We start from the raw sequence: 110,780 nt of genomic DNA on the forward strand, positions 1-110,780 counted from the left end.
CGTGCCGCAATCGACGCAGACGATCAGGTCGTGGTTTGCCGCAAGCGCCGCCATGGCGGGGGCGTTCGGGCCATAGCCCTCGTCGATGCGGTCGGGAATATACAGCGTCGCGTCCCGCCCCTGGCCGCGCAGCCAGTCCAGAAGCAGCGCGGCGGAACTGCCGCCATCCACGTCGTAATCGGCGAAGATGGCGATGCGCTCGCCGTTGATGGCCGCCGCGACCAGCCGTTCGGCGGCAACACCCATGTCGCGCAGGGACAAGGGATCAGGCAGCAGGTCGCGCAGCCGGGGCGTCAGGAAGCCCTCGGCCCCCTCCGCCTCGACCCCGCGCTCGGTCAGGATGCGGGCGACCGGCAGCGGCAGGCCGGTGCGCTGCGCCAGCCCCTCGGCCAGGCGGTCGGCGCCGCTGTCCGGGCCGATCCACCGCCGACCCGTCAGCGATTGCTCGATTCCCAGAAACGTCACGCCTGCACCTTCTTCGTTGTCCAAATACCCTGGGGCGAAGCCCCCTTTACCTGATCGGGTTGCGATAGATCATCCGCCGGACCGAGCCGGTCTTCGACCGCATCAGGATCGTCTCGGTCTGCAGATAGTTCGGCTCGCGCTTCACGCCCGCCACGATCGACCCGTTCGTCACGCCCGTCGCGGCAAAGATCACGTCGCCCGTCACCAGTTCGTCGCGCGCATAGATCCGGTCCAGATCGGTGATGCCTGCCTTGCGTGCCCGGCCCCGTTCGTCGTCGTTGCGGAACAACAGCTTGCCCCACATCTGCCCGCCCATGCATTTCAGGGCGGATGCCGCCAGAACCCCTTCGGGCGCGCCGCCCGATCCCATGTACATGTCGATGCCGGTCAGCTCGGCCTCGGCGCAGTGGATGACGCCCGCCACGTCGCCATCGGTGATCAGCCGGATCGCCGCGCCGGTAGAGCGCACCTCGGCCACCAGATCCTCGTGGCGGGGGCGTTCCAGGATGCAGACGGTGATGTCGCTGTCCTCGACCCCGCGCGCGCGGGCCAGCGCGCGCACGCGTTCCGAGGGCGTCATCTCCAGGCTGACCACGTCGGTCGGATAGCCCGGCCCGATGGCCAGCTTCTCCATGTAGACATCGGGGGCGTGCAGCAGCGTGCCGCGCGGGGCCATGGCGATCACGGTCAGCGCGTTCGGCATGTCCTTGGCGGTCAGCGTGGTGCCTTCCAGCGGGTCAAGGGCGATGTCCACCTCAGGGCCCTCGCCAGTGCCGACCTCCTCGCCGATATACAGCATCGGGGCCTCGTCACGCTCGCCCTCGCCGATGACCACGACGCCCTTGATGTCCAGCATGTTCAACTGGTCGCGCATGGCGTTGACGGCGGCCTGATCGGCGGCCTTCTCGTCGCCGCGCCCGATCAGCCGGGCCGAGGCATGGGCGGCAGCCTCGCTGACGCGGGCAAGCCCAAGCGAAAGCATCCGGTCGTTGAAATCCTTGGGCGCGGTCATGTCCATCCCTTTTTGCGGCAGCATGGCCCGGGTCTTACGCCCCGTCCGCAGCAGCGGCAAGCCTGTCGGCGCTAACGCGTCACGCGTCGGACAGATCAAGCGCCAGGGCATGGATGCGGGGCACGATGTCGCCCAGGGTCTGGTGGACCAGCCGGTGGCGCGCCACGCGGTTCAGCCCGGCAAAGGCGGGGCTGGCCATGCGGATGCGGAAATGGCTTTCGCCGCCGTCGCGGTATCCCGCATGGCCGCGATGGCTTTCGCTTTCGTCGATCACCTCCAGCCGGGTGGGGTTCAGCGCGGCCAGCCGCGCGCGCATTTCGTCGGCAATCATTCGTCAAGACCTTTCATGTCGCGTCAAAAACCCTAAACTGCCGCCTCCGAGTCGCAAAGGTGCCCCCCAATGAGCAGGAACGACCCGTTCGGATTCGATATTTCGGCCGCGAAGGACAAGAAGCGCAAGAACAAGGGCCGTCGCGGCATGTCCGGCGCCTTCGAGACCTCGACCCGGACCTGCGACAAGCAGGGCTGCGACGAGCCTGGCCAGTACCGCGCGCCGAAGAACCCGCGCAACCTCGACGACTATTTCTGGTTCTGCAAGGACCATGTCCGCGAATACAACGCCAACTGGAATTATTTCCAGGGCCAGTCCGAGGAGGAGTTCCAGCAGTTCATCGACAACGCGACCGTCTGGGAACGCCCGACCAAGCCCTTTGGCCGCTCTGCTGCCGAGGACAAATGGGCGCGCCACGGTGTCAGCGACCCGCTGGAAATCCTGGGCGCCAACGGCACCGCGCCCGAGGCCCGCGCCAAGGCCAGCCGCAAGCTGCCGCCCACCGAACGCAAGGCGCTGGACATCCTGGAAGCCAAGGACAGCTGGACGCGGGCCGAAATCCGCAAGCAGTACAAGTCGCTGGTCAAGGATCTGCATCCCGACATGAACGGCGGCGACCGGTCGGACGAGGATCGGCTGGCCGAGGTGGTCTGGGCCTGGGATCAGGTCAAGGACAGCCGGTTCTTCAAGGATTGAGGCCGCAGGGGGGCTGCCGCCCCCGTCTGCTGCGCAGACTCCCCCGCGGATATTTGAGTAAAGAAGAAGTTGTCAGGCGCGCTTGCGGCGGATGAGGGCTGCGGCAAGGGCAAGGGCCGCCAGCAGGACAGCGGGGGCGTTGCCCCATGTCATCCAGGCTGTTTCCGGCAGGGGGGCGGGCAGGGCGGCGTCGATCTTGCCCTGGACGCCCAGGCCGAGCGACTGGCGCATGTGGCCGTGCGGGTCGATGACGGCGCTGATGCCGGTGTTGGCGGCGCGGATCAGCGGCAGGCCGGATTCGATGGCGCGCAGGCGGGCCTGGGCAAGGTGCTGGTAGGGGCCGGAAAACTGGCCGAACCAGGCGTCGTTCGTCGCCTGCAGCAGCCAGGCGGGGCGGGAGTCCAGGCCGCGCAGGTGTTGCGGGAAGATTGCCTCGTAGCAGATCAGCGGCTGGAAGTCCGGCACACCAGGCACGGACATGATGGCCGGTCCGGGGCCTGCGGAATAGCCGTTGCCCTGTTGCGCGGCAAAGGCGGTGATGCCGACACGGGCCAGCGCATCGCCCCAGGGGATATATTCGCCGAAGGGGACCAGGTGGAACTTGTCATAGGGGGCGCCGACCGTCGCGTCGGGGTTCAGCGTGACGAGGCTGTTGTAGAAGCGGCTGCCGTCGCGCCGCTGGATGCCCATGACCAGCGGCGCGCCTGCCGCCTGCGCGATAGCGGGCAGGACCGGGCCCGCGTCCTCCAGCAGGAAATTCACCGCCGTTTCCGGCCAGATCACCAGGTCGCGCGGGCCGGGTGCGGCGGACAGGTCCAGCAGGCGCTGGAAGAACACCGCCGCCCATTCGGGATCCCATTTCAGGTGCTGTTCCGCATCGGGCTGGACGATGCGGACGACCGTCTGCGTATCGGCCGGCAGGGGCTGCGCCAGCCGCGCCAGGCCAGCGGCCCAAAGCCCGCCGGTCACAACCAGCGCGATCAGCGCGGCGGGCAGGGGGCGCAGCAGCGAAGGCAGGACAGCCAGCGCCAGCGTGACCAGGCTCAGCCCGATCGCGCCGGTCCAAGCGGCGGTTTGCGCCAGGGGCGTGTCGATCCAGGCATGGCCGGTCAGCGACCAGGGCAGGCCGGTGAAGAGCCAGCCGCGCAGCCAGTCCGACAGGACCAGCGCGGCAGCGATGGCGAGCGCCCGGCGCGGGACATCGGGGGCATGACGTGCGGCCAGGCCCGCCGGGATGGCCCAGAACAGCGCGCCGCCAAGCGCCAGCAGGACCAGCGCGAAGGGGGCCATCCAGCCATAAATTTCGGGCTCGACCAGGAAGGGCTCGGTGATCCAGCTCATCGACAGGCCGAACCAGCCGAGGCCCCCGGCCAGCAGGCGCCAGAAGGCCCCACCCCGGGCAGCGCGGTGGATCAGCAGCGCCAGCACCAGGGGCGTGGCGATCCAGAGGCCGAAGGGCGGCAGGCCAAGGGCCGCAACCAGGCCAAGCGCCAGGTCAGGCCCAAGCTGCCGCAGCGGCACCCGTCCGGTCAGGGCGCGCATGGGCGGCGATCAGGCCTCGGCGTCGGCGTTGGGCCGGGGCTCGGCGGCCGGTGCCTCGTCCGCCTTCTTGCGGCGGGTGCGCTTGGGCTTGGGCGCTTCCTCGGCCGTGGCCTCGGCGGTGTCCTCGGTCTTCTTGCGACGGGTCCGCTTGGGTTTTTCCGCAGGTTCGGCGGGGGTTTCCGCAGCCTCTTCCTCGGTCTTCTTGCGGCGGGTGCGCTTGGGCTTGGGCGCGTCCTCGGCCACCGGATCGGCGGCGGGGGCTTCCACGGCAAGGGCGTCGGTCGCGGGCATCTCAGCAACGGGTTCGGCGGTTGCCTCGACCGGGGCGGCTTCAGCCACCTCCTGGACCGGCGCGGCCTCGGAGACGGGGGCTTCGGCCACTGGCTCGTCCAGATCGGCGGGGGCGGGGGCTTCGGCCACGGCTTCAACCGCTTCGACTGCCGGTGCTTCGGCCTCGGTGCGTGCATCGGCCTTCTTGCGGCGGTTGCGGCTGCGGCGCGGCTTGTCGGCGGGCGCCTCGGCGGCGACCGGCTGGGCGGCCTCGGCCGGACGCGGCTTGTCGTCGCTTTCCTGCGAGGTCGAGGCCAGGGCGCGGCGCAGTTCCACCAGCATGAATTCCGGGACGTGATCGCCCATGCCCATCACGGCAGGGCCGCGATGGTCGTCGCGCCGTCCCCGGCGTTCGCGGTTCTGGTCGCGGCGGTCTTCCCGGCGGTCGGTGTTGCGATCCTCGCGGCGGTCGTCCCGACGGTCCTCGCGACGGTCCTCACGGGCAGGTTCGCGGCGGGCTTCCTCGCGCGCCACGGGCTCGGGCGCACGCTCCTCGCGCGGTTCGCGGCGTTCCTCGTCCCGGCCCCGGGATCTGTCGCGGCCATGGGTCTTGTCGCGGGCGGGGCGGCGGTCGTCGCGGCCTGCGGGGCGGTCGGTTTCGGACAAGGTGAAGCCTTCGGGCAGGGGGGCGCGGGGCAGGGTCTGCTTGACCAGGTTTTCGATGGCGGACAAATACTTCTCGTCAGAGGGCGTGGCGATGCTGAAGGCGCTGCCCAGCCGTCCCGCCCGGCCGGTGCGGCCGATGCGGTGGACGTAATCCTCGGCATGGGACGGCAGGTCGTAGTTGAACACATGGCTGACCGCCGGGATGTCCAGGCCGCGCGCCGCCACGTCGGAGGCGATCAGGAACTTCAGCTTGCCTTCGCGGAAATTGTCCAGCGTGCGGGTGCGGTGGCTTTGGTCCAGGTCGCCATGGATGGGCGCCGCGTCATAGCCGTGCTTGGCCAGCGACTTGGCCAGGATGTCCACGTCGGTCTTGCGGTTGCAGAAGATGATGGCGTTCTTCAGCCCGCCGGTTTCGGTTTCCGGCCCCTCGGCGTCGATCAGGGCGCGCAAAAGGTCGCGTTTCTGCTTGGCGGCCATGTCGCGGCGGGTGGGAACCAGTTCGACCAGCTTCTGGGTGATCGTCTCGCTGGTGGTGGCCTGGCGCGCGACCTCGATCCGTTCGGGGGCGTGCAGGAAGGTGTTGGTGATCCGCTCGATCTCGGGCGCCATGGTGGCGCTGAAGAACAGCGTCTGCCGGGTGAAGGGGGTCAGCTGGAAGATCCGCTCGATATCGGGGATGAAGCCCATGTCGAGCATCCGGTCCGCTTCATCGACGACCATGATCTGCACGCCGGTCAGCAGCAGCTTGCCGCGTTCGAAATGGTCCAGCAGGCGGCCCGGCGTGGCGATCAGCACGTCCACGCCCCGGTCGATCAGCTTGTCCTGTTCGCCGAAGCTGACGCCGCCGATCAGCAGCGCCTTGGTCAGGCGGGTGTGCTTGGCATAGGTGTCGAAGTTTTCGGCCACCTGGGCGGCCAATTCGCGCGTCGGGCACAGGACCAGCGACCGGGGCATCCGGGCGCGGGCCCGGCCACGGCCCAGCAGCGTGATCATCGGCAGGGTGAAGCTGGCGGTCTTGCCGGTGCCGGTCTGCGCGATCCCCAGAACGTCGCGGCCTTCCAGCGCGGGCGGGATGGCGCCGGCCTGGATCGGCGTCGGCACCTCGTACCCGGCCTCGGACACGGCCTTCAGGACATTGGGGTCCAGCTTCAGATCGGAGAATTTGGTCATTCAGGGGCTTTCCAAGACTTGCGCGCCGGTGATCTGGCGCGATGCGTTCCATTGCCGCGTTTGCCCGGATGGCTGGTGCGGCCTGCAATGGGACGCAAGACTCGCACGCCCCTTCAGCCGGCCCGCCGGATGCGGGCCCTGCAGCGACTTAGACCAAGCGCACGGCCACGTCAATGTTTTCGCCCGCAAACCTTGCGTAAAAGGCCCGCTTTCGGGGGCTTTCGGTTGACCAGGCCCCGCTGCAGGCGGTAACCGGCACGCGACAGTCAGGAAAGCGACCATGAACCTATTCACCGATCTGCGCGGCGTCGTCCTGGCCGCGCTGGACCAGATGGTACAGGCGGGCGAGTTGCCCGCGGGCCTCGATTTCGCCAATGTGGCCGTGGAACCGCCGCGCGATCCCGCCTATGGCGACATGGCCACCAACGCCGCGATGGTGCTGGCCAAGCCTGCCGGCATGAAGCCGCGCGAGATCGCCGACAGGCTGGCCGCCCGCCTGACCGACCCGCGCATCGCGGCGGCCGAGGTCGCAGGGCCGGGCTTCCTGAACCTGCGCCTGTCCCCCGCCGTCTGGCAGGGCGTCGTCGCCACCGCCATCCGCGAGGGCGCGGAGTTCGGGCGTTCGACCATCGGCGCGGGCCAAAAGGTCAACGTGGAATTCGTCAGCGCCAATCCCACCGGCCCGATGCATGTGGGCCATGTGCGCGGCGCGGTCTTCGGCGATGCCTTGGCGAACCTGCTGGCGTTTTCGGGCCATGAGGTGACGCGCGAATATTACATCAACGATGGCGGCGCGCAGGTCGATGTGCTGGCCCGGTCCGCTTACGAGCGTTACCGCGAGGCCAACGGGCTAGAGCCCGAGATCCGCGAGGGCCTTTATCCCGGCGACTACCTGATCCCCGTGGGCGAGGCGCTGAAGGCGAAATACGGCACGACCCTGCTGGAGAAGCCTGAGGCCGACTGGCTGGCCGAGGTCCGCGATTTCGCCACCCAGGCGATGATGGACATGATCCGGCAGGATCTGGCCGCCCTTGGCGTTCGCATGGACGTTTATTCCAGCGAAAAGGCGCTGTATGGCACCGGCCAGATCGAGGCCGCGATCGAACGCCTGCGGTCCATGGACCTGATCTATCGCGGCGTGCTGGAACCGCCCAAGGGCAAGCTGCCCGAGGATTGGGAGGAACGCGAGCAGCTTTTGTTCCGGTCCACCGCCCATGGCGACGACGTGGACCGTCCGATCCAGAAATCCGACGGCGCCTGGACCTATTTCGCGCCCGACATCGCCTATCATTTCGACAAGATCGACCGGGGCTTCGACGCGCTGATCGACGTGTTCGGCGCGGATCACGGCGGCTATGTCAAGCGGATGCAGGCGGCGGTCGCGGCGCTCTCGAACGGGCGGGTGCCGCTGGACATCAAGCTGATCCAGCTGGTGAAGCTGTTCAAGAACGGCGAGCCCTTCAAGATGTCCAAGCGCGCGGGCACTTTCGTCACGCTGCGCGACGTGGTCGAGGAAGCGGGCGCGGATGTCACCCGCTTCATCATGCTGACGCGCAAGAACGACGCGGCGCTGGATTTCGATTTCGCGCGTGTGCTGGAACAGTCCAAGGACAACCCGGTCTGGTATGTCCAGTATGCCAGCGCGCGGGTCCATTCGGTGCTGCGCCGGGCGACCGAATCAGGCATCGACGTGGGTGATTCGGCCCTGGCCGGAGCGGATCTGGCGAAATTGTCGCATCCGGCGGAACTGGATCTGGCGCGGAAAGTTGCCGAATGGCCTCGCCTCGTCGAACATGCGGCCCGCGCCCACGAGCCGCACAGGGTGGCGTTTTTCCTTTATGACATCGCGTCCGACCTGCATTCCTTGTGGAATCGCGGCAATGACGACCTGTCCTTGCGTTTCGTGCAGGATGGCGATCCGGCCACGTCACAGGCAAAAATCGCGCTGGTGCGTGCAGTTGGCGTTGTTATTTCAAGTGGTCTTGCTATCCTTGGGGTCACACCGGCCAAGGAAATGCGCTGACACGCACAAAGCGCCCCTGCCGGTTGGAACGGGCAGTCAAGTTCAGGTCGGATCAACCGGCAGGCAGGCAGGCTATGGCAGTGATGGATTACCGCGAAGGCGGCTATGTGTTCTCGCGTCACAAGGTGAAGCGTGAATTCTCGTATGATCAGCGTGGCTGGAACGACCCCGCCGGGCCCGGCGGCGACGGCCAGGGCGGCGAAGGCTTGGCCACCCGCTTTGCGCGGCTGACCCATTACCTGGGCGCGGTCGCATCCGTCGCGCTGATGGTCGGGCTGATGGTCTGGGGCTGGCAGCTGGTGTCGCGCGACGTGTCGGGCGTGCCGGTGATCCGCGCCATCGTGGGTGATGCCCGCACCGCGCCCTCTGATCCCGGCGGGGAACTGACCAGCTATACCGGCTACGCGGTCAACACCGTGGCCGAGGGGGTGGAGCATCAGCCCGCCCAGCAGGTCGCCATCGCCCCCGCCCCCGTGGGCCTGTCCGACGAGGATGTCGCCATGGGCCAGCTGGGCGCCACGGCGCGCGAACCCGCCACCACCCCCGAGGTTCCGCTGAGCTTTGCGGGCGATCCCATCGTGCCCCTGTCCGACAGCGAGGCCCGCGCCCTTGCCGAAGCCCAGGCCGAGGCGCAGCGCCTGGCCCTGGCCGACAGCGCCGTTCAGGACGCCACCATCATCGACGCCCCCGCCAGCGAAGGCCCCGTGAACGAGGCCCTGACGGATGAAAACGGCGCCCCCGCCCAGGCCGCCGCCATTGCCGAGGCCCTGGTCCAGGCCCAGGCCGAGGCCAATCCCGGCGTGCTGACCGCCTCGACCCGCCCCGCGCCGCGCCCGCGCAGCACCCGTGTCGCCTCCGCCGGGACCACCGCCACCGATGCCCGCCCCGTGGCCGCCGAAAGCCGCCCCGCCGAGGCCGCGCCCGCGCCGGTGTCCCAGGCCAGCGGCCCGCAGGTCCAGCTGGGCGCCTTTGACAGCAACGCCATCGCCGCCAGCGAATGGAACCGGCTGATGAACAAGCATGTCGTCTTTGGCGGCAAGCAGCAGGTGATCCAGCAGCACCAGTCGAACGGCCGCACCTTCTGGCGGCTGCGCGTCGCGGGCTTTGATTCCTTGTCCGAGGCACGCCAGTTCTGCGCCGCGTTGAAATCGGCGGGCACGGACTGCCTTGCCCTGAACTGATGGCCGCCAACGCCACGATCCTGGGCGGCATTGCCGGAACGCATCTGACGGCTGCGGAACGTGATTTCTTCCGCGCGGCCGACCCCTGGGGCTTCATCCTGTTCGGCCGCAACGTGGACAACCCCGACCAGTTGCGCCGCCTGACGGGCGACCTGCGCGATGCCCTGGGCCGCGATGCCGTCATCACCGTCGATCAGGAAGGCGGCCGGGTGCAGCGGTTGCGCGGCCCCCACTGGTCCGATTGGCCTGCGCCGCTGGACCAGGCCGGGGCCGGGCCGCGCGCCATGTGGCTGCGCTATCACCTGATCGGGTGGGAACTGCGCGCGGTGGGCATCGACAGCAACTGCGCGCCCACGCTGGACGTGGCGCAGGCCGACACCCACCCGTTCCTGCGGAACCGCTGCCTAGGGACAGATCCTGCCTCTGTTGCCACCCTGGGCCGTGCGGCTGCCGAGGGAATGCTGGCTGCGGGCGTGCTGCCGGTGATGAAGCACATGCCGGGCCATGGCCGCGCCGTGGCCGACAGTCACCACGACTTGCCCACCGTCACGGCATCCGAACCCGACCTGGACACGATGGACTTCGCCCCGTTCCGCGCGCTGAACGACCTGCCGATGGGCATGACCGCGCATATCCGCTTCACCGCGCTGGACGATGCGCCCGCCACGGCATCCCCCCGGATGATCGCGCTGATCCGCGACCGGATCGGCTTCGACGGTCTTCTGATGACCGACGACATCACCATGAACGCGCTGTCGGGGTCCGAGGCCGAACGCGCCGCGGCCTCCATCGCCGCGGGCTGCGACCTGGTGCTGCATTGCAACGGCACGGTCGCCAGCATGGAACCCGTGGTCGCCGCCGCAGGCTCCCTGACGCCCGCGGCGCAGCGCCGCGCCGATGCCGCCCTGGCACAGCGCCGCGCGCCGCAGGACAGCGACCCGGCGACCCTGATGGCCGAATGGACGGCTCTGACCGCGACCCTCGCCTGACCCTTTCACTTTGGCGAAAATATCCCGGGGGTCCGGGGGCTGGCCCCCGGCGTTGGCGTGACGCAGCCCCGCTTGACTCCGTCACGGGCAGGCCCGATTCTGCCGCGCCGAAGGAAAGGAACCCCGTGGCCCGCTCCGCCCGCGACATCCCCCATCTGCGCGCCGTTCCCGACACCGATACGGTGGCGCAGCGCCGCGCGGACGAAGCCCTGATCGTCGATGTGGACGGCTATGAAGGCCCGCTGGACCTGCTGCTGACGCTGGCGCGGGTGCAGAAGGTGGATCTGATGAAGATCTCTGTCCTGCACCTGGCCGAGCAATACCTGGCCTTTGTCGAACAGGCCCGCGCCCTGCGGATCGAACTGGCCGCCGATTACCTGGTCATGGCGGCCTGGCTGGCCTTCCTGAAATCCCGTCTGCTGCTGCCCCCCGATCCCGAAATCGAGGGCCCCACGGCCGAGGACATGGCCGCCCACCTGGCCTTCCAGCTGGAACGCCTGGCTGCCATGCGGCAGGCGGCGGCGCAACTGATGGGCCGCGACCGTCTGGGCATCAGCCGATTTGCGCGCGGCACGCCCGAGGTGGTGGCGAAAACCCGGCGCACCGAATGGCAGGCCGGGCTGATCGACCTGATGCGCGCCTATGCCCGGCTGAAGACGCGCGGCGAGTTCCGCCCCTATGCCTTCGACCGGCGCGATGTCTTCACGATGGAGCAGGCCTTGGACCGGCTGCGCGGCATGATCGGATATCTGGGCGACTGGACGGATCTGGCCGACTTCCTGCCCGAAGGCTGGGGCACCCGGGGGGCGCGCCGCCGCTCGGCCACGGCGGCGACCTTTGCCGCCTCGCTGGAGCTTGCGCGCCAAGGACGGATCGAGATACGGCAAAGCGATCCCTTCGCGCCGATCCGCTTTCGCCGCAAACCCCCGACACCCGACTAGCCGTGACCGATCAAGCCCCCCAGACCCCCGCGCCCGACCTTCCCCCCCCCATGGCCGAGCAGGAGCGGATGGTCGAGGCGATCCTGTTCGCATCAAGCCGCCCCTTGACGGTGCGCGACCTGGCCGACCGCCTGCCCCCGGGCTGCGATCCGGCCGAGGCGCTGGCGGGGCTGCGCCGCGCCTATGCGGGCCGGGGCGTGGTGCTGGAACGGATCGGCGACGGCTATGCCTTCCGCACGGCGGCGGATCTGTCCTTCCTGATGCAGACGGAAACCGTGGAACAGCGCCGCCTGTCCCGCGCGGCCATCGAGACGCTGGCGATCATCGCCTATCACCAGCCCGTCACCCGCGCCGAGATCGAGGAGATCCGCGGCGTGGCCGTGTCGCGCGGCACGCTGGACCAGCTGATCGAGATGGACTGGGTCCGCATCGGCCGCCGCCGGATGACCCCGGGCCGCCCCGCGACATTCGTGGTGACGGAAACCTTCCTGGATCATTTCGGCCTGGAATCCGCGCGCGACCTGCCGGGGCTGGCCGAACTGCGCGCGGCGGGCCTGCTGGAAGCGCGCCCGCCGGCCGAAGGCTTGCGCGTGCCCCTTGCCTTGGGGGGCGAGGATGACGATATGCCGGCGACTGCACCCGCGGACGATTTCTTCAAGGACGATTGATCCCATGAGCCTCAATTCCATCATCAACACCCTGACCCGCATGGTCACCCGCCGCGCCATGAACTGGGGCATCAACAAGGGCATCGACGGGATCGCGAAATCCGGCGGCAAGCCCGCTAAGGTCTCGGCCAAGCAGGCGAAGGACATGCGCGCGGCGGTCAAGCGCGCCCGCCAGGCCGCCCGCCTGACCCGCCGCATCGGGCGCTGAGCCACTCGCCTTTGCCGCACGTCCGCGCTAGGGCTGCGCGATGGATGACAGATTCGAGATTTTCCTGGTGGCGACGCCGGGCCTGGAAGCGCCCCTTGCCGCCGAGGCCCTGGCCTTGGGCTGGCAGCCGGTGGTGCAGCCGGGCGGCGTGACGATTACCGGCGGCTGGCCGGATGTCTGGCGCGCGAACCTGTGGCTGCGGGGTGCCACGCGCGTCCTGGCCCGCGTGGGCAGCTTTCGCGCGCTGCACCTGGCGCAACTGGACAAGCGGGCACGGAAGTTCCCCTGGGCCGATGTTCTGCGCCGGGACGTGCCGGTGCGGGTGGAAACCACCTGCAAGGCCAGCCGCATCTATCACGCGGGCGCGGCCACGCAGCGCATCGAGCGCGCCATTGCCGAGGAACTGGGCGCGCCCCTTGCAGCGGATGCCGCCCTGGTCGTCAAGGTTCGGATCGAGGACGATCTTGTCACCCTTAGCCTGGATACGACGGGCGAGTCTCTCCACAAGCGCGGCCACAAGGAAGCCGTCGCCAAGGCCCCCCTGCGCGAGACCATGGCCGCCATGTTCCTGCGCGAGATGGGTTTTGACGGCAGCCAGCCGGTGCTGGATCCGATGTGCGGGTCGGGCACCTTCGTGATCGAGGCCGCCGAGATTGCCGCAGGCCTGGCCCCGGGCCGCAGCCGCCCCTTCGGCTTTCAGCAGCTTGCCAGCTTCGATCCCGCCGCCTGGGAGGCGATGCGCGCGGCTGTTGCGCCCCGCCCGGCGCCCGCGCAGTTCTTCGGCAGCGACCGCGACGCAGGCGCCATCCGCATGAGCCAGGCCAATGCCGAACGGGCAGGGGTGGCGGGGCTGACCCGCTTTGACTGCCGCGCGATCGGCGAGTTGCAGCGCCCCGACGGGCCGCCGGGCATCGTCATCGTGAACCCGCCCTATGGCGCGCGGATCGGCAACAAGGGGCCGCTGTTCGGCCTGCACGCGGCCATGGGGGCGGTGCTGCGCGAACGGTTCACCGGCTGGCGCGTGGGGATCGTGACCAGCGAGGGGGTCTTGGCCAAGGCGACCGGGCTGCCGCTGGAGTCGGGGCCGGTGGTCGCGCATGGCGGGTTGAAGGTGCGGCTGTGGCGGACGGGGGTGCTGTAAGCCGGGGGCCAGCCCCCGCTCGGGCCTGCCGGCCCCTTCTTCGCTGAAAAAGGTCCACTGGACCTTTTTCCGGGCGCTTCGAAGCCCGCAGGATATTGAGGCCAAGATGAAAGAGCTTAGCGGAACTGCTTGGCGAGCTTCAGGCCCTGGCCCTGGTAGTTCGACCTGATCCCCGCGCCGTAAAGCCGGTCGGGGCGGGCGGCCATGCGTTCATAGACCAGGCGGCCCACGACCTGGCCGTGTTCGAGGACAAAGGGGGCTTCGTGGCAGCGGACCTCCAGCACGCCGCGCGCGCCGGTGCCTGCGGTGCCGATGCCGAAGCCCGGGTCGAAGAAGCCCGCGTAATGGACGCGGAATTCGCCCACCATCGCCAGATAGGGCGCCATTTCCGCTGCATAGTCCGCCGGGATCGCCACCGATTCGCGGCTGACGAGGATATAGAACGCACCCGGATCCAGGATCAGGCGGCCCTCGGTCGTGCGCAGTTCGTCCCAGAAGTCGCGCGCGTCATAGGCGCCGATCCGGTCCAGGTCGATCACCCCGCTGTGGGGTCGGGCGCGATAGCCGACCAGATCGTCCCCCGCCGGTTTCAGATCGACCGAGAAGCCAAGGCCGTTGTCGATCAGGGCCGGGCCGCCCACCAGGGGCTCGCGGGCGTTCAGGTCGCGCAGTTCCTCGTCCGACAGCACCGCCTGGCCGCGCCGCAGCCGCAGCTGGTTCAGGCGCATTCCGGGGCGCACCAGAACGGAAAAGCTGCGCGGGCAGATCTCGGCATAGAGGGGGCCGTCATAGCCTTCGGGCAGGCGGTCGAACTCGGTGCCGCCGTCGGCCACCAGCCGGGTCAGAAGGTCCAGCCGGCCGGTCGAGGATTTCGCATTGGCCACGGCCGTCAGCCCGGCGGGCAGGGACAGGCGTTCCATCAGCGGGACCAGATACACGCAACCGCGTTCCAGCACCGCGCCCCCTGTCAGGTCCATCTGGTGCATCTGCAAATCGGCCAGCCGGTCCATCACCCGTTGCCCGCGCCCGGCCAGGAAGCTGGCGCGCAGGCGATAGGCTACAGTCCCAAGCCGCAGGTCCAGGCTGGCGGGCTGGATCTGTTCCGGGATGATCGCGGGGACGGCGGAGATCGCGCCGGTTTCGATCAGGTCGCGGATGCCGCTGTCGGGAAGAACGCCGTTCATGCCGGTCCTTTTGATGCGAAAACGCCCACCCCCGCAAAGGGATGGGCGTTTTCGGAATGGTCGGGCCGGCGAGATTCGAACTCGCGGCCTTCCGCCCCCCAGACGGACGCGCTAACCAGACTGCGCCACGGCCCGACGCGCACCGTATAGAGCGATCCGGCAGGCCTGCACAAGGGCCCCGACGCGGAAATCTGCGAGCTTGTTGCAGGAGATGTCAGCAAATCCGTGCCAGCGCGTCGCGCAGCCGCGACAGCGTCGCCCGTTGCTGCGGCGCGGCGGCGTCCGAAGGGCGAAGATCGCGCAAACGGGCGTTCAGCGCGACCACATCGGCCAGCCATCCCGACAAGGGCGCCTTGGCCGATGCCGTGGGGCGGCGGCGGTGGCGCGACCGGGGGCCGTGGGCGGACAGCTCCTCGGCCTCGTCCTGGGAGATGTCCGGGATCTCGGGGTCGGGCAGGGGGTCGGTTACATCGTCGATGTCGGCAAGGCCGGCCAGCCGCGCCTGCCCACGTTCGCGCACGGTAGCGCCCCGGTCACGGGCCAGAAGCTTCTTGGCGCCCCGGATCGTCAGCCCCTCGTCGCGCAGCACGGTGCAAAGGCCAGCGGCCAGCCGCACGTCATCGGGGCGGTAATAGCGCCGCCCGTCGGGGCGCTTCATCGGCTTCAGCAGCGGAAACTGCGTTTCCCAATAGCGCAGGACATGGGGTGCGACGCCCAGAAGGGTTGCGACCTCGCCAATCGATCGGAATGCGTCTGCGCCTTTCGTCATTCAGTCCGAACCGCCCCTCAGCCCTTGTTCCCGGCCGCCACGCGGTCCTTCATCAGATGCGAAGGACGGAAGGACAGCACCCGCCGGGGGGTGATCGGCACCTCCTCTCCGGTCTTGGGGTTGCGGCCGATGCGTTCGTTCTTGTCGCGCAGGCTGAAGGTGCCAAAGGACGAGATCTTCACCTGCTCGCCCCGGACCAGCGCGTTGGAAATATGTTCAAGCACCGATTCGACCAGCTGGGCGGATTCGTGACGCGACAGGCCAACGTCCCGAAAGACGGCCTCTGCGAGATCCATCCGAGTCAGCGTCTTGTCACTCATGACTTTTCCCCTTTGATTTCACAAGGATGGTGGCAATTCTTCCGCCTGTCAACGAGAAGCGCGCCTTTTCGTTCCGGCGGGAAAGGGGTGGGCGTTGCAAAAGGGGTGCCGGACCCTATCTTTCCGCCAAGCCGAGGGAGAGGAAAATGGCCGGAGGATGGGCCCGCGACGACGCGGTCAACGACCAGATCGAGATCAGCACCGCCGAGGCCGTGGCCCGCGCGCGGTTGCGGGCGGGACGTGCCGCCGCCATCGAAAGCGCCGTCACCTGCATCGACTGCGACGAACCGATCCCGGATGCGCGGCGCAAGGCCCTGCCGGGGGTGCAACTCTGCACAGGGTGTCAGGCCGACCGCGACCGGGCCTGGCGTCCGGCTGGCGGCATCAACCGGCGCGGCAGCAAGGATTCGCAGCTGAAATAGCGCCTACCAGCGCAGGACCACGGAACCCCAGCTGAGGCCGCCGCCGATCGCCTCGGTCAGGATCACGTCGCCGGGGCTGAAGCGGCCCTGGCTGTCGGCCACCGACAAGGCCAGCGGGATGGATGCGGCCGAGGTGTTGCCGTGATCGGCCACCGTCAGGATCACCTTGTCCATCGGCAGGCCCATCTTTTGCGCGGTTGCCGTGATGATGCGCGCATTGGCTTGGTGGGGCACCAGCCAGTCCACCTGCGCAGGCGTCAGCCCGGCCTTGTCCAGCGCGACATGGGCGGTCTTGGCCAGCTTTTCGACGGCATGGCGGAAGACCAGGTTGCCCTGCATCCGCAACTGCCCCGCCGTGCCGGTGGTGGACACGCCGCCATCCACATACAGCAGTTCGCGATACTGGCCGTCGCTGTTGAGGTCGCTGGCGAGGATACCCCGGTCGTTGCTGGTCCCGGCACCCTCCTGCGCCTCCAGCACCACGGCGCCCGCGCCGTCGCCGAACAGCACGCAGGTGCCGCGATCAGACCAGTCCATGATGCGCGAAAACGTCTCGGACCCGATCACCAGGACGCGTTTCGCCATGCCGCCGCGAATCATCGCGTCGGCATTGGCCAGCGCGAAGACGAAGCCCGCGCAGACGGCCTGCACGTCATAGGCAAAGCCATGCGTCATCCCCAACCCGTACTGGATCATCGTGGCCGAGGCCGGAAAGGTGTGGTCGGGGGTCGAGGTCGCCAGCACGATCCCGTCGATGTCGTCGGGCCGCAGCCCCGCCTTGTCCAGCGCGGCGCGCGCGGCGCGCAGGCCCATGTCGCTGGTGGCCTGGCCCTCGGCCGCGAAATGGCGCCGCTCGATCCCGGTGCGGGTGCGGATCCATTCGTCGGTGGTGTCCAGCCGTTCCTCGAACCAGCTGTTCGGGACCACGCGGTCGGGCAGATAATGGCCGGTGCCGCGCACCACGGAACGCAGCGTCACGATGCGGCCTCGGCGCCCGGGGCGGCGGCAACGGCGGCTTGCGCCACGCGCGCGGCCAGCCGGTCCTGGAAGCCCGATTTCGCCAGCGTGAAGGCCAGCTTGATCGCCGCCGAGACGCCCGTCGCATCGGCCGAGCCGTGCGATTTCACCACCGTGCCGTTCAGGCCCAGGAAGATGCCGCCATTCACGCGGCGCGGGTCGATCCGCGTCTGCAGGCGCTTGAGTGAGGTCATCGCCAGAAGGGCGGCAAACTTGGACATGATGGAATTCGCGAAGGCGTCCTTGAGCAGGGTGCCGACCAGCTTGGCCGTGCCCTCGCCGGTCTTCAAGGCGATGTTGCCGGTGAAACCGTCCGTGACGATCACATCCACGCGCGCCGAAGGCAGGTCGCCCCCTTCGACAAAGCCGACATAGTCGAACCGGCCCGCCTCGGTCGCGGCCATGATCAGGTCCTGGGCCTGCTTCAGCTCGGCCCGGCCCTTGTGTTCCTCGGTTCCCACGTTCAGCAGACCGACGCGGGGCCGGGCCAGTCCCAGGCCGTTGCGGGCATAAGACGCGCCCATCAGCGCATATTGCAGCAAATCATGCGCATCGGCGCGGATATCGGCGCCCACGTCCAGCATGATGTTGAAGCCCTGCGGGTTCAGCGACGGCCACAGGCAGGCGATGGCGGGGCGGTTCACGCCCGGCAGCTTGCGCAGGCGCAGCATCGACAAGGCCATCAGCGCGCCGGTGTTGCCGCAGCTGACGGCGGCCCCGGCCTCGCCCGACTTGACCGATTCGAGGGCCGACCACATCGAGGTGCCGTCGCCCTTGCGCACGATCTGGCTGGGCTTGTCGTCCATGGTGACGACGCCGCCCGCGTGGCGGATGTCGCAGCGTCCGGCAAGCGCCTTCTTGCGGCCGACAAGGCGGCGAAGCTCTGCCTCGTCGCCATGCACGATGAACCGGATTTCCGGGTTCCTGGCCGCGCTTTCGGCCATGCCCGCAACAACCGCCGCAGGGCCGCGATCACCGCCCATGGCATCGACCGATATCACCACGCCGCCCCCGGTGCCGGAGGCAGGCGCTGCGGAATGGATCACGTCACGGTCGGTCATCTGGCGCGGATGCCAAGCCCGATCAGGCCGCGTCGTCGTCCAGGTCGGTGGCATTCGCCTGCGCGATCACTTCGCGGTCGGCGTAGTGGCCGCAGGACGGGCAGACGTGATGCGGGCGCTTCAGCTCGCCGCAGTTCGAGCATTCGTTGGGGTTGCCGGCGACCAGGGCATCGTGGGCGCGGCGCATGTTCCGGCGGGACCGGGTAACGCGATTCTGAGGGACAGCCATGTCACAACCTCGGGTTTGGCGGGGTGCGACGCGCAGGCGTCCTTGCGCACCCTTTGGGATTGAATTCGTAAATGAACCGCGCAGATACGCCATGACGGCCCTGCCCGCAACCCCCTTTGCGGCGGGGCAGGCCCGGCCAATTGCGCCGAAACCCGCGGCCTCCGCCAGCGTTCCGCGCCGTCAGGCGGCGAAAACCCCCGCCGCTGTGGCACCGGCGCAACGGTGGCATCGGGTCCGGGGGAATCGCCTAGTCCGCGTCCCCCTTGCGCAGCAGCTTGTCCAGATCCGCGAAGGGGCGGCGGGTGTCGGGGGCGGGGTCGGCGGTCGGGGCGTCGAAGGCCACCCCCTCGGCGCGGGGATATTCGGGCAGGGCCAGCGCCAGTTCCTCGATCATCACGGCGGCCAGGTCGATGAACTGGCCCAGGGGTTCCAGCGTGTCGTCCGGCATCTCGATCTCGTCGCCCTGGGGCGGGGTCAGGTGGGGGGAATAGTGGCGCTCGACCGGCTCGTCCAGGGTGGTCTTGACCGGCTTCAGCGTCACCACGCAAGGCTGGGTGACGCGGGCGCGCAACCGGCCCCGCAGCGCCCAGGCATCGCCCCCCTCGGCCCGGATCTCGCCCTGGAAGGACAGCTTCGACAGGCCGTCGAGGCCCAGTTCGGCCGCGATGGCGGCACAGCGGGCGGCATCGGGCGCCAGCGAAAAGGGATTGGGCGCGCGCGGGTTCAGATGGGCGACGCGCAGGCGTTCCGGCTGCGGGGCGGACTGCGGGGATGGGCTGGTCATGGGGGCCTCAACGGTCGTGGCGGCGGGTCGTTGCCGATGGTATGAGGGGCGGCAAACCCGCGACGGGATTGTCATTCTTGAGCGCGGTGCCCGAGTTTGCTAAGCCGGGCGGGCCGCGTCAACAGCCCCTGCGCAAAGGAAAGACGGAATGACAGCCATCCGGCATCTCATGGTTCTGGCTTTCGTGGCCGTTCTTGGCCTTGCCGCCTGCGCGCCGGTGTATCGCAACCACGGCTTCATCCCCGCGCCCGAGGATCTGTCGCAGGTGGTCGTTGGCCAGACCCGGGTGGACGAGCTTCAGGGCCTGATCGGCCGCCCCTCGGCCCAGGGGTTGCTGACCGGCTCGGGCTGGTATTACGTCGGATCCCGCTGGCGCCATTACGGCGCGCTGGAACCGCGCGAGATCAGCCGCGAGGTCGTGGCGGTGTCCTTCGCGCCGGACGGCGTGGTGACGAATGTCGAACGCTTCGGGCTGGAACGGGGCCGCGTCGTCACCCTGTCGCGCCGGGTGACCGAGGGCAGCGTGACCGAGATCTCGCTGATCGGGCAGCTTCTGGGCAACCTGGGCAACTTCCAGGCGGCGGACATCATCGACTGACGTAGGGTGCGTGCTTGCACGCACCACGGTCTCCGCGTCACAGGTGCGTGCAAGCACGCACCCTACAGGGTTTGCACGATCCGATCGGCCAGCATGTGCAGGTCGTTCCTGTATCCCGTCCGGGCCGACGGCCGGTCGGGGTCCGAGGTCATGGCGATGGCCACCGCGGGCTGCCGCCCGGCCGCGGGAAAGACATAGATCATCTGCCCGCCATAGCCCCAGCCATAGCGCACCGGCCGCCCGCTGGCCTGGCCGATGAACCAGCCATAGCCGTAGCCCTGCCCGCTGAAGATCGACGCGGTGCGCGCCTGCCAGCTTTGCGCGATCCAGTCCGTGGGCACGACCTGCCGCCCGCCCGCGCGGCCGCCATTGGCATACATCGCGCCAAAGGCCAGCAGGGACCGCGTGCTCATCGCCATCTGGTTGCCGCCCAGGTAGATGCCCTGGGGATCGCGTTCCCACCCCATGATGGCAAATCCCGGCACCGCGCCCAGCCAGTCGCGCGCCAGATCCAGCGTGGTCCGGTCCGTCACCCGCGTGAGGATGGCCGAGACCAGATGCGTCGAGGCCGTGGAATACTGCATCCGCCCGCCCGGATCCTGGGTGAAGGGCGCGGCCAGCGCGGCGCGCACCCAGTTGCGGCTGCTGACCCATGCCCCGTAATTCGCGCCCGACTGCCGTTCCAGCCCGGCCTGCATGGACAGAAGGTGGCCCAGCGTGAGCGTGGCAAGGCGCGGGTCGGGGTCAGGGGGCAGGTCGTCCCGCAGGATCGGTGCGATGGGTTGGCCGGGGCCGTCCAGATGGCCTCGGTCGATGGCGATGCCCGCCAGGGCCGAAACGATCGACTTCGACGCCGACTTGATGTTGGTCGGGCTGTCGGGGGTAAAGCGGCCATAGCCCCGGGCGGCGATTTCCCCGCCGCCATGCCAGACGGCGATGGCGCGCAGGTTTTCCAGGCGCGCGGCGTCGTCCAGGATTGGGGCAAGGCTGGCTTGCCCCAGGGCGGGCGCGGCAAGCAGCGGCGACAGGCTGGCAGTCAGCAGAAGGGCGCGTCGGTTCATGCTGTCCATATGGGCGCGCCTGGTGGCCCCGTGGAATCACGCTTGCGTCAGCTTGGCCTCTCGTGGTCGCGGGATGTCACCGTCTTTGGTGACGCGGTCGGGAAGCGGGATCAGGAAACGCTTGTCGCGTTTCCTGATCCCGCCCGGCCAAGCGGTGCAAGGGACTGGACGATCCGCGCCGACCGTCCTAGGGCGGGGGTCATCCCCTTTCCCCGAAAGGCCCCGCCATGACCGCGCTTGATGATCTTGCCCCCCGTCCCTTCCACGACGCCGACGCCCCGCAGCGCGCGCGGATGCTGTCGCGGCTGGCCGATACCGAACTGGCCGTGGCGCTGGTGGCGGAACCTGTGGGCGACACGGTGGACCTGCGCATCTTCCCGCTGGACAGCGGCCCCGTGGCGCTGGCCTGCGATACCGAGGATCGGCTGGCCGGTTTCTTCGGCGGACCCACCGCCTATGCCGCGATGCCGGGGCGGGTGCTGGCGGGCCTGCTGAAATCCGAGGGCGCGGGGCTGCTGGTCAATCCGGGCCAGCCGTCGGAAATGCTGCTGGACGCGGCGATGCTGGACTGGCTGACCGGCGCGCTGTCCGCCGCACCCGAACCCGCCGACGCCCGCCTGCGCCTGACCCCGCCCGCGCCCCAGACCGTGGAAGCCCTGGCGCAGCCCTTGGCCGAACGCCTGGGGGACATGCGCGGGCTGATCGCGGGGGCGGCGTTGGCCGGGGCGGGGGGCGGCCATGTCCTCCTGGTCGCGGGCGCCGATCCCGCCCACCAGCCCGCCATCGCCAAGGCCCTGGCCGAGGCGCTGGCCTTCCTGCCGGAACAACCCGGCGGTGTCGATGTCAGCTTCACCGATGCCACGCTGCCCGCGGGCGTGCTGCGCTTCGACCTGACGCCGCCCGAGGCCCCCATGCCGCAGCGCCCGAAAGGCCCGCCGATTCTGCGCTGAGGGGCCAAGCACGGTTGCGTGATCGCCCCCAAGCTGCCAGAACCTGCCCATGAAGACACAACACAAAGCCCTGTCCGTCCACCTGCTGACCGCCACGGGCGCGGTGCTGTCGATGCTGGCGATGCTTGCCGCGGTCGAGGGCAAGTGGTCGCTGATGTTCCTGTGGCTGGTCGTGGCCCTGGTCGTGGACGGCATCGACGGCCCCCTGGCGCGGCGATACGACGTGAAGATCCATTCGCCCAACTATGACGGCGTGCTGATGGATCTGATCATCGACTACCTGACCTATGCCTTCATCCCGGCCTATGCACTGTTCAAGTCGGGGCTGCTGTCGGGCTGGACCGGCTGGTTCGCGATCATCGCCATCGTCTATGGCAGCGTGATCTATTGGGCCGACACGCGGATGAAGACCAAGGACAATTCGTTCTCGGGCTTTCCGGGCTGCTGGAACATGGTGGTGCTGGTGCTGTTCGCGACCGATCCGCACTGGACGGTGATCCTGCTGATCGTGGTGGCGCTGACCGTGGGGATGTTCCTGCCGATCAAGTTCATCCACCCGGTCCGCACCGAACGCTGGCGGGCCATATCGCTGCCCATCGCGATCCTGTGGTGCGTCTTCGCCGCCCGCGCGGCCTGGGTCGATTTCCACCCCGACAGCTGGGCCAACTGGGGGCTGGTCGTCACGTCGCTGTGGCTGATGCTGGCGGGCGCCGCGCAACAGTTGCTGCCCGAACGCGCCTGAAGGGGGATGCCCATGCGTGACCTTCTGACATCCGCCGCCGCGCTGGTCCTGCTGGCCCTGCCTGCGAGCGCCCAGGACGCGATCACGCTGGGCATGGTGCTGGAGCCCCCGAACCTCGACCCCACCGGCGGGGCGGCAGCGGCGACTGACGAGGTCGTCTATGCCAATGTCTTCGAGGGGCTGACCCGCTTTGGCCCCAACGGCACCATCGAGCCCGCCCTGGCCGAACGCTGGGACGTTCAGGACGACGGCCGCACCTATGTCTTTCACCTGCACGGCGGCGTGACCTTCCACGACGGCGCGGGTTTTGACGCCAGCGACGTGGTCTTCACGCTGGACCGCGCCCGCGCGCCCGATTCGACCAATGCCCAGAAGGTGCTGTTCCAGGGCATCAAGTCGGTCGAGGCCCTGGACCCCCTGACCGTCCGTGTCACCCTGTCCGCGCCGGACGGCAATTTCCCCTTCAAGATGGCCTGGGGCGATGCGGTGATGCTGGACCCGGCCAGCGCGGAGGGCCTTGCCACCAGGCCCGTCGGCACCGGCCCGTTCCGGCTGGACCAATGGGTGCAGGGCGACCGGATCGTGCTGACCGCCTTCGACGGATACTGGGGTGAAAAGCCCGCGCTGCGGACCGCGACCTTCCGCTTCATCCCCGACCCCTCGGCAGCCTTCGCGGCGATGATGGCGGGCGACGTGGACGCCTTCCCGAACTTCCCCGCGCCCGAGACGCTGCCGCAGTTGCAAGCCGATCCCCGCTTCAAGGTCATGGTGGGCACGACCGAGGGCGAGACGATCCTGGCCATGAACAACGCCCGCCCGCCGCTGAACGACATCAGGGTCCGCCAGGCCATCGCCCACGCGATCAACCGCCAGGACATCATCGACGGCGCGATGTTCGGCCATGGCACCCCCATCGGCAGCCATTTCGCCCCCCACCACCCCGATTACGTCGATCTGACCGGGCTGTCGGGTTACGACCCCGAAAAGGCCAGGGCCCTGCTGGCCGAGGCGGGGGTTGGTCCCATCACCCTGCGGCTTGCGCTGCCGCCCACGCCCTATGCCCGGCGCGGAGGCGAGATCATCCAGGCGCAACTGGCCGCCGTGGGGATCGGAACGCAGATCACCAACATGGAATGGGCGCAATGGCTGGAAACCGTCTTCAAAGGCGGCGATTTCGACCTGACCGTCATCAGCCATACCGAGCCCCTGGACATCGACATCTATGCCCGGCCCGACTATTACTTCCACTATGCCCGGCCGGACTTCGTGGCGCTGATGGACCGCTTGCAGGCCGCCGTCACGCCGCAGCAGCGCAGCGATCTTTACAAGCAGGCGCAAGAGATGATCGCCCGCGATCACGTCAACGCCTTCCTGTTCCAGCTTGCCAAGACCGGCGTGGCGGATGCCCGGATCGAAGGCCTGTGGGAAAACGCGCCCACGCAGGCCAACGACCTGACAAAGGTGCGGTGGAGAGAGTAGGATGCGCCGCCCGGCAATTTCCCCCTTTTCAACGCCGCGCCGCGGCGGCATAGTCCGCGCCATGACCCGGATGCTGGACATTTCCGTTGCCCCGACCGCGCCCCATGGCGCGCGCCTGGCCGTGAACCTCCGCGGTCTGCTGCTTCTTACGCTGCGCTGAGCGGGTCTCCGGGCCGCCGCTCAGCCAGGACGTGCCCGGGCTTCCCGCAAACAGACCCCGTAAGAAAGCACAGAACCATGTCCGACAAGAACCGCGTCGTCATCTTCGACACCACGCTCCGCGACGGCGAGCAGTCGCCCGGCGCCACCATGTCCCACGAGGAAAAGCTGGAAATCGCGTCCATGCTGGACGAGATGGGCGTGGACATCATCGAGGCGGGCTTCCCCATCGCCTCCGAAGGCGATTTCGCCGCCGTCAGTGAAATCGCGAAGCAGGCGCAGAACGCCGTGATCTGCGGCCTCGCGCGCGCGCAACTGCCCGACATCGACCGCTGCTGGGAAGCCGTAAAACACGCCCGCCGTCCGCGCATCCACACCTTCATCGGCACCTCGCCCCTGCACCGGGCCATTCCGAACCTGGACATGGACCAGATGGCCGAACGGATCGAACAGACCGTGACGCACGCCCGCAACCTGTGCGACAACGTGCAATGGTCGCCCATGGACGCGACGCGGACCGAACATGATTACCTGTGCCGCGTTGTGGAAATCGCCATCAAGGCGGGCGCCACCACCATCAACATCCCCGACACTGTGGGCTATACCGCGCCGCGCGAATCGGCCGACCTGATCCGCATGTTGCTGGAACGCGTGCCGGGGTCGGAAAACGTGGTCTTCGCCACCCATTGCCACAACGACCTGGGCATGGCGACGGCGAATGCCCTGGCCGCGGTGGAAGCCGGCGCCCGCCAGATCGAATGCACCATCAACGGCCTTGGCGAACGCGCGGGCAACACCGCGCTGGAGGAGGTGGTGATGGCCCTGAAGGTGCGCCACGACATCATGCCCTTCACCACCGGCATCGACACCACCAAGATCATGGGCATTTCCCGCCGCGTGGCGCAGGTCTCGGGCTTCCCCGTTCAGTTCAACAAGGCCATTGTCGGCAAGAACGCCTTCCTGCACGAATCCGGCATCCACCAGGACGGCGTGCTGAAGAACGTCGAAACCTTCGAGATCATGCGCCCCGCCGACATCGGCCTCAATGAGACCAACATCGCCATGGGCAAGCATTCGGGCCGCGCCGCCCTGCGCGCCAAGCTGGCCGACCTGGGCTATGACGTGGGCGACAACCAGTTGAAGGACATCTTCGTCCGCTTCAAGGCCTTGGCCGACCGCAAGAAAGAGGTTTATGACGAGGATATCGTGGCGCTGGTCCAGGACGCCTCGGCCAATACCGGCGACGATTTCCTGCAGGTCAAGCACCTGCGCGTGGTCTGCGGCAGCGACGGGCAGTCGGCGGACCTGACCATGATCGTGGACGGCGCGGAACAGACGGTCCATGCCACGGGCGACGGCCCGGTCGATGCCTGCTTCAATGCCGTGAAGCAGATCTTCCCGCACAATGCCCGGCTGAAGCTTTATCAGGTCCATGCCGTGACCGAGGGGACCGATGCGCAGGCCACCGTCAGCGTCCGGATGGAGGAGGACGGCCGCATCGTGAACGGCCAGGCGTCCGACACCGACACGATCCTGGCCTCGGTCAAGGCCTATGTCGGCGCGCTGAACCACCTGATCGTGCGCCGCACGCGGGCGGGCCGCGACGGCAAGGAAATCAGCATGTATTCGCACTGATTCGGCCCTGGGGTGGGGTGAACCCCCCCCCTACGATTCCCGGGGTCGCAGGCAAAAGCCTGTACGAAAAGACAGACGCGCGGCGGACGCGGTTTCTTGACCTGCGCGTCAAGGGATGCGAGATCCGGGCGCAGGTTCGATCATCAGGACAACTGACGACGAAGGGGTCGGATGCGGCAGGCCCGGACTGCCGCGTCTTTTTACATTGTTTGGCGCCGCGTGGCGCCGGTTCACGAGGATGAAGATGCGGGCTTTTTCTGGGGCCATTGCGGCCGCGATGCTGACGGCGGGAACCGCCTTTGCCGCCACCCTGACCGAAGGCACCGGCAGCGCCGGGTTTTCGGGCGACTGGAAAAACCCGACCATCGTCGGCACGGGTTTCGACAGCATCTCGGGCAGCTGGAGCGGGCATAACGATTACGACATCCTGGGCTTCACGGGGCTGAAGCCGGGGGCGCAGACCATCACGCTCACCTTCTCGCCGCAGACGCCCATCGGCGATACGGACTGGTCCTTCTCGGCCGGGGGCAGCCTGTATTACCAGTTCACGGCACCCCAATACAGCGCCTGGGAAGGCACGCAGTTCGGTTCCGTCAACATGCAGCACTGGAACCGCAAGGACGACTTCACCTATTCCCTGCACCTGGGCGAGGATTTCGGCGGCATCCTGTATCTGTCGCTTTACGGCACGCATGGCAGCCTGAACTACAACATCGACGCGCCCGGCAACGCGGCGTCCGACCCGCAGCCCGCCCCGGTTCCGCTGCCCGCAGGCGCGGCGCTGCTGCCGGCGGGGCTTGCCGCCCTGGCCTTCCTGCGCCGCCGCAAGGCCCGCTGACACGGCCCGCACGGAAAGCGGGGCCGCAACGGGCTTTCAAGCGCGAAAGCCCCGCAGGGCGGGGTTTTACCCCACCCTTCCTTTGCGACCGGCCAGGCAAAGGTGGGGTGGAACCCCGCCCTATGTCGTGCTGCCGGCCGGGTGGCCCAATCGGCCCCAGTCCATCCCCGACAGGAACGGGAAATCCGCCGCCACCGCCCTTTGGAACTCTTCGGGCAGCAGCGGCTCGTAGCCCCAGGGGATGCCCGGAACGCCGCGCCGGGCGGAATCGGCCATGTCCCACCGCGTCACGAAATGACCCATCGCGTCGGGTTCGGTGATCGCGATCATGCGGCGCGGCAGGTCGAAATGGTTGAAGGCAAAGATCGACCGGCCCGGCTCGGTCAGGCGCGCGGCCAATGCGGCCCCGGTGAAGGGACGGCGCGTCTTCCAGAAGCTCGGCGGCTCGGTTCCATAGCAGATGACGCTGAGGCCGCGCGGAAAGCTGAGCGCATAGCGCGGCAGGCCCCGCACGCCCCGTTCGATCCGGCGCAGGTTGGCCACGAAATCCGGGGCCACGGCATCGTCGTCGTCCAGGCGGAATTGCAGGGCGGGACGGCCCGACGCCTCGGCCGCTTGCAGCAGGGTGGGGCGCAGCGCCTGGCTCGCCTCGGTTTCCGCCGACACCAGCAGCTCGACCTGCGGTATCCTTGCGCACAGCGCGTCAAGCTGCTCCAGATGGCGGGCGGGCAGCCGGGTCGAGGTCAGCACCAGAAAGCGGAAATCCCGGTCCGTCTGCGCCGCGACCGACGCCAGGCAGATGCGTTCCAGCGTGAACAGCCGCCGCGCCATCCGGTCGGGGTGGAACAGCCATTCGGCCTGCTCGTCCAGCCGCGCGGCGTCGTGGGATTGCGGGCTTCGCATCCCCACCCAATCCCCCCGGCCCAGGAAGGCGAACCGGCAAATGCCGATGATCTGGCTTTCTTTCAATGGCTTCGTCCTTGTCGGCTGCACGGGCGGCAGGGAAATGCTGGCCCTGGCCGCCGCGAAGGATCGGGGCTTTCGTGACGGGGTCAACCCTTTTATATGAAGGGCTGCGGCCAGACGGCGATTCCGGCGGGCTGCGACTCTCATGGGGCGACAAAACGGGCTAAGCCGGACCAAACCGGCGCGAAAGGAACACGGGCATGGCATTCGGCGGTTTGTTTTCGACCGACATCGCAATCGACCTCGGGACGGCGAACACGCTGATCTATGTCAAGGGCAAGGGCATCATCCTGAACGAGCCCTCGGTCGTGGCCTATCACGTCAAGGACGGCAAGCGGCAGGTGCTGGCCGTGGGCGAGGACGCCAAGCTGATGCTGGGCCGCACGCCCGGGTCCATCGAGGCGATCCGGCCCATGCGCGAAGGCGTGATCGCCGATTTCGACAGTGCCGAGCAGATGATCAAGCACTTCATCAAGAAGGTCTTCAAGCGCAGCGGCTTTTCCAAGCCCAAGGTCATCGTCTGCGTGCCCCATGGCGCCACACCCGTCGAAAAGCGCGCCATCCGCCAGTCGGTCCTGTCCGCGGGCGCGCGCAAGGCGGGGCTGATCGCCGAACCCATCGCGGCGGCCATCGGCGCGGGGATGCCCATCACCGAACCGACCGGGTCGATGGTCGTGGACATCGGCGGCGGCACGACCGAGGTCGCGGTCCTGTCCCTGGGCGACGTGGTTTACGCCCGCTCCGTCCGCATCGGCGGGGATCGCATGGACGAGGCGATCATCAATTACCTGCGCCGCAACCAGAACATGCTGATCGGCGAATCGACGGCCGAGCGCGTCAAGACCAGCATCGGCACCGCGCGGATGCCCGACGACGGGCGCGGGGCCACGATCATGGTGCGCGGCCGCGACCTTCTGAACGGCATTCCCAAGGAAATCGAGATCAGCCAGGCCATGGTGGCCGAGGCGCTGGCCGAGCCGATGCAGGCCATCTGCGAGGCGGTGATGGTCGCGCTGGAGGCCACGCCCCCGGATCTGGCCGCCGACATCGTGGACCGCGGCGTGATCCTGACCGGCGGGGGCGCGATGCTGGGCGACCTGGATCTGGCGCTACGCGAGCAGACGGGCCTGTCGATCACCCTGGCCGACCAGCCGATGAACTGCGTGGCGCTTGGCACCGGCAAGGCGCTGGAATACGAAAAGCAGCTGCGCCACGTCATCGACTACGACAGCTGAGGGGCGGCCCGGCAGGGGGCTCGCGTCCATGGCACGCAAGGGACCAGATTTCGCCACACCCGTCCGGCGCGTGCTGATCGCGCTGATGGTGCTTGTGCTGATCGCATTGTTCCTGTTCTGGCGCATCGACAGCCCGCGCGCGGAACGGATGCGCATCGCCATCATCGACCGGGTGGTGCCGTCCTTTGAATGGGCGCTGGCCCCGGTCACGCAGGCCAGCCAGATGATCGGCGGGTTCCAGTCCTATGCCCGGATCTATCAGCAGAACCAGGAACTGCGGCGCGAGTTGCAGAAGATGCAGGCCTGGAAGGAGGCCGCCGTCCAGCTGGAACAGGAAAATTCCAAGCTGATGGCGCTGAACAACGTCCGCATCGACCCCGCCCTGACCAGCGTCACGGGCATGGTGATGGTGGACAGCGGATCGGCCTTCCGCCAGTCGGTGCTGCTGAACGTGGGCGCGGATGACGGCATCGTCGAAGGCTGGGCCACGATGGACGGGCTGGGCCTTGTGGGCCGCATTTCCGGCGTGGGCAAGCGGACCAGCCGGGTGGTGCTGCTGACCGACCCGTCCTCGCGCGTCCCGGTGTCGATCCAGCCCTCGGGCGAACGGGCGCTGCTGACGGGCGACAACACGCCGCTGCCGTTCCTGGACTTCATCGAAACCCCGGACAACGTGCGCCCGGGCGACAGGGTCGTGACCTCGGGCGACGGGGGGGTGTTTCCGCCGGGGCTTCTGGCGGGCCAGGTGGTGCAGGGCAGCGACGGGCGGATGCGGCTGCGCATGGCCGCCGATTACGGGCGGCTGGAATTCCTGCGCGTGCTGCGGTCCCGTCCCGCCGAAACCGTGGCCGATTCGGGCGCGGTCATCACCCCCAAGGAACAGGGCTTCATCGGCCCGCGGATGCCGACCTCGCCGGTCGAGGCGGCGGCGGCATCGGACCCCCTGGCCACGGGGACCGAATAGGATGAACCGGCAGTTGCTGATCGGCACGGCGCTGTTCTGCACGGCGATGGCGGTGCTGCTGTTTTTGCGCCTGCTGCCCTTGTCGGCGGGAACCGCGCGCCTGCCCGGGCCCGACCTGGGGCTGTGCCTGGCGCTGGCCTGGGTGCTGCGCCGCCCCGACCAGCTGGCGGCCCCCGTGATCGCGCTGGTCTTCGCCGTCCAGGACATCCTCCTGTTCCACCCCCTGGGCCTCTGGCCCGCCATGGTGGTGCTGGGGACCGAGGCCGCACGCTTGCGTGAGGGGCGTTGGCGCGACGGGCCATTCATGGTTGAATGGCTGCGCATCGCCATCCTGATCGGCGTGATGATGCTGGCTTATCGTTTCATGCAGGTGCTGTTCATGATGCCGGTTCCGGCCCTGGGTCAGGTGATCCTGCACTATATCGCCACCACCGCCGCCTATCCGCCCGTGGTGCTGGCCGCCCGCGCGCTGGTCGGCCTGCGCCGCATCACCCCCGTCGAGGCCGAGTAGAGGAGGTTCACGCGATGACCAGCCCGCCCCGGCAGAACGACGCGAACACCCGCGGCATCACCCGCCGGGGGCTGATGCTGGCGGGCATCCAGCTGGGCGTGATCACGACCCTGGCGCTCAAGCTGCGGTCCATGCAGGTCGAACATGCCGAGCAGTACCGGATGCTGGCCGACGGCAATTCCATCAAGATCCGCCTGCTGGTGCCCGCGCGCGGGCTGATCCACGACCGCAACGGCATCGTCATCGCCGGGAACGAGCAGAACTATCGCGTGACGCTCACGCGCGAGGAAGCGGGCGGCGAGGTGGAACCCGTGCTGCGCCGCCTAGCCCAGCTGATCCCCATTAGCGACGCCCGTATGGCCGAACTGCTGGACGAGTTTTCCAAGCGCAGCGCGATCACGCCCATCGTGCTGGCCGACCGGCTGACCTGGGAACAGTTCAGCTCGATCGCGGTCAACGCCCCCGCGCTGGCGGGCGTCACGCCGGAATCGGGTCTGTCGCGCGTTTATCCCCGCGCGGGCGATCTGGCGCATGTGCTGGGCTATGTCGGGCCGGTGTCCGATTACGACCTGTCCAAGATCGAAAACCCCGACCCCGTGCTGATGCTGCCCGAGTTCCAACTGGGCAAGGTCGGCTTCGAGGCCCGGATGGAGGAGCATCTGCGCGGCAAGGCCGGCCAGCGCCGGGTCGAGGTGAACAGCGCGGGCCGCGAGATGCGCCAACTGTCCCGCCAGGAGGGCGAGCAGGGCGCGACCGTGCAGATGACCATCGACGCGCAGTTGCAGAACTATGCGGCCCAACGCATGGGCTCCGAGAGCGCCGCCGCCGTGGTGATCGACGTGCAGACGGGCGACATCCTGACGATCTGTTCGTCCCCCAGCTTCGATCCGAACAAGTTCGTGCGCGGGATATCCTCGCCCGACTACAAGGCGCTGATGAACCACGACCACCGGCCGCTGGCCGACAAGACGGTGCAGGGCGTCTATCCGCCGGGGTCCACCTTCAAGATGGTCACGCTGCTGGCGGGGCTGGAATCGGGCGTGATCAACGCAGGATCGCGCTTCTTCTGCCCCGGCTATACCGAGGTCGGCGGCCGCCGCTTCCATTGCTGGAGCAGGGGCGGCCACGGAACCGTCGATGCGGTGACCAGCCTGTCCCACAGCTGCGACGTTTATTATTACGAACTGGCGCAGAAGGTGGGCATCGACCGCATCGCCTCCATGGCCCGCAAGCTGGGCCTGGGCCAGCGCCACGACCTGCCCATGTCCGCCGTGGCCGAGGGGATCGCCCCCGACCGGGCCTGGAAGCAGGCGCGCTATGGGCAGGCTTGGCAGGTGGGCGACAGCCTGAACGCCTCGATCGGGCAGGGCTATGTGCTGGCCTCGCCCCTGCAACTGGCGGTGATGACGGCGCGCATCGCCTCGGGGGTCGAGGTCAGGCCGCGCCTGGTGCGCGCCATCGACGGGGTGGCCCAGCCGGTCCCCGACTTTCCGGCGCTGGACGTGAACCCGGCCTTCCTGCGCGTGGCGCGGGCGGGCATGGACGCGGTGATGAACTCTGACACCGGCACCGCGCGCCGGTCCCGCATTATCCGCGAGGATTGGCGCATGGCGGGCAAGACCGGCACCAGCCAGGTCCGCAACATCACCGCCGCCGAACGGGCGCGGGGCGTGGTGTCGAACGACCAGTTGCCCTGGAACCGGCGCGACCACGCGCTGTTCGTCTGCTTCGCGCCTTATCAGACGCCGCGCTATGCGGTGTCGGTCATCGTCGAACATGGCGGGGGCGGATCCACCGTCGCCTCGCCCATTGCCCGGGACATCATGCTGTTTGCCCTGAACGGCGGGCTGCCGCCCCTGGACGCGGTGCCGGGCGACCAGCGCGACGCGATGGAGGAGCGCCACAACGCCATGCACCTGTTCGCGCCCGATGCGCCCCGTCTGACGCGGGCCTGATCCGATGTCCTTGTCCTATCTCGACTACAAGGTCGCCCAGACCCCGACCGGCATCCGCAAGATCCTGTATCTGAACTGGCCGCTGGTCTTCCTGATCGCCGCCGTGGCCTCGATCGGGTTCCTGATGCTGGTTTCCGTGGCGGGCGGCAAGGTCGATACCTGGGCCGAGCCGCAGATGTACCGCTTTGCCGCCGGCATGGTCATCATGATCGCGCTGGCCTTCGTGCCGATGTGGTTCTGGCGCGGCATCTCCATCCCCGCCTATGTCATCTGCGTCTTGCTGCTGGTGGGAGTGGAACTGGTGGGCACCATCGGCATGGGCGCGCAACGCTGGATCGACATCGGCCCGATCCGCCTGCAACCGTCCGAACTGATGAAGATTTCCCAGGTGCTGCTGCTGGCCGCCTATTACGACTGGCTGCCGCCCAACCGTGTGTCGCGCCCCTTGTGGGTGCTGATCCCGGTGGTGCTGATCCTGGCGCCGACCGGGCTGGTGCTGATCCAGCCGGATCTCGGCACCTCGATCATGCTGGTGGCGGGCGGCGGCATCGTGATGTTCGTGGCGGGGGTGTCCTTGTGGTATTTCGGCGTCGTCATCGCCGCCGCCGTGGGGATGGTGGCGACCGTGCTGGAAAGCCGGGGCACCGACTGGCAGCTTTTGAAGGACTATCAGTTCCGCCGCATCGACACCTTCCTGGACCCGACCGCCGACCCCCTGGGCGCGGGCTACAACATCATCCAGAGCCAGATCGCCCTGGGATCGGGCGGCTGGTCGGGGCGCGGCTTCATGCAGGGCACGCAGTCGCGGCTGAACTTCCTGCCCGAAAAGCACACCGACTTCATCTTCACCGTCCTGGCCGAGGAGTTCGGCTTCGTCGGCGCGATGTCGCTGTTGGGTCTTTACACGCTGATCATCGGCTTTTGCCTGTATTCCGCGCTGTCGAACCGCGACCGTTTCGCGTCCCTGATCACCGTGGGCATCAGCGGCACGTTCTTTCTGTATTTCTCGATCAACATGGCGACGGTGATGGGGATGCTGCCCGCCAAGGGCTCGCCCCTGCCGCTGGTCAGCTATGGCGGCACCTCGCTGATGATCCTGATGCTGGGCTTCGGGCTGGTGCAGGCCGCCCATGTCCACAGGCCCAGGTGATGCGGGTTCTTTTCGCCGCCCCCGACGCCCTGTGGCCGGTTTGGGCGCCCGTCCTGACGCGCCTTGCGCCCGAGATGGAACTGCTGCGTGACGCCGACCCCGCCAGCATCGACGCGATCATCTATGCGCCCGGCGGCCCGGTCGGCGACCTGTCGCCCTTCGTGAACGCGCGGCTGGTGCAAAGCCTCTGGGCGGGGGTCGAGCGCATCGTGACCAATCCCACGCTGACGCAACCCCTGGCGCGGATGGTCGATCCGGGGCTGGCGCGCGGCATGGCGGAATACTGCACCGGCTGGACGCTGCGCGCGCATCTGGGGATGGACCGTTACGCGCAGGACGGCACCTGGCGCAACGGCCTGACGCCGCCCCTGGCCCAGGACCGCCGCGTGACGATCCTGGGCATGGGCAAACTGGGCCGCAGCGTGGCGGCCATGCTGCGCGGCATCGGCTTTCGCGTCGGGGGCTTCAGCGCATCCGGGCGCCCGGACGATGGGGTCGAGATCACGACCGACCTGAGCTGCGCCCTGTCGCGGGCCGAGATCCTGATCAACCTGCTGCCCGACACGCCGCAGACGCGGGGGTTGCTGGATGCCAACCGGCTGGCGCTGCTGCCGCAAGGGGCCTGGCTGATCAACCCGGGCCGGGGCACGGTGCTGGACGACGCCGCCCTTCTGGCCGCGCTGGATCGCGGTCCCCTGGCCCATGCCGTGCTGGACGTGTTCCGCGCCGAGCCGCTGCCCCCGGACCACCTCTTCTGGTCCCATTCCCGCGTCACCGTGACCCCCCATATCGCCGCCGAGACGCGGGTGGAAACCGCCGCCCCCGTCGCCGTCGAGAACCTGCGCCGCGCCATGGCGGGCCAGCCGGTCCTGCATCTGGTGGACCGCCGCAAGGGCTATTGACCCGCGAAAACGTTAACATTCCTTAAGCGGCCTTTGCAAAACCGCTATTGCGGCCTTTCCGCAATGCCCGCTATGTCTGGTGCAATATCTGCAATGTGGCACGGGATCGATGCAAGACGGCACACTCCGTCGCGCTCTGGCGGCGGCCACGCGTGACCTGCACGAGACGCTGGACCGGGACATCGGCGCCTTTGGCGATGCCAGGGCCTATGGCGCCTTCCTGGGGGGCAGCCATGCCTTTCGCGCGGCGATCGAGCCGCAACTGGCGCAGGTCGCGGGCTGGCAGGTGCAGCCCCTTGCGCCGCTGATCGCACGGGATCTGGCCGATCTGGGCCTGCCCCTGCCCGCCACGCCACCCGCGCTGCCCTTGCCGACCCCTGCGGCCAAGGCCGCGGCCTGCTATGTCCTGGAAGGCTCGGCGCTTGGCGGGCGGCTGCTGGCGCGGCGCGCGGCGGCCTTGGGCTTTGGCCCGGATCACGGCGCGCGGCACCTGGCGGCGCAGACGGCGTCGCCCGCGCGCTGGCGCGACTTCCTGGCCTGGCTGGAAGCGGGCGGTTTCCCTGCGCCCGAGGCCGCCGCTGCCGCCCGCGCGGTCTTTGGCCTGGCGCTGCGCGCCTATGGCGTCGGGGCCCTCGCATGAACGACACCGCCTTTGACCCCGCGCTGGCCGGACAGCCCATCGACCTGACCAATTGCGACCGGGAACCGATCCACATCCCCGGCAGCATCCAGCCGCATGGCTGCCTTCTGGCCTGCGACAACAACGCGCGGCGGATCCTGTTCTGTTCGGAAAACGTCCCCGTCCTGCTGGGCCTGCCCGGCCTTCCGCTGGACCTGTCCCTGTCCGAGGCGGTCGGCAGCGAGGCCGCGCACACGCTGCTGAACGCGCTGGCCGTGTCGGGAAACCGGCCCCGCCCGGCGGTGGTCTTCGGGCTGGACGTGAACGGCCGCGCGCTGGACGCGACCATCCACCGCCACGACAACCGCACCGTGATCGAGTTCGAGCCCGCCGCCACCCGCCTTGGCCTGCAGATCAGCCTGACGCGCACCGTGGCCGAACGCCTGCGCGGCATCACCGACGCCGACCGGCTGGTCCGGCAGGCCGCGCCGCTGATCCAGGCGCAGCTGGGCTATGACCGGGTGATGATCTATCAACTGGGCTGCGACGGCGCGGGCAAGGTCGTGGCCGAGGCCAAGGGGGAAAGCCACGAAAGCTTCCGCGGCCAGTATTTCCCCGCCACCGACATCCCCAAGCAGGCGCGCGCCCTGTATCTGCAGAACCCGATCCGGGTGATCGGCGACGCGTCCTATGCGCCCGTCCCGATCCTGTCCCATGACCCGCAGGCCGGGCCGCTGGATCTGTCCCATGCCCATCTGCGCAGCGTCTCGCCCATCCATTGCGAATACCTGCGCAACATGGGGGTCGCGGCATCCATGTCGGTGTCGATCATCATCGACGGGGCCTTGTGGGGGCTGATCGCCTGCCACCATTACGCGCCCAAGGTGCTGACCATGGCCGACCGCGCCGCGGCGGAAATGGTGGGCGATTTCTTCTCGATGCACCTGGACGCCTTGCACCGCCGCCATGCGCGCGATGCCGAACTGGCCGCGCGGCGCGCGCTGGACGACCTGCTGGCCGATGCCGTCCGGGCCGAGGATGCGGGCCCCGCCCTGCGCGACCGCCTGCCTCACCTGGCCGGGCTGATCCCCGCCGATGGCGTCGCCATGTGGTTCGACGGCGTCTGGACCACCGTCGGCCATGCCCCGACCGAGGCCGAGGCCGCGCCCCTTCTGGCCCTGGCGCTGGCGCTGCCGGAAGGGCAGGTGTTCCACACCGACCACCTGGCGGACCTTTTGCCCGATGCAGACGCGCTTCAGGGGCTGGCCGCGGGGGTGATGGTCATCCCGCTGTCCCGGCGGCCGCGCGACTTCATGTTCTGTTTCCGCAAGGAGGCCGTGCAGACGCTGGACTGGGCGGGCGATCCGAACAAGACCTATGACACCGGCCCCCTGGGCGACCGCCTGACCCCGCGCAAAAGCTTCGCGATCTGGAAGGAAACCGTCCGCGACAAGTGCCACCCCTGGTCCGAGGCCGATCGCCGCTTTGCCGAGGCCCTGCGCATCGCCGTGGCCGAGGTACTGCTGTTCAGCAGCGAGATGCTGGCCGACGAACGGTCCCGGGCCGAGATGCGCCAGCGCGTCCTGAACCGCGAACTGAACCACCGCGTCAAGAACATCCTGGCCATCATCCAGTCGCTGGTCAGCCGCAAGCCGCCCGAGGGCGAGACGCTGCAAGGCTATGCGGATTCGCTGCGCGGCCGCATCCAGGCGCTGGCCTATGCCCATGACCAGATCGTGCGCGACGACAACGAGGGCGGGTGTCTCGGCGATCTGCTGGAGGCCGAGCTTGGCCCCTATGCCGGGGCAGGGCGGGGGGTGCGGCTGGACGGCCCGGCGGTGTCCCTGGACGGGCGGGCCTTTTCGGTCATGGCGCTGATCCTGCACGAGATGGCGACCAACGCCGCAAAATACGGCGCGCTGTCGCGGCCCGGCGGCCATCTGACCGTCGCCTGGCATCTCGACGAGGCGGGCAACTGCCGCATCGACTGGACCGAGAACGGGCTGGAAGGGCTGGTCCCGCCCGCCCGCGCGGGCTTCGGATCCGCCCTGGTGGAACAATCGCTGCCCTTCGACCTGGGCGGCGAAAGCCGGATCGAGTTCCGCCCGACCGGCGTGGCCGCCCGCTTCCTGCTGCCCGCCCGCTTCATCCGCAAGGGTGCCGCCCCGGCGGCCCCCCGCCCGGGTTTAACTGCGCCCGCCCCTGCCGGGCCGGTGGCCGGACGCCGCGTGCTGCTGGTCGAGGACCAGACCCTGATCGCCCTGTCGCTCGAGGCCGAGTTGCAGGACCACGGGCTGGAGGTGAGCGGGCGCGCCGCCTCGGTCGAGGCGGCCCTGGCGATGATCGACCGCGATCCGCCCGACCTGGCCGTGCTGGATGTCAACCTGGCCGATGAGACCTCGCTGCCCGTCGCGGAACGGCTGCGGGGCCGGGGCATCCCCTTTGTCTTCGCCACCGGCTATGGCAGCGATTTCGACCTGCCCGACGGCTTTTCCGGCATCCCCGTCGCCACCAAGCCTTATCAGGTCCAGGACATCCTTCGGAAGCTGGCCGAGGCCGAGGGCCGCGCCTGACCGGCCCCTGACGGCGCGGCCCTCCGGCAATCCTTGGCTGCAAACCCGTCATGCGCGCGCAATTTTCGGCATGTTCGGCATTTCCCTTGCGCATGGTTTGCGCTAGCGCAGGCCCGCACTGGCATCTTCCGCGATGCCGGACCCTTCTGACAACAAGCGGATCAATGAACGATGACTGACCAGACGATTTCCGCGTCCGCCCGGGCGCGCCCCGGCACCCCTGTCAATTCCCCCGCCCGGGTGCTGCTGGCCAGCCTGATCGGCACGACGATCGAGTTCTTCGACTTCTACGTCTATGCCACGGCCGCCGTGCTGGTCTTTCCGACCCTGTTCTTTCCGGCCTCGGATGCGACCACCGCGCTGCTGGCCTCGTTTGCGACCTTTTCCATCGCCTTCTTCGCGCGGCCCTTCGGCGCGGTCGTCTTCGGCCATTTCGGCGACCGCATCGGGCGCAAGGCCACGCTGGTCGCGGCGCTGCTGACCATGGGGATTTCCACCGTCATCATCGGCCTTCTGCCGACCTATGCCCAGATCGGCGTCGCCGCCCCCGCGCTGCTGGCGCTGTGCCGGTTCGGCCAGGGCTTCGGCCTTGGCGGCGAATGGGGCGGGGCGGTCCTGCTGGCGACCGAGAACGCGCCCGAAGGCAAGCGCAGCTGGTATGGCATGTTCCCCCAGCTTGGCGCGCCGGTCGGGCTGTTCCTGTCCTCGGGCTTTTTCTGGGTGCTCTTGCACTTCATGTCCCAGGACGACCTCTTGGCCTGGGGCTGGCGGCTGCCCTTCCTGGCCTCGATCATCCTGATCGTCCTGGGCCTGTGGGTCCGCCTGTCGATCACCGAGACCCCCGAATTCGCCGAAGCGGTGAAAAAGGAGGAACGCGTCTCGGTCCCCGTGGTGGAACTGTTCCGCAACCACAAGCGCAGCCTGTTCCTGGGCACCTTCGTGGCGCTGGTGACATTCGTGCTGTTCTACATCTGCTCGGCCTGGCTGCTTTCGTACAACGTCAAGGTGCGCCAGATCGCCTTCATGGACGCGCTTCTGATGCAGATCTATGGCTCGGTCATCTTCGGCATCGCGATCCCGCTGGCGGGCAAGATCGCCGATGCGGTCGGGCGGCGGCCCTTCCTGATCGTGGTCACGGTGCTGATCGGCGGGTTTTCCTTCTTCCTGGCGCCGCTGATGGGCGGGGGCGAGGGCGGGCTTTACCTGTTCGTGACGGTGGGCATGTTCCTGATGGGCCTGACCTATGGCGTGATCGGCGCCGCACTGGCCGCGCCCTTTCCGACGCGGGTGCGCTATACCGGGTCGTCGATCACCTTCAACTTCGCGGGGATCTTCGGGGCCTCGCTGGCCCCCTATGCCGCGACCTGGTTGCAGCAGAATTACGGCCTGACCCATGTGGGCTATTACATGGGCGCGGCCGCGGTGATCACGCTGCTTTGCATCCTCGCCTCAGGCCGGGACGAGGTCTGATTGCGGACGGGACAGGCAGGCGGCTTGCGCGTGCGGCAGGCGGTGACGGTGCTGGTGGGCGTCATCGGCGTCGGGCTGTTCTGGCTGCTTGACCTGCCGCTGCCCTTCCTGTTCGGGCCGATGATGGCGTCCCTGGCCGCGGCCCTGTGGGGCGTGCGGCTGATGGGGCTTGGCCCGGTCTCGGTCGCGGCGCGGTCGGTGCTGGGGGTGGCCATCGGCGCATCCGTGACGCCCGCGCTGGTGGCCAAGCTGCCCTCGATGCTGGCCTCGGTCGCGATCATCCCGTTCTATGTCGCGGCCATCGGCCTGGTGGGCGTGCCCTTCTTCCGCCGCTTTTGCGGCTTCGACCTGGTGACGGCGTTTTATGCCGCGATGCCCGGCGGGGCGGCCGACATGACCATCTTCGGGGCCGAGGCGGGGGCGAATGTGCGCCAAGTCTCGCTGGTCCATGTCACGCGGCTGCTGGTCATCATGGTGGTGGGGCCCATGGTGCTGGTGGGCGTCTATGGCGTGGAACTGACCCATCCCGTGGGCCAGCCCGCAACCGACATTCCCCTGTCCGAATTGCTGGTCATGGCCGCCGCCGCCATTGCCGGCTGGAAGGGGGCCGAGCGCGCGGGCCTGTTCGGCGCGGCGATCCTGGGGCCGCTGATCGTCGCGGCGGTCCTGTCGCTGGCGGGCGTGCTGCACATGCGCCCGCCGCGAGAGGCGCTGCTGGCCGCGCAGTTCCTGATCGGCATCGGCATCGGCGTCAGCTACGTGGGCGTGACCCTGCGCGAGCTGCGCGAAACCGTCGCGGGCGGGGCGGTCTTCGTGCTGATCCTGGCGGTGCTGGCGGGCGCGGTGACAGAGTTCGTGACCCTGACCGGCCTCGCCCCGCCGGTCGAGGGGTTCCTGGCCTTCATGCCCGGCGGCCAGGCCGAGATGTCGATGCTGGCGCTGATCGCGGGGGCCGATCTCAGCTTCGTTGTGGTCCACCACATCACCCGCATCATCATCGTGCTGACCGGCGCGCCGATCCTGTTCCGGCTGCTCCGGCGGCGGCGTGGCTGAACGCCTGACTGGCAAAGGCCATCGCCTTTGCCACGTCGCGCCCTCTCCTCCAGAACCGCCGGGCCTTCAAGGCCCGGCCAGCGCCCGCCCCCACCCCAGGCGGGCGCTTCACGCCCCCCTCGGGTCGGGCGCCGGCCTGATGTGGTCGCAGGGCTGCACCGTCTCTGATGGCACCGCTGCGCAAAGGGCGGGGGAAACGCGATGCGTTTCCTGATCCCGCCCGGCAAACGGGGGGTGGGGTTCCACCCCGCCAAACCCTCAGGCCAGCGTCTGCCGCAGCACCGCGATCAGGTCGTGGAACCTGTCCCCCTGCACGATCACATGATCGCGCAAGGCCCGCGCCGCCGCCTCGCCGTCGCCCGCCTCGATGGCCGCGACGATGGCGTCATGTTCGGTGAAGGACCGCCCGATGCGGTTTCGGACCTGCAACTGCATCCGCCGGTAGGGTTGCAGCATCGCGTGCAGCCGCGCGGCCTCTTGCGTCAGGAAGACGTTGTGCGTGGCGCGGTAGATGCAGTGGTGAAAATCGGAATTGCGGTGGTAATAGGCCTCGACCTCGCCCGCCTGGGCCAACCTGCGGCAGTCGTCATGCACCTGCCGCAACGCGGCCAGTTCCCCCTCGCTGATCCGCCGGGCGGCGAGGCGGCCGCAACTGGCCTCGACCTCGGCCATGACCTCGAAGCGTTCGGCCAGTTCGGCGGGCGACCATTGCGTGACGAAGGTGCCGCGCTTGGGCATGACGCGCACCAAGCCCGAGGCTTCCAGTTGCTGGAATGCCTCTCGGATGGGGGTGCGGGAACAGTCGAACTCGCGCTCCAGCGCCTCGGGGTCCAGGCGCGTGCCGGGCAGGAAGCGGCCCGCGACGATGGCGTCTTCCAGGGCGCGGCGGATGCGCAGGGTGTTCGGAACGCTGGACAAGGCTGATCCTCCTTGCGGGGCATCCTAGCGGAAGCCCGAAGAAACATCCATCACTGCTTATGTTATATACATCATATCCAGCGCGGCGTATAACGATCCTGGGAGGAGGATTCGTGTGGAGGCGGATCCGACGCCGTTCATGCAAGCGGAGGGGACCGCATGACACCACATCTGATATCCATCTATGCCCTGGCCGCGATGTTCGTGATCGCGACCATCTGGCCCATCAACATGGGCGTCCTGGCCTTTGTCGGGGCCTTCCTGGTGGGCACGCTGCTGGCCGGGCAGGCGACCAAGGACATCATCGCGGGCTTTCCGGGCGGGCTGTTCCTGACGCTGGTCGGCATCACCTGGCTGTTCGCGCTGGCCCAGAACAACGGCACCATCGACTGGCTGGTGCGCATGGCCGTGCGCGCGGTCAAGGGCCGCATCGGCGCGATCCCCTGGATCATGTTCGGGATTTCCGCCCTGCTGACCGCCGTGGGCGCCGTCAGCCCCGGCGCGGTCGCCATTGTCGCGCCCATCGCCCTGGGATTCGCCTTCCGCTATCATATCAGCCCGCTGCTGATGGGCCTGATGGTGGTCCATGGCGCGCAGGCCGGGGGATTTTCGCCCATCAGCATCTATGGCGGCATCACCAACGGCGTCGTGCAGGACGCCGGGCTGCCCTTGTCGGCGCTGACCACCTTTGCGGCCAGTTTCCTGGTGAACGCGGCGGTGGCGGCGATCCTGTTCATGGTCCTGGGCGGGCGGACGCTGATGGCCGCGCGCGACACGGTGGAACCCGTCCGCGTCCCGCATGTGGACATCGCCCGCGCCGCCACCGGCCCGCAGATCTTCGGCGACAGCGAGGCCGAGGCGCTGAGCCGCCGCATCGGCGCCGAAGCGGGCGGCGATTCCAACCGCCTCGTGGCCGAGGTCGAGGAGGGCAACCAGCCCGACGGCACGCCCTATCAGGTCTTCACGCTGGCCGGGCTGGTCCTGCTGGCGGTGCTGGTGCTGGCCTTCAACCTGGACATCGGCTTTGTCGCGCTGACCATCGGCCTGGCGCTGGCCTTGTGGAACCCCACCATGCAGAAACGCGCCATGGCCCAGGTCGCCTGGCCGGAGATCATGCTGATCACGGGCGTCAGCACCTATGTCGCGGTGCTGCAAGACATGGGCACCATCGACTTCGTGGGGGATTCGGTGGCGGGCATGGCCTCGCCCATGCTGGCGGCCTTGATGCTGTTCTTCATCGGCGCGGTGGTGTCGGCATTCGCCTCGTCCACCGCCGTGCTGGGGTCGCTGATCCCGCTGGCGGTGCCCTTCCTGCAAGGGGAAAGCGGCGTGGGGGCCATCGGCTTCATCGCGGGCATGGCGGTCGCGTCCACCATCGTCGATGTCAGCCCGTTTTCCACCAACGGCGCGCTGGTGCTGGCCAATGCCCATGGCATTGACCGGCAGGCCTTCTTCCGCAAGCTGCTGAGCTATGGCGCGATCGTGACCGTGGTCGCGCCCGTGGTGCTGTGGCTGATCTTCGTCGTGCTGCCGGGCTGATCCGGCGGCGCCCTTTCACAGGAGACACGCGTGACCAGGACCGTGCAGACCCCCCGCCCAAGCCGCTTTGGCGACCTGTTCGACATGCTGACCGACCGCGGCCGCGCCCTGCTGCGCTGGCGCGACGGGGCGGGGCAGGTGACGGCACCCCCCGGCCTGCCCGAAATGGGCGAGCTGCTGTTGTCGCGCCGGGGCGAGGCGTCCGGCGTGGCCTTGGCCCGCGCCTTGGTCATGGCCTTCGAGGACGCGGACGAGGGCAAGCGGCTGGAGTTCCTGGCGATGCTTGCCGACCGCTTCGGCCCCGATCCCAAGGCGGTGGGCAAGGCGTTGGCAGTCATCCAGGCGGACCCCGGTTCCGTCGAGGCCGTCGAGGCGCTGCACACCGCCGCCGAACCCCGCCGCCAGGAACTGTTCCGCCGCCTGAACCTGGCCCCCGGCGGGACGGCGGCGCTGGTCCGGATGCGAGAGGAATTGCTGCGCCACCTCAAGGACAACCCGTCCCTGCGCCGGGTGGACAGCGATTTCGCGCATCTCTTCGCGTCCTGGTTCAACCGGGGCTTCCTGGTGCTGCGCCATATCGACTGGAACACCCCCGCCGCCATCCTGGAAAAGATCATCCGCTACGAGGCCGTCCATGCCATCCAGAACTGGGATGACCTGCGCAACCGCCTGCAACCGACCGACCGGCGCTGCTATGGCTTCTTCCACCCGCAACTGGTCGATGAACCCCTGATCTTTGTCGAGGTCGCGCTGACCAAGGCTATCCCCGACACCGTGGCGCCGCTGCTGGATCTGGACCGCACCCCCATCGACGCCCACCAGGCCAGCACGGCGGTCTTCTATTCCATCTCGAACACGCAGCGGGGGCTGGCGGGCGTGTCCTTCGGCAATTTCCTCATCAAGCAGGTGGTCGAGGAACTGAAGGCCGAACTGCCCAATATCCAGACCTTCGTCACCCTGTCCCCGGTGCCGGGCTTCGCCGCCTGGCTGGCGAAGGCCCGTGAAGGGGGCGACCTGCTGGACGACGACCTGCGCGCGGCCTTGACCCCCCTGGACCAGCCCGGCTGGCATGTGGACCCGGATGCCGCGCAGGCGCTGCGCGAGCCGCTGTTGGCCGCCGCCGCGATCTATTTCCTGCGCGCCCGCGACGCCAAGGGCCGCGCCGTCGATCCCGTCGCCCGCTTCCACCTGGGCAACGGGGCCTGCCTGGAGCGGCTGAACTTCGCGGGCGATGTGTCGTCCAACGGGTTGAAGCAGTCGCACGGGCTGATGGTCAATTACCTGTATGACCTGAACCGGATCGAGGCGAACCACGAGGCCTTCGCCGAACGCACCGAGATCGCCGCATCCGACGCCGTGCGCCGCCACCTGCCCCCCGAGCAAACCTCCACGAAGGAAAAGCCATGACCGCCAACCTGTTCGATATCCTGCAATCGGGCATCACCGACGCGCAAGCCGCCGCCATCGAGACGCCCAAGGGCGAGCGGATCAGCTATGCAGACCTGATCGCGCGGACGGGCCGCATGGCCAATGCGCTTGTGTCCTTGGGCGTTGCGCCCGGCGACCGGGTGGCCGCGCAGGTGGAAAAATCGGTCGAGGCGATCATCCTTTATCTGGCGGCCGTGCGCGCGGGCGCGGTCTTCCTGCCGCTGAACACCGGCTATACGCCCGCCGAGATCGACTATTTCATCGGCGACGCGACGCCCGCCGTCTTTGTCTGCGATCCCGCGCGGGCCGATGCGCTGAAAGACGCCGCAGACCGGGCAGGCGCGAAGATCGTCACGCTGGACGCAGGCGGGCAGGGCAGCCTGACGGATGCCGCCGCCGATGCCTCGCCCGATTTCGCGACCGTCCCGCGTGAGGCGGACGACCTGGCGGCGCTGCTTTACACCTCGGGGACGACGGGGCGGTCCAAGGGCGCGATGCTGACTCACGGCAACCTCGTGTCGAACACCGACGCGCTGCGCGAGGCCTGGCGCTATACGGCGGACGACGTGCTGATCCACGCGCTGCCGATCTTTCACACGCATGGCCTGTTCGTGGCGACCAACGTGACGCTGTTTTCCGGCGCGTCGATGATCTTTTTGCCCAAGTTCGACCCCGACCGGATCCTGGGCCTGATGGACCGCGCCACCGTCCTGATGGGCGTGCCCACCTTCTATGTCCGGCTTTTGCAGGACGACCGGCTGGACCGAGACCGGACGGCGCATATGCGGCTGTTCATTTCCGGCAGCGCGCCGCTGCTGGCGGAAACGCATCGGGAATGGCAGGCCCGCACCGGCCACGCGATCCTGGAGCGATACGGGATGACCGAGACGAACATGAACGCCTCGAACCCCTATGACGGCGACCGGATCGCGGGCACCGTGGGGATGCCCCTGCCGGGGGTGGACATCATCGTGACCGATCCCGAAACCGGCGCGGAACTGCCCCGGGATCAGATCGGCATGATCGAGGTGCGCGGCCCCAACGTCTTCAAGGGCTATTGGCAGATGCCGGAAAAGACCGCCGCCGAGTTGCGCGAGAACGGCTTCTTCATCACCGGCGACCTGGGGAAGTTCGACGAACGCGGATACCTGCACATCGTCGGGCGCGGCAAGGATCTGATCATCACCGGCGGCTACAACGTCTATCCCAAGGAGATCGAGTCCGAGATCGACGCCCTTCCCGGCGTGGTCGAATCCGCCGTGATCGGGTTGCCGCACCATGATTTCGGCGAAGGGGTGACGGCGGTCGTGGTGCCCGCCGCGCCGGATGCCCTGTCCGAGGCGGATGTGCTGGCGGCGCTCGACGGGCGGCTGGCGAAGTTCAAGCAGCCAAAGCGCGTGGTCTTCGTGGACGAACTGCCCCGCAACACCATGGGCAAGGTGCAGAAGAACCTGCTGCGCGACCGGTTCGGCAACCTCTACGCGTAGGGTGCGTGCTTGCACGCACCGCTGCCTTGCGGGGGGAAAGGTGCGTGCAAGCACGCACCCTACGGTGTGCGGGCCAGCAGGGCGCGCAGTTGGGACGGGAACAGTTGCAGGATCAGCGTTTCCGTCATGGCCGTCCCGCCGTGATCGACATAGGCGCGCAGGTCGATGGGCGCCGTGCCGGTTTCCGCGAAGGACAGGTCGAACAGCGCCCGCCAGTAATCGGTGCCCATGACCGGATAAACCGCCGTGTTCGACACCTGCGCCTGCCCGGTCGAGACCGACAGGGCCAGCCCGTCCTCTCGGCCAAGGCCCTTCAGGTTCGGCCCGGCAAAATCGCAGACGACCTTGACCACTCCCTTGGGGCGCGGCTGGCCGGGGATGCCGCCCGCGCCGATCCGGGTGGCGGTGAAATGCGCGATGGGGCTGACCGCCGGGTTGTCGCGGACCCAGTCCAGACGATAGGCGAAATCGTGCTGCTGGCCCTTCGCGGTCGGACCGGCGGGCTGCCAGAAGGCCACGATGTTGTCGTGGATCTCGTCATCGGTGCGCAGTTCGGACAGCACCACCGCCCCATCGCCCCAATCGCCCCGGGGCGTGATCCAGGCGCTGGCGCGGCGGTCATAAAACACACCATCGTCCTGATATTGCGCGAAATCGCGTTCCCGCTGCATCAAGCCGAACCCCTTGACCCCGGGCGCGGCGAAGCTGTTCACCATGGTCCCCGGCGGGTTGTTCAGGGGCCGCCAGATGCGTTCGCCATTGCCCGCCAGGATCTCCAGCCCGTCGGAATCATGCACCTCGGGCCGCCAATCCGGGGCGACATGGGGCGTGTTCTTGCCGAACCAGAACATCGAGGTCAGCGGCGCGATCCCCAGGCGTTCCACCGCGTCGCGCAGGAACACCGTGGCGGTGATGTCCTGCGCCACGCCATTGCCGCGCCTTGATTCGATGCGATAGGCGCCGGTCGCGCGCGGGCTGTCCAGAAGCGCATAGGCCGTCAGGTCCCCGTTCTGCGCAGGTTCCAGCCAGAAATGGGTGAACAGCGGGAACTCCTCGGGGCCGTTCGGGATGGCGGTGTCGATGGCCAGCCCGCGCGCCGACAACCCGAACTGCCCGCTATATCCCGAGGTCCGCCAGTAGGACGCGCCCAGGAAAGCCATCCAGTCCACCCCGGTCCGGGCGTCCTGGACGCGAAAGCCCGCGAAGCCCTTGGTGCGCGTCAGCAGGCGGGCGGGGTTGCCCTCGGGGATCTCGAACAGGTCCAGCGAGAAGGGCACCTCGGTCGCCATGCCGTCCTTGACCGTGTGGATCCGCACGGGATTGCGGAAATAAAGGCCGGGGAAAAAGGCCTGCACGGGCGAGATGTTGCCCTGGCCCCGCCACAGGCTGCGGTCGGCGCGGAAGCGGACCTGGTTGTGGCGGTCGTAATCCACTTGGTCGAGGATCTCGGGATCGGCGATCTCGGGGGCGACATGGGGCCGGGCCGCCATGTCGCGGGCCATGTCGCGAAGCCGGTCGAAGGAAAAGGGCTGGCTTTCGCCGCCTGCCGGTTCCTGGGCCCGCGCCAGATGCGGCAGCAGGAAGAACGCCCCGCTGCCCAGGGCGGCTTGCAGGACATGGCGGCGGCTTGGACGATGGGGGGGCATGGGAACTCGGGGGGCCGGGGGTTTGCGCGGCAAGATGTTCGCTTCTGGCGCAAATGCAAGCCCGGGCGCAGCCTTCGGCAATCCGCCGCCGCCTTTTGCCCGGCAGTGTCGCAAGCCTGCATCGTGGCGGCCAGGCCGCAGGTCGGCCTGGCCTGCGGGCCTCACCAGATGAAGTCGTCGCCGTCCAGCTGGCTCAGGCGCGTGTCCTCGATCACCAGGCGGTTGGCACCCGCCTTGATGATGATGTCCGATCCGCTCTGGCTGGCGGCGGCGCGGATGCTGGCAAAGCTGGTGAAGCGCGCAAAGGCCGACAGGTCGATGGCGTCGTCGCCATTCTGGAAATCGGTGATGCGGTCGATGCCGCCGTTGAAGACAAAGCGGTCCGCGCCTTCGCCGCCCGTCAGCCGGTCGTTGCCAAGCCCGCCGTTCAGCACGTCGTCGCCTTCGCCGCCGCGCAGGATGTCGTTGCCCGCGCCCGCCATCATGCGGTCGTTGCCCTCGCCCCCGTCGATGATGTCGCGCCCGCCGCCGGTGACGGCGACATCGTTGCCCTCGCCCAGAACGACGGCGTTGTCGCCCCCGCCCACGCGCACCGTGTCGTTGCCTTCGCCCGCATTGACGCGGTCGTTGCCCCCGCGGGCCCAGATCGCGTCGTTGCCCGACCCGCCCCGGATGACGTTGCTGCCCACCCCGCCTTCCAGCGAGTCGTTGCCTTCGCCGCCGTCGATGGTGTCGTTGCCGCGATTGCCGCGCAGCCGGTCGTCGCCCGACCGGCCAAGGATCAGGTCCGCCGCGCTTGTGCCGCTGTAGCGGTTGTCGCCGTCGTTTCCGCGATAGATCGCCATGTCAGTCTCTCCTGCAAGGGCGGGGATGAAAGGCCGCGCTGCTCCGCCCAAGGCAGCAGCGGCCTGTCCCGGGATCCGGCGATCAGCCTGGACCGGGATCGTAACGCGCGAATGACAAGGTGGTGGCGCCGCGGCCTTGGCGGGGGTGCCGTTTTCGTGCCGCCTGCGCCGGGGGCGCTTTCCCTGGCCGATGCGGGGACCACGACGAAGCAGGCTGGGCCCGGACTGCCTGCCCCGCCTGCCGGGGGCCCTTGGCACCGCACGCGACCCGTGCAATTCCTGCGGGATGAGAGCCCTTGCCTGGATCATGACGGCCTTTCTTGCCACCGGCGCCATGGCGCAGGATCTGCGCGTGGCGGCCTATGACCCCGGGCTGACGCGCAAGGGGCCGGGGCTTTTGCTGCGCGACATCCGCTGGGCCGATCCGCAGGTTCTGGCGGCGGCGCAGGTGATCGCCTCTGCGGCGCCCGACGTGATCGTGCTGACCGGGTTCGACTGGGACGGGGACGGGCTGGCGCTGGCGGCTTTTGCCGGGGTGCTGGAGCAGGCGGGCCACCCCATGCCGCACCGCTTTGCCGCCCGCCCGAACAGCGGGATGCCCACCGGGCTGGACGCGGATGGCGACGGGCGCGCGGGCGGGGCCGACGACGCCCAGGGCTTCGGGCAGTTTTCCGGGCAGAACGGCATGGCGATCCTGTCGCGCCTGCCGCTGGGGGCGGTCACGGACCATTCGGCGGTGCTGTGGCGCGATGTTCCGGGCAACCTGATGCCCCCGCTTGCGCCTGAACTGGCAAAGGTCCAGCGCCTGTCCTCGACCGCGCATTGGGACGTGCCGGTGCTGACCGGCCGGGGGGCGCTGCACCTGCTGGCCTGGTCGGCGACGCCCCCGGTCTTCGACGGCCCCGAGGACCGCAACGGCCGCCGCAACCATGACGAGGCCGCCTTCTGGCTGCACCACCTGCCGGACGCGCCCTTCGTGCTGCTGGGCACTCCGAACCTGGATCTGGTGGATGGCGAGGGGCGGCCCGAGGCCATGGCGGCGCTGCTGGATCTTGCGTCCGATCCGCAGCCCAGGGGGGCGTTCCAGCCGGAACAGACCGGCGTCAATGCCGCGCATCGGGGCGACCCGGCGCTGGACACGGGCGCCTTCGATCCCGCCGGGCCCGGCAACCTGCGCGTGGACTATGTGCTGCCCGCCAAGGGACTGCGCGTCACCGGCAGCGGCGTGATCTGGCCCGCGCCGGGCGATCCGCTGGCCGCGGCGGTCGAGGCCGCCTCGGATCACCGGCTGGTCTGGGTGGATATCGACCTGGGGTCGCCGGCGCGTGACTGACCAAGGCCAGGGCTAGGGCCAAGGCCTTCGCCGCGCATGACCCCTGCCGTCCGGGCAGGTCCGGGGCGAGGCGTTGCCGACGATCCTCACGCCATGCGCAAGGATAGTGGGGTAAAAAGCCCCCCACGGCGCAGTCGGGATCCCGGCAGGTGGGACAGGCGGATCGGACAACCTCTGCGCTGGATGGCTGGTGCCGCCGTTTTCGCCAGACCGTTGAGTCGCGGTAACGGCTTCAACGGCGGGCGGTGCCTGCCGACGCCACAATCACAGTGGTGGGGTAGAACCCTACCCTGCGCTGCAAGCGGGATCCTTGGGCACGGGACAGGGCGAAGCGGTTACCCGTGCGCGCGATGGCTGGAGGCCTAGCTTTTGCCGGACTGCCGATCCCGCGATAACGGCTTCCAAGGCGGTGCCTGTCAGTGCCAAGACTGCAATGGTGAAGTGGAACCCCGCTCTATGCAGGATCGCCCGTAGGGCGGGGTTCCCCCCATCACCGGCGGACTTCCCGAAGGCTGGCCTTTCAATAGCGTGGCGCCTTTTCGTCCGCGCGGCGGAGCGCCGACAGGTTCAGCAGCACCTCGGCCCGGCCGAATTCGCGGGCGGCGTCGCGGCGGGCGATGTCAAAGCGCGGCAGCATCCGCGCGACCTCGGACTCGGCCTGGCGCAACTCTCGCGCGCTGCGGCCGGCCTGGGCATTGGCGATGCGCGCCTCGGCCACCGACAGGGGCGCGGCGCTGCGGTAGCTTTGGTCCAGCGCGGTGCGCATCGCGTCCGCCTTGATGCGGGCCTGGGTCATGTGCAGGCTGAAGGCGGCAAAGCGTTTCAGTTCCCGTTCCGCCTTGATGCGGGCGATGCGTTCCAGCTGCGCCAGCTTGTCGCTTTCCTTTGTCATGTTGCTTTCACCATCCGGCCCTCGCCTTTTCGCGCATCTTTTCGGCAAAGCGGATCGCGGCGGCGACGGCGGCGAACTGCTCTCGGCGGATTTCCTGGCCGATCTCGACCGTGGCATGGATGGCGCGGGCGCTTGGGGGGTCGGGGAAGATCGGCACGCGGTGTTCCCGGGCGCGCTCGCGGATCCGGGCCGCGACCTCGTCCGTGCCCTTGGCCAGGCACACCGGCGCGCGCCCGCTGCCGCGCTTCCATTGCAGGGCCACGGCGTAATGGGTGGGGTTCACGATCACCACGTCGGCCTTGGCGACATCGGCCAGCATCTGCTTGGTGGCGATGTCCACCGCGCGCTGGCGGCGGGCGGCCTTGAAATGCGGATCGCCTTCCGAGTCCTTGTATTCGTCCTCCATCTCCTTGCGGGTCATGCGGTTCCTGCGGCGGTGGTCGAACCATTGCCAGCCCATGTCCAGCCCCGCGAACAGGACCGAGATCGCCAGCGCCAGGGCCAGCACCCGGCCCAGCAGCACGCCCAGGTCGGCGATCCAGCGGTCCCCCGCCAGCGGGCTTGCCGCCAGATGCCCCAGAAGGGCGCGGAACAAGAACCAGCCCCCCACGCCCACAAGCGCCACCTTGCCCAGCGAGATGGCGAAGTTCACCAGCCCCGACTTGCCGAATTTCTGCGCGGCGGTCTTCATCGGGTTGATCCGGTTCAGGTCGAACGCCAGCTTCTGCGGCGCAAAGACCAGCCCGCGCCCGCCGATCAGCGCCACCAGGATCACCAGCGCGGGCACCGCCGCCAGCGCCAGCACCGCCCATCCCGCATATTGGCCCAGGGCCGCGGCGATCGCGCCGGTGGTGCCCGGCGTCCAGCCCTCGGCCCCAAGCGCGCGCGTGGCCATCGACAGCCAGGCCCGGACCGCCAGGCCCCCGCCCACCGCGAAGGCCAGCCAGGCGCCCCCATACATGGCGGCGACGTTCAGTTCGGCGGACCGGGGAATGTCGCCCTTTTCGCGCGCCTTGCGCAGCTTCTGGTCCGAGGCCTCGAAAGGCTTGTCGTCGTTCTCCTCGCTCATGGCGCCCCCGGCAGCATGTAGCCCAGGATCGCGTCGGCCCAGATCATGATCAGCACCGGCGCCAGCAGGGCAAGCGCCGCCAGCGCCAGCATGATCGCGGCGGGCGAGCCGATGAAGATCACGGGCAGCGCGGGCATGACGCGGTTGATGACGCCCGACAGGGCCTGGAACATGAAGCCCCCCAGCGTGAAGGGCGCGGCCAGCAGCATCGCGATCCAGAAGCTGCGGGCGGCCAGGCGGATCGCCTCGGTCGCCAGGCCGTCCGCGTCGGGCCAGCCGCCGGGGGGCCAGATCGCGAAACTGTCGGCCATCAGCTGCACCAGCATCACCGGCAGGCCAAGCGCCATCAGCGCGGCCAGCCCCGCCAGATGGAGCATGTTGCCGATGGGATGGGGCGCGGCCTCGTTCTGGCCGCCGACCAGTTGCGACAGCGAGGCCGTGGCCGCGATGGCCGAGGTGGCGATGTCCAGCGACAGCGCCAGCAGCCGCAGGCCCATCCCGGCGGCCAGCCCGATCAGCGTTTCGCCCGCCGCCTGGGCCAGCGTCCCCAGCGGAGCGTCCGGTGCGGCGGCGGGCGGGACCAGCCCCGCCAGCATCGGCGTCACGGCCATGGCGGCGGCGGCGCGGACGCGGACCGGGATCACCCGTTCGCCCAGGCCGGGTAGGACAAGCACCAGGGCCTGCACGCGCAGATAGACCAGCACCCAGGTCCAGTCGAACCCTGGCAGCAACTGGGAAAGCTGGTCCCACATCACCCGACCTCGACCGTGCCGACAAGGCGCAGCTCGGCGCCGGGGTCGATCTCCTCCAGCCCCAGGACCGGCATGGCGATGCCGTTCGATCCCAGGACCGCGCGCAGCATCCGCCGCCGGTGATCGGGAACGACCAGCACGGTCTGCAAGGCAGGCTCGGCCGCGGCCATGGCGCGGCGCACGGCGTCCAGCAGCTTGCGCGACAAGGCGGGCGTCATCGCGCCGCCGCCCGCGCGGCCGGTCTCGGCATCGGCGCGGACGAATTCGGCCTCCCACCCCGGATGCAGCTGCAAGGCCGAGATGGCGCCCGCAGGATCGCTGTATTGCTGGGTGATCTGGCCGCGCAGGCGCTTGCGCACCAGCTCATAGACCGTTTCCACCGAATCGATGCTGCGGAACTCGGCCATGGCATCGACGATCAGCGGCAGGTTGCGGATCGAGACCTTTTCGTCCAGCAGCGCGCGCAGCACCGCCAGCAGCATCTCGGCCGAGACCTTGTCGGGGATCATGCCGTCGAAGTAACGGCGGTTGCGTTCGGCCCGCGCGCTGTCGGACAGGGTCTTCAGCTCCTCGATCTGACGCTGCATGGCGCCAAGGGTCAGCAGGGACGACAGGTTGGCCTTCACGACCTCCATCAGGTGGGTGGACAGGACCTCCATGGGGGTGACGACGGTGGCGCCCTGGGTCGCGGCGTCGTCCTGGGCGTTTCGGTCGATCCAGCGCGCAGGGCTGAGATAGACGGGTTCGCGCACCGCATCGCCGGAAAGGCCCTGCAACACGGCATCGGGGCCAAGCGCCAGGATCGCGCCCGGCCGCAGGCTGCCCCGGCCGCGCACCACGCCGTGGATGCGGATCTGGTAGTCGCCGGGATGCAGCTCGTCCGTGTCGGTGATGCGCACGTCGGGCAGGATCAGGCCATAGGCGCGGGCGATGTGGATGCGCAGGTTGGTGATCCGGCTGCCGAGGCCGCGCGCCTGGTCCAGCGCGATCAGCACCAGGTCGGTGCCGATCTCGACGCTGATCTCGTCGGTGTCCAGCACGTCGCCGATGCGGGCGGCGGGGCGCGGCGCGGCGGCATCGGGCTTGACCTCGGGCAGGGCGGGGGCGACAGCGCCCTTGCGGTAAAGCCGCCAGCCGCCAAAGGCCAGGGCGCCCGCGATGGCCAGGAACAGCAGGCGCGGCATCCCCGGCACGAAGGACATCAGCAGCATCGCGGCGGCGACCACGGCGGCGGGCTGCCAGCCCCGGATCAGCTGGCTGGAAAGAAGCCGCGCGGTGGTGTCGGTCGCGCCGCCCCGCGACAGCAGAAGCGCCGCCGCCATCGAGGTGATGACGGCGGGGATCTGGCCCACCAGCCCGTCGCCGATGGTCAGGTGGGAATAGGTGGCCATCGCCTCGCCCACGGGCATTCCGTGCGCCACGATGCCGATGCCGAGGCCCACCAGCAGGTTCACCAGCGTGATGACGATGCCCGCCACCGCGTCGCCCTTGACGAACTTGGATGCCCCGTCCAGCGAGCCGAAGAAGTTGATCTCCTGCTGGTCGCGCAGGCGGCGGGTCTTAGCTTCCTGGTGGTCGATGGCGCCCGCGTTCAGGTCCGCGTCGATGGCCAGCTGCTTGCCGGGCAGCGAATCCAGCGCAAAGCGCGCCGCGACCTCGGCCATGCGGCCCGAGCCCTTGGTGATGACCACGAAGTTCACGATCGAGATCACCGCGAAGACCGTCAGCCCCACCATCAGCGATCCGCCCGCGACGAAGCTGGCAAAGCCGTTGATGATGTGGCCCGCCGCGTCCGTGCCGGTGTGGCCCTGGGTCAGGATCAGCCGCGTGGACGACACGTTCAGCGACAGCCGGATCACCAACGTGACCAGCAGCAGCATCGGAAAGGCCTGGAAATCCGTCGGCCGGTCCACCAGCGAGGCCATGACCAGGATCAGCGTGGCCGCCGCGATGGACAGCGCAAAGCCGAAATCGAGGAGCGCGGGCGGCAGGGGAAGGACCATCGACATGACGATCAGCACCAGCCCCCCCGTGACCAGCACCGAGGCGTCAGGCGACTTCAGCCGGAAGGCGGCAACGGCGCTCATTCGTCACCTGCGGGGGCGGGTGCGGGGGCCAGGATGTCGGACAGCGCCCAAGGGTCCGCCGTCAGCAGCCCGGCCCGGCGCAGGAAGACCAGGGCCTGCAGCCGCGCCTCGGGCGGCATCCGCATCAGGCGGACGCGATAGTCGGGGGGCAGGGGCTCGCCCTCCAGCAGCCAGCCCGTCGCCTCGTCGGCCAGGGCCGTGGCCTCGGGCAGCAGGGCCGGATCGGCCGCCGCCGCGCCAGAAAGTCCCATCACCATCACCAGCGCCCCGATCATCACGCGGCCTTCTTGAGGTCGCGCAGCGCGGCTTCCAGCGTGTCGAAGCTGGGGCGGACATGGTCGGGCACCGCCTGGCGGCCGACCTCGACGCACAGGTTGGTGGCGTGCTGGTGAAGGCCCGCGATCAGCACCGACTTGATCACGTCGAAAAAGGCCAGGTCCTGCTTGATGACGCCGCCAAGGCGGCCGGCCAGGGGCGCCACGAAGCCATAGGCCAGGAACACGCCCAGGAAGGTGCCGACCAGGGCGCCGCCGATCATGCCGCCCAGGACGGCGGGGGGCTGGTCGATGGCGCTCATGGTCTTGATGACGCCTAGGACGGCGGCGACGATGCCAAGCGCGGGCAGGGCGTCGGCCATGTTCTGCAAGGCATGGGGGACGTGCATCGCATCCTCGCGCAGGCCGGCCAGGCGGCGGGCCAGGATCTCCTCGACCTGGTAGGGATCGTCATAGTTCAGGCTGGCCGAGCGCAGCGTGTCCGCGATCAGCGAGACGACCTCGTGATCGGCCAGAAGCCGGGGATAGGCGGTGAAGATCGGCGATTCGGTGGGGTTCTCGATGTGCTGTTCCAGGGCCACGGGGTTTTCCCGCGCGATCTTGAGCAGCTGGAACATCAGGCACAGCACGTCCTGATGATCGGATTCCGTCCATTTCGGCCCTTTGAACGCCTGGAGGATCCCCTTGGGCGTATGCTTCAGGGTGTGGCTGTCATTGGTCAGCAGATAGGATCCGATGGCCGCGCCGCCGATCATCATCATCTCGAAGGGCAGCGAATGGGTGATCACCCCCATCTTGCCCCCGGCGAGGATATAGCCGCCAAAGACCATCGCAAAGGTCACGACGATGCCAACGATGCCGAACATGGGCTTTCTCCTTCAGTCGGTGGGGGCGCTGCGCGCGCCCATCTGGGCGGTCAGCAGCGCGGCCTGGCGCGGCTCGACCGCCGCGATGATGCGGGCGCCGGTTTCCGGCTGGACGCGCATCAGGATCTCGGCCGCGAAATCGGGAGGCAGGTTAGTCAGGACGGCGGCGGCCTCGGCGGGCTTCATCTGGTCATAAACGGCGATCAGGCGGTCGATATCCTCGCGCACGGCTTGCGAGGCGGTGTCGCGGCGCGACTGGATGCCGGATTTCTGCTGGCGGAGTTCGGTGGCGCGGGCGCGCAATGCGGCCTCGGCGGTGGCAAGCTCGGCCTTGCGGGTGTCCAGCGCCTCCATGTAGCGTTCGATCCGCAGGGCGCGGTCGCGCAATTCGGTCGCCAGCGCCACCGCCTCGGGGACATCGGTGCAGCCTTGCAGCAGGTCGTCTGAGCTGGCCGAGGCCGCGAAGAACCGCGCCAGATCCCCGCCCTGCCAGAGCGCCGCGCCCGCGGGCAGCGCAAAGGCCAGCGTCAGCATCATCAGCGGCTTACGCATCGGCGGCCACCACGCGCTTGCGCAGCCGGCGCAGGGGGATGACGGGGGCGGGGGTAGCGGGCGCCGCTTGGGCCTGGGTGATCTTCTGGCGCAGATCCCACAGCGCGCGTTCCTTGCGGGCGGCGGCGATCTCTCGCGACAGGGCCTCGCCGGCCTCGGTGGCCTCGGCCCGGGCGCTGCGGATGGCGCTTTCCAGGCGGTCGACCTCGGCCGCCATCACGGCGATGGCGCCGCCCAGGCCGGTTTCCAGGTCATTGAGCCGCCGCAGCCTGCGCGACAGGATCAGGCAAAAGGTGCCCAGTCCCAGCGATGCCGCCAGAAGCGCGGCTTGAAAGGCGTGTTCCAGGGTCATTTGAAGCGAAACTCCGTGATCAGCAAATCCTTGAGGGCCTCGTTGCCCAGCACATAGCGGGACCGTGTCACCAGTTCGGCCCGGATGATCTCCAACACGCCGCGCTTGTCATAGGCGGCGGGGTCGATGCCCGACAGGAAGGCGGTAAAGGCGTCCTGCACGCGCGGCATCAGATGCGCGACTTGGGCCTTGTGGGCGCTGTCGGTCTCGATGCTGGCGGCCAGGATCAGGCTTTGGCCCGAGCCGCCGGGGATGGTCAGCTCGATCACCGGGACGGCGACAAAGACGGTCGCCGGGACGGCCGGGGCTTCCTCCCTGGGGGCCAGCAGCGCGGCGGGCGACCACAGCCCCAGATAGGTCGAGGCAAAGCCCCCCCCCGCCAGCACCACGGCGGCCAGGATCGGGATCAGCTTCTTCTTGCCCGACGCCTTTGCGGGCGGGTCGGTGTCCAGGTTGGCGGTCGCATCGGTCATGGTGATTCTCCGTCGTGACAAGACGGAATTAGCACCTCGCGACTAACGAAATCTTAAGGCGGCCCATGTCATCAACACCGGGACAAGGGAACCTGACGCTGATTCGAGAGGGGCCGGTTTTGCAAAAATTGCAGGACTATTGGATAGAGCGAAGCTCACAACAGAAAGCCATCCTGGTGGCGGCCTTTCTGACAACCTTTCTGGCCATCGCGGGCTTTGCCTGGGTGGCGAACCGCCCGGCGATGAGCCTGCTTTACGGCGGGCTGGACAGCGCCCAGGCGGGCGAGGTCGTGGCCGGGATCGAACGGGCGGGCGTGGCCTACGAGGTGCGCGGCGATGCGATCTGGGTCGAGGCCGCCAGCCGCGACAAGCTGCGCATGGATCTGGCAGCCCAGGGCCTGCCCGCCGCAGGGGGCGCGGGATACGAGCTGCTGGACGGCATGTCGGGCTTCGGCACCACCTCGCAGATGTTCGACGCCGCTTATTGGCGCGCCAAGGAAGGGGAACTCGCCCGCACCATCCTGGCCCTGCCCAACGTCAAGACCGCGCGGGTCCACCTGGCGATCGAATCGGGCCGGGGATACCGCCGCGACGGGCAGGGCAGCGCCTCGGTCACCATCGGCACGAACGGCCAGGCCGTCAGCCGCGACCAGGCGGCGGCGCTGAAATACCTGATTTCGTCCGGCGTGCCGGGCATGGCGCCCGATGCGGTGACGGTGATCGACACCCAGCACGGCATCGTCGCGGCGGGCGAGGATGAGGCAGGCGCCGACCGCGCCGCCGAGATGAAGCGCAATGTCGAACGCATCCTGGAGCCCCATGTCGGCATCGGCAACGCCATCGTCGAGCTGAACCTGGACGTGGTCACGGAAACCGAGATGCTGACCGAACAGCGCTTCGACCCCGACAGCCGCGCGTTGATTTCCCAGGTGACCGAGGAAACCACCGATCAAAGCAACTCGACCGGCACGGGGGCGGTCACGGCGGCCTCGAACCTGCCGGACGGGGAAAAGGGCCAAGGCGACAAGTCCGAGGCGAACCGCCAGGAAACCCGCCAGCAGGCCAATTACGAGGTGACGCGCGTGACGCGCGAGGTGTCGCGCCAGCCCGGATCGACCCGGCGGCTGACGGTGGCGGTGCTGGTCAACGGCGTGGCCGAGGAGAACGCCCAGGGCGAGGTGCAGATGGTGCCGCGCCAACAGGCCGAACTGGACGTGCTGCGCGAACTGGTGGCATCCGCCGTGGGCTATGACGAGGCGCGGGGCGACCTGATCACCGTCAAGTCGCTGCCCTTCGCGGGCTTGGGCGAGGGGGGCACCACCGCCACGCCGGGCTTTCTGGACCGGCTGGAGCTGAACGGGCTGGCGCGGATCCTGATGATCGGTCTTTTTGCGCTGGCGGTGGTCTTCCTGGTGCTGCGCCCGGTCCTGAAGGGCCGCGCCGCGCGCCCCATGCTGGACGCCAGCCGCCCGGCGCTGGACGCGCCCGCCCTGACCGGCACGGTCCTGCCCGCAACCGAGGTCGTGCCGGAACCCCTGGCCCCCTCTGCGGCCCCCCGCGCGCCCGAACAACTGGCGCTGCCCCCCGGCGATCCGGTCGCGCGGCTGCGGGGCATGATGAAGGAACGCCATGACGAAAGCGTCAAGATCCTGACCGGCTGGATCGACAACAAGGAGAATGCACATTGAGTTTCGCGGTTCTCAAACTCGAATCCTTCAGCGCGGCGGTCGCGGCGCAGGGCGCGGCCCTGACCTTCAGCCGCGAGGCGCTGGACCAGGCCTATGCCGACGGGCTGGCCGACGGCGCCGCCCGCCAATCGGACGAACAGGCCCGCACCCTGAGCGCCGGGCTGGAGCGCCTGGCCCGGGCGCTGGCCAACGACGAGGCGCGCCGGGCCGAACTGCGCCGCGAGGCGGTGGAGGCGCTGGCGCCGGTCCTGGCGCAGATCCTCGACTGCCTGGCGCCGGCGGCCGAATCGCGTCGGCTGGAAGCCGCGCTGACCGCCGAATTGCTGCGCCTGTCGCGCATGGCCCCGCCGTTGCGCGCCTCCATCGCCTGCGGGGCGTCGCTGCGGGCCATGGTGGAGCGTTGCCTGGCCGAATGCGGGCTGGAGGGCATCGATGTCACCGAATCGCAAGCCGAGCGCATCGCCCTGTCGCTGCAGGGCGGGCGGATCGAACTGGAACCGGCGCGCGTGGCCGAGGGCATTCGCGCGCTGATCGCCGAAATCAACGGGTCCAAGCCGGACGGAGACGAGACATCATGGACGCATTGAACCACCTGATCGACACCGACGCCATCCAGGTCGAGGTGACCGTGCGGCTGGGCCGGACCCGCCAGACCGTCGCGCAGCTGTCCGCGCTGCGGCCCGACGACATCCTTCTGCTGGACCAGTCCATCGACGAGGGGGTCGAGATCTGCGTGGGCGACAAGGTCATCGCGCGGGGCGAGCTGACGGCGGACGGCTCGGCCGAGGACCGGCTTTGCGTGCGCATCCTGCCCGCCCCCGGCGCGGCATGATCGGTCGCCTGACGCTGCTGGCGCTGCTGGTCCTGCCGGGCGTGGCCCTGGCGCAGGACGGGCTGGACCAGATCGCGGGCCAGGTGGGGCAGGGACTGGGCCAGGGTCTGGGCCAGAACGCTGTCCTGCTGGTGGGCGCGCTGACGGCGCTGTCGCTGGCGCCGGGCATCGCCATCACCATCACCTGCTTTCCCTTCATCGTCACGGTGCTGTCGATCCTGCGCCAGTCGATCGGGCTGCAATCCTCGCCGCCGAACATGCTGATCGTGGCCCTGGCGATGTTTTTGACCTGGTTCATCATGGACCCGGTCCTGCGCGAGGCCTGGAGCGTCGCGGGCGCCCCCCTGCAGGAGGGAACCATCACCCTGGGCGAGGCGATCCGGCGCGGCATCGTCCCCTTCCAGGACTTCATGGCCGCGCGCACCGACCCCGACACGCTGGCGGGCCTGGCCGAGATCGCGCCGGGCGCGGGCGACCGCAGCGGGCAGCTGTCGGTGCTGATCCCGTCCTTCATGCTGTCCGAAATCCAGCGCGCCTTCGAGATCGGCTTCCTGATCGCGCTGCCCTTCCTGATCATCGACCTGGTGGTGTCCGCCGTGCTGATGGCCATGGGCATGATGATGGTGCCGCCGGTGGTCGTGTCCTTGCCCTTCAAGCTGGCCTTCTTTGTCGCGGTGGACGGCTGGTCGATGATCGCGGGGGCATTGGTGCGCAGCTATCAGTGACGCATCGGGGTTGCATGGGCGGCCCGTTCCGGGGCAGATGCGCGGGGTGGACGCAACGGAAGCCTTGGGCAGATGGGATCACGACCCGAAGAACGGCCCGCCCGGAGCGGCGGGCGATGAGCGTGGCGTTGCGCGACATCGGCGTGACGCTGGCGGGCCGTGTGGTGCTGGACGGGATTTCGGCCCGGCTGGAGGAGCCGCGCGTGGGCATTGTCGGGCGCAACGGCTCGGGCAAGACCACGCTGGCGCGGGTGATCGCCGGGCTGATCGCGCCGGATGCGGGCCAGGCGCGGATCGGCGGGGCCGACATGGCGGCCGACCGCCGCGCGGCCCTGGCAAGTGTCGGAATCATTTTCCAGAACCCCGATCACCAGATCATCTTCCCCACGGTCCTTGAGGAAATCGCCTTCGGCCTGACCCAGCAAGGCCAGCGCCCGCATCAGGCCGAGGCTGCGGCCCGGGCGATGCTGGACCGTTTCGGCAAGGCGCATTGGGCGCCCGCCGCGACCCACAGCCTGTCGCAGGGGCAGAAGCAGCTGTTGTGCCTGATGGCGGTGCTGGCGATGCGGCCCCGGGTGATCGTCATGGACGAGCCCTTCTCGGGCCTCGACATTCCGACGCGGCTGCAACTGATGCGCTATCTGGACGGGATCGCGGCGCAGGTGGTGATGGTCACGCATGATCCAGCCCAGCTTCGCGGCTTTGACCGCATCCTGTGGCTGGAAGGGGGCCGTCTGGTCGCCGACGGCCCGCCGGACGCCGTTCTGCCCCGGTTCGAGACGCAGATGCGGGACTGGGGGGGCCTCGATGATCTCGCTCACCTCGCCGGTTGAAACCTGGGCGCACCGCATCCCGGCGGGGGTCAAGCTGCTGGCGCTGTCGGCCCTGACGGTGGCGCTGTTCCTGACCGACCGGCCGGGGGTGCTGGCCCTGGCCCTGCTGGCGATCCTGGCGCTGTACCTGTCGGCGGGCCTGGCCTTTGCGGGCCAAGGGCTGCGGCACCTGCGGATGCTCTGGCCCTTCCTGCTGCTGATCGCGCTGTGGCACGGGCTGACCGGGCAGGCGCAGGCGGGCGCGGCCATCGCCCTGCGCCTGCTGGCTGCGCTGGCGCTGGCGAATTTCGTGACCATGACCACGCGGCTGACCGACATGATCGCCGTGCTGACATGGCTGCTGGCCCCCCTGCGCCGCCTCGGCCTGCCAACCCGCACCATCGAGCTTGCCATCGCCATGGTCCTGCGCTTTACCCCGATGCTGGTGGAAAACGGCCAGCGGCTGGCCCTGTCCTGGCGCGCCCGGTCGCGTAAGCGGCCCGGCTGGCGGATCGTAGTGCCGATGGCCGCGCTGGCGCTGGACGACGCCGACCACGTGGCCGAGGCCCTGCGCGCGCGCGGCGGCATCCTGAACGACATTCCTGATGGGAGGGACTGAGACGATGGAACGCAACATGACCCGGATCGCGCTGTTCGCGGCGCTGATCGCGGCCCTGGGGCTGATCCCCAGCCTGACGCTGGCCTTCGGCGTGCCGATCACCGCGCAAAGCATGGGCGTCATGCTGGCGGGGGCGATCCTGGGCGCGAAACGCGGCGCGCTGGCGGTCTTGCTGTTCATGGCGCTGGTGGCGCTTGGCCTGCCGCTGCTGGCGGGCGGGCGCGGCGGGTTGGGGGCCTTTGTCGCGCCGACCTCGGGCTTCTTCATCGGCTGGCCGGTCGCGGCCTTTGTCACCGGGCTGATCGTCGAACGCTGGCGGTCGGGTCCGCTGGCGCTGACGGTCACGCTGGCCTCGGTCATCGGCGGGATTGTCGTGATGTATGCCTTCGGCATCGTCGGCATGTCGATCGCGCTGAAGAAGACGCTGGCCGAATGCGCGGCCCTGGTCACGGCCTTCATTCCGGGCGACATCATCAAGGCGGTGCTGACCGGGCTGATCACGCAGGCCCTGGCCCGGTCGCGGCCCGCCAGCATCCTGTCGCGCCCCTGAAGGCGGATTTTTCGGTGAAAGATCAAAGAGTCTTTGACCTGTCACAAGGCAGGGATATGCTTCACGCCGATTGACCGGGGCCGGGATGGGTGGCCGGTCATGGATCATGCCGTCCCCCGGGCAAGTCCCGGCGGGGCGGCGCAATCGGGGGACGACTTATGGACAGACTTGATCGCCGCGGGCTTCTGAAGGGCGCGGGTGCCGCCGCTGGCCTGGCGCTGGCCGCGCCGCTGGTCGCGCGGCCGGGATTCGCCCAAGGCGCGGGCACGCTGAACATCTTCGCCTGGGCGGGCTATCTGAACGACGAGATCCTGGGCGCCTTCGAGAAGGCCACCGGGATCAAGCCGAACTACACGCCCTATGGCACCAACGACGAATTGCTGAACCAGCTGCGTGCCAACAACGGCGCGGGCTTTGACCTGATCTGGCCGACCGTGGACCGGGTGCCGAACTATGTCGAGTTCGGCCTGGTCCAGCCGCTGGACGAATCGAAGATCGAGGTGGCGAAGGTGCTGCCCTCGGCCTGGGAAAACTCGACCACCCTGGGCGCGGTGGTGGACGGAAAGCGCTATCAGGTGCCGACCGACTGGGGCACCGAGGCGGTGGCCTTCGACAAGGACCAGATGCCGCTGGAATACGGCAAGGCCTCCTATGGCGACATCTGGGGTGAATCGGCGGCGGGCAAGGCCACCGTGCGCGCCCATTCCGCGCTGGTGGGCCTTGGCCTGTGGCTGGAGGCCGAGGGCAAGCTGCCCCGCCCGCTGCTGGACGCCTTCAAGACGCCCGAGGCGCAGGTCGAGATCTTCGATGTGATCGTGGCCGAGGCGATTGCGCGCAAGGGCAACATCATCCAGTTCTGGAACAACGAGAACGAGGCCCAGGGCGCCTTCCGCGTCAATGGCGCGGCCATCGGCCAGACCTGGGATTCGACCGCAGCCGCCTTGGTGAAAGAGGGCCTGCCGGTGGGCTTCATCGCGCCCAGGGAAGGCGCGCTGGCCTGGATGGAGGGGCTGTCGATCCCGGCGGGCGCCGCGAACCTGGATGCGGCCTATGCCTTCATCAACTGGTTCCTGACGCCGGAAGCGGGGGCGATGTACACGAACGCGACGGCGATCAACTCGACCGCCGTGGGGTCGGCGGATCTGCTGTCCGATGAAGCCAAGGCCTTCTTCGCCGCCGCCTATCCGGGCGACGCGCTGGACAAGCTGTGGTGGTGGCCGATCCAGGAAAACTGGTATGTGACCAAGCGCAACGAATACCAGGACCGCTTCCTGTCGGCCTGACGACCAACCGGGCAGGGGGCCCAACCCCTGCCCAAGACAACGGGGGATGGATGTCGCATTCGGTGGAACTTGACGGGATCGGGATGCGCTTCGGCACGACGCGCGCGGTCAGCGACGTGTCCTTCACGGTCGGGGCGGGCGAGTTCTTCTCGATCCTCGGCCCCTCGGGCTGCGGCAAGACCACCATCCTGCGGATGATCGCCGGTTTCCTGGAACCGACCGAGGGGCGCGTGCTGATCGGCGGGCGCGATATGCGCGGGCTTGGCCCGAACCAGCGGCCGACCGCGATGATCTTCCAGTCGCTGGCCCTTTTCCCGCTGATGCCGGTCTGGGAAAACATCGCCTTCGGGCTTGAGGCGCGGGGCATGGGCCGCGCGGAACGCCGCAAGCGGGCCGACGACCTGCTGCGCCTGATCGCGCTGGAAGGATACGGCGACCGGATGCCGGGCGAGTTGTCGGGCGGGCAGCGCCAGCGGGTCGCCATCGCCCGCGCGCTGGCCGTCGAACCGGGCGTCCTGCTGCTGGACGAGCCGCTGTCGGCGCTGGACCTCAAGCTGCGCCAGCACATGCGGGCGGAACTGCGCGCGTTGCAGAAACGCACGGGCGTCACCTTCATCTACATCACTCATGACCAGTCCGAGGCGCTGGCCATGTCCGACCGCGTGGCGGTGATGTCGGCGGGCCTCTTGCAACAGGTCGCCACCCCGCGCCAGCTTTATGACAACCCCGCCACGCCCTTCGTCGCCCGCTTCGTGGGCGAGACGAACGCCATCGCGGGCCGGGTCAGCGCCGTGGGCGACGGCATGGCCCGCGTCGATACGGCGCTTGGTCCGCTGCATGGCCGCGCGCAGGGTGCCGTCGCCATCGGCCAGAACGCCACCCTTTATGTCCGCCCCGAGGCGCTGGTGCCCGGCGTTGGCGCCAACACGCTGCGCGCCCGTGTCAGCCGCATGGATTTCGAAGGGGCCTTCGCCCTGGTCCACGGCCAGTTCCCCGATGGGGCGGCCCTGACAGCGGCGGTGCCCTCGACCCGGCTGGCCGATGCGCCCGCGCCGGGAACGGATGCGAGCTTTTCCTTTGCCCCCGATCATGCCGTGGTGCTGGCCGATGCGTGATCTTTACGCGCGCTTCGGCGGCGGGCTGGCGACGATCTTCCTGACGCTGGTGCTGGTCTGGCTGGCGGCGATGGTGCTGGCACCGAACCTGATGATGATCGACTATGCCCTGCGCCCGAACCTGCCGCCCTTGCAGCAGGGCGAGCCGCAGGATGTGCGGTCGCTGGACAATTTCCTGTATCTGGCGAACGAGGGCGTGCATCGCGCGATCTTCCTCAAGACCATCTGGGCCAGCGCGCTGGTGGCGGCCCTGACGCTGGTGGTCTGCTATCCCATCGCCTTCTGGATGGCGCAGCGCGCGACGCCGGCGCAGTTGTCCATCGCGCTGATGCTGGTCATCATCCCCTTCTTCATCAACGAGGTGCTGCGCACGCTGGCCTGGTTCATCCTGCTGGCCTATCGCGGGCCGCTGAACGCGGTCTTGCAGGGGATCGGGCTGATCGACGCGCCCATCCGCTGGCAGGGGAACGGCGGCGTGCTGGCGGGGATGGTCTATGCCTATATCCTGTTCATGCTGCTGCCGATCTACAACGCCATAGAATCGCTGGACAAATCCCAACTTGAGGCCGCGCGCGACCTTGGCGCGGGGACCGTCCGAACCCACCGGCGCGTGGTGATCCCCCATGCCAAGGCGGGCATCGCCACGGGCTGCGTCTTCACCTTCATGCTGGCCGCCGGATCCTATGTCGCGCCCGCGCTGCTGGGGTCGCCGGGAAGCCGCTGGTTCACCGAGATCATCTACAACTGGTTCTTCGAGGGCGGCGACTGGAACCGGGGCGCGGCCTATGCGCTGACGCTGCTGGTGCTGTGCCTGGCCGTGGTGCTGGTCACGCTGCGCGTCTTCCGCGTGAACCTGACGGATGTGGCGAAATGACGGCGGACCGCATCTTCCGGGGTCTGTTCGTCCTCTATCTGCTGGCCTTCGTGGCCTATCTGTTCGCGCCCTTGCTGATCATGGGGGTCGCGGCCTTCAACACCAGCCGCTTTCCGACGGTGATCCCCTGGCAGGGCACCACGCTGGACTGGTTTTCCGCCATGTGGGCGGATGCCGCGATGTGGAAGGCGCTGTGGACATCGGCCATCGTCGCGGTGCTGGTGGTGATCGTGGCGCTGCCGGTGGGCACCGCCGCAGCCCTGGTGCTGACCACGCTGCATTCGCGGGCGCGCAGCTTCGCCTATGCGGTGATGGTGTCCCCCTTGCTGACGCCGGGGGTGGTGATCGGGATTTCCACGCTGATCCTGTGGCGGCAGGTGGGCGTCGGTGGAGGCATCGCGCTGATCGTGGTGGCGCAGACGACCTTCATCATCTGCTATGTCATGCTGATGGTGATGGCGCGGCTGCAACGCTTCGACCGCACGCAAGAGGAAGCGGCCCTTGGCCTTGGCGCATCCCGGCTGATGGTGTTCCGCCGGGTGCTGCTGCCCTTCCTGCGGCCGGCGCTGCTGGCCTCGGGCGGGCTGGCGGTGCTGCAATCGGTTGAAAACTACAACACCACCCTGTTCGTGCGCGGCTTTGAAACGCCGCTGACCGTCTTCATCGCCACCAAGGTCCGCACCGGCCTGACGCCTGCCGTCAACGCCCTGGCGCTGGTCATCATCGCGGCGACGGTGATCGGCGCCGTCGCCTACGAAGTCGCGCGGCGCAGGCAGGTCACAAGGCAGCCGCGTTCCTGATCGGGCTGCGCGACATCTGCGCCACCGCGTCCCGCAGGCGTTTCGCCAAGGGCGACAAGGGGCGGCGCTTCAGGTCCAGCAGGAAATAGGGCGACACGCGGATCGGCCGGGGCGTGGGCAGGATCGTGAAGCCCGCCTTGACCGGCGGCCGGATCAGCAGGTCGGCCACCTCGCGCGAGACCGGGGTGATCGCGTCCGTTTGCGCCAGATAGGCGATGGTCAGCAAAAGCGACGGGCTGTTGACGATGTTGCCGGGTTCCGACAGGCCCACGCTGGCAAAGGCCGCCAGCGTCGCCTCGCGGATGGGCGCGCCGCGCTGCTGCATGATCCATTCCTGCCCCACCAGTTCCGTCAGCGTGACAAGGCGCGCGCGGGCCAGCGGGTGATCGGCCCGCGCCATCAGCGCCACCTTTTCATCCGCCATGGGCAGGATGTTGAAGCTGTCGCTGTCGAATTCCGGCAGGATCCGGCCCAGCACGAAGTCCATGTCACCTGCCGCCAGCTGCATCAGCAACTCGCGCGAGGGCATCACATCGACGGTGATGTCGGCGCCGGGGCTTTCCTCCTTGATGCGGCGGATGGCGCTGACAAGATAGCTGATCGCCGGGCCCGTCACCGCCCCCACCCGCACCGTTCCGGCATAGCCGCCGCGAAGGGCGCGCACGTCGGCCTCGATGCTGGCCATCTCGCGCAGGATCACGCGGGCGCGGCGCAGGACCGTGGTGCCGATCTCGGTCGGCTCCATCCCCTTGGGCTGGCGGTGAAACAGGGGCGCGCCGATCTGGCGTTCGGCCTCGGCCAGCATCCGGGACGCGGCGGGCTGCGTCATGGCCAGCGCCTCGGCGGCAAGCTGCAACTGCCCGTGCAGGGCGACCTCGTGGATCAGCCGAAGCTGGGCGGGCTTGAGCGCGCGAAAGGACATATCAATTCCGGTATGGGGTTTGCCGATTTTATCATTTTACCGGCATGAAGCCCTTGCGCTACATCTTTCTGACCTATGGAGGATGCGCGGCCAGCGGTGCCGCGCCAGGGGAGGATACAAATGACGTTCAGAACCGCTGCGGTTGCGCTGGCGATCGGGGTTTCGTGGCTGGCGACCGGCGCCATGGCCGAAACCATCGGCATCGCGATGCCCACGAAATCGTCGGCCCGCTGGATCGACGACGGCAACAACATGGTCAAGCAGTTGCAGGAAGCGGGATATGACACCGACCTGCAATATGCCGAGGACGACATCCCCAACCAGTTGGCCCAGGTCGAGAACATGATCACCAAGGGCGTGAACGTCCTGGTGATCGCCGCCATCGACGGCACCACCCTGTCGAACGCCCTGGAAAACGCCGCCGCCGCCGACATCAAGGTGATCGCCTATGACCGCCTGATCCGCGGGTCGGAACATGTCGATTATTACGCGACCTTCGACAACTTCAAGGTGGGCGTCCAGCAGGCCACCACGTTGGTCGATGGGTTGAAGGAACGCTTCCCCGACGTGAAGCCCTGGAACGTGGAACTGTTCGGCGGCAGCCCCGACGACAACAACGCCTTCTTCTTCTATGACGGCGCGATGTCGGTCCTCCAGCCGCTGATCGACGACGGGTCCATCGTGATCGGGTCGGGCCAGACCGGCATGGAAACCGTGGGCACGCTGCGTTGGGATCCGGCGGTGGCGCAGGCGCGGATGGACAACCTGCTGTCCTCGAACTATGGCGACAAGCAGGTCCATGGGGTGCTGTCGCCCTATGACGGGCTGTCGATCGGCATCCTGTCGTCGCTGAAGGGCGTGGGCTATGGGTCGGGCGACATGCAGATGCCCATCGTCACCGGCCAGGACGCCGAGGTGCAGTCGGTGAAGTCCATCGAGGCGGGCGAACAGTATTCGACCATCTTCAAGGACACCCGCGAACTGGCCCGCGTCACCGTGGGCATGGTCGATGCCGTCCTGAAGGGGACCGAGCCCGAGATCAACGACACCAAGACCTATGACAACGGCGTCAAGGTCGTGCCGTCCTATCTGCTGGAACCGCTGCCGGTGACCAAGGAAAACTGGCGCGAGGTTCTGGTCGGGTCCGGTTACTATACCGAAGACCAGTTGAAGTGATCCTTACGGGGGCGGGCCGAAGGGTTCCGCCCCCGATCGACCGGCACCTTGGGAGGGGATGGAATGACGAAGCTGCGACAGATGCTGACCGTTGCCGCCATGGCGCTGACGGTTCCCGTGGCCGCGATGGCGGCCGACGCGAAGGTGGGCATCTCGATGCCCGAAAAGGTCACCGCACGCTGGGTCGCGGACGGCGAGAACATGGTCAAGCAGTTCCAGGAGGCCGGCTACCAGACCGACCTGCAATACGCCAACGACGACATTCCGCTGCAGCTGAGCCAGATCGAGAACATGATCACCACGGGCGCCAAGGTGCTGGTGATCGCGGCCCTGGACGGCACGACGCTGTCGAACGCGCTGGAAAACGCCGCCGCGTCCGACATCAAGGTCATCGCCTATGACCGGCTGATCCGCGACACGCCGAACATCGACTATTACGCCACCTTCGACAACTTCAAGGTGGGCGTGATGCAGGGCACCGCGCTGGTCGAAGGCCTGAAGGAACGCTTCCCCGACCAGAAGCCCTGGAACGTCGAACTGTTCGGCGGCAGCCCCGACGACAACAACGCCTATTTCTTCTATGACGGCGCGATGTCGGTTCTGCAGCCCCTGATCGACGCGGGCGATGTCGTGATCCCTTCGGGGCAGACGGGGCTGGACAAGGTGGGCACGCTGCGGTGGGACGCGGCCACGGCGCAGGCGCGGATGGACAACATCCTGTCGGCGAACTACGGCGACAAGCAGGTCCATGGCGTTCTGTCGGCGAATGACGGGCTGGCGCGCGGGATCATCTCGTCCGTGAAAGGCGTGGGCTATGGCTCGGGCGACCTGAAGATGCCGATCATCACCGGGCAGGACGCGGAAATCCCCGGCATCAAGGCGATCATCGACGGCGAGCAGTATTCGACGGTCTTCAAGGACACCCGCGAACTGGCCAAGGTCACGGTCGGCATGGTCAACGCCATGCTGGAGGGCAAGGAGCCCGAGGTGAACGACACCAAGACCTATGACAACGGCGTCAAGGTCGTGCCCTCCTATCTGCTGGAGCCCGTCTCGGTCACCGCGGACAACTGGAAAGAGGTTCTGGTGGATTCGGGTTACTATACCGAAGACCAGCTTAAGTGATGTGCTGCGGCCCCGCCATCCGGGGCCGCATCCCCCAGGGAGGAACAGGATGACGGCCATCCTCGAGATGCAGGGCATCACCAAGACCTTTCCCGGCGTCAAGGCGCTGAGCAACGTGAACCTGTCGGTGCGCGAGGGCGAGATCCACGCGATCTGCGGCGAGAACGGCGCGGGCAAGTCCACGCTGATGAAGGTGCTGTCGGGCGTCTATCCCCATGGCAGCTATGACGGCGAGATCCTTTATGACGGCAAGCCCGCCCGCTTCCGCGACATCCGCGACAGCGAACATGCGGGCATCGTCATCATCCACCAGGAACTGGCGCTGGTCCCGCTGCTGTCGGTGGCCGAGAACCTGTTCCTGGGCAACGAGGTCGCCACCGGCGGCGTGATCAACTGGCCGCTCGCCTATCAGAAGACCGAGGCGCTGTTGCGCAAGGTCGGCCTGACCGAGGCGCCCACGACCCGCGTCGAAAAGCTGGGCGTGGGCAAGCAGCAGCTTGTGGAAATCGCCAAGGCGCTGGCCAAGAACGTGCGCCTGCTGATCCTGGACGAACCCACCGCCGCGTTGCAGGAAAACGACAGCCAGAAGCTGCTGGACCTGATGCTGGAACTGAAGGGCCAGGGCGTCACCCAGATCATCATCAGCCACAAGCTGAACGAAATCCGCCGCGTGGCCGACCGCGTGACCGTGATCCGCGACGGATCCACCGTATCCACGCTGGACCGCAGCGAAATCACCGAGGACCGCATCATCCGCGACATGGTGGGCCGCGACATGGCCCACCGCTACCCCGAACGCACGCCCAGGATCGGCGAGGTGCTGATGGAGGTGCGGAACTGGTCGGTCATGCACCCCGACCAGCCCCGGCAGGTGATCCGCGACGTGTCGATGAACGTCCGCAAGGGCGAGATCGTGGGCATTGCGGGCCTGATGGGGTCGGGGCGCACCGAATTCGCCATGAGCCTGTTCGGCCGCAGCTATGGCCGCGACATCACGGGCGAGGTGACGCTGGCGGGCGGCAAACCGGATCTCTCCACCGTGTCCAAGGCCATCGACGCGGGGCTTGCCTATGTGACCGAGGACCGCAAGGCCCTGGGCCTGATCCTGGACGAGCCGATCCTGCGCAACGTCTCGCTGGCGAACCTGGAAGGCATCGCCAAGGGCTTCGTGCTGTCGCGCGGCCGCGAACAGCAGGTGGCCGAGAAATACCGCGGCGCGATGAACATCCGCACGCCATCGGTGTTCCAGCGGGTCGTGAACCTGTCGGGCGGCAACCAGCAAAAGGTCGTGCTGTCGAAATGGCTGTTCACCGATCCGCAGGTGCTGATCCTCGATGAACCCACGCGCGGCATCGACGTGGGCGCCAAGTTCGAGATCTACAACATCATGAACGACCTCGCCGCCCAGGGGCATGGCGTCGTCATGATCAGTTCGGAAATGCCCGAGCTGCTGGGCATGTGCGACCGCATCTATGTGATGAACGAGGGCCGGATCGCCGGTGAGCTGACCCGGGAACAGGCCAGCCAGGAACGGATCATGGCCCTGATCCTGCAAGACGGAATGAAGGGAAAGGCCGCATGAGCACGGCTGACGCGAACAAGCCCGCAGGGGCAAAGACAGGCATCGGCGCCCATCTGGGCAGCCACCTGCGCGAAAACGGCATGATGCTGGCGCTGGTCGCCATTGTCCTGTTCTTCTTCATCATCGTGCGCGCCGTGCAGGGGGTGGACTTCCTGTCGGCGCAGAACATCACCAACCTGTTCCTGCAGAACAGCTATGTGATCATCATGGCGTTGGGGATGCTCTTGGTGATCGTGGCGGGCCATATCGACCTGTCGGTCGGATCGGTCGCGGCCTTCACCGGGGCTGTGGCCTCCATGCTGCTGGTGAAGATGCAGTTGCCGGTGCTGCTGGTAATCCCGGTGGTGCTGGTCGTGGGCGGGCTGATCGGGGCCGCCCAAGGGTACTGGATCGCCTACTGGCGCATCCCGTCCTTCATCGTGACGCTGGCAGGAATGCTGGTGTTCCGGGGCCTGACGCTGTGGCTGCTGGGCGGCCAGAACATCGGCCCGTTTGAACGCTCGTTCCAGGCGCTCTCGACCGGCTTCATCCCCGACCTGTTCGGCCCCGACAAGCCGAACCTGACCGCGATGCTGCTGGTGGCCCTGGCCGCCGCCGCCATCGTCTGGACCGGCATCCGGGGCCGCGCGCGCGAGGCCGAGTTCGGCATCGCCCCCGAACCCGCGGGCTTCTTCTGGGCGCGCAACGCCGTGGTGGTGGTGGCGCTGCTGTTCGTGGGCTGGAAGTTGGCCAGCTTCCGGGGCCTGCCGAACGTGCTGCTGATCATGTCGGTGCTGATCGTGCTCTATGCCTTTTTCACGGAATCCACGACCACCGGGCGGCGCATCTATGCCCTGGGCGGGAACGAGAAGGCGGCGAAGCTGTCGGGCATCAAGACCGAACGGCTGGTCTTCTTCACCTTCGTGAACATGGGCGTTCTGGCGTCCCTGGCGGGCATGATCGTTACCGCCCGCCTGAACAGCGCCACGCCCAAGGCGGGGGTGGGGTTCGAACTGGACGTGATCGCAGCGGTCTTCATCGGCGGCGCCTCGATGACCGGGGGGTCGGGACGGATCATCGGGGTCGTGGTCGGCGCGCTGATCATGGGCGTGATGAACAACGGCATGTCGATCATGGGCATCGGCATCGACTATCAGCAGGTGATCAAGGGGCTGGTGCTTTTGGCCGCCGTGATCTTCGACGTGTACAACAAGACAAAGCAAGGCTGAACCATGTTCCTGTCGCAACTGAAAAGCCCCGGCGGCGACCGGGCGGTCGCCGCACGCGACAATGACAGCGCCTGGATCGTGCCGGGCGTGCGGTCCACCCGCGATCTGGCAGGGGCCGCCATCGCCGCCGGGCGCGGCTTGAAGGCCGAGCTCACGGCGCGGGGCAGGGGCGATGCCGTCGATCTGGCCGCTGCCCTGGCCCAAGGGCGCATCCTGCTGCCGCTGGATCACGACGACCCGGCGCATCTGCACCTGACGGGCACCGGCCTCACGCATCTGGGCAGCGCCGCCACGCGTAATTCGATGCACGCGAAATCGGATGCGGAATCGTTGACCGACAGCATGAAGATGTTCCGCATGGGTCTTGAAGGCGGCAAGCCGCAGGGCGGGGCCGTGGGCGTGCAGCCCGAATGGTTCTACAAAGGGAACGGCGCCAACGCGGTCGCCCCGGGCGCGGCGCTGGTGTCGCCCGGCTTTGCGCTGGACGCGGGCGAGGAGCCCGAGATCGCGGGCCTTTACCTGATCGGGCCGGACGGCACGCCCTTCCGCCTGGGCTTTGCGCTTGCGAACGAATTTTCCGACCATGTGACCGAACGCGGCAATTACCTGTGGCTCGCCCATTCCAAGCTGCGGCCCGCTAGTTACGGTCCCGAGATGCTGGTGGGCGATCTGCCGCCCCATGTCGAGGGCACCAGCCGGATCCTAAGGGGCGGCCGCGCGATCTGGGAAAAGCCCTTCCTGTCGGGCGAATCCAACATGTCGCATTCGCTGGCGAACCTGGAACACCACCACTTCAAATACGCGCTGTTCCGCCAGCCCGGCGACGTGCATGTGCATTTCTTCGGTACCGCCACCCTGTCCTTTGCCGACGGCATCAAGGCGCAGGCGGGCGATGTGTTCCAGATCGAATCCCCGGCCTTCGGTCTGCCGCTGTCAAACCCGCTGGACCAGCAGAACGGCGAAGCCCTTGTCGCCGTCGCCACCCTTTGAGGCTTCCCATGACGTTCAAACCCGCCCCCTGGCCCCGCCAGCTTCGTTCCCAGCACTGGTATGGCGGCACCTCGCGCGACACGATCTATCATCGTGGCTGGATGAAAAACCAGGGCTGGCCCCATGACCTGTTCGACGGGCGCCCGGTGATCGGCATCCTGAACACCTGGGCCGACCTGACCCCCTGCAACGGCCACCTGCGCGAACTGGCCGAAAAGGTGAAGGCGGGCGTCTGGGAAGCGGGCGGTTTCCCGGTCGAGGTGCCGGTCTTTTCCGCGTCCGAGAACACCTTCCGCCCGACCGCGATGATGTTCCGCAACCTGGCGGCGCTCGCGGTCGAGGAAACCATCCGCGGCCAGCCGATGGACGGCGCCGTCCTGCTGGTCGGCTGCGACAAGACCACGCCGTCGCTGCTGATGGGGGCCGCGTCCTGCGACATCCCATCCATCGTCGTGACCGGCGGGCCGATGCTGAACGGATATTTCCGGGGCGAACGCGTGGGATCGGGCACCCACCTGTGGAAGTTTTCCGAGGCCGTGAAAGCCGGCGAAATGACGCAGGAGGAGTTCCTGGAGGCCGAGGCGTCGATGTCCCGTTCCACCGGCACCTGCAACACCATGGGCACGGCCTCCACCATGGCCTCCATGGCCGAGGCGTTGGGCATGGCGCTGTCGGGCAATGCCGCGATCCCCGCCGTTGACAGCCGCCGCCGCGTCATGGCGCAACTGTCGGGGCGGCGGATCGTGCAGATGGTCAAGGACGACCTGAAGCCCTCGGACATCATGACGCGGGCTGCGTTTGAAAACGCCATCCGCACCAACGGCGCCATCGGCGGGTCCACCAATGCGGTGATCCACCTGCTGGCCATCGCGGGCCGGGTGGGCGTGGACATCACCCTGGACGACTGGGACCGCTGCGGGCGCGACGTGGCGACCATCGTGAACCTGATGCCCTCGGGCCAATACCTGATGGAGGAGTTCTTCTATGCCGGGGGCCTGCCTGTCGTCCTGAAACGGCTGGGCGAGGCCGGGCTTTTGCACAAGGACGCGCTGACCGTCAGCGGCAGCACGATCTGGGACGAGGTCAAGGATGTCGTCAACTGGAACGAGGACGTGATCCTGCCCGCCGACCGTCCGCTGACCGAACATGGCGGCATCGCCGTGCTGCGCGGCAACCTTGCGCCGAACGGGGCGGTGCTGAAGCCGTCCGCCGCCAGCCCGCACCTGCTGGTCCATCGCGGCCGCGCGGTCGTGTTTCAGGACATCGACGACTACAAGGCGCGGATCAACGACGAGGCGCTCGACATCGACGAGACCTGCGTGATGGTGATGAAGAACTGCGGTCCCAAGGGCTATCCCGGCATGGCCGAGGTGGGCAACATGGGCCTGCCGCCCAAGGTCCTGCGCAAGGGCATCACCGACATGGTGCGAATCTCCGACGCCCGCATGTCGGGCACGGCCTATGGCACGGTGGTGCTGCACACCAGCCCCGAAGCTGCTGCCGGCGGCCCGCTTGCCGTGGTCCGCGACGGCGACATGATCGAGCTGGACGTGCCGAACCGGCGGCTGCACCTGGACATTCCCGAAGCGGAACTCGCCGCGCGCCTGGCCGCATGGCGCCCCACGCATGAGGTGCCTGCCAGCGGCTATGCCTGGCTGCACCAGGCGCATGTGGAAGGCGCGGATACCGGGGCGGATCTGGACTTCCTGAAAGGTTGCCGGGGCAATGCGGTCGGGAAGGACAGCCATTGATGAAGATCGCGCTTGTCGGCATCGGGAAGATCGCGCTGGACCAGCACGTCCCCGCGCTGGAGGCCAGCCCCGACTGGGATCTGGCCGCGACCGTCAGCCGCCACGGCAGGGTGGAGGGCGTCGAGTCCTTCACCGACATCGCCGCCATGCTGGACGCGCGGCCCGACATCCCGGTGGTCAGCCTGTGCCTGCCTCCGGTGCCGCGCTTTGACGCGGCCCAGGCGGTGCTGCGCGCGGGCCGCCACCTGATGCTGGAAAAGCCCCCCGGCGCGACCCTGGCCGAGGTTCATGCCCTTTGCGATCTGGCCGAAAAGCAGGGCGTCACGATCTTCGCCACCTGGCATTCTCGCATGGCCATGGCGGTGGCCGCCGCGCGCGACTGGCTGGCGGGCAGGACGGTCCACGAAGGCCGCATCACCTGGCGCGAGGACGTGCGCAAGTGGCACCCCGGCCAGGACTGGATCTTCGAGGCGGGCGGCATGGGCGTCTTCGACCCCGGCATCAACGCCCTGTCCATCCTGACCGCCATCCTGCCAGAACCCGTGCGCCTGCTGTCCGCCGACCTGGATTTCCCGGCGAACCGCCAGGCGCCCATCGCCGCGCGGCTGCGCTTCAGCCAGCAGATCGAAGCGGATTTCGACTTCCGCCAGGAAGGCCCGCAGACCTGGGACATGGAGTTCCAGACCGACGCGGGCGTCATGGCGCTGCGCATGGGCGGCAACCGGCTGGAGATTGGCGGACGCCACGTTCAGGGCGCCGACGACATCATGGGCGAATACCCCGCCCTTTATGCGCGGATGGCGCACCTGGTCGCCGCAGGAAAATCCGACGCGGACCTTGCGCCCATGGTGCTTGTGGCCGATGCCTTCACCCTCGGGCGGCGCAACAGCGTCGCGGAGTTCCATTTCTGAGGATAATGCAATGACCTTCACCCCCCATGGCAAACATCTGATCGCAGGCGAATGGCTGGCGGGCGAGGGGACGTTCCGGTCCGCCCCCGCCCATGGCACCGCGCATGACTTCAGCACCGGCACGGTGGACCTGGTGAACCGCGCCTGCGAGGCGGCGGAAGAAGCCTTTGCCGCCTACAGCGCCACCTCGCGCGAAGACCGCGCCCGCTTCCTGGAAACCATCGCCGATCAGATCGAGGCGCGGGCCGAGGCGATCACCGCCATGGGCACCGCCGAAACCGGCCTGCCCGAGGCGCGGCTCAACGGCGAACGGGGGCGCACCACCGGCCAGTTGCGGCTGTTTGCCGACCATATCCGCAAGGGCGACTACCTTGACCGCCGCCACGACCCGGCGCTGCCCGACCGCCAGCCCTTGCCGCGCCCCGACCTGCGGCTGATCCAGCGGCCCATCGGTCCGGTGGGGGTCTTCGGCGCCTCGAACTTTCCGCTGGCCTTTTCCACCGCAGGCGGCGACACCGCATCCGCGCTGGCCGCAGGCTGCCCCGTCGTCGTCAAGGTCCACCCCGCCCATCCCGCCACGGGCGAGATCGTGGCCGAGGCCGTCCATGCCGCCATTCAGGCGACGGGCATGCCCGCCGGGGTCTTCAACTTCATCCACGGCAACACCCATCACGTCGGCGCGGCGCTGGTCCAGCACCCGCTGATCAAGGCGGTGGGCTTCACCGGCAGCCTGCGCGGGGGGCGGGCGCTGTTCGACCTGTGTGCCGCACGTCCCGAGCCGATCCCGTTCTTCGGAGAGCTTGGCTCCATCAACCCCGGCTTTGTCCTGCCGCAGGCGCTGGCCGCGCGCGGGGCCAAGCTGGCGGAAGGCTGGGCGGGCAGCCTGACCATGGGCGCGGGCCAGTTCTGCACCAATCCCGGCCTGATCGTGATGCCCAAGGGCGTCCTGGCCGAGGCCTTCGCCAAGGCGGCGGCCGACGCGCTGGCCAAGATCGGGCCGCAGGTGATGCTGTCCGACGGCATCGCCGAGGCCTATCGCGCGGGCGCGGAACGCGCGGCGGGCGTCGCCACCCCGGTCTTCGAGGGCGAAAGCCAGGGCCGCAACGCCCTGCCCGCCGTCTACAAGACCACGGCCGAGGAATTCCTGCGCGACCACACCCTGGCCGAGGAGGTCTTCGGCCCCCTGGGCGTGATCGTCACCGTCACGGGCGACGACCAGATGCTGGACGTGGCCCAGGCGATGGAGGGGCAACTGACCGCCACCCTGCACCTGGACGAGGGCGACATGGACCTTGCCCGCCGCCTGATGCCCATTCTGGAACGCAAGGCGGGCCGGATCCTGGCGAACGGCTGGCCCACCGGGGTCGAGGTGGCCGATGCCATGGTCCATGGCGGGCCTTACCCCGCTTCCACCAATTTCGGCGCGACCAGCGTGGGGACCATGGCGATCCGCCGCTTCCTGCGCCCGGTCAGCTACCAGAACATCCCCGAGGCGCTGTTGCCCGAGGATTTGCGGGGCCTCTAGCGCCCCGCACCGATCGGCCGGTGGAGGACCGGCCCGTTCATTCACAAGGGAGGATAACGATGACCATCAAGACCCTGCTGGGCACGGCGGCGTTCCTGGCGCTGACCGCCACCGGCGCCATGGCCGAAGGCGAAACCGTCGGATTCGCGCAGATCGGATCGGAATCCGGCTGGCGCGCGGCGGAAACCACGCTGACCCGGCAACAGGCCGAGGAACGCGGCATCCAGCTGCAATTCTCGGACGCGCAGCAGAAGCAGGAAAACCAGATCGCCGCGATCCGGTCCTTCATCGCGCAGGGGGTGGACGCGATCCTGCTGGCCCCGGTCGTCGCCACCGGCTGGGATTCGGTCCTGCAAGAGGCCAAGGAGGCTGAGATCCCCGTGGTCCTGCTGGACCGGCAGGTGGACAGTTCGGACGACCTTTACCTGACCGCCGTGGGGTCGAACCTGGTCCATGAGGGCGAGGTCGCGGGCGAATGGCTGGTGGGTGAGGTGGGCGACAAGGAATGCCGCATCGTCGAATTGCAGGGCACCACCGGCTCCAGCCCCGCCATCGACCGCAAGACCGGCTTTGAAAACGCCATCAAGGATCACCCGAACCTGACCATCGTGCGCAGCCAGACCGGCGATTTCACCCGCGCCCTGGGGAAAGAGGTGATGGAAAGCTTCCTTCAGGCCGAAAATGGCGGCAAGGACATCTGCGCGCTGTATGCCCATAACGACGACATGGCCGTGGGCGCGATCCAGGCCATCAAGGAGGCCGGGCTGAAGCCGGGCAGCGACATCCTGGTCGTGTCCATCGACGGGGTGCCGGACCTGTTCCAGGCCATGGCCAATGGCGAGGCGAACGCTACGGTCGAACTGACGCCCAACATGGCCGGTCCCGCCTTTGACGCGCTGGCGGCCTATTGGAAGGACGGCACGATGCCCGAAAAGTTCATCCAGACGGAATCGAAGCTTTATACCCAGGCCGACGATCCGGCGGGGGAATACGAGCGCCGCAAGGGCTTGGGTTACTGAGCCTTTCGCCGGGCCGCGCCCAAGCGGCCCGGTGTTCCATGACGAAGGAGAGGGCGTCATGCTGCTGTCCATCCGGTCCTTGACCAAGACGTTTCCGGGAACCCGCGCGCTAGACGCGGTCGATTTCGACCTGCGCGCGGGCGAGGTTCATGCCCTGCTGGGCGAGAACGGCGCGGGCAAGTCCACGCTGATCAAGTGCCTGACCGGCGCCTATCGCCGGAACAGCGGCACCGTGACGCTGGACGGCGCCCCCATCGACCCCCAGTCCACCGCCCATGCGCAGGAACTGGGCATCGGCACGGTTTACCAGGAGGTGAATCTGCTGCCGAACCTGACGGTGGCGCAGAACCTGATGTTCGGGCGCGAGCCGCGCCGCTGGGGCCTGATCCAAACCCGCGCCATGCGGGCGCAGGCCCGCGCGATGCTGGCGGGATACGGGCTGTCGCTGGACGTGGACCGCGACCTGGGGACGTATTCGGTCGCCATCCAGCAGATCATCGCCATCGCCCGCGCGGTGGCCCTGTCGGGCAAGGTGCTGATCCTGGACGAACCCACAGCATCCCTGGACGCGGCCGAGGTGCGGATGGTCTTCGACGTGGTGCGCGGCCTGCGGGAAAAGGGCCTCGGCATCGTCTTCGTGTCGCATTTCCTGGACCAGGTGTTCGACCTGACCGACCGGGTCACGGTCCTGCGCAACGGCCGCAAGATCGTGACCACGGATACCGCCAGCCTGGACCGCGTGCGCCTGATCGAACACATGCTGGGCCGGGAACTGGAGGACGCGACCAGCCATCAGGCCCTGGCGCGCGGCCCCCGCCCGCCGATGCTGGAGTTTCGCGGCTTGGGCCGCCGCGGCACCGTCGAACCCTTCGACTTGGCCGTGGGGCAGGGCGAGGTCGTGGGCCTTGCCGGGCTTCTGGGATCGGGCCGCACGGAAAGCGCCGAACTGCTGTTCGGGCTGCGGAACGCCCATTCGGGCCAGGCGCGCGACCAGAAAGGCCCGCTGAACCTGCACAGCCCGCGCAGCGCCATCGCGGCGGGCTTCGGCTTTGTCCCCGAGGAGCGCAAGACCGACGGCATCGTGGCCGACCTGTCCATCCGCGAGAACATCATCCTGGGCCTGCAAGCCCGGCGCGGTTGGGCGCGGCCCATCCCGCGCGCCGAACAGAACCGGCTGGCCGACGACTATATCCGGCGTCTGGACATCCGCACGGCGGGCCGGGACAAGCGCATCGGGGAACTGTCGGGCGGCAACCAACAGAAGGTGGTCCTCGCCCGCTGGCTGGCGATGAACCCGCGCTTCCTGATCCTGGACGAGCCCACGCGCGGCATCGACGTGGGCGCGCACGCGGAAATCGTGCGCCTGATCCATGAACTGGTCGAACAGGGCATGTCGCTGCTGGTGATTTCCTCGGAAATCGACGAATTGATCGCGGTGTCGGACCGGGTGATCGTGCTGCGCGACCGCCGCCATGTCGCGGAACTGACCGGGGATCAGATCGCGCCCAACCGCATCATGCAGGCCATCGCCGCGCCCTACAACCAAAAGGAAAGGGCCGCGTGATGCTGAAACGCCTTGCCCCGCAACTGATCGCGCTTGCCGCCCTGGTGGCGGTGGTGACGGCCTTCTATCCGGGCTTCCTGAGCGTCCAGATGAACGACGGCCGCCTGGTCGGGCCGGTGATCGACGTGCTGAAGCGCGCGGCCCCCGTGGCCCTGCTGGCGGTCGGCATGACGCTGGTGATCGCCACGCGCGGCATCGACCTGTCCGTGGGCACGATCATGGCGATCTGCGGCGCGGTCGCGGCATCCGCTGTCGCCGCCGGATGGGGCCTGCCCGCCGCGCTGCTGCTGGCGCTTGGCGCGGGCGCGCTGGCAGGGCTGTGGAACGGCGCGCTGGTGGCCCTTGTCGGCATCCAGCCCTTTGTCGCCACGCTGATCCTGATGACCATGGGGCGCGGCGTGGCGCAACTGATCACCGAGGGGCGGATCCTGACCTTCACCGATCCGGGCTTCGGCTGGATCGGATCGGGCGCGGTCGGGGGCCTGCCCGTGCCCACCTGGCTCTGGATCCTCACCGCCATCGCCGCCGCAGTCCTGATGCGCCGCACCGCGCTTGGCCTGCTGGTCGAGGCCATCGGCATCAACCGCCGCGCCAGCACCCTGGCGGGCGTCAACGCCACCGTGCTGCTGATCGCGGTCTATGTGGCCTCGGGCCTTTGCGCAGCCCTGGCGGGGCTGATCGTCACCGCCGACATCCGCGGCGCTGACGCCAACAATGCCGGGCTGTGGCTGGAGCTGGACGCGATCCTGGCCGTGGTGATCGGCGGCAATTCGCTGCTGGGCGGGCGGTTTTCCATCGCGGCGTCCATCATCGGCGCGCTGATCATCACTACCATCAGCATCGGCATCCGCCTGATCGGCTTTCCGTCGGAATACAACCTGATCATCAAGGCCGGGCTGGTGCTGGTGATCCTGGTCCTGCAATCGCCGCGCATCAGCGCCGAATGGCGGCTGTGGCGCGACAGCCACCGCGCACAGCGCGAAGCCACGTTGCGGAGGCAAGCATGAACACTCGCGCGTTGCCCCTGTTCGTCACCATCGGGATCTTCCTGCTGGCCTATGCGGCCTTCTGGCTGCAATTCCCCAATATCCTGTCCACGCGGGTCGTGGGCAACCTTTTGACCGACAACGCCTATCTGGGCATTGTCGCGGTCGGCATGACGCTGGTGATCCTGTCGGGCGGCATCGACCTGTCGGTGGGATCGGTCATCGCCTTTTCCGGCGTCTTCATCGCCGTGCTGCTGCGCGATACCGGGCTGCACCCGCTGGCCGTGTTCATGCTGCTGCTGGCGCTGACCACCGCTTTTGGGGCGGGCATGGGCTTTCTGATCGACCGGCTGGCCATGCCCGCCTTCATCGTCACGCTGGCGGGCATGTTCCTGGCGCGAGGGGCGGCCTATATCCTGTCCATCGACTCGGTCCCGATCCAGCACCCCTTCTATGACGCGCTGCAAGGGGCCTATTGGCTGATGCCGGGCAAGGGGCGGCTGACGCTGATCGGCGTGGTGATGGTGCTGACCTTCGCCCTTGGCATGATCGTGGCGCACAAGACGCGCTTCGGCGCATCGGTCTATGCGCTCGGCGGGGGCGAGGCCGCGGCGCGGCTGATGGGCGTGCGCCAGGGCCGCACCACGGTGCTGGTTTATGCCTTTTCCGGCGCGATGGCGGGGCTGTCGGGGATCGTGTTTTCCATCTACACGGGATCGGGCTATTCGCTGGCGACCGTCGGGACGGAACTGACGGCCATTGCCGCCGTGGTGATCGGCGGCACGCTGCTGAGCGGGGGCGCGGGTTACATGTTCGGCACGCTTGTGGGCGTGCTGACCATGGGGCTGATCCAGACCTATATCGTCTTTGACGGCAGCCTGTCGTCCTGGTGGACCAAGATCGTCATCGGGATCCTGTTGCTGGCCTTCATCCTTCTGCAGAAGGGACTTTTGAAACTGTCGCAGATGCGGCTTGCCAAGGGGGCATGATGATCCACGACACCCGCCAATGCCAATTGGGCGAGGGCGCCTTCTGGCACCCCGAGCGCCAGCAGTTCTTCTGGTTCGACATCAAGGGCCGGCGGCTTTTGTCGCAGGACAAGGGCAAGCCGGTGGAATGCCGCTTCGACCGCATGGCCTCGGCTGCAGGCTGGATCGACCGCGACCGTCTGCTGGTCGCGACCGAGACGGGGCTGGCGGTGCTGTCGCTGGCGGACGGGTCGCTGACGGAGGTGGCAAAGGTCGAGGCCGACAATCCCGCCACCCGGTCCAATGACGGGCGCGCCGACCGGCAGGGGGGCTTCTGGTTCAGCACCATGGGGCGGAACGGCGAACCCGGCCTGGGCGCGGTCTATCGGTATTTTCGTGGGGAAGTCCGCAAGCTGGTGGATCCGATCACCATCCCGAACGCGCTCTGCTTTTCGCCCGATGGCGGGACGGTGCATTATGCGGATACCGACCGCAGCATCGTCTGGCGGCAAGGGCTGGATGCAGAGGGCTGGCCGGTGGGCGAACGCCAGGTCTATCTGGACCTGTCCGCGCAAGGCTGGTCGCCCGACGGCGCGGCGATCGACGCGGATGGCGGCTTCTGCTGCGCGGTCTGGGGGCAGGGGGCGGTGATGCGCTTTGACGCGGACGGCAAGCGGACGCATCACTGGACGGTCGGCGGGCGGCACTCGTCCTGCCCGGCCTTCGGCGGGCCCGGCCTGACGCAATTGCTGGTCACGACCGCCCTGGACGGGATCGAGGATCCCGACGAGGCGCAGGGCAAGACCTATATGCTGGACACCGGCGTGACCGGATTGCCGGAACCCCGGGTGATCCTGTGACTTGGATCTTGCCGGACGGGCGCCGCGTGGACCGGCTGACGTTGCAGGGCGGCGGGCTGACGGCGCAGGTCCTGACCCTGGGCGCGACCGTGCAGGATCTGCGGATGGAGGGGGTGGATCATCCCCTGGTCCTGGGCTGTCCCGATGTGGCGGATTACCTGGGCGACGGGCTTTACATGGGCGCCATCGTGGGCCGCTTCGCCAACCGCATCGGCGGCGCGCGCTTCACGCTGGACGGGCGGGAACACCGCACCGATCCGAACTTCAAGGACCGGCACACGCTGCATGGCGGATCGCGGGGGACGTTCTGGCATCTGTGGACCGTGGAGGAAGCGCGGGAAGATAGCGCCACCCTGTCGTTGGAACTGCCGGATGGCGACATGGGCTTTCCGGGCACGCTGACCATCCAGGCCGAAATTACCCTGCAAGACGGCGCGCTGATCTTCGGCCTGTCGGCGGAAACCGACGCGCCGACGCCCTGCAACCTGGCGCATCACGGGTATTTCAACCTCGACGGCGGGGGCGATGTGCGGAACCATCGGCTGCGGGTTGCGGCGGACCGCTATCTGCCCGTGGACGGCGACCTGATCCCGCTGGACCCCGCGCCGGTGGCCGGCACGCGCTTTGATTTCCGGCAGGCGCGAGCCATCGCGCCGGGGGAATACGACCACAACTTCTGCCTGTCGGACGGTCCCGTCGCGCCGCGCGTGGTGGCCGACCTGACCGGGCAATCCGGCCTCCGGATGCAGATCGAGACGGACCAGCCCGGCTTGCAGGTCTATGACGGCGTGCATTTCGATGGGCTGGCGGGCCTGGATGGCCGCCGCTATGACCGTTTTGCCGGCGTGGCCTTGGAAACCCAGGGCTGGCCCGACGCGCCGAACCGGCCGGATTTCCGGGATGGGATCCTGCGGCCCGGGCAGGTCTATCGGCACCACGTTGCCTACAGGTTCAGCCGATGACGGCGCTGATCGGCATCGACTGGGGCACGACCTCGTTCCGGGCCTGGCGCATGGGGCCGGCGGGCGAGGTTCTGGACAGCGTGGGCGACGGCCCCGGCATCCTCGCCGCCGCGCAACTGCCGGGCGGGTTCCGGCAGGCGGTCGAGGACAGCATCGGCCCCTGGCTGGGCACCGCGCCGGTCATCGCCTCCGGCATGATCACCAGCCGCAACGGCTGGGTCGAGACGCCCTATCTGCCGCTGCCGCTGGACGCCGCCGCGCTGGCGCGCAGCCTGACCCTGCACGAGGGCATCCATTTCGTCACCGGCGCGGTCAGCGACCCCCTTGGTCCTGCCCCCGACGTGATGCGCGGCGAGGAAACCGAGATCATCGGCCATCTGGCGGACGGGGGCGGGGACGGCCTGTTCGTCCTGCCCGGCACCCACAGCAAATGGGCGCACGCCAAAGGCGGCCGGTTGGTGGCTTTCCGCACTGTCATGACGGGCGAGGTCTTCGGGGCCTTGCGCGACTACACCATCCTGGGCCGGTTGATCCAGCCGGGCGCGGGCAGCGCCGATGCCTTCCGGCGGGGGGTCGAGGCCGGACGGCAGGACGGCGCGCTGCTGGGGCGCATCTTCAGCGCCCGGACGCTGGCGCTGATGGACCGGCTGGCCCCGGACCAGATTGCCGATTACCTGTCGGGCCTGCTGATCGGGGACGAGGTCGCCCATGGCGCGCGGGACGCCCGTGGCCCCGTGACCATCATCGGGCGCGGCGATCTGGCCGCGCGATACCGGACCGCTTTCGACATCGGGGGCATCCGTGCCGATATCGCCCCGCCGGGCATGGCGCGGCGGGGGCTTTGGGAAATCGCCCGCAGGGGGGGACTTGCATGACCGACTTCGACACCGCCTTCGCCGCCAATCCACTGATCGCCATCCTGCGCGGGTTGCGCCCGGAGGAGGTCGCGGACACCGCCGCCGCCCTGACCGGCGCGGGCTTCACGATCCTGGAAGTGCCGCTCAATTCGCCCGATCCGCTGGACAGCATCAGGCGCATGGTGGCCGCCGCGCCCGACGCCATTGTCGGCGCGGGAACCGTGCTGACCGCCGATCAGGTGGGGGCGGTGGCCGATGCGGGCGGGCGCATCATCATCGCCCCGAACTTCGACCCCCGCGTCGCCGCCGAGGCGCGGCGGCTGAAGCTCTCCTATTGCCCGGGCGTCGGCACCGTCAGCGAGGCCTTTGCCGCGCTGGAAGCCGGGGCCGCCGCGCTGAAGCTGTTCCCGGCGGAAATGATCCCCCCCGCCGCCGTCAAGGCCATGCGCGCGGTGCTGCCGCGCGCGGCGCGCCTGCTGCCGGTGGGCGGCATCGGCCCGTCCACCATGGCGGGCTATGCCGGGGCGGGGGCGGACGGGTTCGGGTTGGGATCGGCGCTCTACAAGCCCGGGCAGGAGGCGGCGGTCACGGCGGAACGGGCGCGGGACTTCATGGCGGCCTGGGCGGCGCTGCGCCCTTCATGACTTAAGTTAACCCGCCTGCCGGATGGGGAACATTGCCCAGGGGCGTGCGTTTCTGGCGATGCGCCGCAAGGGGAAGGCGCGTCACATCATCCGGGAGGATCAGATGAAACCCATGTCCACAGGGCTTGTCGGCGCTGCTTTGCTGGCACTGACGACCGTTGCCGCCCAGGCCGATTGCGCCGCCGAACTGGCGCGGCTGACCGGAGGCGGGACCGCGGCCGAAGGCATCTCCAAGGACGGATCGCTGGCGCCGCTGGAAACCGCGGCGGATGCGGCGGCGGCGGGCGCGGATGCCGCGGCGTCGCAGGCGGCAGACACGGCGGAAGCGGCCGGCATGACCAGCGCGGCCCCGACCGACAGCGCGGCCAGCGGCGGTGCCGCGACGGACACCGCAGCCGAGGGGAATGGCGGGATCGCCAAGGACGGATCCCACACGCCCCTGGAAGGCGCGGGCGGACAGCAGCCGGGCGTGGCCATGTCGGGCGCCGATGCCGCAGCCCAGCAGAAAGGCCAGCCGACCGCAGCCGAACAGGCGACCGGGGCCGCCGGGGACCAGTCCACGCGTGATGCCCATATCCAGGCCGCGCGCGATGCGCTGGCCGCCGGGGACGAGGACGCCTGCATGAAGGCCATCGAGGCCGCGCAGTCGTCCTGACGCCGCCTTGGCCGGGGGCGATCCCCCGGCCATCTTGCCGTTTGGCCCGGTTCAAGCGAATAACACTGGAATGCCGCGCCGCTTTCTGGTGAGAGAGGCGCCAGCGCAGCTTGGCCCGGACGAACGACGCGATGAGCATACATCTTTACCCCAACGACCTTCCCGACGACCTGGTTCTTGGCCCGGTCGTGGCCATCGACACGGAAACGATGGGCCTTGATCCGCGCCGCGACCGGCTGTGCCTGGTGCAGCTGTCCGTTGGCGACGGCGACGCGCATCTGGTCCAGATCGAACGCGGCCAGACCGAGGCGCCGAACCTGTGCCGGATGCTGACCGATCCCAAGGTGCTGAAGCTGTTCCACTTCGGCCGCTTCGACATTGCCGCGCTGGAAAACGCCTTTGGCGTGGTGACCGCGCCGGTCTGGTGCACCAAGATCGCATCCAAGCTGGTGCGCACCTATACCGACCGGCACGGCCTGAAATACTTGCTGAGCGAGCTGGTGGGCGTCGATGTATCCAAGCAGCAGCAGACCAGCGATTGGGGTGCCGCGGATCTGACGGACGCGCAGCTGGAATACGCGGCGTCCGACGTGCTGCACCTGCACAAGCTGAAAGAGGCGCTGGAAGAACGGCTGCGGCGGGAAAACCGCATGGGCCTGGCGCAGGCCTGCTTCGATTTCCTGCCCGCCCGCGCCCATCTGGATCTGCTGGGTTGGGGGAATGAAAACGACATCTTCCAGCATTAGGTCAGCTTGAAGCCGGGGGCGCTTCGCCCCCCGGACCCCCAGAGGATATTTGAATGAAGAAGAAGGCAGCGGCTTGAGCGATTATCTGGACACGGCGCGGCGGGTGATCCTGACCGAGGCGCAGGGGCTGGCGGTGCTGGCGGATGGCCTGAACGGCGATTTCGCGCGGGCGGTCGATCTGATCCTGGGCGCGCGGGGGCGCGTCATCGTGTCGGGCATGGGCAAGTCGGGCCATGTGGGGCGCAAGATCGCGGCCACGCTGGCCTCTACCGGGACGCCCGCGCAATTCGTCCACCCGGCCGAGGCGAGCCATGGCGACCTGGGCATGGTGACGCAGGCGGACGTGGCCCTGGTGCTGTCGAACAGCGGCGAGACGCCGGAACTGGCCGACCTGATCGCCCATACCCGGCGTTTTGAAATTCCGCTGATCGGCGTCGCCTCGCGCCCCGAGTCGACCTTGCTGCGGCAGGCGGATGTGGCCCTTGTCCTGCCCGCCGCGCCCGAGGCCTGCGGCAGCGGCATCGTGCCCACGACCTCGACCACCATGACGCTGGCCCTGGGCGATGCCCTGGCGGTCGCGCTGATGGAACACCGGCAGTTCACGCCCGAGCATTTCCGCACCTTCCATCCCGGCGGCAAGCTGGGCGCAAGGCTGGCCAAGGTGGGCGACCTGATGCACCGCGACATGCCCCTGGTGGCCGAGGATGCACCGATGACCGAGGCGCTGCTGGTCATCAGCCAGAAGGGCTATGGCGTCACCGGCGTGACCGACAGGGACGGGCGTCTGGCGGGCATCATCACCGATGGCGACCTGCGCCGCCACATGCAGGGCCTGCTGGATCACAGCGCGGCCGAGGTGATGACCCCGAACCCCCGCGTGATCGCCCCCGACGCCCTGGCCGAATCGGCGCTGGCGCAGATGCAGGACGGCAAGATCACCTGCCTGTTCGCCGTGGCCGACGGGATGCCCAGGGGGATCCTGCATATCCACGACTGCCTTCGCGCCGGGATCGTCTGACCGATGAACCGCACGCGCATCGTCCGCTGGCTGCGCGTGTTGCTGCCGCTGGCCGCGCTGGCGATGCTGTCCACGCTGTTCCTGTTCTCGCGCGGGGGGGACAGCGAATCGCAGATCCCCTATGCCGATGTGGATGCCGAGGCGATGGCCCGCGACCCGCGTCTTGTGGCGCCCGAATATGCGGGCGTGACCGATGACGGCGCGGCACTGACCCTGCGCGCGACCGAGGCCGCGCCGGGCCGGGGAACGGGCAGCGCCCGCGACCTGCGGCTGGACTGGCAGCGCCCCGACGGGCTGCGCGCCGACCTGGCCGCGCCCCGGGGCGGGCTGGCCGAGGGCAGGATCAGCCTGGAAGGCGGGGTGCGGATCACGACCTCGACCGGCTGGACGCTGGACGCCGCCAGCGTCGAGGCCGCGACCGATCGGTCCCGCATCGCCGCCGAGGACGGGATCAAGGCCAAGGCGCCCTTCGGCACTCTGTCGGCGCAGCGGATGGAGCTTGTCCCGGGCGGGGACACGGACGCTTCGATCTTGAATTTCTCGGGCGGTGTCCGTCTGATATACCAGCCCTGATCCACCAAAGGACAAGCCGATGCTGCGCCCCTTGCTGACAGCCCTGATCCTTGCCGCGACCCCGGCGGCGGCGCAGACCACGACCTTCGGGGGGATGCGCGCCGATGTTTCCGCCCCGGTCGAGGTCGCGGCGGACAGCCTGTCCGTGAACCAGGCCGACGGCAGCGCGGTCTTTACCGGCAATGTCGTGATCGGGCAGGGAGAGATGCGGCTGTCCGCCGACACGGTGACGGTGATCTATGCCGAGGGCGGGCAAAGCCGCATCCGGTCCCTGGACGCCAAGGGCAACGTGACGCTGGTGTCGGGCCCGGACGCGGCCGAGGCGCAGGCCGCGACCTATGACGTGGAAACCGGCAATGTCACGCTGACGGGCGACGTTGTGCTGACCCAAGGGCAGAACGTGCTGACCGGCGACACCATGCAGGTCAACCTGGGGTCCGGCACCGCGCAGGTCCAGGGCCGGGTGCGGTCGGTCCTGCAACCGGGCGGCAACTGATGCGGGGTTCGGCGGCGCGGACGGGCGACGGGCTGAAGGTCCGGGGCTTGCGCAAGTCCTATCGCAACCGGCCGGTGATCCGGGATGTCTCGGTCGATCTGGCGCGGGGCGAGGTCGTGGCCCTGCTGGGTCCGAACGGCTCGGGCAAGACCACCTGTTTCTATTGCATCGCGGGGCTGGTGCCGCCCGATGCGGGGCAGGTACTGATCGACGGGCAGGACGCCACCCGCCTGCCGATGTTCCGCCGCGCGCGCATGGGCATCGGCTATCTGCCGCAGGAAATGTCGATCTTTCGCGGGCTGTCGGTGGAACAGAACATCATGGCCGTCCTGGAGGTCGTCCACGAGGATCCCCGCCACCGCCGCGACCGGCTGGAGGAGTTGCTGGGCGATTTCTCGATCGAGCACCTGCGCGCCGCCCCCGCCCTGGCGCTGTCGGGGGGCGAGCGCCGCCGGGCCGAGATCGCGCGCTGCCTGGCATCCGATCCCAGCTTCCTTTTGCTGGACGAACCCTTCGCGGGCGTCGATCCCATCGCGGTGGGCGAGATCCGGGGCCTGGTCCATGACCTGAAGTCGCGCGGCATCGGCGTTCTGATCACCGACCACAACGTGCGCGAAACCCTGGGCATCGTGGACCGGGCCTATATCCTGCATGACGGGCACGTCCTGATGTCGGGCACGACCGACCAGATCGTCGCCGATCCCAAGGTCCGGCAGGTCTATCTGGGCGAAGGCTTCCGCCTGGCCTGAGGGGCATCCCATGAAATCGTCTCACGCAAACGTGCGCCCCGTTGACAGAACCGATGGCCTGTCACCAAATTGAGTCATGCGGGTGCGGCAGGAACCGTATCCCGCCACCCCCGTTTCCGCCGCGTGCCGGCAGACGGGCCGGCGCACGCGAAACGGGCAACCGAGAGGAAAGACGATGCGCTATACCATCAGCGGAAAACAGATCGACATCGGCGATGCGCTTTCGACGCATGTGAAGACGCAAGTGGGCGAAACGATCGACAAGTATTCGCAGCGCCCCACCGATGCGACAGTCACGTTCTCGAAGGACGCCCACCAGTTCCTGTGCGACGCCGTGGTGCATCTGTCCACCGGGCTGAACGTCACCGCCCGCGGCTCTGCCACCGAGATCTATGCCGCCTTCGAGGCTTGCCGCGAAAAGATGGACAAGCAGCTTCGCCGCTACAAGCGCCGGCTGAAGGATCACCACAAGGACAGGTCCGGGCCGGTTGAATTCGCCCAGGCGGGCATGTATGTGCTGGCCGCCGACGAGGACGAATGGGAAGCGCAGGACAGCGGCCTGCAGCCCATCATCATCGCCGAGATGGAGACCCGCGTCCCGACCCTGTCGGTGGGCGACGCGGTGATGCAGATGGAACTGTCGGGCACCCCGCTTCTGGTGTTCCGCAACGAAAAGCACGGGGGCGTCAATGTCGTCCATCGCCGCGAAGACGGCAATGTCGGGTGGATCGACCCGCGCGGGAACGGCTGACGCCGCCCGGCAGGACGCCTGACGCAAAACCGGACCGCCCCCGGCATCCTGCGCGGGGGCGCTTGAACATTGGAAAGACGCGAGCCATGCTGCTGACCGAAATCCTCAAACCGGGCGCCGTGCGTTCCCTGGCTCAGGTGACCTCGAAAAAGCGGCTGTTTCAGGAACTGGCGGAACTGGCCCAGGCCGAATATGGCCTGAACGCGACCGAGGTTCTGGACGCCCTGCAGGAACGCGAAAGCCTGGGCCCGACCGGCGTGGGCCAGGGCGTGGCGCTGCCGCACGCCCGCCTGCACGGGCTGGACCGCGTCGTGGGCCTGTTCGTGCGCCTGGAAAAGCCCCTGGATTTCGACGCGGTGGACCGCCAGCCCGTCGATCTGGTGTTCGGCCTTCTGGCGCCTGAATCAAGCGGCGTGGATCACCTCAAGGCGCTTGCGCTGGTGTCCCGCACCCTGCGCGACACCGACCTGCGCGCGAAACTGCGCGCCAACGACGACCCGGTGGCGCTGCACGCGGTGTTGTCGGCCCAGGGCGTCAAGGCCGCTTAAAGGCTTTGGGTTTGGGCCGATTCGGTCCTATACAGGGCCTCCACCTGTTGAAGGAGGCCCAGGATGACCCGGAAGATCACCGACACGCCCCAGGACAAGGGAACCACCCGCCTGCGCGAGTTCACCCGCCACGAGCGGGAATCGGGCACCCATCCCGCCATCGAGGTGCTACGCTCGCGCCCGCAGATGCGGAGCGAAGAGAACCGCAGGGTCGTGGAATACGCGCGCATCGAGCGTGGGCAGATGAGTTGACGCGGTGAATGAAGGTGGGGCCGTCCGGGAAGGGCGGCCTTTTGCTTGGAAAGCCCTGCGTCGCAAGGGCCATGACAGCCCGTGGCAGGCGTCATGCGCAGCATCAGAACTGGCAATACTGATCCAAGCGTAGGGTGCGTGCTTGCACGCACCGCCACCGCCGCCACAAGGTGCGTGCAAGCACGCACCCTACGGCCGCATCGAAAGGGCAGCCCTTTCTCTTACGCCCGCACCAGCCGCTCGTAATCCTCGGCGATCTTGCGGGTGGTCTGGCCCACCTGGAAGTTCCAGTCGCCGATCTGCCCGACCGGCGTGACCTCGGCCGCCGTCCCGGTCAGGAAGCATTCCTGGAAATCCTCCAGCTCCTCGGGGCGGATGCGGCGTTCGTGGACGGCGGTGCCGTTGTCCTTCAGCATCTGGATGATCGTCTGGCGGGTGATGCCGTTCAGGAAGCGGTCGGCAAGGGGCGTGTGGACCTCTCCGTCCTTGATGAAGAAGATGTTGGCGCCGGTCGCCTCGGCCACATAGCCTTCCCAGTCCATGAACAGCGCGTCCGAACAGCCCTTCGCCTCGGCGGCGTGCTTGGACATGGTGCAGATCATGTAAAGACCGGCGGCCTTCGCGGCGGTCGGGATCGTCTCGGGCGAGGGGCGCTTCCACTTGGCCACGTCCAGTTTCGCGCCCTGCCATTTCGCATCGCCGTAATAGCTGCCCCATTCCCAGGCGGCCACGGCCATGCGCACCGGGTTGCGCGCCGCCGACACGCCCATGTCGGGGCCCGAGCCGCGCCACATCACCGCGCGGACATAGGCGTTGGTGAAGTTGTTGGCCTTCAGCACGGCTTCCTTGGCCGCGTCGATCTCCTCGGCCGAATAGGGCGACTGCATGTCCAGCAGCCGGGCCGATTCGATCAGCCGCAGCGAGTGTTCATGGCCCTTGAAGATCTTGCCGTCATAGCAGCGCTCGCCCTCGAAGACGGAACTTGCATAATGCAGCGCATGGGTCAGGATATGCACGTTCGCGTCGCGCCAATCGACCAGTTTGCCGTCCATCCAGATCTTGCCGTCGCGATCGTCATAGGCGCCCGTCATCATTCTTCTCCACATTCGGACCGGGCTTTTTCATTTCTTGCGCGGGTCTGCCCGGTGCTGGCCCGTTTATTGCGCGAAGCCCTTGACGGCTAGCAATCGAATCTTGGAAAGTCAACATCGCTGCCCTATCAGGGCCAGGATTGGACAAAGGGTGACATGATGGCCGAGACGCTGCGCGTTCACAGCATGATGGGCGAGGATCTGCTGTTCCTGACCGACGAGAAGCTGCGCCGCGGGATCGAGGCCATGTTCTTCGCCTATCGCGCCTTCACCGCCGATCCCGACCTGATCCTGGCCGACATGGATTACGGCCGCGCCCATCACCGCGCGCTGCATTTCATCCACCGCGACCCCGGGCTGACGGTCACGGCGCTGCTGGCGGTGCTGGGCGTGACCAAGCAGTCGCTGAACCGCGTGTTGCGCACCCTGATCGAGGACGGGCTGGTCGAAAGCCGCGTGGGCCGCCGCGACCGGCGTGAACGCCTGCTGTTTCTGACCGACAAGGGCAGCGCCCTGGAGCGCCGCCTGTCCGAGGCGCAGCGGGCGCGGATGCGCCAGGCCTATCGCGCGGCGGGGCCGCAGGCGGTGGCGGGCTTCCGTCAGGTGCTGGAAGCGATGATGGACCCCGAGACGCGGGCGCAGTATCAGTCCATGAAGGATCTGCCCGAATAAAGGCCCGCCATGAGCCAGAACGATGCCCATCTGCTGATCGTCGATGACGACGAACGCATCCGCGCGCTTTTGGGCCGGTTCTTGCGCAAGAACGGGTTCCTGGTGACGGGGGCGCGCGACGCCGCGCAGGCCCGCCGGTTGCTGGCGGGGCTGGAGTTCGATCTGATCGTGCTGGACGTGATGATGCCGGGCGAGGACGGCTTTGCCCTGACCCGCAGCTTGCGCGAAACGCTGGCGACGCCGATCCTGCTGCTGACCGCGCGCGGCGACACCGAAGACCGCATCACGGGGCTGGAGGTGGGCGCCGACGATTACCTGCCCAAGCCCTTCGAGCCGCGCGAATTGCTGCTGCGCATCAACGCGATCCTGCGCCGCATCCCCGCGCCCGAGGTGCATCAGCCCAAGTTCCTGACGCTGGGTGCGCTGCGATACGACATCGACAAGGGCGAGTTGTGGCAGGGGGAAAACCACCTGCGCCTGACTGGTACCGAACAGGCGCTGCTGCGCCGCCTGGCCGCCAGCCGGGGCGAACCCGTCAGCCGCGCCGACCTGATCGACGATCTGGGCCGGGGCGGCGCGGAGGAATCCGAGAACAGCGAACGCGCCATCGACGTGCAGATCACCCGGCTGCGCCGCAAGATCGAACCCGACCCGCGAGAGCCGCGATTCCTGCAGACCGTGCGCGGCACGGGCTATATGCTGGTGGTGGACTAGGTGGAACAGCCGACTTGGCACGGCATCGAACTGGACGCAGCCACGGCGCTAGCCCTGCTGGAATGGCAGGCCGAGATGGGCGTGGACGAACCTGTCCTGGACGCCCCCGTGGACCGCTTCGACCTGGCCGCCGCCCCGCCGCCGCAGATCCCCCTGGCCCCGCCTGCCGCGCCTGCCCTGGCCCTGACCGGCGATGACGACCTGCCCGCCCGCGTGGCCCAGGCCGAGGCGCTGGCGGCGGGGGCCGCCACGCTGGACGCGCTGGCCGCCGCGCAGGAGGCTTTTGACGGGATCGAGTTGAAAAAGGGCGCGCGCAACTTCTGCTTTGCCGACGGCAACCCGGGCGCGCGCGTCCTGATCCTGGGCGAGGCGCCGGGGGACGAGGAAGACCGCCAGGGCCGCCCCTTCGTGGGCCGCGCGGGGCAGTTGCTGGACCGCATGTTCGACGCCATCGGCTTGTCGCGCGGGGCGGTGGACGCGGAAAAGGCGCTCTATATCACCAACGTGCTGACCTGGCGCCCCCCCGGCAACCGCGACCCGCAGCCCGACGAGATCGCGATGAGCCTGCCCTTCGTCCGCCGCCATATCGACCTGGCCGCGCCTGATGTGATCGTGCTGATGGGCAACATCGCCTGCGAGGCGGGCTTGGGCCGGCGCGGCATCCTGCGGCTGCGGGGGAACTGGGTTCAGGCCTTCGGCCGTCCCGCGCTGCCGATGACGCATCCCGCCTATCTGCTGCGCAACCCCCCCGCCAAGCGCGAGGCCTGGGCGGATTTGCTGAGCCTGGCGGCAAGGCTGGAAGGGGCGGGCTGACGGACCGCAAGAGTGGCAAGTGTGTGTGGACACGCACCCTACGGAGGGTGCGTGCTTGCACGCACCGATCCCGCAGGCACCCCAACCCGTAGGGTGCGTGCTTGCACGCACCGACCCTATCCCGCGCAGCCCCGCATCTCGACCGCGCCGCCTTCGCCGATCACGGTGAAGACCAGCCGGTCGGGGGGCAGGTCGAAGGGCGCGGCCTCGGGCGGGACGACATCGGCGGTCAGGACCGACCTGCCGGGCTGCGCATCGAAGCGGGTGCCCGAAACCCAGGCATCGCTGTCCGCCAGCTCGATTGCGGCCAGCGTGACGGGGCGGGGCAGGGTGGCGGTGACGCGCATCCCGTCCGCGATGGGCTGCACGTCGCAATCGGGGCGGTCGGGGGCGGGGGCGGGCACTTGCTCCATCGCGGACAGGATCGCGGGGTCGGGCGCGGGGCCGGGCCTATCCGCCCGCAGCGCGACATGGCCTGGAACGCAGATGTCCTTGCACAGCCCGAAATCCACCGCCACCGCCAGATCGACCGGCTGGCCGGGATTGGCGGGGCGGGCCGTGAAGGGCAGCACCAGCCGGTCGTGATAGCCAAGCGCCAGGCCGTCGCCTGACGAAATGGCCTGGGGCGCGGGCCAGTGCAGCGCCACATCGCCCAGGTTGCCGGACCCCGACCAGTCGAAGACCGGCGGCAAGCCGCTGTCGCCGGGGCTGCGCCAATAGGTCTTCCATCCGGGCTGCAACTGGAACTCGATGGCGGCCACGCGGCTTCCGTCCGGCAGGGTCCAGCCGGGCAGGATGCGGGCGCCCGCCAGGCCGGGCGGGCTTTCGGCGGCCAGCGGCAGCGCCGACAGGCCAAGGCAGGCAAGGGAAAGGACGATGCGGATCATGGGAAAAGGGGTAACGGCTGGCGGCGGCGGGATGAAGTCACAATACCGCGCGGCACTTGCATCGCTTTGTCCGAAGGCCGATCTAACAGGGAAAGGAGTTTCGATGAGCAGCACCCCCGACACCCATGGCCGCAGTCCCGAACGCCGCCTTTCCGGCGGGGACGGGCAGACCAACCTGACCGGCAAGGTCCTGATCGCCATGCCCGGCATGGCCGATCCGCGCTTTGAACGGTCGGTGGTGCTGGTCTGCGCGCATACCGAGGAAGGGGCCATGGGGCTGGTCCTGAACCGCCCCCTGCCGGAAATCGACTTCGGCGACCTGCTGGAACAGCTTGGCATCGAAAGCGATGCGACCGCCCGCCGGATCGAGGTGCGGTTCGGCGGCCCTGTGGAACCCGGGCGCGGCTTCGTGCTGCACAACGTCCCCGAACATGGCGACGACCCCGAAGGGCGGCTGCGCATCGGGCGGACGCTGGCCATGACCACCACCCGCGACATCCTGGAGGATCTGGCCCATGGCCACGGCCCGGCATCCGCCGTGCTGGCCCTGGGCTACGCCGGATGGGGACCGGGCCAACTGGAAGCCGAGATGATGCAGAACGGCTGGCTGACGGGCGACGGCGCCGAGGATCTGATCTTCGGCGCGGCCCATCACGACAAATGGCAAAGCGCGCTGCGTGCCCAGGGCATCGACCCGTCGCTGCTGTCCGCCGCGTCGGGCCGGGCCTGAATCACACCTCTGCGCGCTTCCTGGGCAACACCCAGTTCGGGCGCGGGAAGTGGCAGGTATAGCCGTTGGGAAAGCGTTCCAGGTAATCCTGGTGTTCCGGCTCGGCTTCCCAGAAATCGCCGACGGGTTCCAGTTCCGTCACCACGCGCCCCGGCCACAGGCCCGATGCGTTCACATCGGCGATGGTTTCCTGGGCCATGCGCTTCTGCTCGTCATTGACGTAATAGATGGCGGACCGATAGCTGGGCCCGATGTCGTTGCCCTGCCGGTTCGGCGTGGTGGGATCGTGGATCTGGAAGAACACCTCCAAGAGCTTGCGATAGGTCAGGATGGTGGGGTCGAAGATCACCTCGATCGCCTCGGCATGGTTGCCGTGGTTGCGATAGGTAGCGTTCGCGACCTCGCCCCCGGTGTAACCCACGCGAGAGGAAATCACCCCGGGCAGGCGGCGGATCAGATCCTGCATCCCCCAGAAGCAGCCGCCCGCAAGAACCGCGCGCTCGCTCATCGTGCCGCCTCCTCGACCTGGTTCAAATACTGGCCGTAACCCTCGGCCTCCATCCGGTCGCGGGGCACGAAGCGCAGCGCGGCGGAATTGATGCAATAGCGCAAGCCCCCGGCATCGACCGGGCCGTCGGGGAAGACATGGCCCAGGTGGCTGTCGCCGTGTTTTGACCGCACCTCGGTGCGGACCATGCCGTATGACACGTCGCGGTGTTCGGTCACGTTGCCGATGGGGCGGGTAAAGGCGGGCCAGCCGCAGCCGGAATTGTATTTCGCGGATGACGCGAACAGCGGTTCCCCGGTCACCACGTCCACATAGATGCCGGGTTCGAAATGGTGGTCGTATTCGCCGGTAAAGGCGCGCTCGGTGCCGTTTTCCTGGGTGACGCGATACTGCTCGGGCGTCAGCCGCGCCAGGGCGTCGGCGGTCTTTTCATAGGCCATGCTTGTCCTCCGCTGGTCCGTCGTGGTCCCCATATGGGGGCGCGGGACCGATCCGCAAAGGTCAGCCGCAGATTGCCGCCTTCGCCGCCGCATATTCGGCGGCCAGCCGGTCGATGCGGGTGGCCGCCGGCACGATGTCGCGCACCGCGCCGATGCCCTGGCCCGACCCCCAGATCTGGCTCCAGGCCTTGGCCTTGGCCGCGCCCCCGCCGAAGTTCATGGCGGACGGATCGGCCCTGTCCAGGTTGGCCGGATCCATCCCCGCCGCCCGGATCGAGGGCGCGAGATAGTTCCCCGACACCCCCGTGAACAGCGACGAGGTGACGATATCCTGGGCGCCGCTGTCCACGATCATCTGCTTGTAGTCCCCGGGCGCGTTCGCCTCGACTGTGGCGATGAAGGGGCTGCCGATATAGGCCAGGTCCGCGCCCATGGCCTGCGCCGCCAGCACCGCGCGGCCCGTGGCGATGGCGCCCGACAGCAGCAGCGGGCCGTCGAACCAGTCGCGGATTTCCTGGACCAGCGCGAATGGCGACAGCGGCCCGGCGTGCCCGCCCGCGCCTGCGGCCACCGCGATCAGCCCGTCCGCGCCCTTCTCGATGGCCTTTTTCGCGAACACATTGTTGATCACGTCATGCAGCGCGATGCCGCCGCAGTCACGGGCGGCCTGGTTCACCTCGACCCGCGCGCCAAGACTGGTGATCCAGATCGGCACCTTGTGGCGGTGGCAGATCTCGATGTCGCGTTCCAGCCGGGCATTGGAGCGGTGGACGATCTGGTTCACGGCAAAGGGTGCCGCGGGCCGGTCTGGATTGGCCTGGTTGTGGCGATCCAGTTCCTCGGCGATCCGGGTCAGCCAGGCGTCCAGCAGGGGGGGCTCGCCATCCTTTTCCCGTGCGTTCAGCGCCGGAAAGCTGCCGACGATGCCCGCCTTGCATTGCGCAATGACCAGATCGGGCCCCGAGACGATGAACATGGGCGAGGCCACGACGGGAATGCGCAGGGTGGACAGGATGGGCGGCAGCATGGGTTCCTCCGGCTTTGAGCGCGACGATGGCGCGGGGAAGGGGTGCGGGGCAACCCTGACGCGGCGGAAAAACCCGTGCCTTGGTGAACCCATCGCAGGGTTGGCGGGTTGGGTTGCGAATCCGTTGCAAAGGAGAATGCGCGCCGATGCAGCCGCTTGCCCCGTCCCTTCCCGATCTGCCCGCCAATGCCGCCCTGTTCCTGGACTTCGACGGCTGCCTGGTGGATATCGCGCCCCGCCCCGATGCGGTGGTGATCCCGCCCGGCCTGGCCCCACGCCTGGCGCGGCTGCACGGCTGGCTGGGCGGCGCGGTGGCGCTGGTGTCGGGCCGCGACATCGCCGACCTGCGGGGCTTCCTGCCCGATTTTCCGGGCGCCATCGCGGGCAGCCATGGGGCGGAACTGTCGCTGGCGGGCCAGCCGATCCAGCAGACCCATGCGGTGGACCTGGACGTTGACGCCCTGCACCGCGCCGCCGCTGACGCGGTGGCGGACAGCCCGGCGATCCTGGTGGAACGCAAGCCCCACGGCGTCGCGCTGCATTACCGCGCCGATCCATCCTTGCGCCCGGTGGTCGAGGCCGTGATGCAACGTCTGGCCGACGCCCATCCCGGCATGGTGCTGCAACCCGCCAAGATGGCGGTCGAGCTGCGCCCGGCGGGCACCGGCAAGGACGGCGCGCTGGACCGGCTGATGGCGGTCCCGCCCTTCGCGGGCCGGGTGCCCGTCTATGCCGGCGACGACCTGACCGACGAGGCCGCGATGGCCCATGCCCAATCCCGCGGCGGCTTCGGCATCAAGATCGGCGCGGGCGAGACGGTGGCCCGCCATCGCCTGGCCGATCCCGCCGCCCTGGCCCGTTGGCTGGACGATGCCCTGGTGGAGGCCAACTGATGCCACGCCTGGTTGCCGTATCGAATCGCATTCCGCTGGGGGACAACCCCTCGGGCGGGCTGGTCGTCGCGCTGGAGGACGCGCTGCGAAGCTCGGGCGGGCTGTGGGTCGGCTTCTCGGGCGAGGTGGTGGACGCGCCCGCCGACGAACTGGCCTTCCACGAGGGCGCGGCCTTCGGGCGGGCCTCCTTCGACCTGACGCCGCAGGATCACGACGAATATTACCTGGGCTATTCCAATTCGGTCCTCTGGCCGGTCTGCCATGGCCGGGCGGACCTGATGCGGATCCAGCCGGAATACCTGGAAGGCTATCGCCGGGTGAACGAACGCATCGCCCGGCTGCTGCTCGCGCACCTGCGTCCCGACGACCACATCTGGGTGCAGGACTACCAGCTGTTCCCCCTGGCGCAGGAGTTGCGCAAACTGGGCGTCACCGCGCCCATCGGGCATTTCCTGCACATCCCCTTTCCGGGCCCGACCGATTGCGCGACCCTTCCCAACCCGGACGAGCTGTTCGACTGGCTGTCCCATTACGACCTGGCGGGCTTTCAGGCGCAGCGCGATCTGGACAACTTTGCCGCCAGCGCGCGCAGCCTGTCGGATGTGACGCAACTTTCAGAGGACCGCTTCCGCATCAAGGGGCGCGACATGCGGGCGGGCGTCTTTCCCATCGGCATCGACGCAAGCGCCTTCATCGCCGAGGCCCAGGCCGCGCGCGAGGAAGACAAGATGCGCAGCCTGACTGGCGCGCAGATCATGATCGGCGTGGACCGGCTGGATTATTCCAAGGGCATCCCGCAGCGGTTCCGGGCCTTCCAGGCGCTGCTGGACGGCAATCCGGGGCTGACGGAACAGGTGATGCTGCTGCAGATCGCCCCGCCCACGCGCGAATCGGTTGACGCCTATCAGCAGATCCGCGAGGAAACCGAACACCTGGCGGGCCGCATCAACGGCCAGTTCGCGACCGTCAACTGGACGCCCATCCGTTTCATCCACCGCCCGATCCCCCGGAACGAGCTTGCGGGCCTGTTCCGCCAGGCGCGCATCGGCCTGGTCACGCCCTTGGCCGATGGCATGAACCTGGTGGCCAAGGAATATGTGGCGGCCCAGGATCCGGCCGATCCCGGCGTCCTGATCCTGTCGCGCTTCGCGGGCGCGGCCGAACAGATGCCCGAGGCGCTGATCGTCAATCCCCATGACCCCAGCGAGATGGCCCAGGCCATGCAGCAGGCCATCGACATGCCCCTGGAAGAACGCCAGGCCCGCCACGCCGCCCTGCTGCGCTGCGTGGTCGAACGCGACGTAAGCTGGTGGTCGGCGTCCTATCTGAAGGCCCTGGCCCAATCCCGGGCCTGATTTTCATCTTGGCTTAAATATCCCGCGGGGGGTGCGGGGGGCGCGAAGCCCCCCGTCTTTCACCGCGTGCCCCATCAGCGGGACCGCGGCCTGTCACGGACGGCGGTCCTGATCCGTCCCCTGGACGCGCGCGATCCGCCTGGCCATGGTCTGCGCCTTGCGCCGGTGATAGCGCCGCACGACCGGGATCGTCAGGTAATAGCTTGCCACCGCCGCGATCCCGCCCAGGACCGCGCCGCCCGCGGCATAGGGCAGGAAGATCTCGTGCCAGAACTCGGACAGCCCGCTCCAGCTGGTGGGGCCGGGGCCGAAGGCGGACATGACGTTGTGCCAGGTTTCCGCCGTGGCATGGGCGAATTCGCGAAAGATCACGGGCGGCGACATGTCGCCCGGCAGGCCCAGGATCGTACGCCCCAAACCCACCGAGGCCAGCGCGATGAAGGGCGTTGTCAGCGGGTTGCCAGCGAAGGTGCCGACAAAGGCCGCCAGCACATTGCCCCGGATCGCCAGCGACACAAGGGCCGCGACGATGAAGTGAAAGCCGTGCAAGGGCGAGAAGGACAAAAACACCCCCGCCGCCAGCCCGCGCGCGATGCGGTGCGGCTGGTCGGGCAGGCGGCGGATGCGGTGCCACAGATAGGCGGTGGACCGGCGGAACCCGCCCGGCGGATAGACCAGTTCGCTTGCCATCTGTCCATAGCTGCGCGGCTTGCTGCGCTTGAACACGATTCCAATCCCCCCGGTCCTGCGACTGCCCGCGACTGTGTCAGGGCTTCATGGCGACGTTGCGGATGCGGGCCACCTGCGCCACGTCGCTTTCCGCTTCCAGCGCGGTCAGAAGGTTATGCAGATGTTCCTGATCGCGCAACTCGACCTCGACCTCGATGCGGTAGAAGTCGGGCTTGCGGTCCTTGAATTCAAGGTTCGAGATATTGGCCCCCTGCGCCCCGATCAGGCTGCAGATGCGGCCCAGAACGCCCGCGTCGTGGCGGATGGTCAGCGTCAGCAGCGTCGAATAGACCGCCGGGTGACGGCCCGCGCGCCATTGCACATCGACCCAGCGGTCGGGGCTGTCCTCGTATTCCGCCAGCACCGGGCAGTCGATGGCGTGGATCACCACGCCCTTGCCGCGATAGGTGATGCCGACGATGCGTTCGCCCGGCAGCGGGCGGCAGCAGGAGGCGCGCTTGAAATCGGCGTCCGCCTCGACCCCCGCAAAGGGGCGGGTGCCGTCGATCTCGTCCTGGTGGGCGGCAAGGTCGGGATAAAGAACCTGCAACACTTCCTTGGCGGAATTTTCCGCGCTTCCGATCCGGGCCAGCAATTCGTCGCCATCGGCCAGGCCCATCTGCTTGGCGGCGGTGCGCAGCGCCTTGTCCGTGACCTTGCGGCCCACATGTTCAAAGCTGACGCGCACCAGTTCGCGGCCCAGGCGGATGAAGCGGTCGCGGTCTTCCTCGCGCAGGGACCGCCGGATCGCGGCCTTGGCGCGGCCGGTGGCGACGATGTCGAGCCAGGTCGATTGCGGGCGCTGCCCGGACGCGGCGATGATGTCCACCGACTGCCCGTTCTTCAGCCGCGTCCACAAGGGCACGCGGATCCCGTCCACCTTGGCGCCGACGCAGGAATTGCCCAGCCGGGTGTGGATGGCATAGGCAAAGTCGATGGGGGTCGCACCTTTCGGCAGTTGCAGCACGTCGCCCTTGGGGGTGAAGCAGAAGACCTGGTCCTGGTACATCTCCAGCTTGACGGCTTCCAGGAACTCGTTGTGGTCCTCGCCCTCGAAGCGGTCGGTCAGGTTGTCGATCCATTCGGCGGGATCGACCGCGAAGGGGTTCTTGGTGCGCACGCCGTCGCGATAGGCCCAGTGGGCGGCGACGCCGGCTTCCGCCACCTCGTGCATCTGGCGGGTGCGGATCTGCACCTCGACCCGCTTGCCGTCGCGGCCGGACACGGTGGTGTGGATGGACCGATAGCCGTTCGACTTGGGCTGGCTGATATAGTCCTTGAACCGCCCCGGCACGGCCCGCCAGCGGTGATGGATCACGCCAAGCGCGCGATAGCAGTCCATTTCCGACCGGGTGATGATGCGAAAGCCATAGATGTCGGACAGCCGCGAGAACGCCAGTTGCTTTTCCTGCATCTTGCGCCAGACCGAAAAGGGCTTCTTGGCGCGGCCGAAGACGGTCGCCTCGATCCCCTCGCGTTCCAGTTCCGCGCGGATGTCGGCGGTGATCGCCCCGATGATGTCGCCCGAATCGCGTTGCAGGCTGACAAAGCGGCGGATGATGGAATTGCGCGCCTCGGGGTTGATGACCTTGAAGGCGAGGTCTTCCAGCTCCTCTCGCATCCACTGCATCCCCATGCGCCCGGCAAGCGGCGCATAGATGTCCATCGTCTCGCGCGCCTTCTTGACCTGCTTTTCGGGGCGCATGGACCGGATGGTGCGCATGTTGTGCAGCCGGTCGGCCAGCTTGACCAGGATCACGCGCAAATCGCGCGACATGGCCATGAACAGCTTGCGGAAATTCTCGGCCTGCTTGGACTGGGCCGAGGACAGTTCCAGGTTGGTCAGCTTGGTCACGCCATCGACCAGATCCGCGATCTCCGCCCCGAAGGCGGCGGTCAGGTCTTCCTTGGTGGACCGCGTATCCTCGACCGTGTCGTGCAGAAGCGCGGTCACGATGGTCGCGTCGTCCAGCCGCATTTCCGTCAGGATGGCGGCAACGGCGATGGGATGGGTGAAATAAGGCTCGCCCGAGTGGCGGAACTGCCCTTCATGCATCCGCATCCCGTATTCATAGGCGTCGCGGATCAGGGTGGCGTTGCTGCGCGGGTTGTAGTTGCGGACCAGCGCGATGAGGTCTTCGACGTCTATCATGATCTGCCGAAGACCCCTTCCTGTTGCCTCAACGCTGGTTGGCTTCCAGCATCATGCGCAGCATCCGTTCCTCGGATTCCTCGTCGGCGGGCTTGGGACGGTCCACCTCGGCGCCCAGCAGCAGGGCCATGGCGTCCTCCTCGGGCTCGTCGACCTCGATCTGGGTTTGGGTCGATTCGATCATGCGTTCGCGCAGCTCGTCCACGGGCTGCGTTTCCTCGGCAATCTCGCGCAGGGCGACGACCGGGTTCTTGTCGTTGTCGCGGTCCACCGTGGGCTGGCTGCCGGCGGCGATCTCGCGCGCGCGATGCGAGGCGAGCATCACCAGATCAAAGCGGTTCGGGACTTTGTCAACGCAGTCTTCAACCGTGACGCGGGCCATATACTCACCTGTGCAGTTGCGAATCGGATATCCGGGGCGAAACCGAGGATGTGGACGCCAAGGATGGAATTGTCAAGATTGGGCCAAGCCGCTGCCCGGTGCAAGCGGCGACATGCCCGACAACCCGTCGGGGCCCAGGTCCGCCAGCATCCGCGACACGGGCTTTCCCGTCAAGGGGTGGCGCCAGCCGGGCGCGATCTCGGCCAGGGGGGCCAGCACGAAGCCGCGGTCCTGCAGGCGGGGGTGGGGCAGGATCAGGCGGTCCGGTGTTTCCACCCGTTGCCGGTCGGGCGGCAGGGTGATCCAGCGGTCCAGCGTGTCCTGGTCGGGCAGGACCAGGTCGTCCAGGGCGATCAGGTCCAGGTCCAGCACCCGCGCCGACCAGCGCCCCGTGCTGCGGTCGCGGCCGAAATCCGCCTCGATCCCGTGCAGCCGCGCCAGCAGGACGGGCGCGTCCAGGCCCGTGCGAATCAGCGCCGCCGCATTGGCGTAATCGGGCCCCGACCCCGGCGGAAAGGCCGGGGTGCGCCAGATCCGGCTGGCCGAGATCATTGAAATGTCGGGCTGATCGTGCAGAATCGCCAGCGCCTCGCGCAGCGCGTGGACCGGGTCGCCCGCCCCCGACGGCAGATTTGCGCCTAAGGCGATGATACCGAAAGACAAGTTTTGCATGAGGCCTTGTTCGTTCTATGAATGGGGCACGGCCAGACCGATACCGCTAACTTCGCCGTTCGCGGGCCCGTGTCCTGAACGAACAGTTCCATTGAAGGCAACCATAATGTTTTACAAGGACGATCGCCTGGCGATCTTCATCGACGGAGCCAATCTCTACGCCTCGGCCAAGGCACTGGGCTTCGACATCGACTACAAGCTGCTGCGGCAGGAATTCGACCGCCGCGGCAAGCTGATGCGCGCCTACTACTATACCGCCCTGATGGAGGGCGAGGATTATTCCCCCATCCGCCCGCTGGTCGATTGGCTGCACTACAACGGCTATTGCGTGGTGACCAAGCCCGCCAAGGAATACACCGACACGATGGGCCGCCGGAAGATCAAGGGCAACATGGACATCGAGCTGACCATCGACGCCATGCAGCTTGCCCCCCGGCTGGACCACGCGGTGCTGTTTTCCGGCGACGGCGACTTCCGCCCGCTGATCGAGGCCTTGCAGCGCCAGGGCGTGCGCGTGTCGGTGGTGTCCACCATCCGCAGCCAGCCCCCGATGATCGCCGATGACCTGCGCCGCCAGGCCGACAACTTCATCGAGCTGGACGCGCTGCGGGATATCGTGGGAAGGCCGCCCCGGGAGCCGCAGTCGAGCGAGTGATCTGTCCGCCCGGCAATTCCAGGCGTGCCTCGCTAATTCAAAGCTGCGACAGGGTGAAGGCTGCGTACCAGATCCTTGCGCAGCACCAGTCGCGTGTCATCGAACGTCAGCAGGATATAGCCTGAGGTGGAGGTGATTTGTCTGATCCTTTTCGCACTGCGAAACTGTGCCGGGATCGCCTCCGGCTCAGCCTGGATGTCAACCAACGGCATGATGCCCAAAAAATAGCCTTGCCAGAATCCCTCTGAATCTTTGCGCAATGCGGTTTCGATTGCGGCGGTGCTGACCGCCCAAGATGAGACGGCTGTCATTGGCAACACCAGTGCGATCAGGACAAAGCCGATTACTTGTTCAAGAACCTTCCTTGAGATCATGGTCATCCAGATGACCATGGCCGCATAGGCGCCGACTGCCATCCAGAAACCAAGAGCGAGCGGTGATCGAAGCGCAAGGATGATCGCGTCAGATGGCGTCGCATAATCGGCATAGCTAAGGCCGAAGCGGTAAAAGATCGTATAGCCAGAAACCGTGCCCGCAACCACTGCCGACAAGGTCAGGACCGAGACGAACGAGGCCAACCCGAACATGGCGCGCGGCGTTCCCTCGGATTGCGGCTTCGGCCGATAACGTGGCTGCCACGGGCGCAACCGACGAAACAAGGCCACGAGGTTTACACCAGCCGCCCTTCCTGCATCGCGGCGCGCACGAAGCCTGCGAACAGCGGCGCGGGCTCGAACGGCTTCGACTTCAGTTCCGGGTGGGACTGCACGCCGATGAACCAGGGGTGGTCGGCGTATTCGATCACCTCGGGCAGCTTGCCGTCGGGCGACATGCCGGAAAAGCACAGGCCCGCCTGTTCCAGCGCCTCGCGATAGGTGGCGTCCACCTCGTAGCGGTGGCGGTGGCGGTCCTCGATCTCGGTCGCGCCGCCATAAACTTCGCTGATCCGGGAATCAGGCGCCAGCACGGCGGTATAGGCGCCCAGCCGCATGGTGCCGCCCTTGTCGTCCGTCACCTTGCGCTGCACCGTATAGTTGCCCTGCACCCATTCCTTGAGGTGATAGACGACCGGCGTAAAACGCGTCTTGCCCGCCTCGTGGTCGAATTCCTCGGAACCCGCATCGGGCATCCCGGCCAGGTTGCGCGCGGCCTCGATCACGGCCATCTGCATCCCCAGGCAGATGCCCAGATAGGGCACCTTCTTTTCCCGCGCGTATTTGGCGGCGGCCAGCATCCCCTCGGTGCCGCGCTCGCCGAAACCGCCGGGCACGATGATGCCGTGGTATCCGTCCAGCAGATGCGCGCCTTCGCCTTCCAGCTTCTCGCTGTCCACCCAGTCGGCCTTGACGCGCACGCGGTTGGCCATGCCGCCATGGGTCAGCGCCTCGGCGATGGATTTGTAGGCGTCCTCAAGCTGGGTGTACTTGCCGACCACGGCGATGTTCACCTGGCCCTCGGCGTTTTCCAGCCGGTCCATCACGTCTTCCCATTTCGACAGGTCGGGACGCGGCGCCGGGCTGATGGCAAAGGCGTCCAGCACGGCCCGGTCCAGGCCCGCGCGGTGATAGGCCAAGGGCGCCTCGTAGATCGACTTGAGGTCATAGGCGGGGATCACCGCGTCGGGGCGGACGTTGCAGAACAGCGCGATCTTGGCGCGTTCCTTTTCCGGGATCGGGTGTTCGGACCGGCAGACCAGCACGTCGGGGGCAAGGCCGATGGATTGCAGTTCCTTGACGCTGTGCTGGGTGGGCTTGGTCTTGAGTTCCCCGGACGCCGCCAGATAGGGCAGCAGCGTCAGGTGCATCAGGATGCACTGGCCGCGCGGGCGTTCGTGGATGAACTGGCGGATCGCCTCGAAGAAGGGCAGGCCCTCGATGTCGCCCACCGTGCCGCCGATCTCGCACAGCATGAAATCGACCTCGGTGTCGCCGATGGCCAGGAAGTCCTTGATCTCGTTGGTGACATGGGGGATCACCTGGATGGTCTTGCCCAGGTATTCGCCGCGCCGTTCCTTTTCCAGCACGTTGGAATAGATGCGGCCCGACGACACGCTGTCCGTCCGGCGCGCCGAGACGCCCGTGAAGCGTTCGTAATGGCCCAGGTCCAGGTCGGTTTCCGCCCCGTCATCGGTCACGAAGACCTCGCCATGCTCGAACGGCGACATGGTGCCGGGATCGACGTTCAGATAGGGGTCCAGCTTGCGCAGCCGCACGGTGAAGCCGCGTGCCTGCAACAGCGCGCCCAGTGCCGCCGAGGCCAGGCCCTTGCCAAGCGAGGACACGACGCCGCCGGTGATGAAGATGTAACGCGCCATGAAGGCCCCCGTGATTTCGCAAAGTCTGTCTGGTTGCGGGCCGTCCGACGGCCAGCATCACGGGGCTCAAGCTATAGCCGATTCGCCCCGTGGCCGCAAGGAACCGCAAGCTGATGTGGGGGCGGGTTCAGCCGCCCCTAGTTGTGGTGTGGATCAGTTCGCCGGTGCGGGCGCGGCGGGCGCCGGCGCGGCCGGGGGCGCGACAGGCTCGACCGCCGGAGCATCGGCTGCGGGTGCCGCAGCTTCCGGCGTGGCCGGGTCAGTCGCCGCTTCGGGCGCGGGCGGGGTCAGCGGATCGCCGGCCGCCCCGGTCGAGGGCGGCGGCACATAGGCCGGCACCTGCGGCAGCGTCGACTCCTGACGGCCCTCGGGCACGCCCAGCTGGTCCATGATGGAACTGTTGCTGACCTGCCGCGCGGCGATGATGGTCAGCGCGATCGAGGTCACGAACAGCGCGATGCCGAAGATCCAGGTCAGCCGCGTCAGGGCGTTCGCGGCCTGCCGGCCGGTCATCACGCCACCGCCGCCGCCCATGCCAAGCCCGCCGCCTTCGGAGCGTTGCAGCAGCACCACCCCGGTGAGCAGCACCGCGAGGATCAGATGGATGGTCAGGACGACGTTTTCCACGGCTTTCGGCCTTTCGCTTTCGGACGCGCCTATCTAGTCATCCGGGCAGATGTTGGCAAGCAGAGTAAACCCATGCCCGCGCTGATGATCCAGGGCACCGGATCGAATGTCGGAAAGTCGCTGCTGGTCGCGGGCCTGTGCCGCGCCGCCCGGCGCCGGGGCCTGTCGGTCGCGCCCTTCAAGCCGCAGAACATGTCGAACAACGCAGCCGTCACCGCCGATGGCGGGGAAATCGGCCGGGCGCAGGCGCTCCAGGCCCGCGCCTGCGGGCTGGAACCGCTGGCCGACATGAACCCGGTGCTGCTGAAGCCCGAAACCGATACCGGCGCGCAGGTGATCCTGCAGGGCCGCGCCATCGCGCGCGCCGAGGCGCGTGATTACGCGGCGTTGCGCCCGCGCCTGCTGGCGGGGGTTCTGGAGAGTTTCGCGCGCCTGTCCGCCGCGCATGACCTGGTGATCGCCGAAGGCGCGGGCAGCCCGGCCGAGGTCAACCTGCGCCCCCGCGACATCGCCAACATGGGCTTCGCGCGGGCCGCTGGCGTGCCCGTGGTGCTGGCGGGCGACATCGACCGGGGCGGGGTGATCGCGCAGATCGTGGGGACGCAGGCGGTTCTGGACGCAGGAGATGCCGCGATGATCCGGGGCTTCCTGGTCAACAAGTTCCGGGGCGACCTGCGGCTGTTCGACGACGGCTATCGGATGATCGAGGACCACACCGGCTGGCGCGGCTTTGGCGTGGTGCCATGGTTTGCTGGCGCGCACCGCCTGCCTGCTGAAGACGCGGTGGACCTGCGCGCCTCAGGCGGGCAGGGGCTGCATGTGGTCTGCCTGTGCCTGTCGCGGATCGCGAATTTCGACGACCTGGATCCGCTGGCGGCGGAGCCGGGGGTGCGGCTGACCATGCTGGGGCCGGGCCGGGCGATCCCCGGCGATGCCGGTCTGGTGGTGATCCCCGGCACGAAATCCACGCTGGGGGATCTCGCCTTCCTGCGGGCGCAGGGATGGGACGTGGACCTGGCCGCCCATGTCCGGCGCGGCGGATCTGTGCTGGGCCTCTGCGGCGGGTTCCAGATGCTGGGCCAGGTGATCCGCGATCCCGGGGGCAGCGATGGCGTCGCGGGCGAGGTCGCGGGCCTTGGCCTGCTGGACGTGGAGACGGTGATGGCCCCCGACAAGCGGCTGGACCGCGTCACCGGCACCGCGAGGGGAGAGCCGGTCACGGGATACGAGATCCACATGGGCCGCACCCATGGCCCCGACTGCGCGCGGCCCTTTGCCCATATCCCCGGTCCCGATGGCGCGGTCAGCGCCGATGGCCGGATCATGGGGACGTATCTGCACGGGCTGTTCTCGGGCGATGCGTTCCGGGCGGCGTTTCTTGCGCGGCTCGGGGCGGCTTCGCAGCCGGGATATGAAGCGGGGGTGGACCGGGCCCTGAACGATCTGGCCGACCACCTTGAAGCGCATCTGGATGTGGCGGGGCTGCTGGCGGTTTCCGGTTTGTGACGCCGGGGCGGCTGGACGAAACGTCCCCGGCGCGCTACCTCGTGGGGCATGGAACATGCGAAACCACCTCTGATGCTTTATCTGGCCGCCCCGCGCGGGTTCTGCGCGGGCGTGGACCGGGCCATCAAGATCGTCGAGATGGCGTTGCAGAAATGGGGCGCCCCCGTCTATGTCCGCCACGAGATCGTCCACAACAAGTTCGTCGTGGACGCCCTGCGCGACCAGGGCGCGGTCTTTGTCGAGGAACTGGACCAGGTGCCCGACGACCGCCCGGTGATCTTTTCCGCCCATGGCGTGCCCAAGGCGGTGCCCGCCGAGGCGCGGCGGCGCAACATGATCCATGTGGACGCGACCTGTCCCCTGGTCACCAAGGTCCATAACGAGGCCGCGCGCCATCACGCCGAAGGGTTGCAGATGGTGATGATCGGCCATGCGGGCCACCCCGAGGTGCTGGGCACCATGGGCCAGCTGCCCCCGGGCGAGGTGATCCTGGTCGAGACGGTCGCCGATGTGGCGGCCATCGCCCCCCGCGATCCCGACCGGCTGGCCTTCATCACCCAGACCACCTTGTCGGTCGATGACACCGCCGAGATCGTCGAGGCCCTGAGGGCGCGCTTTCCCGCCATCGCCGGTCCTGCGCGCGAGGACATCTGCTATGCCACCACCAACCGCCAGGCGGCGGTCAAGGCGGTCGCGCCCAGGATCGACGCGCTGCTGGTGATCGGGGCGCCCAATTCCTCGAATTCCAGGCGCCTGGTCGAGGTCGGGCGGGCTGCGGGCTGCGCCTATTCGCAACTGGTGATGCGCGCCGACCAGATCGACTGGCGCGCCATCGACGGCGCGACGGCCGTGGGCGTGACCGCAGGGGCCAGCGCCCCCGAGGTGCTGGTGAACGAGGTGATCGACGCCTTTCGCGACCGCTATGACGTGACGGTCGAGATCGTCGAAACGGCGCAGGAGAATGTCGAGTTCAAGGTGCCGAAGGTGCTGCGGGAAACCGCCTGAGGCGCAAGCCGGGGGCCAGCCCCCGGACCCCCGGGATATTTAGGCCAAGATGAAAGAGGCGTGATGCGGCTTTATTCCATGCCTTCGTCGGGCAACAGCTACAAGGTGCGGTTGCTGCTGGCGCTGCTGGGTCGCGTGGTCGAGACGGTCGATTGCGAATATGGATCGGACACCCTGGCCGAGGTGAAGCCCAGGCTGCCCTATGGCAAGCTGCCCGTGCTGGAACTGGACGACGGGACGATGCTGGCGGAATCCGATGCGATCCTGTGGTATCTGGGCGAGGGGACGGAATTCATCCCCGCCGATCCGGTAACGCGCGCGCAGATGCTGGGCTGGATGTTCTGGGAACAATACAACCACGAACCCGTCATTGCCGTTCGGGCGGCGCTGCTGTCCTATCCCGAACGCGCGGCGCAGGCCACGCCCGAGCGGCTGGCGGATTTGCTGGACCGGGGCCATTCCGTCCTGCAGGTGATGGAGGACCGGCTGGCGGGCCGCGACTGGCTGGTGGGTGATGCGGCCAGCCTGGCCGATATCTGCCTTTATGCCTATACCCACACGGCGGGGGAACGCGGCGGCTTCGACATGGCGCGGTTCCCGGCGGTTGGCCGCTGGCTGGACCGCGTGGCGGCCTTGCCGGGATATGTTGGCCTGAATGACTGAGCTTTTCGCCTGGACCGATGGCGCGTGCAGCGGCAATCCCGGCCCCGGTGGCTGGGGCGTGCTGATGCGCGCGATGGATGGCGACAGGATCGTCAAGGAACGCGAGCTTGCGGGCGGCGAGGCGCTGACCACCAACAACCGGATGGAATTGATGGCGGCGATTTCCGCGCTTGAGGTTCTGGCGCGTCCAAGCGCGATCACCATCACCACCGACAGCGCCTATGTGAAGAACGGCGTGACCCAGTGGATCCACGGCTGGAAGCGGAACGGCTGGAAAACCGCCGACAAGAAGCCCGTCAAGAACGTCGAACTGTGGCAGCGCCTGGACGAGGCGCAGCGGCGGCAT

Annotated in this window: 114 protein-coding genes, 1 tRNA gene and 1 pseudogene (2 of these 116 running past the window's edge); 76 read left to right on the top strand and 40 right to left on the bottom strand. The window is 68.2% G+C overall.

Annotation, left to right across the window (positions count from 1 at the left end):
- The 3 genes from recJ to JX613_RS02990 form a co-directional block, all read right to left on the bottom strand.
- Positions 1 to 465, bottom strand: the 5' portion of a protein-coding gene (gene recJ, locus JX613_RS02980; RefSeq protein ID WP_207099971.1) for a single-stranded-DNA-specific exonuclease RecJ. 1,272 nt of this gene lie to the left of the window's left edge; the window shows 465 of its 1,737 coding nt (coding positions 1-465); the start codon lies at positions 463 to 465; its stop codon lies beyond the left edge, outside the window.
- A 46-nt stretch (positions 466 to 511) separates the two neighbouring features.
- A complete protein-coding gene (gene glpX / locus JX613_RS02985; RefSeq protein ID WP_207099972.1) occupies positions 512 to 1,477 on the bottom strand; it encodes a class II fructose-bisphosphatase in 966 nt (321 codons plus the stop codon).
- 79 nt (positions 1,478 to 1,556) lie between these two features.
- Positions 1,557 to 1,808, bottom strand: coding sequence for a BolA family protein (locus JX613_RS02990; protein WP_207099973.1), 252 nt, complete (start codon positions 1,806 to 1,808; stop codon positions 1,557 to 1,559).
- A 69-nt stretch (positions 1,809 to 1,877) separates the two neighbouring features.
- Between JX613_RS02990 and JX613_RS02995 the strand changes: the two genes are divergently transcribed.
- Positions 1,878 to 2,504 (top strand): J domain-containing protein, encoded by a 627-nt coding sequence (locus JX613_RS02995; protein WP_207099974.1) that lies wholly within the window; start codon positions 1,878 to 1,880, stop codon positions 2,502 to 2,504.
- A gap of 72 nt (positions 2,505 to 2,576) precedes the next feature.
- Here the strand turns inward: JX613_RS02995 and lnt are convergent, their stop codons facing one another.
- Positions 2,577 to 4,046 (bottom strand): apolipoprotein N-acyltransferase, encoded by a 1,470-nt coding sequence (gene lnt / locus JX613_RS03000; RefSeq protein ID WP_207099975.1) that lies wholly within the window; start codon positions 4,044 to 4,046, stop codon positions 2,577 to 2,579.
- 507 nt (positions 4,047 to 4,553) lie between these two features.
- Positions 4,554 to 6,152 (bottom strand): annotated as a pseudogene (locus JX613_RS03005) (DEAD/DEAH box helicase); the annotation flags it as partial.
- 280 nt (positions 6,153 to 6,432) lie between these two features.
- Here JX613_RS03005 and argS point away from each other — a divergent pair.
- The 7 genes from argS (at position 6,433) to JX613_RS03040 (ending at position 13,303) form a co-directional block, all read left to right on the top strand.
- The gene (gene argS, locus JX613_RS03010) at positions 6,433 to 8,175 is read left to right on the top strand and encodes an arginine--tRNA ligase (RefSeq protein ID WP_207099977.1); all 1,743 of its coding nucleotides are present in this window, start codon (positions 6,433 to 6,435) and stop codon (positions 8,173 to 8,175) included.
- A gap of 74 nt (positions 8,176 to 8,249) precedes the next feature.
- Entirely contained in the window at positions 8,250 to 9,356 is a 1,107-nt protein-coding gene (locus tag JX613_RS03015) for an SPOR domain-containing protein (protein WP_207099978.1), read from the top strand.
- A complete protein-coding gene (locus tag JX613_RS03020; RefSeq protein ID WP_207099979.1) occupies positions 9,356 to 10,345 on the top strand; it encodes a glycoside hydrolase family 3 protein in 990 nt (329 codons plus the stop codon). Before JX613_RS03015 ends, JX613_RS03020 begins: the two co-directional genes overlap by 1 nt.
- Before the next feature lie 125 nt (positions 10,346 to 10,470).
- On the top strand, positions 10,471 to 11,286 hold the full coding sequence (locus JX613_RS03025) for a segregation and condensation protein A (RefSeq protein WP_336512260.1): 816 nt from the start codon (positions 10,471 to 10,473) through the stop codon (positions 11,284 to 11,286).
- 50 nt (positions 11,287 to 11,336) lie between these two features.
- Positions 11,337 to 11,954: an SMC-Scp complex subunit ScpB gene (gene scpB / locus JX613_RS03030; RefSeq protein WP_207100106.1), complete on the top strand. Its 618-nt coding sequence runs from the start codon at positions 11,337 to 11,339 to the stop codon at positions 11,952 to 11,954.
- Between the two features lie 4 nt (positions 11,955 to 11,958).
- Positions 11,959 to 12,162, top strand: coding sequence for a hypothetical protein (locus JX613_RS03035; RefSeq protein ID WP_207099981.1), 204 nt, complete (start codon positions 11,959 to 11,961; stop codon positions 12,160 to 12,162).
- A gap of 40 nt (positions 12,163 to 12,202) precedes the next feature.
- Entirely contained in the window at positions 12,203 to 13,303 is a 1,101-nt protein-coding gene (locus JX613_RS03040; RefSeq protein WP_207099982.1) for a THUMP domain-containing class I SAM-dependent RNA methyltransferase, read from the top strand.
- Between the two features lie 116 nt (positions 13,304 to 13,419).
- Here JX613_RS03040 and JX613_RS03045 read toward each other — a convergent pair whose 3' ends face one another.
- From JX613_RS03045 to ihfA, 4 genes are all read right to left on the bottom strand, one after another.
- Entirely contained in the window at positions 13,420 to 14,487 is a 1,068-nt protein-coding gene (locus JX613_RS03045; protein ID WP_207099983.1) for a 2'-deoxycytidine 5'-triphosphate deaminase, read from the bottom strand.
- A 57-nt stretch (positions 14,488 to 14,544) separates the two neighbouring features.
- Positions 14,545 to 14,622, bottom strand: a tRNA-Pro gene (locus JX613_RS03050).
- A gap of 79 nt (positions 14,623 to 14,701) precedes the next feature.
- On the bottom strand, positions 14,702 to 15,256 hold the full coding sequence (locus tag JX613_RS03055) for a MerR family transcriptional regulator (RefSeq protein ID WP_207099984.1): 555 nt from the start codon (positions 15,254 to 15,256) through the stop codon (positions 14,702 to 14,704).
- A gap of 17 nt (positions 15,257 to 15,273) precedes the next feature.
- Entirely contained in the window at positions 15,274 to 15,576 is a 303-nt protein-coding gene (ihfA, locus tag JX613_RS03060; protein ID WP_103173462.1) for an integration host factor subunit alpha, read from the bottom strand.
- Positions 15,577 to 15,722: 146 nt separating this feature from the next.
- Here ihfA and JX613_RS03065 point away from each other — a divergent pair, with 146 nt between their 5' ends.
- Positions 15,723 to 15,998 (top strand): DksA/TraR family C4-type zinc finger protein, encoded by a 276-nt coding sequence (locus tag JX613_RS03065; protein ID WP_207099985.1) that lies wholly within the window; start codon positions 15,723 to 15,725, stop codon positions 15,996 to 15,998.
- Positions 15,999 to 16,001: 3 nt separating this feature from the next.
- Here the strand turns inward: JX613_RS03065 and JX613_RS03070 are convergent, their stop codons facing one another.
- The 4 genes from JX613_RS03070 to JX613_RS03085 form a co-directional block, all read right to left on the bottom strand.
- On the bottom strand, positions 16,002 to 16,976 hold the full coding sequence (locus tag JX613_RS03070) for a beta-ketoacyl-ACP synthase 3 (protein ID WP_207099986.1): 975 nt from the start codon (positions 16,974 to 16,976) through the stop codon (positions 16,002 to 16,004).
- Complete coding sequence (gene plsX, locus JX613_RS03075; RefSeq protein ID WP_207099987.1) at positions 16,973 to 18,076, bottom strand: phosphate acyltransferase PlsX; 1,104 nt, start codon at positions 18,074 to 18,076, stop codon at positions 16,973 to 16,975. Before plsX ends, JX613_RS03070 begins: the two co-directional genes overlap by 4 nt.
- Positions 18,077 to 18,098: 22 nt before the next feature.
- Positions 18,099 to 18,305: a 50S ribosomal protein L32 gene (gene rpmF, locus JX613_RS03080; protein ID WP_207099988.1), complete on the bottom strand. Its 207-nt coding sequence runs from the start codon at positions 18,303 to 18,305 to the stop codon at positions 18,099 to 18,101.
- Between the two features lie 247 nt (positions 18,306 to 18,552).
- Positions 18,553 to 19,089 carry a YceD family protein gene (locus tag JX613_RS03085; RefSeq protein WP_207099989.1) on the bottom strand — a complete coding sequence of 179 codons (537 nt, stop codon included), beginning with the start codon at positions 19,087 to 19,089 and terminating at the stop codon, positions 18,553 to 18,555.
- Positions 19,090 to 19,237: 148 nt separating this feature from the next.
- Between JX613_RS03085 and JX613_RS03090 the strand changes: the two genes are divergently transcribed.
- Positions 19,238 to 19,687: an outer membrane protein assembly factor BamE gene (locus tag JX613_RS03090; RefSeq protein WP_207099990.1), complete on the top strand. Its 450-nt coding sequence runs from the start codon at positions 19,238 to 19,240 to the stop codon at positions 19,685 to 19,687.
- A gap of 62 nt (positions 19,688 to 19,749) precedes the next feature.
- Here JX613_RS03090 and JX613_RS03095 read toward each other — a convergent pair whose 3' ends face one another.
- A complete protein-coding gene (locus JX613_RS03095; protein ID WP_207099991.1) occupies positions 19,750 to 20,748 on the bottom strand; it encodes a serine hydrolase domain-containing protein in 999 nt (332 codons plus the stop codon).
- A 227-nt stretch (positions 20,749 to 20,975) separates the two neighbouring features.
- Between JX613_RS03095 and JX613_RS03100 the strand changes: the two genes are divergently transcribed.
- The 5 genes from JX613_RS03100 to JX613_RS03120 all read left to right on the top strand — a co-directional run bounded on the left by JX613_RS03100 (position 20,976) and on the right by JX613_RS03120 (position 26,551).
- Complete coding sequence (locus JX613_RS03100; protein WP_207099992.1) at positions 20,976 to 21,698, top strand: SseB family protein; 723 nt, start codon at positions 20,976 to 20,978, stop codon at positions 21,696 to 21,698.
- A 49-nt stretch (positions 21,699 to 21,747) separates the two neighbouring features.
- On the top strand, positions 21,748 to 22,440 hold the full coding sequence (locus JX613_RS03105; RefSeq protein WP_207099993.1) for a CDP-alcohol phosphatidyltransferase family protein: 693 nt from the start codon (positions 21,748 to 21,750) through the stop codon (positions 22,438 to 22,440).
- 6 nt (positions 22,441 to 22,446) lie between these two features.
- The gene (locus JX613_RS03110; RefSeq protein WP_419538805.1) at positions 22,447 to 23,919 is read left to right on the top strand and encodes an ABC transporter substrate-binding protein; all 1,473 of its coding nucleotides are present in this window, start codon (positions 22,447 to 22,449) and stop codon (positions 23,917 to 23,919) included.
- A 237-nt stretch (positions 23,920 to 24,156) separates the two neighbouring features.
- Complete coding sequence (locus JX613_RS03115; RefSeq protein WP_207099995.1) at positions 24,157 to 25,713, top strand: 2-isopropylmalate synthase; 1,557 nt, start codon at positions 24,157 to 24,159, stop codon at positions 25,711 to 25,713.
- Positions 25,714 to 25,957: 244 nt separating this feature from the next.
- Positions 25,958 to 26,551 (top strand): hypothetical protein, encoded by a 594-nt coding sequence (locus JX613_RS03120; RefSeq protein ID WP_207099996.1) that lies wholly within the window; start codon positions 25,958 to 25,960, stop codon positions 26,549 to 26,551.
- 120 nt (positions 26,552 to 26,671) lie between these two features.
- Here JX613_RS03120 and JX613_RS03125 read toward each other — a convergent pair whose 3' ends face one another.
- Positions 26,672 to 27,520, bottom strand: coding sequence for a glycosyltransferase (locus tag JX613_RS03125; RefSeq protein ID WP_207099997.1), 849 nt, complete (start codon positions 27,518 to 27,520; stop codon positions 26,672 to 26,674).
- A 197-nt stretch (positions 27,521 to 27,717) separates the two neighbouring features.
- On the opposite strand from JX613_RS03125, the gene JX613_RS03130 reads away from it, so the two are divergent.
- The 10 genes from JX613_RS03130 (at position 27,718) to JX613_RS03175 (ending at position 39,949) form a co-directional block, all read left to right on the top strand.
- A complete protein-coding gene (locus JX613_RS03130; RefSeq protein ID WP_126153706.1) occupies positions 27,718 to 28,752 on the top strand; it encodes a rod shape-determining protein in 1,035 nt (344 codons plus the stop codon).
- A 28-nt stretch (positions 28,753 to 28,780) separates the two neighbouring features.
- Positions 28,781 to 29,716, top strand: a complete 936-nt coding sequence (gene mreC, locus JX613_RS03135) for a rod shape-determining protein MreC (RefSeq protein ID WP_207099998.1) — start codon at positions 28,781 to 28,783, stop codon at positions 29,714 to 29,716.
- Position 29,717: 1 nt separating this feature from the next.
- The gene (locus JX613_RS03140; protein WP_207099999.1) at positions 29,718 to 30,227 is read left to right on the top strand and encodes a rod shape-determining protein MreD; all 510 of its coding nucleotides are present in this window, start codon (positions 29,718 to 29,720) and stop codon (positions 30,225 to 30,227) included.
- Between the two features lie 14 nt (positions 30,228 to 30,241).
- Positions 30,242 to 32,182, top strand: a complete 1,941-nt coding sequence (gene mrdA / locus JX613_RS03145) for a penicillin-binding protein 2 (protein ID WP_207100000.1) — start codon at positions 30,242 to 30,244, stop codon at positions 32,180 to 32,182.
- Between the two features lie 10 nt (positions 32,183 to 32,192).
- Positions 32,193 to 33,332: a rod shape-determining protein RodA gene (gene rodA / locus JX613_RS03150; RefSeq protein WP_207100107.1), complete on the top strand. Its 1,140-nt coding sequence runs from the start codon at positions 32,193 to 32,195 to the stop codon at positions 33,330 to 33,332.
- Positions 33,332 to 34,234, top strand: a complete 903-nt coding sequence (locus JX613_RS03155; RefSeq protein WP_207100001.1) for a 2-hydroxyacid dehydrogenase — start codon at positions 33,332 to 33,334, stop codon at positions 34,232 to 34,234. The genes rodA and JX613_RS03155 overlap by 1 nt, the downstream gene beginning before the upstream one ends.
- Positions 34,235 to 34,343: 109 nt before the next feature.
- Positions 34,344 to 34,874, top strand: a complete 531-nt coding sequence (locus JX613_RS03160; protein ID WP_207100002.1) for a heme oxygenase-like domain-containing protein — start codon at positions 34,344 to 34,346, stop codon at positions 34,872 to 34,874.
- Positions 34,871 to 37,426 (top strand): HWE histidine kinase domain-containing protein, encoded by a 2,556-nt coding sequence (locus tag JX613_RS03165; RefSeq protein WP_207100003.1) that lies wholly within the window; start codon positions 34,871 to 34,873, stop codon positions 37,424 to 37,426. The genes JX613_RS03160 and JX613_RS03165 overlap by 4 nt, the downstream gene beginning before the upstream one ends.
- Before the next feature lie 171 nt (positions 37,427 to 37,597).
- Positions 37,598 to 38,896 carry an MFS transporter gene (locus JX613_RS03170; RefSeq protein WP_207100004.1) on the top strand — a complete coding sequence of 433 codons (1,299 nt, stop codon included), beginning with the start codon at positions 37,598 to 37,600 and terminating at the stop codon, positions 38,894 to 38,896.
- Between the two features lie 30 nt (positions 38,897 to 38,926).
- The gene (locus tag JX613_RS03175; RefSeq protein WP_336512261.1) at positions 38,927 to 39,949 is read left to right on the top strand and encodes an AbrB family transcriptional regulator; all 1,023 of its coding nucleotides are present in this window, start codon (positions 38,927 to 38,929) and stop codon (positions 39,947 to 39,949) included.
- A gap of 258 nt (positions 39,950 to 40,207) precedes the next feature.
- Here the strand turns inward: JX613_RS03175 and JX613_RS03180 are convergent, their stop codons facing one another.
- Positions 40,208 to 40,867 carry a GntR family transcriptional regulator gene (locus JX613_RS03180; protein ID WP_207100005.1) on the bottom strand — a complete coding sequence of 220 codons (660 nt, stop codon included), beginning with the start codon at positions 40,865 to 40,867 and terminating at the stop codon, positions 40,208 to 40,210.
- A gap of 159 nt (positions 40,868 to 41,026) precedes the next feature.
- On the opposite strand from JX613_RS03180, the gene JX613_RS03185 reads away from it, so the two are divergent.
- Genes JX613_RS03185 through JX613_RS03195 form a run of 3 tightly spaced genes read left to right on the top strand, consistent with a single transcriptional unit; the run spans position 41,027 to position 45,321 of the window.
- Positions 41,027 to 42,406: an SLC13 family permease gene (locus JX613_RS03185; RefSeq protein ID WP_207100006.1), complete on the top strand. Its 1,380-nt coding sequence runs from the start codon at positions 41,027 to 41,029 to the stop codon at positions 42,404 to 42,406.
- Between the two features lie 30 nt (positions 42,407 to 42,436).
- On the top strand, positions 42,437 to 43,813 hold the full coding sequence (locus tag JX613_RS03190) for a malonyl-CoA decarboxylase domain-containing protein (RefSeq protein ID WP_207100007.1): 1,377 nt from the start codon (positions 42,437 to 42,439) through the stop codon (positions 43,811 to 43,813).
- Entirely contained in the window at positions 43,810 to 45,321 is a 1,512-nt protein-coding gene (locus JX613_RS03195; protein ID WP_207100008.1) for a malonate--CoA ligase, read from the top strand. The genes JX613_RS03190 and JX613_RS03195 overlap by 4 nt, the downstream gene beginning before the upstream one ends.
- A gap of 59 nt (positions 45,322 to 45,380) precedes the next feature.
- Here the strand turns inward: JX613_RS03195 and JX613_RS03200 are convergent, their stop codons facing one another.
- Together JX613_RS03200 and JX613_RS03205 are read right to left on the bottom strand one after the other, a co-directional pair.
- Entirely contained in the window at positions 45,381 to 46,967 is a 1,587-nt protein-coding gene (locus JX613_RS03200; protein WP_207100009.1) for an OpgD/OpgG family glucan biosynthesis protein, read from the bottom strand.
- A 161-nt stretch (positions 46,968 to 47,128) separates the two neighbouring features.
- A complete protein-coding gene (locus JX613_RS03205; RefSeq protein WP_207100010.1) occupies positions 47,129 to 47,812 on the bottom strand; it encodes a calcium-binding protein in 684 nt (227 codons plus the stop codon).
- A gap of 334 nt (positions 47,813 to 48,146) precedes the next feature.
- Between JX613_RS03205 and JX613_RS03210 the strand changes: the two genes are divergently transcribed.
- Positions 48,147 to 49,145 carry an endonuclease/exonuclease/phosphatase family protein gene (locus tag JX613_RS03210; RefSeq protein ID WP_237168331.1) on the top strand — a complete coding sequence of 333 codons (999 nt, stop codon included), beginning with the start codon at positions 48,147 to 48,149 and terminating at the stop codon, positions 49,143 to 49,145.
- A gap of 520 nt (positions 49,146 to 49,665) precedes the next feature.
- On the opposite strand, the gene JX613_RS03215 is transcribed toward JX613_RS03210, so the two are convergent.
- From JX613_RS03215 to JX613_RS03255, 9 genes are read right to left on the bottom strand one after another with little or no spacing between them, the layout of a single operon-like run.
- Positions 49,666 to 50,037, bottom strand: coding sequence for a hypothetical protein (locus tag JX613_RS03215; protein ID WP_207100012.1), 372 nt, complete (start codon positions 50,035 to 50,037; stop codon positions 49,666 to 49,668).
- Positions 50,038 to 50,044: 7 nt separating this feature from the next.
- Positions 50,045 to 51,106: a flagellar type III secretion system protein FlhB gene (gene flhB, locus JX613_RS03220; protein WP_207100013.1), complete on the bottom strand. Its 1,062-nt coding sequence runs from the start codon at positions 51,104 to 51,106 to the stop codon at positions 50,045 to 50,047.
- Positions 51,103 to 51,858: a flagellar biosynthetic protein FliR gene (locus JX613_RS03225; protein WP_207100014.1), complete on the bottom strand. Its 756-nt coding sequence runs from the start codon at positions 51,856 to 51,858 to the stop codon at positions 51,103 to 51,105. The genes flhB and JX613_RS03225 overlap by 4 nt, the downstream gene beginning before the upstream one ends.
- A complete protein-coding gene (locus JX613_RS03230) occupies positions 51,858 to 53,945 on the bottom strand; it encodes a flagellar biosynthesis protein FlhA (RefSeq protein ID WP_207100015.1) in 2,088 nt (695 codons plus the stop codon). Before JX613_RS03230 ends, JX613_RS03225 begins: the two co-directional genes overlap by 1 nt.
- Complete coding sequence (locus tag JX613_RS03235; RefSeq protein WP_237168317.1) at positions 53,942 to 54,220, bottom strand: hypothetical protein; 279 nt, start codon at positions 54,218 to 54,220, stop codon at positions 53,942 to 53,944. Before JX613_RS03235 ends, JX613_RS03230 begins: the two co-directional genes overlap by 4 nt.
- Positions 54,220 to 55,086 (bottom strand): flagellar motor stator protein MotA, encoded by an 867-nt coding sequence (gene motA, locus JX613_RS03240; RefSeq protein ID WP_207100016.1) that lies wholly within the window; start codon positions 55,084 to 55,086, stop codon positions 54,220 to 54,222. Before motA ends, JX613_RS03235 begins: the two co-directional genes overlap by 1 nt.
- 12 nt (positions 55,087 to 55,098) lie before the next feature.
- Complete coding sequence (locus JX613_RS03245) at positions 55,099 to 55,638, bottom strand: MotE family protein (RefSeq protein ID WP_207100017.1); 540 nt, start codon at positions 55,636 to 55,638, stop codon at positions 55,099 to 55,101.
- Positions 55,631 to 55,990, bottom strand: coding sequence for a hypothetical protein (locus JX613_RS03250; protein WP_207100018.1), 360 nt, complete (start codon positions 55,988 to 55,990; stop codon positions 55,631 to 55,633). Before JX613_RS03250 ends, JX613_RS03245 begins: the two co-directional genes overlap by 8 nt.
- Positions 55,987 to 56,463, bottom strand: a complete 477-nt coding sequence (locus tag JX613_RS03255) for a flagellar basal body-associated FliL family protein (RefSeq protein ID WP_207100019.1) — start codon at positions 56,461 to 56,463, stop codon at positions 55,987 to 55,989. The genes JX613_RS03250 and JX613_RS03255 overlap by 4 nt, the downstream gene beginning before the upstream one ends.
- Before the next feature lie 65 nt (positions 56,464 to 56,528).
- Here JX613_RS03255 and fliF point away from each other — a divergent pair, with 65 nt between their 5' ends.
- The 11 genes from fliF to JX613_RS03310 all read left to right on the top strand — a co-directional run bounded on the left by fliF (position 56,529) and on the right by JX613_RS03310 (position 65,761).
- The gene (fliF, locus tag JX613_RS03260; protein ID WP_207100020.1) at positions 56,529 to 58,151 is read left to right on the top strand and encodes a flagellar basal-body MS-ring/collar protein FliF; all 1,623 of its coding nucleotides are present in this window, start codon (positions 56,529 to 56,531) and stop codon (positions 58,149 to 58,151) included.
- Positions 58,148 to 58,738, top strand: coding sequence for a hypothetical protein (locus JX613_RS03265; RefSeq protein ID WP_207100021.1), 591 nt, complete (start codon positions 58,148 to 58,150; stop codon positions 58,736 to 58,738). The genes fliF and JX613_RS03265 overlap by 4 nt, the downstream gene beginning before the upstream one ends.
- Positions 58,726 to 58,983: a FliM/FliN family flagellar motor C-terminal domain-containing protein gene (locus JX613_RS03270; protein WP_207100022.1), complete on the top strand. Its 258-nt coding sequence runs from the start codon at positions 58,726 to 58,728 to the stop codon at positions 58,981 to 58,983. The genes JX613_RS03265 and JX613_RS03270 overlap by 13 nt, the downstream gene beginning before the upstream one ends.
- A complete protein-coding gene (gene fliP, locus JX613_RS03275) occupies positions 58,980 to 59,708 on the top strand; it encodes a flagellar type III secretion system pore protein FliP (protein WP_207100023.1) in 729 nt (242 codons plus the stop codon). Before JX613_RS03270 ends, fliP begins: the two co-directional genes overlap by 4 nt.
- A 116-nt stretch (positions 59,709 to 59,824) precedes the next feature.
- Positions 59,825 to 60,541, top strand: a complete 717-nt coding sequence (locus tag JX613_RS03280) for an energy-coupling factor ABC transporter ATP-binding protein (protein ID WP_207100024.1) — start codon at positions 59,825 to 59,827, stop codon at positions 60,539 to 60,541.
- Positions 60,516 to 61,139, top strand: a complete 624-nt coding sequence (locus tag JX613_RS03285; RefSeq protein WP_207100025.1) for a CbiQ family ECF transporter T component — start codon at positions 60,516 to 60,518, stop codon at positions 61,137 to 61,139. Before JX613_RS03280 ends, JX613_RS03285 begins: the two co-directional genes overlap by 26 nt.
- A 4-nt stretch (positions 61,140 to 61,143) precedes the next feature.
- Entirely contained in the window at positions 61,144 to 61,689 is a 546-nt protein-coding gene (locus tag JX613_RS03290) for a biotin transporter BioY (RefSeq protein ID WP_207100026.1), read from the top strand.
- 158 nt (positions 61,690 to 61,847) lie between these two features.
- Positions 61,848 to 62,972 carry an extracellular solute-binding protein gene (locus tag JX613_RS03295; protein ID WP_207100027.1) on the top strand — a complete coding sequence of 375 codons (1,125 nt, stop codon included), beginning with the start codon at positions 61,848 to 61,850 and terminating at the stop codon, positions 62,970 to 62,972.
- Positions 62,973 to 63,022: 50 nt separating this feature from the next.
- A complete protein-coding gene (locus JX613_RS03300; RefSeq protein WP_207100028.1) occupies positions 63,023 to 64,087 on the top strand; it encodes an ABC transporter ATP-binding protein in 1,065 nt (354 codons plus the stop codon).
- Entirely contained in the window at positions 64,080 to 64,961 is an 882-nt protein-coding gene (locus JX613_RS03305; RefSeq protein ID WP_207100029.1) for an ABC transporter permease, read from the top strand. The genes JX613_RS03300 and JX613_RS03305 overlap by 8 nt, the downstream gene beginning before the upstream one ends.
- A complete protein-coding gene (locus JX613_RS03310; protein WP_207100030.1) occupies positions 64,958 to 65,761 on the top strand; it encodes an ABC transporter permease in 804 nt (267 codons plus the stop codon). The genes JX613_RS03305 and JX613_RS03310 overlap by 4 nt, the downstream gene beginning before the upstream one ends.
- Here JX613_RS03310 and JX613_RS03315 read toward each other — a convergent pair.
- Entirely contained in the window at positions 65,739 to 66,683 is a 945-nt protein-coding gene (locus tag JX613_RS03315) for a LysR family transcriptional regulator (protein WP_207100031.1), read from the bottom strand. The two genes, JX613_RS03310 and JX613_RS03315, sit on opposite strands and share 23 nt — an antisense overlap.
- A 120-nt stretch (positions 66,684 to 66,803) precedes the next feature.
- On the opposite strand from JX613_RS03315, the gene chvE (JX613_RS03320) reads away from it, so the two are divergent.
- The 25 genes from chvE (JX613_RS03320) (at position 66,804) to JX613_RS03440 (ending at position 90,599) form a co-directional block, all read left to right on the top strand.
- The gene (gene chvE, locus JX613_RS03320; protein ID WP_207100032.1) at positions 66,804 to 67,859 is read left to right on the top strand and encodes a multiple monosaccharide ABC transporter substrate-binding protein; all 1,056 of its coding nucleotides are present in this window, start codon (positions 66,804 to 66,806) and stop codon (positions 67,857 to 67,859) included.
- A gap of 63 nt (positions 67,860 to 67,922) precedes the next feature.
- Positions 67,923 to 68,984: a multiple monosaccharide ABC transporter substrate-binding protein gene (gene chvE, locus JX613_RS03325; RefSeq protein ID WP_207100033.1), complete on the top strand. Its 1,062-nt coding sequence runs from the start codon at positions 67,923 to 67,925 to the stop codon at positions 68,982 to 68,984.
- Between the two features lie 49 nt (positions 68,985 to 69,033).
- Positions 69,034 to 70,566 (top strand): multiple monosaccharide ABC transporter ATP-binding protein, encoded by a 1,533-nt coding sequence (mmsA, locus tag JX613_RS03330; RefSeq protein WP_207100034.1) that lies wholly within the window; start codon positions 69,034 to 69,036, stop codon positions 70,564 to 70,566.
- On the top strand, positions 70,563 to 71,774 hold the full coding sequence (gene mmsB, locus JX613_RS03335; RefSeq protein WP_207100035.1) for a multiple monosaccharide ABC transporter permease: 1,212 nt from the start codon (positions 70,563 to 70,565) through the stop codon (positions 71,772 to 71,774). Before mmsA ends, mmsB begins: the two co-directional genes overlap by 4 nt.
- Positions 71,775 to 71,777: 3 nt before the next feature.
- Positions 71,778 to 72,764, top strand: coding sequence for an AraD1 family protein (gene araD1, locus JX613_RS03340; protein ID WP_207100036.1), 987 nt, complete (start codon positions 71,778 to 71,780; stop codon positions 72,762 to 72,764).
- An 8-nt stretch (positions 72,765 to 72,772) separates the two neighbouring features.
- Positions 72,773 to 74,515 (top strand): L-arabinonate dehydratase, encoded by a 1,743-nt coding sequence (gene araD / locus JX613_RS03345; protein ID WP_207100037.1) that lies wholly within the window; start codon positions 72,773 to 72,775, stop codon positions 74,513 to 74,515.
- Positions 74,515 to 75,426, top strand: a complete 912-nt coding sequence (locus JX613_RS03350) for a Gfo/Idh/MocA family protein (protein ID WP_207100038.1) — start codon at positions 74,515 to 74,517, stop codon at positions 75,424 to 75,426. Before araD ends, JX613_RS03350 begins: the two co-directional genes overlap by 1 nt.
- Positions 75,427 to 75,436: 10 nt before the next feature.
- Entirely contained in the window at positions 75,437 to 76,951 is a 1,515-nt protein-coding gene (locus JX613_RS03355; RefSeq protein ID WP_207100039.1) for an aldehyde dehydrogenase (NADP(+)), read from the top strand.
- 59 nt (positions 76,952 to 77,010) lie between these two features.
- Entirely contained in the window at positions 77,011 to 77,970 is a 960-nt protein-coding gene (ytfQ, locus tag JX613_RS03360; RefSeq protein ID WP_207100040.1) for a galactofuranose ABC transporter, galactofuranose-binding protein YtfQ, read from the top strand.
- Between the two features lie 58 nt (positions 77,971 to 78,028).
- Positions 78,029 to 79,534, top strand: coding sequence for a sugar ABC transporter ATP-binding protein (locus tag JX613_RS03365; RefSeq protein ID WP_207100041.1), 1,506 nt, complete (start codon positions 78,029 to 78,031; stop codon positions 79,532 to 79,534).
- Complete coding sequence (locus JX613_RS03370) at positions 79,534 to 80,541, top strand: ABC transporter permease (RefSeq protein ID WP_207100042.1); 1,008 nt, start codon at positions 79,534 to 79,536, stop codon at positions 80,539 to 80,541. Before JX613_RS03365 ends, JX613_RS03370 begins: the two co-directional genes overlap by 1 nt.
- A complete protein-coding gene (gene yjfF / locus JX613_RS03375) occupies positions 80,538 to 81,509 on the top strand; it encodes a galactofuranose ABC transporter, permease protein YjfF (RefSeq protein ID WP_207100043.1) in 972 nt (323 codons plus the stop codon). The genes JX613_RS03370 and yjfF overlap by 4 nt, the downstream gene beginning before the upstream one ends.
- The gene (locus JX613_RS03380) at positions 81,509 to 82,348 is read left to right on the top strand and encodes an SMP-30/gluconolactonase/LRE family protein (RefSeq protein ID WP_237168318.1); all 840 of its coding nucleotides are present in this window, start codon (positions 81,509 to 81,511) and stop codon (positions 82,346 to 82,348) included. The genes yjfF and JX613_RS03380 overlap by 1 nt, the downstream gene beginning before the upstream one ends.
- Before the next feature lie 8 nt (positions 82,349 to 82,356).
- Positions 82,357 to 83,310, top strand: a complete 954-nt coding sequence (locus tag JX613_RS03385; protein WP_237168319.1) for an aldose epimerase family protein — start codon at positions 82,357 to 82,359, stop codon at positions 83,308 to 83,310.
- Positions 83,307 to 84,185: a 2-dehydro-3-deoxygalactonokinase gene (locus tag JX613_RS03390; RefSeq protein ID WP_207100046.1), complete on the top strand. Its 879-nt coding sequence runs from the start codon at positions 83,307 to 83,309 to the stop codon at positions 84,183 to 84,185. The genes JX613_RS03385 and JX613_RS03390 overlap by 4 nt, the downstream gene beginning before the upstream one ends.
- Positions 84,182 to 84,811: a 2-dehydro-3-deoxy-6-phosphogalactonate aldolase gene (locus JX613_RS03395; RefSeq protein WP_207100047.1), complete on the top strand. Its 630-nt coding sequence runs from the start codon at positions 84,182 to 84,184 to the stop codon at positions 84,809 to 84,811. The genes JX613_RS03390 and JX613_RS03395 overlap by 4 nt, the downstream gene beginning before the upstream one ends.
- Before the next feature lie 103 nt (positions 84,812 to 84,914).
- Complete coding sequence (locus JX613_RS03400; RefSeq protein WP_237168320.1) at positions 84,915 to 85,466, top strand: hypothetical protein; 552 nt, start codon at positions 84,915 to 84,917, stop codon at positions 85,464 to 85,466.
- A gap of 131 nt (positions 85,467 to 85,597) precedes the next feature.
- Positions 85,598 to 86,212 (top strand): ribonuclease D, encoded by a 615-nt coding sequence (locus JX613_RS03405; RefSeq protein ID WP_207100048.1) that lies wholly within the window; start codon positions 85,598 to 85,600, stop codon positions 86,210 to 86,212.
- Between the two features lie 73 nt (positions 86,213 to 86,285).
- Complete coding sequence (locus JX613_RS03410) at positions 86,286 to 87,230, top strand: KpsF/GutQ family sugar-phosphate isomerase (protein ID WP_207100049.1); 945 nt, start codon at positions 86,286 to 86,288, stop codon at positions 87,228 to 87,230.
- A gap of 3 nt (positions 87,231 to 87,233) precedes the next feature.
- Complete coding sequence (locus JX613_RS03415; RefSeq protein WP_207100050.1) at positions 87,234 to 87,803, top strand: hypothetical protein; 570 nt, start codon at positions 87,234 to 87,236, stop codon at positions 87,801 to 87,803.
- A 19-nt stretch (positions 87,804 to 87,822) separates the two neighbouring features.
- Positions 87,823 to 88,299, top strand: a complete 477-nt coding sequence (lptA, locus tag JX613_RS03420) for a lipopolysaccharide transport periplasmic protein LptA (protein ID WP_207100051.1) — start codon at positions 87,823 to 87,825, stop codon at positions 88,297 to 88,299.
- A complete protein-coding gene (lptB, locus tag JX613_RS03425) occupies positions 88,299 to 89,048 on the top strand; it encodes an LPS export ABC transporter ATP-binding protein (RefSeq protein ID WP_207100052.1) in 750 nt (249 codons plus the stop codon). The genes lptA and lptB overlap by 1 nt, the downstream gene beginning before the upstream one ends.
- Positions 89,049 to 89,223: 175 nt before the next feature.
- Positions 89,224 to 89,799 carry a ribosome hibernation-promoting factor, HPF/YfiA family gene (gene hpf / locus JX613_RS03430; RefSeq protein ID WP_207100053.1) on the top strand — a complete coding sequence of 192 codons (576 nt, stop codon included), beginning with the start codon at positions 89,224 to 89,226 and terminating at the stop codon, positions 89,797 to 89,799.
- 86 nt (positions 89,800 to 89,885) lie between these two features.
- Positions 89,886 to 90,347: a PTS sugar transporter subunit IIA gene (locus JX613_RS03435; protein WP_207100054.1), complete on the top strand. Its 462-nt coding sequence runs from the start codon at positions 89,886 to 89,888 to the stop codon at positions 90,345 to 90,347.
- Positions 90,348 to 90,410: 63 nt separating this feature from the next.
- Positions 90,411 to 90,599 carry a hypothetical protein gene (locus JX613_RS03440; protein WP_207100055.1) on the top strand — a complete coding sequence of 63 codons (189 nt, stop codon included), beginning with the start codon at positions 90,411 to 90,413 and terminating at the stop codon, positions 90,597 to 90,599.
- Positions 90,600 to 90,820: 221 nt separating this feature from the next.
- Here the strand turns inward: JX613_RS03440 and JX613_RS03445 are convergent, their stop codons facing one another.
- The gene (locus tag JX613_RS03445) at positions 90,821 to 91,690 is read right to left on the bottom strand and encodes a branched-chain amino acid aminotransferase (RefSeq protein WP_207100056.1); all 870 of its coding nucleotides are present in this window, start codon (positions 91,688 to 91,690) and stop codon (positions 90,821 to 90,823) included.
- 159 nt (positions 91,691 to 91,849) lie between these two features.
- Here JX613_RS03445 and JX613_RS03450 point away from each other — a divergent pair, with 159 nt between their 5' ends.
- From JX613_RS03450 to JX613_RS03460, 3 genes are all read left to right on the top strand, one after another.
- A complete protein-coding gene (locus tag JX613_RS03450; protein WP_207100057.1) occupies positions 91,850 to 92,362 on the top strand; it encodes a MarR family winged helix-turn-helix transcriptional regulator in 513 nt (170 codons plus the stop codon).
- A 9-nt stretch (positions 92,363 to 92,371) separates the two neighbouring features.
- Positions 92,372 to 93,076 carry a response regulator gene (locus JX613_RS03455; protein WP_207100058.1) on the top strand — a complete coding sequence of 235 codons (705 nt, stop codon included), beginning with the start codon at positions 92,372 to 92,374 and terminating at the stop codon, positions 93,074 to 93,076.
- A gap of 75 nt (positions 93,077 to 93,151) precedes the next feature.
- Positions 93,152 to 93,889: a uracil-DNA glycosylase gene (locus JX613_RS03460; protein ID WP_207100111.1), complete on the top strand. Its 738-nt coding sequence runs from the start codon at positions 93,152 to 93,154 to the stop codon at positions 93,887 to 93,889.
- Positions 93,890 to 94,005: 116 nt separating this feature from the next.
- Here the strand turns inward: JX613_RS03460 and JX613_RS03465 are convergent, their stop codons facing one another.
- On the bottom strand, positions 94,006 to 94,776 hold the full coding sequence (locus tag JX613_RS03465) for a protein-disulfide reductase DsbD domain-containing protein (protein ID WP_207100059.1): 771 nt from the start codon (positions 94,774 to 94,776) through the stop codon (positions 94,006 to 94,008).
- 103 nt (positions 94,777 to 94,879) lie between these two features.
- On the opposite strand from JX613_RS03465, the gene JX613_RS03470 reads away from it, so the two are divergent.
- Positions 94,880 to 95,506, top strand: a complete 627-nt coding sequence (locus tag JX613_RS03470; RefSeq protein ID WP_207100060.1) for a YqgE/AlgH family protein — start codon at positions 94,880 to 94,882, stop codon at positions 95,504 to 95,506.
- Position 95,507: 1 nt separating this feature from the next.
- On the opposite strand, the gene msrA is transcribed toward JX613_RS03470, so the two are convergent.
- The 3 genes from msrA to JX613_RS03485 form a co-directional block, all read right to left on the bottom strand.
- Positions 95,508 to 96,014 carry a peptide-methionine (S)-S-oxide reductase MsrA gene (msrA, locus tag JX613_RS03475; protein WP_207100061.1) on the bottom strand — a complete coding sequence of 169 codons (507 nt, stop codon included), beginning with the start codon at positions 96,012 to 96,014 and terminating at the stop codon, positions 95,508 to 95,510.
- On the bottom strand, positions 96,011 to 96,454 hold the full coding sequence (msrB, locus tag JX613_RS03480) for a peptide-methionine (R)-S-oxide reductase MsrB (protein WP_207100062.1): 444 nt from the start codon (positions 96,452 to 96,454) through the stop codon (positions 96,011 to 96,013). Before msrB ends, msrA begins: the two co-directional genes overlap by 4 nt.
- Positions 96,455 to 96,515: 61 nt before the next feature.
- Entirely contained in the window at positions 96,516 to 97,481 is a 966-nt protein-coding gene (locus JX613_RS03485; RefSeq protein WP_207100063.1) for an NAD(P)H-dependent flavin oxidoreductase, read from the bottom strand.
- A 146-nt stretch (positions 97,482 to 97,627) separates the two neighbouring features.
- Between JX613_RS03485 and otsB the strand changes: the two genes are divergently transcribed.
- Positions 97,628 to 98,374, top strand: coding sequence for a trehalose-phosphatase (gene otsB / locus JX613_RS03490; RefSeq protein WP_207100064.1), 747 nt, complete (start codon positions 97,628 to 97,630; stop codon positions 98,372 to 98,374).
- Complete coding sequence (locus JX613_RS03495) at positions 98,374 to 99,729, top strand: alpha,alpha-trehalose-phosphate synthase (UDP-forming) (RefSeq protein WP_207100066.1); 1,356 nt, start codon at positions 98,374 to 98,376, stop codon at positions 99,727 to 99,729. The genes otsB and JX613_RS03495 overlap by 1 nt, the downstream gene beginning before the upstream one ends.
- Before the next feature lie 93 nt (positions 99,730 to 99,822).
- Here the strand turns inward: JX613_RS03495 and JX613_RS03500 are convergent, their stop codons facing one another.
- The 4 genes from JX613_RS03500 to folK form a co-directional block, all read right to left on the bottom strand.
- Complete coding sequence (locus JX613_RS03500) at positions 99,823 to 100,455, bottom strand: DUF2062 domain-containing protein (protein WP_207100067.1); 633 nt, start codon at positions 100,453 to 100,455, stop codon at positions 99,823 to 99,825.
- Between the two features lie 40 nt (positions 100,456 to 100,495).
- Complete coding sequence (locus tag JX613_RS03505) at positions 100,496 to 102,610, bottom strand: RelA/SpoT family protein (RefSeq protein ID WP_207100069.1); 2,115 nt, start codon at positions 102,608 to 102,610, stop codon at positions 100,496 to 100,498.
- A 28-nt stretch (positions 102,611 to 102,638) separates the two neighbouring features.
- A complete protein-coding gene (gene rpoZ / locus JX613_RS03510; protein WP_207100070.1) occupies positions 102,639 to 102,992 on the bottom strand; it encodes a DNA-directed RNA polymerase subunit omega in 354 nt (117 codons plus the stop codon).
- Between the two features lie 72 nt (positions 102,993 to 103,064).
- Positions 103,065 to 103,664 (bottom strand): 2-amino-4-hydroxy-6-hydroxymethyldihydropteridine diphosphokinase, encoded by a 600-nt coding sequence (gene folK, locus JX613_RS03515; protein WP_207100071.1) that lies wholly within the window; start codon positions 103,662 to 103,664, stop codon positions 103,065 to 103,067.
- Between the two features lie 106 nt (positions 103,665 to 103,770).
- On the opposite strand from folK, the gene JX613_RS03520 reads away from it, so the two are divergent.
- The gene (locus JX613_RS03520) at positions 103,771 to 104,319 is read left to right on the top strand and encodes a LabA-like NYN domain-containing protein (RefSeq protein WP_207100072.1); all 549 of its coding nucleotides are present in this window, start codon (positions 103,771 to 103,773) and stop codon (positions 104,317 to 104,319) included.
- Positions 104,320 to 104,351: 32 nt separating this feature from the next.
- Here JX613_RS03520 and JX613_RS03525 read toward each other — a convergent pair whose 3' ends face one another.
- The 3 genes from JX613_RS03525 to secG form a co-directional block, all read right to left on the bottom strand.
- Positions 104,352 to 104,906: a hypothetical protein gene (locus JX613_RS03525; protein ID WP_207100073.1), complete on the bottom strand. Its 555-nt coding sequence runs from the start codon at positions 104,904 to 104,906 to the stop codon at positions 104,352 to 104,354.
- Positions 104,907 to 104,989: 83 nt separating this feature from the next.
- Positions 104,990 to 106,633, bottom strand: a complete 1,644-nt coding sequence (locus tag JX613_RS03530) for a CTP synthase (protein ID WP_207100074.1) — start codon at positions 106,631 to 106,633, stop codon at positions 104,990 to 104,992.
- A gap of 153 nt (positions 106,634 to 106,786) precedes the next feature.
- Positions 106,787 to 107,260, bottom strand: coding sequence for a preprotein translocase subunit SecG (gene secG / locus JX613_RS03535; RefSeq protein WP_207100075.1), 474 nt, complete (start codon positions 107,258 to 107,260; stop codon positions 106,787 to 106,789).
- A gap of 72 nt (positions 107,261 to 107,332) precedes the next feature.
- Here secG and JX613_RS03540 point away from each other — a divergent pair, with 72 nt between their 5' ends.
- The 4 genes from JX613_RS03540 to rnhA form a co-directional block, all read left to right on the top strand.
- A complete protein-coding gene (locus JX613_RS03540) occupies positions 107,333 to 108,766 on the top strand; it encodes a cobyric acid synthase (RefSeq protein ID WP_207100076.1) in 1,434 nt (477 codons plus the stop codon).
- Between the two features lie 48 nt (positions 108,767 to 108,814).
- Positions 108,815 to 109,771, top strand: coding sequence for a 4-hydroxy-3-methylbut-2-enyl diphosphate reductase (ispH, locus tag JX613_RS03545; RefSeq protein ID WP_207100078.1), 957 nt, complete (start codon positions 108,815 to 108,817; stop codon positions 109,769 to 109,771).
- Positions 109,772 to 109,834: 63 nt separating this feature from the next.
- A complete protein-coding gene (locus tag JX613_RS03550; protein WP_207100079.1) occupies positions 109,835 to 110,434 on the top strand; it encodes a glutathione S-transferase family protein in 600 nt (199 codons plus the stop codon).
- On the top strand, positions 110,427 to 110,780 hold the 5' portion of the coding sequence (rnhA, locus tag JX613_RS03555; RefSeq protein ID WP_207100080.1) for a ribonuclease HI. The gene runs 114 nt beyond the window's last position; only the first 354 of its 468 coding nucleotides appear in the window; it begins with the start codon at positions 110,427 to 110,429; its stop codon lies off the right edge, out of view. Before JX613_RS03550 ends, rnhA begins: the two co-directional genes overlap by 8 nt.

Origin of the sequence: Paracoccus shandongensis (genome assembly GCF_017315735.1) — a bacterium.
Lineage (GTDB): Bacteria > Pseudomonadota > Alphaproteobacteria > Rhodobacterales > Rhodobacteraceae > Paracoccus > Paracoccus shandongensis.

Bases quoted from the DNA above. Each gene is read 5' to 3' on its own strand.
- JX613_RS03370 (WP_207100042.1), top strand. From the start codon at position 79,534: ATGCTGAAACGCCTTGCCCCGCAACTGATCGCGCTTGCCGCCCTGGTG.
- JX613_RS03095 (WP_207099991.1), bottom strand. From the start codon at position 20,748: ATGAACCGACGCGCCCTTCTGCTGACTGCCAGCCTGTCGCCGCTGCTT.
- chvE (WP_207100032.1), top strand. From the start codon at position 66,804: ATGACGTTCAGAACCGCTGCGGTTGCGCTGGCGATCGGGGTTTCGTGG.
- JX613_RS03120 (WP_207099996.1), top strand. From the start codon at position 25,958: ATGCGGGCTTTTTCTGGGGCCATTGCGGCCGCGATGCTGACGGCGGGA.
- JX613_RS03255 (WP_207100019.1), bottom strand. From the start codon at position 56,463: ATGACCGATGCGACCGCCAACCTGGACACCGACCCGCCCGCAAAGGCG.
- JX613_RS03245 (WP_207100017.1), bottom strand. From the start codon at position 55,638: ATGCGTAAGCCGCTGATGATGCTGACGCTGGCCTTTGCGCTGCCCGCG.
- JX613_RS03445 (WP_207100056.1), bottom strand. From the start codon at position 91,690: ATGACGGGCGCCTATGACGATCGCGACGGCAAGATCTGGATGGACGGC.
- plsX (WP_207099987.1), bottom strand. From the start codon at position 18,076: ATGACCGACCGTGACGTGATCCATTCCGCAGCGCCTGCCTCCGGCACC.
- JX613_RS03090 (WP_207099990.1), top strand. From the start codon at position 19,238: ATGACAGCCATCCGGCATCTCATGGTTCTGGCTTTCGTGGCCGTTCTT.
- JX613_RS03200 (WP_207100009.1), bottom strand. From the start codon at position 46,967: ATGCCCCCCCATCGTCCAAGCCGCCGCCATGTCCTGCAAGCCGCCCTG.
- JX613_RS03205 (WP_207100010.1), bottom strand. From the start codon at position 47,812: ATGGCGATCTATCGCGGAAACGACGGCGACAACCGCTACAGCGGCACA.
- JX613_RS03215 (WP_207100012.1), bottom strand. From the start codon at position 50,037: ATGACAAAGGAAAGCGACAAGCTGGCGCAGCTGGAACGCATCGCCCGC.
- chvE (WP_207100033.1), top strand. From the start codon at position 67,923: ATGACGAAGCTGCGACAGATGCTGACCGTTGCCGCCATGGCGCTGACG.
- JX613_RS03540 (WP_207100076.1), top strand. From the start codon at position 107,333: ATGCCCGCGCTGATGATCCAGGGCACCGGATCGAATGTCGGAAAGTCG.
- JX613_RS03035 (WP_207099981.1), top strand. From the start codon at position 11,959: ATGAGCCTCAATTCCATCATCAACACCCTGACCCGCATGGTCACCCGC.
- JX613_RS03250 (WP_207100018.1), bottom strand. From the start codon at position 55,990: ATGACCCTGGAACACGCCTTTCAAGCCGCGCTTCTGGCGGCATCGCTG.
- JX613_RS02995 (WP_207099974.1), top strand. From the start codon at position 1,878: ATGAGCAGGAACGACCCGTTCGGATTCGATATTTCGGCCGCGAAGGAC.
- JX613_RS03355 (WP_207100039.1), top strand. From the start codon at position 75,437: ATGACCTTCACCCCCCATGGCAAACATCTGATCGCAGGCGAATGGCTG.
- araD1 (WP_207100036.1), top strand. From the start codon at position 71,778: ATGTTCCTGTCGCAACTGAAAAGCCCCGGCGGCGACCGGGCGGTCGCC.
- JX613_RS03405 (WP_207100048.1), top strand. From the start codon at position 85,598: ATGAGCATACATCTTTACCCCAACGACCTTCCCGACGACCTGGTTCTT.
- JX613_RS03160 (WP_207100002.1), top strand. From the start codon at position 34,344: ATGCAAGACGGCACACTCCGTCGCGCTCTGGCGGCGGCCACGCGTGAC.
- JX613_RS03170 (WP_207100004.1), top strand. From the start codon at position 37,598: ATGACTGACCAGACGATTTCCGCGTCCGCCCGGGCGCGCCCCGGCACC.
- JX613_RS03365 (WP_207100041.1), top strand. From the start codon at position 78,029: ATGCTGCTGTCCATCCGGTCCTTGACCAAGACGTTTCCGGGAACCCGC.
- JX613_RS03455 (WP_207100058.1), top strand. From the start codon at position 92,372: ATGAGCCAGAACGATGCCCATCTGCTGATCGTCGATGACGACGAACGC.
- JX613_RS03485 (WP_207100063.1), bottom strand. From the start codon at position 97,481: ATGCTGCCGCCCATCCTGTCCACCCTGCGCATTCCCGTCGTGGCCTCG.
- JX613_RS03440 (WP_207100055.1), top strand. From the start codon at position 90,411: ATGACCCGGAAGATCACCGACACGCCCCAGGACAAGGGAACCACCCGC.
- motA (WP_207100016.1), bottom strand. From the start codon at position 55,086: ATGTTCGGCATCGTTGGCATCGTCGTGACCTTTGCGATGGTCTTTGGC.
- JX613_RS02990 (WP_207099973.1), bottom strand. From the start codon at position 1,808: ATGATTGCCGACGAAATGCGCGCGCGGCTGGCCGCGCTGAACCCCACC.
- JX613_RS03210 (WP_237168331.1), top strand. From the start codon at position 48,147: ATGGCGCAGGATCTGCGCGTGGCGGCCTATGACCCCGGGCTGACGCGC.
- mmsA (WP_207100034.1), top strand. From the start codon at position 69,034: ATGACGGCCATCCTCGAGATGCAGGGCATCACCAAGACCTTTCCCGGC.
- JX613_RS03390 (WP_207100046.1), top strand. From the start codon at position 83,307: ATGACGGCGCTGATCGGCATCGACTGGGGCACGACCTCGTTCCGGGCC.
- JX613_RS03195 (WP_207100008.1), top strand. From the start codon at position 43,810: ATGACCGCCAACCTGTTCGATATCCTGCAATCGGGCATCACCGACGCG.
- JX613_RS03495 (WP_207100066.1), top strand. From the start codon at position 98,374: ATGCCACGCCTGGTTGCCGTATCGAATCGCATTCCGCTGGGGGACAAC.
- msrB (WP_207100062.1), bottom strand. From the start codon at position 96,454: ATGGCCTATGAAAAGACCGCCGACGCCCTGGCGCGGCTGACGCCCGAG.
- lptA (WP_207100051.1), top strand. From the start codon at position 87,823: ATGCTGCGCCCCTTGCTGACAGCCCTGATCCTTGCCGCGACCCCGGCG.
- JX613_RS03105 (WP_207099993.1), top strand. From the start codon at position 21,748: ATGAAGACACAACACAAAGCCCTGTCCGTCCACCTGCTGACCGCCACG.
- ispH (WP_207100078.1), top strand. From the start codon at position 108,815: ATGGAACATGCGAAACCACCTCTGATGCTTTATCTGGCCGCCCCGCGC.
- JX613_RS03065 (WP_207099985.1), top strand. From the start codon at position 15,723: ATGGCCGGAGGATGGGCCCGCGACGACGCGGTCAACGACCAGATCGAG.
- JX613_RS03055 (WP_207099984.1), bottom strand. From the start codon at position 15,256: ATGACGAAAGGCGCAGACGCATTCCGATCGATTGGCGAGGTCGCAACC.
- JX613_RS03115 (WP_207099995.1), top strand. From the start codon at position 24,157: ATGTCCGACAAGAACCGCGTCGTCATCTTCGACACCACGCTCCGCGAC.
- JX613_RS03165 (WP_207100003.1), top strand. From the start codon at position 34,871: ATGAACGACACCGCCTTTGACCCCGCGCTGGCCGGACAGCCCATCGAC.
- JX613_RS03285 (WP_207100025.1), top strand. From the start codon at position 60,516: ATGATCTCGCTCACCTCGCCGGTTGAAACCTGGGCGCACCGCATCCCG.
- JX613_RS03530 (WP_207100074.1), bottom strand. From the start codon at position 106,633: ATGGCGCGTTACATCTTCATCACCGGCGGCGTCGTGTCCTCGCTTGGC.
- rpoZ (WP_207100070.1), bottom strand. From the start codon at position 102,992: ATGGCCCGCGTCACGGTTGAAGACTGCGTTGACAAAGTCCCGAACCGC.
- JX613_RS03225 (WP_207100014.1), bottom strand. From the start codon at position 51,858: ATGTGGGACCAGCTTTCCCAGTTGCTGCCAGGGTTCGACTGGACCTGG.
- glpX (WP_207099972.1), bottom strand. From the start codon at position 1,477: ATGACCGCGCCCAAGGATTTCAACGACCGGATGCTTTCGCTTGGGCTT.
- mmsB (WP_207100035.1), top strand. From the start codon at position 70,563: ATGAGCACGGCTGACGCGAACAAGCCCGCAGGGGCAAAGACAGGCATC.
- lnt (WP_207099975.1), bottom strand. From the start codon at position 4,046: ATGCGCGCCCTGACCGGACGGGTGCCGCTGCGGCAGCTTGGGCCTGAC.
- yjfF (WP_207100043.1), top strand. From the start codon at position 80,538: ATGAACACTCGCGCGTTGCCCCTGTTCGTCACCATCGGGATCTTCCTG.
- JX613_RS03280 (WP_207100024.1), top strand. From the start codon at position 59,825: ATGAGCGTGGCGTTGCGCGACATCGGCGTGACGCTGGCGGGCCGTGTG.
- JX613_RS03550 (WP_207100079.1), top strand. From the start codon at position 109,835: ATGCGGCTTTATTCCATGCCTTCGTCGGGCAACAGCTACAAGGTGCGG.
- JX613_RS03130 (WP_126153706.1), top strand. From the start codon at position 27,718: ATGGCATTCGGCGGTTTGTTTTCGACCGACATCGCAATCGACCTCGGG.
- JX613_RS03100 (WP_207099992.1), top strand. From the start codon at position 20,976: ATGACCGCGCTTGATGATCTTGCCCCCCGTCCCTTCCACGACGCCGAC.
- mreC (WP_207099998.1), top strand. From the start codon at position 28,781: ATGGCACGCAAGGGACCAGATTTCGCCACACCCGTCCGGCGCGTGCTG.
- msrA (WP_207100061.1), bottom strand. From the start codon at position 96,014: ATGAGCGAGCGCGCGGTTCTTGCGGGCGGCTGCTTCTGGGGGATGCAG.
- fliP (WP_207100023.1), top strand. From the start codon at position 58,980: ATGATCGGTCGCCTGACGCTGCTGGCGCTGCTGGTCCTGCCGGGCGTG.
- flhB (WP_207100013.1), bottom strand. From the start codon at position 51,106: ATGAGCGAGGAGAACGACGACAAGCCTTTCGAGGCCTCGGACCAGAAG.
- JX613_RS03230 (WP_207100015.1), bottom strand. From the start codon at position 53,945: ATGAGCGCCGTTGCCGCCTTCCGGCTGAAGTCGCCTGACGCCTCGGTG.
- JX613_RS03525 (WP_207100073.1), bottom strand. From the start codon at position 104,906: ATGTTCGGGTTGGCCTCGTTCGTCTCGGTCCTGACCTTGTCGGCAGTG.
- otsB (WP_207100064.1), top strand. From the start codon at position 97,628: ATGCAGCCGCTTGCCCCGTCCCTTCCCGATCTGCCCGCCAATGCCGCC.
- fliF (WP_207100020.1), top strand. From the start codon at position 56,529: ATGTCATCAACACCGGGACAAGGGAACCTGACGCTGATTCGAGAGGGG.
- JX613_RS03155 (WP_207100001.1), top strand. From the start codon at position 33,332: ATGCGGGTTCTTTTCGCCGCCCCCGACGCCCTGTGGCCGGTTTGGGCG.
- JX613_RS03185 (WP_207100006.1), top strand. From the start codon at position 41,027: ATGACACCACATCTGATATCCATCTATGCCCTGGCCGCGATGTTCGTG.
- JX613_RS03400 (WP_237168320.1), top strand. From the start codon at position 84,915: ATGAAACCCATGTCCACAGGGCTTGTCGGCGCTGCTTTGCTGGCACTG.
- JX613_RS03350 (WP_207100038.1), top strand. From the start codon at position 74,515: ATGAAGATCGCGCTTGTCGGCATCGGGAAGATCGCGCTGGACCAGCAC.
- JX613_RS03290 (WP_207100026.1), top strand. From the start codon at position 61,144: ATGGAACGCAACATGACCCGGATCGCGCTGTTCGCGGCGCTGATCGCG.
- JX613_RS03380 (WP_237168318.1), top strand. From the start codon at position 81,509: ATGATCCACGACACCCGCCAATGCCAATTGGGCGAGGGCGCCTTCTGG.
- JX613_RS03520 (WP_207100072.1), top strand. From the start codon at position 103,771: ATGTTTTACAAGGACGATCGCCTGGCGATCTTCATCGACGGAGCCAAT.
- JX613_RS03310 (WP_207100030.1), top strand. From the start codon at position 64,958: ATGACGGCGGACCGCATCTTCCGGGGTCTGTTCGTCCTCTATCTGCTG.
- JX613_RS03110 (WP_419538805.1), top strand. From the start codon at position 22,447: ATGCCCATGCGTGACCTTCTGACATCCGCCGCCGCGCTGGTCCTGCTG.
- JX613_RS03015 (WP_207099978.1), top strand. From the start codon at position 8,250: ATGGCAGTGATGGATTACCGCGAAGGCGGCTATGTGTTCTCGCGTCAC.
- hpf (WP_207100053.1), top strand. From the start codon at position 89,224: ATGCGCTATACCATCAGCGGAAAACAGATCGACATCGGCGATGCGCTT.
- scpB (WP_207100106.1), top strand. From the start codon at position 11,337: ATGGCCGAGCAGGAGCGGATGGTCGAGGCGATCCTGTTCGCATCAAGC.
- araD (WP_207100037.1), top strand. From the start codon at position 72,773: ATGACGTTCAAACCCGCCCCCTGGCCCCGCCAGCTTCGTTCCCAGCAC.
- ytfQ (WP_207100040.1), top strand. From the start codon at position 77,011: ATGACCATCAAGACCCTGCTGGGCACGGCGGCGTTCCTGGCGCTGACC.
- JX613_RS03040 (WP_207099982.1), top strand. From the start codon at position 12,203: ATGGATGACAGATTCGAGATTTTCCTGGTGGCGACGCCGGGCCTGGAA.
- JX613_RS03045 (WP_207099983.1), bottom strand. From the start codon at position 14,487: ATGAACGGCGTTCTTCCCGACAGCGGCATCCGCGACCTGATCGAAACC.
- folK (WP_207100071.1), bottom strand. From the start codon at position 103,664: ATGCAAAACTTGTCTTTCGGTATCATCGCCTTAGGCGCAAATCTGCCG.
- JX613_RS03395 (WP_207100047.1), top strand. From the start codon at position 84,182: ATGACCGACTTCGACACCGCCTTCGCCGCCAATCCACTGATCGCCATC.
- JX613_RS03020 (WP_207099979.1), top strand. From the start codon at position 9,356: ATGGCCGCCAACGCCACGATCCTGGGCGGCATTGCCGGAACGCATCTG.
- JX613_RS03435 (WP_207100054.1), top strand. From the start codon at position 89,886: ATGCTGCTGACCGAAATCCTCAAACCGGGCGCCGTGCGTTCCCTGGCT.
- lptB (WP_207100052.1), top strand. From the start codon at position 88,299: ATGCGGGGTTCGGCGGCGCGGACGGGCGACGGGCTGAAGGTCCGGGGC.
- JX613_RS03300 (WP_207100028.1), top strand. From the start codon at position 63,023: ATGTCGCATTCGGTGGAACTTGACGGGATCGGGATGCGCTTCGGCACG.
- ihfA (WP_103173462.1), bottom strand. From the start codon at position 15,576: ATGAGTGACAAGACGCTGACTCGGATGGATCTCGCAGAGGCCGTCTTT.
- JX613_RS03140 (WP_207099999.1), top strand. From the start codon at position 29,718: ATGAACCGGCAGTTGCTGATCGGCACGGCGCTGTTCTGCACGGCGATG.
- JX613_RS03085 (WP_207099989.1), bottom strand. From the start codon at position 19,089: ATGACCAGCCCATCCCCGCAGTCCGCCCCGCAGCCGGAACGCCTGCGC.
- JX613_RS03505 (WP_207100069.1), bottom strand. From the start codon at position 102,610: ATGATAGACGTCGAAGACCTCATCGCGCTGGTCCGCAACTACAACCCG.
- JX613_RS03465 (WP_207100059.1), bottom strand. From the start codon at position 94,776: ATGATCCGCATCGTCCTTTCCCTTGCCTGCCTTGGCCTGTCGGCGCTG.
- JX613_RS03305 (WP_207100029.1), top strand. From the start codon at position 64,080: ATGCGTGATCTTTACGCGCGCTTCGGCGGCGGGCTGGCGACGATCTTC.
- JX613_RS03450 (WP_207100057.1), top strand. From the start codon at position 91,850: ATGGCCGAGACGCTGCGCGTTCACAGCATGATGGGCGAGGATCTGCTG.
- JX613_RS03415 (WP_207100050.1), top strand. From the start codon at position 87,234: ATGAACCGCACGCGCATCGTCCGCTGGCTGCGCGTGTTGCTGCCGCTG.
- argS (WP_207099977.1), top strand. From the start codon at position 6,433: ATGAACCTATTCACCGATCTGCGCGGCGTCGTCCTGGCCGCGCTGGAC.
- JX613_RS03270 (WP_207100022.1), top strand. From the start codon at position 58,726: ATGGACGCATTGAACCACCTGATCGACACCGACGCCATCCAGGTCGAG.
- mrdA (WP_207100000.1), top strand. From the start codon at position 30,242: ATGACCAGCCCGCCCCGGCAGAACGACGCGAACACCCGCGGCATCACC.
- rpmF (WP_207099988.1), bottom strand. From the start codon at position 18,305: ATGGCTGTCCCTCAGAATCGCGTTACCCGGTCCCGCCGGAACATGCGC.
- JX613_RS03235 (WP_237168317.1), bottom strand. From the start codon at position 54,220: ATGATCGGGGCGCTGGTGATGGTGATGGGACTTTCTGGCGCGGCGGCG.
- JX613_RS03460 (WP_207100111.1), top strand. From the start codon at position 93,152: ATGGGCGTGGACGAACCTGTCCTGGACGCCCCCGTGGACCGCTTCGAC.
- JX613_RS03470 (WP_207100060.1), top strand. From the start codon at position 94,880: ATGAGCAGCACCCCCGACACCCATGGCCGCAGTCCCGAACGCCGCCTT.
- JX613_RS03295 (WP_207100027.1), top strand. From the start codon at position 61,848: ATGGACAGACTTGATCGCCGCGGGCTTCTGAAGGGCGCGGGTGCCGCC.
- JX613_RS03315 (WP_207100031.1), bottom strand. From the start codon at position 66,683: ATGTCCTTTCGCGCGCTCAAGCCCGCCCAGCTTCGGCTGATCCACGAG.